We start from the raw sequence: 115343 nt of genomic DNA, 5'->3' as shown, positions 1-115343 counted from the left end.
AAGTTGCTGGATGAAAATCTGGCTGAAATCCAAGAATAATTCCCTTGGAAAAATGAAAAAAATCTGAAAAAAGTGTTGACAAAGATTTTGAAAGTTGATATACTAGTAAAGTAATCGACGCGGGGATGGCGGAATTGGCAGACGCGCAGGACTAAGGATCCTGTGACCGCTTTAGGTCGTGAGGGTTCAAGTCCCTCTCTCCGCATAGGATAAGAGTTAGCTTTGGCTAGCTCTTTTTGTTTTTACAAAGAAGACTAGAGGCTACGTTTCGTATCTCGAAAAATATTGGCATCAAGAACAGTCATTGTATCAGAACATTTAAACTGAGTTTTCCATTTCATTCTATCAAGAATTTTCTCAGACACAAGTCAGAAAATGAAGAACTTAGGAAATGGAAAATGCTAAGCTGAAAGACGGTTCCAGCATTTATAAAATGGAGTATATTTTTGATTGGTAAAACGCATTCTATATGAGAAAAGTTAGCGTTCGCTAGCTTTTTTGTTTTTTTCAAAAATTTTTTTGATTTCATAAACATTTCATATTTGGATTTTATAATAGTCTTACAAATATGGAGGTGACAAATGAATCCAATCCAAAGAGCTTGGGCTTATGTCAGCAGAAAACGACTGAGAAGTTTTATTTTATTTCTGATTTTATTTGTCCTTTTGGCAGGAATTTCAGCCTGTTTGACTCTGATGAAGTCCAACAAAACAGTAGAAAGCAATCTTTACAAATCACTCAATACATCTTTTTCTATCAAAAAGATAGAAAATGGACAGACCTTCAAGTTGTCTGACCTAGCATCCGTGAGCAAGATTAAGGGACTGGAAAATGTCTCTCCTGAACTCGAAACGGTCGCAAAACTGAAAGACAAGGAAGCGGTGAGTGGTGAGCAGAGCGTAGAACGTGATGATTTGTCAGCCGCGGACAAGAACTTGGTTAGCTTAACGGCTCTTGAAGATTCATCCAAGGATGTCACCTTTACCAGTTCGGCTTTCAATTTAAAAGAAGGGCGACACCTTCAAAAAGGAGACTCCAAGAAAATCCTCATCCACGAAGAGTTGGCTAAGAAGAACGGTCTTTCGCTTCATGACAAGATTGGCTTGGATGCTGGTCAGTCCGAAGCTGGAAAAGGGCAAACAGTTGAATTTGAAATTGTCGGCATCTTTTCTGGTAAAAAACAAGAAAAGTTCACAGGTTTGTCTTCCGACTTCAGTGAAAACCAGGTCTTTACAGACTATGAAAGTAGCCAAACGCTTCTGGGAAATAGTGAACCGCAAGTCAGTGCAGCGCGCTTCTATGTAGAAAATCCTAAGGAAATGGACGGACTCATGAAGCAGGTGGAAAACTTGGCTTTAGAAAGTCAAGGTTACCAAGTTGAGAAGGAAAACAAGGCCTTTGAACAAATCAAAGACTCAGTTGCAACCTTCCAAACCTTCCTCACCATCTTCCTTTATGGGATGTTGATAGCAGGAGCAGGATCTTTGATTTTGGTCTTGTCTCTCTGGTTGAGAGAAAGAGTCTACGAAGTGGGAATTTTACTCGCACTTGGAAAAAGCAAGATCTCAATCTTCCTACAATTCTGTTTAGAGGTAGTTTTGGTATCAATCGGAGCTTTGCTTCCAGCATTTGTTGCAGGAAATGCCATCACATCCTATCTGCTCCAAACTGTACTAGCCAGTGGAGATCAGGCAAGCTTACAAGACACGCTGGCCAAAGCAAGCGGTCTATCAACCAGTCTCCTATCCTTTGCAGAATCCTATGTCTTTCTGCTCCTGATTGGTTGCTTGTCTGTAGCCCTTTGTTTCGTATTTCTATTCAGAAAATCGCCGAAAGAAATTTTATCATCTATTAGTTAATACTCTTCGAAAATCTCTTTAAACCGTGTCAGTCTTATCTGCAACCTCAAAGCTGTGCTTTGAGCAACCTGCGGTTAGCTTCCTAGTTTAATCTTTGATTTTCATTGAGTATAAGAAGGAGAAATCATGACTTTATTACAATTGCAAGATGTTACCTACCGTTATAAGAACACTGCTGAAGCAGTTTTATATCAGATCAAGTATAATTTTGAACCCGGGAAATTTTATAGTATCATTGGTGAGTCAGGAGCAGGGAAATCCACTCTCTTGTCCCTACTGGCTGGTCTAGATAGTCCTGTTGAAGGTTCTATCCTTTTCCAAGGAGAGGACATTCGAAATAAGGGGTATTCTTACCATCGTATGCATCATATTTCCCTGGTCTTTCAAAATTATAACTTGATAGATTATCTTTCTCCGCTGGAAAATATCCGCTTGGTCAACAAAAAGGCAAGCAAGGATACGCTTCTTGAGCTTGGTTTGGATGAAAGTCAGATCAAGCGGAATGTTCTCCAGTTATCAGGTGGTCAACAGCAACGTGTAGCCATCGCTCGCAGTTTAGTCTCAGAAGCTCCGGTTATTCTAGCTGATGAGCCAACAGGAAATCTGGACCCTAAAACTGCCGGAGATATTATCGAACTGCTCAAATCACTTGCCCAGAAAACAGGTAAATGTGTGATCGTCGTCACCCACAGTAAAGAAGTGGCACAAGCGTCAGATATTACACTTGAATTGAAGAATAAGAAACTAACTGAAACTCGCAATACTACAAAATAAGATGAGCTTGTTTTGATAGAATTATTAAATCAAATCTAGAAAGGGAACCTATGTTACACAACGCATTTGCCTATGTTACAAGGAAGTTTTTCAAATCGATTGTTATCTTCCTGATTATTCTCCTCATGACGAGCTTGAGTTTGGTCGGCTTGTCGATCAAGGGAGCTACAGCCAAGGCTTCTCAGGAGACCTTTAAAAATATCACCAATAGCTTCTCCATGCAAATCAATCGTCGCGTCAATCAAGGAACGCCACGTGGTTCTGGGAATATCAAGGGTGAGGATATCAAAAAAATCACCGAAAACAAGGCCATCGAGTCTTATGTTAAACGCATCAATGCTATCGGAGATTTGACTGGATATGACCTGATTGAAACGCCAGAAACCAAGAAAAATCTCACTGCAGACCGTGCCAAACGGTTTGGAAGCAGTTTGATGATTACAGGTGTTAATGACTCCTCAAAAGAAGATAAGTTTGTCTCTGGCTCGTATAAGCTGGTTGAAGGTGAGCACCTAACCAACGACGACAAAGACAAGATCCTCATGCACAAGGACTTGGCTGCTAAACACGGCTGGAAAGTCGGAGATAAGGTCAAACTAGACTCCAATATCTACGATGCAGACAATGAAAAAGGAGCCAAGGAAACAGTTGAAGTGACAATCAAGGGACTCTTTGATGGTCACAATAAGTCAGCAGTAACCTACTCACAAGAACTCTATGAAAATACAGCTATCACAGACATTCACACTGCTGCAAAACTTTATGGATACACAGAAGACACAGCTATTTATGGGGATGCAACCTTCTTTGTAACAGCAGACAAGAACTTGGATGACGTCATGAAAGAGTTGAATGGTATCAGTGGTATCAACTGGAAGAGCTACACACTTGTAAAGAGTTCCTCTAACTACCCAGCTCTAGAGCAATCCATCTCTGGTATGTACAAGATGGCCAACCTCCTCTTCTGGGGTAGCTTGAGCTTCTCAGTTCTTCTCCTTGCACTCTTGCTCAGCCTTTGGATCAATGCTCGTCGCAAGGAAGTGGGGATCCTCCTCTCTATCGGTCTCAAGCAGGCAAGTATCTTGGGGCAATTCATCACCGAATCGATCTTGATTGCCATCCCTGCTCTCGTTTCTGCTTACTTCCTAGCCAACTACACAGCTCGTGCCATCGGAAATACTGTTCTTGCCAATGTCACTTCAGGTGTTGCCAAGCAAGCCAGCAAGGCTGCTCAAGCCTCTAACCTTGGTGGTGGTGCTGAAGTAGATGGCTTTAGCAAGACCTTGTCGAGCCTAGATATTTCTATTCAGACATCAGACTTTATCATCGTCTTTGTCCTTGCCTTGGTTCTAGTGGTTCTCGTCATGGCGCTTGCCTCAAGCAATCTCCTCAGAAAACAACCAAAAGAGCTCTTGCTCGATAGCGAATAAAAAACTTGCTACCTATTCTCCCCTAAATGGGGTATAATATAGGTAGCATTTTTATCTATTTCATCTTGATAATACTCTTCGAAAATCAAATTCAAACCACGTCAGCTTCACCTTGCCGTACTCAAGTACAGCCTGCGGCTAGCTTCCTAGTTTGCTCTTTGATTTTCATTGAGTATAAGGCCTCTTCCTTTCAGGGTGAAACCGAGATGATTTACAAGAAATTTAAAGGAATGTGAAAAATTTTTTCTATGAAAATTTTAATTGTAGAAGATGAAGAGATGATCCGTGAGGGGATCAGTGACTATTTGACGGATTGTGGTTATGAAACCATTGAAGCAGCAGATGGTCAGGAAGCTCTGGAAAAGTTTTCCAGCTATGAAGTTGCTCTAGTACTACTGGATATCCAGATGCCCAAGCTTAATGGCCTAGAAGTCCTAGCGGAGATTCGTAAAACCAGTCAGGTACCTGTCCTGATGTTAACCGCCTTTCAGGATGAGGAATACAAGATGAGTGCTTTTGCTTCTCTGGCAGACGGCTATCTGGAAAAACCCTTCTCCCTGTCTCTCTTAAAAGTGAGGGTGGATGCAATTTTCAAGCGCTACTACGATACAGGAAGAACCTTCTCCTATAAAGATACCAAGGTGGACTTTGAGAGTTACAGTGCAAGCCTAGCAGGTCAAGAAGTGGCTATCAATGCCAAGGAGTTGGAAATTCTGGACTATCTGGTGAAAAATGAAGGCCGGGCCTTGACTCGTTCTCAGATTATCGATGCTGTCTGGAAGGCGACAGATGAGGTTCCCTTTGATCGTGTCATTGATGTCTATATCAAGGAATTACGGAAAAAGCTAGACTTGGATTGTATCCTCACTGTGCGCAATGTTGGTTATAAATTGGAGCGAAAATGAAACGAACAGGTTTATTTACAAAGATTTTTATCTATACCTTCTCGATTTTTAGTGTTCTGGTTATTTGTCTTCATTTAGCCATTTATTTTCTCTTTCCCTCTACTTATCTGAGCCACCGTCAGGAAACTATTGGCCAGAAAGCGACAGCCATTGCCCAATCCCTAGACGGAAAAGATAGGCAAAGTATCGAGCAAGTGTTGGACTTGTATTCCCAGAGCAGTGATATCAAAGGAGCTGTTAAGGGAGAAATGACCGAAGACAAGTTAGAAGTCAAGGACAATCTTCCTCTGGACACGGATCGCCAGACAACTTCACTCTTCATTGAGGAACGAGAGGTAAAAACGCAAGATGGTGGAACTATGACTCTCCAGTTTCTAGCTTCCATGGATTTGCAAAAAGAAGCAGAGCAGATCAGTCTCCAGTTTCTTCCCTATACCTTGCTGGCATCCTTTCTGATTTCCCTCTTGGTGGCCTACATCTATGCTCGGACCATTGTTGCACCGATTTTGGAAATCAAGCGAGTGACCCGTCGGATGATGGATTTGGATGCCCAAGTGCGATTGCGTGTAGATTCTAAGGATGAGATTGGTGATCTCAAGGAACAAATCAATAGCCTTTACCAGCATCTTTTGACTGTTATTGCGGACTTGCATGACAAGAATGAAGCTATTCTCCAGCTGGAGAAGATGAAGGTTGAGTTTCTACGAGGGGCTTCTCATGAATTGAAAACACCTCTGGCCAGTTTGAAAATCCTGATTGAGAATATGAAAGAAAATATCGGTCGCTATAGAGATAGAGACCACTATCTGGGAGTTGCCTTGGGGATTGTGGATGACCTCAGTCATCACGTTCTCCAGATATTGTCTCTTTCTTCTGTTCAGGAATTGCGAGAGGAGAAAGAAAAGGTTGACCTCCTTCAGATGACGCAAAGTCTAGTCAAGAATTATGCTTTACTAGCCAAGGAGAGAGAACTTCAGGTAGACATTAACCTAACCCATCAGCAGGCATACATAAACCCATCTGTCATGAAACTAATCCTATCGAATCTCATCAGTAATGCTATCAAGCACTCCACTCCAGGTGGCCTGGTCTACATTGGCGAGAGAGAAGGAGAACTCTTTATCGAGAATAGCTGTAGTCCTGAAGAACAAGAACAATTGGCCCAGTCTTTTTCTGGAAATGCTAGTCGCAAGGCCAAGGGTTCGGGGATGGGGATCTTTGTGGTCAAAAGTTTATTAGAACATGAGAAATTGCCTTATCGTTTTGAAAGGCAGGATGATCGCTTGACTTTCTTTATACGCTTTCCTAGAGTTAGCCAAGATTAAAAAAGAAAGGGTTTACATTGATTGGATTAGAAGAAATTCAATCTAAAGCATGGGAAAAACTAGCTTTTTTTATCAAAAAGTGATAAAATGAACAATGTAAATGGGATGTCCCAAAAAATATATAGGAGGCCTGACAAATGGCAATCGTTTCAGCAGAAAAATTTGTCCAAGCAGCTCGTGACAACGGTTATGCAGTTGGTGGATTTAACACAAACAACCTTGAGTGGACTCAAGCTATCTTGCGTGCAGCAGAAGCTAAAAAAGCTCCAGTTTTGATCCAAACTTCTATGGGTGCTGCGAAATACATGGGTGGTTACAAAGTATGTAAACTTCTCATCGAAAACCTTGTAGAATCAATGGGAATTACTGTACCAGTTGCTATTCACCTTGACCATGGTCATTATGAAGATGCACTTGAATGTATCCGAGTTGGTTATACTTCAGTTATGTTTGACGGTTCACACCTTCCAGTTGAAGAAAACCTTGAAAAAGCTCGTAAAGTTGTAGAATTTGCTCATGCAAACGGCGTATCAGTAGAAGCTGAAGTTGGTACTATCGGTGGTGAAGAAGACGGAATCATTGGTGATGGCGAATTGGCTCCAATTGAAGATGCTAAAGCAATGGTTGCAACTGGTATTGACTTCTTGGCAGCTGGTATTGGTAACATCCACGGTCCTTACCCAGCAAACTGGAAAGGTCTTCACCTTGATCACTTGCAAAAATTGACAGAAGCAGTTCCAGGCTTCCCAATCGTATTGCATGGTGGTTCAGGTATTCCTGATGACCAAATCCAAGCAGCTATCAAACTTGGTGTTGCGAAAGTTAACGTTAACACTGAATGCCAAATCGCATTTGCTAACGCAACTCGTAAATTTGTTGCTGAATACGAAGCAAACGAAGCAGAATACGATAAGAAGAAACTCTTTGACCCACGTAAATTCTTGAAACCAGGTTTCGAAGCAATTACAGAAGCTGTTGAAGAACGTATCGACGTATTCGGTTCAGAAGGTAAAGCATAATCTAGCTGAACAATACAGAAAGAACCTGCCCATTAGGGTGGGTTTTTTGGTGTCCTAGGGAAATTATCAAACCATGATTTTTGATTAAAACTATTATTTTAAGAGTAAAATCTCTGATTTCATAATCTTCAGGCGAACGCTTGCATTCCATTTTTTATTGGACTATAATAGGTTGGTATAAAGCCTTCTGTAAGAATAAAATGTAAAGGGTTTAGAAAGTAAGGATTTAGAATATTTGTAGTCAAAAATACAATGTTGCTATTCCTTGCGATAGGGAGATAGATATGTCAATGATAGAAGTGGAACATCTTCAGAAAAATTTTGTGAAGACAGTAAAGGAGCCGGGGTTAAAGGGGGCTTTGCGCTCCTTTATTCATCCTGAAAAGCAGACCTTTGAAGCGGTTAAAGATTTGACCTTTGAAGTTCCAAAAGGCCAAATTTTAGGCTTTATCGGGGCCAATGGTGCTGGGAAGTCGACAACCATCAAAATGCTGACAGGGATTTTAAAACCGACATCTGGTTTTTGTCGGATTAACGGCAAGATTCCGCAAGACAATCGCCAAGATTATGTTAAGGATATTGGGGTGGTTTTTGGACAACGCACCCAGCTATGGTGGGATTTGGCACTGCAAGAGACCTACACGGTTTTGAAAGAGATATACGATGTGCCGGATTCGCTCTTCCACAAGCGCATGGACTTTTTGAATGAAGTTTTGGATTTGAAGGACTTTATCAAGGATCCCGTGCGGACTCTTTCACTAGGTCAACGGATGCGGGCAGATATTGCGGCTTCCTTGCTCCACAATCCTAAAGTCCTCTTTTTAGATGAGCCGACCATTGGTTTAGACGTTTCGGTCAAGGATAACATTCGTCGGGCCATTACTCAGATCAATCAAGAGGAAGCAACAACCATTCTCTTGACCACTCATGACCTGAGCGATATTGAGCAGCTTTGTGATCGAATTTTTATGATTGACAAGGGGCAGGAGATTTTTGATGGAACGGTCAGCCAGCTCAAGGAAACCTTTGGCAAGATGAAGACTCTTTCCTTTGAACTCGTGCCAGGTCAAAGTCATCTCGTCTCTTACTATGAAGGCTTGCCCGACATGACCATTGATAGACAAGGAAATAGCCTTAATATTGAATTCGATAGTTCCCGCTACCAGTCAGCTGATATTATCAAGCAAACCCTGTCTGATTTTGAAATCCGTGATTTGAAAATGGTGGATACGGATATTGAGGATATTATCCGTCGCTTCTACCGAAAGGAGCTCTAAGATGGTCAAATTGTGGAGACGTTATAAACCCTTTATCAATGCAGGGATTCAGGAGTTGATTACCTATAGAGTGAATTTTCTTCTTTATCGGATTGGCGATGTGATGGGAGCTTTTGTGGCTTTCTATCTCTGGAAGGCAGTCTTTGATTCCTCGCAAGAGTCCTTGATTCAGGGATTCAGTATGGCAGATATCACCCTCTACATCATCATGAGTTTTGTGACCAATCTTTTGACCAAGTCGGATAGCTCTTTTATGATTGGGGAGGAGGTCAAGGACGGATCCATTATCATGCGCTTGCTGCGACCAGTGCATTTTGCGGCCTCTTATCTCTTCACCGAACTTGGTTCCAAGTGGTTGATTTTTATCTCTGTTGGACTGCCATTTTTAAGTGTCATTGTATTGATGAAAATCTTATCTGGACAAGGGATTGTAGAAGTGCTGGGCTTAACTATCCTTTATCTCTTTAGCTTGATGCTGGCCTACCTGATTAACTTTTTCTTTAATATCTGCTTTGGATTTTCAGCCTTTGTATTTAAAAATCTATGGGGTTCCAATCTACTCAAGACTTCCATAGTGGCCTTTATGTCTGGAAGCTTGATTCCCTTGGCTTTCTTTCCTAAGGTGGTTTCAGATATTTTGTCTTTCTTGCCTTTCTCATCCTTGATCTATACTCCGGTCATGATTATCGTTGGGAAATACGATGCTAGTCGGATTCTTCATGCGCTTTTGCTTCAGTTTTTCTGGCTCTTAGTGATGGTGGGTCTGTCTCAGTTGATTTGGAAACGAGTCCAGTCCTTCATCACTATTCAGGGAGGTTAGTATGAAAAAATATCAACGCATGCATCTGATTTTTATCAGACAATACATCAAGCAAATCATGGAATACAAGGTGGATTTTGTGGTTGGTGTGCTAGGAGTTTTTTTGACCCAAGGTTTGAACCTCTTGTTTCTCAATGTCATCTTTCAACATATTCCATCCCTAGAAGGCTGGACCTTTCAAGAGATTGCCTTTATCTATGGATTTTCTTTGATTCCCAAGGGATTGGACCATCTCTTTTTTGACAATCTCTGGGCACTAGGTCAACGACTAGTCCGAAAAGGGGAGTTTGACAAGTATCTAACACGTCCCATCAATCCGCTCTTCCATATCCTCGTTGAGACCTTTCAGATTGATGCCCTGGGCGAACTATTGGTCGGTGGAATTTTACTAGCGACAACAGTATCAAGCATTGCTTGGACTCTTCCAAAATTCCTGCTTTTCCTAGTCTGTATTCCCTTTGCGACCTTGATTTATACTTCCTTGAAAATCGCGACTGCCAGTATCGCTTTTTGGACTAAGCAGTCAGGCGCCATGATTTACATTTTTTATATGTTTAATGACTTTGCCAAGTATCCGATTTCCATTTACAATTCGCTTCTTCGTTGGTTGATTAGCTTTATCATCCCCTTTGCCTTTACAGCTTACTATCCTGCCAGCTATTTCTTGCAGGACAAAGACGGGCTCTTTAACATTGGTGGGTTAATTCTGATTTCTCTTGTCTTCTTTCTGATTTCTTTGAAACTATGGGGCAGAGGCTTGGATGCCTACGAAAGTGCGGGTTCGTAAGATATAAAATAGGATGAGAGTTGAAAATTAAATATGTTACAAACAACCGTTGAAAATTATAGCGGTTGTTTTTGCATGTTTATTAAGGCATAAATTCTATCCATACCCCTTTTTGAGATTTTGGTAATTATTCCAGTTGATTGATACTATTTTTGATGGTGTGAATGTGCTGATAATGTATCCCAGTTAACTACGAAAGTTTTGGGTTTATATTTTTTAATGTACATTAAAAAAAAAATTAATGCGTGTTAATTTTTCTTGACTTAAAATTTTTTAATTGATATACTATTTTTCAGAGAGCTAACAATTATATATAAATGTACTACTCTATCCCACTAGATAATACGTCATAAAACTTTTTATAACAAAGGCTAGCAAGGTTAAAGTTTTCTATCTATTGGGTTTAAAATAAAAAATGAAGGAATTATAATGAAAAAAAGTACGGTATTGTCATTAACTACTGCTGCAGTTATTCTAGCAGCATATGCCCCAAATGAGGTAATTTTAGCAGATGCACCTAGTTCTGAAGATACTTTAAGAATTTCTGATAAAGAAAAAGTAGTAGCAGATAAAGAAAAAGTAGTAGCAGATAAAGAAAAAGTAGTAGCAGATAAAGAAACAGAAAACAATGAACAATCTGAAGAACTTCATAATGTTATAGAAACTTCAAAGGATACTGAGGAGAAGAAGACAACAGTTATTGAGGAAAAAGAAGTTGTTAGTAGAAAGTCTGAGATAGACAAAAAAACTAGTAACGAAGTAGAAAGTATCAAAGAAGACTCCAATCAATCCAAAGGAGATGATGCGAACTCATTTGTAAATAAAGATACAGAAAATCCGAAAAAAGAAGATAAAGTTGTCTATATTGCTGAATTTAAAGATAAAGAATCTGGAGAAAAAGTAATTAAGGAACTATCAAATCTTAAGGATACAAAAGTTTTATATACCTATAATACGATTTTTAATGGCACTGCCATTGAAACAACTCCAGATAATTTGGACAAAATTAAACAAATAGAAGGTATTTCATCAATTGAACGATCACAAAAGGTCCAACCAATGATGAATCATGCCAGAAAGGAAATTGGAGTTGAGGAAGCTATTGATTACCTAAAGTCTATTAATGCTCCATTTGGGAAAAATTTTGATGGTAGAGGTATGGTCATTTCAAATATCGATACTGGAACAGATTATAGGCATAAGGCTATGAGAATCGATGATGATGCCAAAGACTCAATGAAATTTAAAAAAGATGACTTAAAAGGCACTGATAAAAATTATTGGTTGAGTGATAAAATCCCTCATGCGTTCAATTATTATAATGGTGGTAAAATCACTGTAGAAAAATATGATGATGGAAGGGATTATTTTGATCCACATGGGATGCATATTGCAGGGATTCTTGCTGGAAATGATACTGAAAAAGACATCAAGAACTTTAATGGAATAGATGGAATTGCACCTAATGCACAAATTTTCTCTTATAAAATGTACTCTGACGCAGGATCTGGGTTTGCGGGTGATGAAACAATGTTTCATGCTATTGAAGATTCGATCAAACACAATGTCGATGTTGTTTCGGTATCATCTGGCTTTACGGGAACAGGTCTTGTAGGCGAGAAATATTGGCAAGCTATTAGAGCATTAAGAAAAGCAGGAATCCCAATGGTTGTTGCTACAGGTAACTTTGCGACTTCTGCTTCAAGTTCTTCTTGGGATTTAGTAGCCAATAATAATCTGAAAATGACAGATACTGGAAATGTAACACGAACTGCCGCACATGAAGATGCGATAGCGGTCGCTTCTGCTAAAAATCAAACCATTGAGTTTGATAAGGTTAACATTGGAGGACAAAGTTTTAAATACAGAAATATAGGGGCTTTTTTCGATAAAAATAAAATCCTGACAAATGAGGATGGTTCAAAAACTCCAAATAAATTAAAATTTGTATATATAGGCAAAGGTCAAGATCAGGATCTGATAGGATTGGATCTTAAGGGCAAAATTGCAGTAATGGATAGAATTTATACCAAGGATTTAAAAGATGCTTTTAAAAGAGCTATGGATAAAGGCGCACGTGCCATTATGGTTGTAAATACTGTAAATTACTACAATAGAGATAATTGGACAGACCTTCCAGCTATGGGATATGAAGCAGATGAAGGGACTAAAAGTCAAGTATTTTCAATTTCAGGAGATGATGGTGTAAAATTATGGAACATGATTAACCCTGATAAAAAAACTGAAGTCAAAAGAAATAATAAGGAAGATTTTAAAGATAACTTAGAACAATACTATCCAATTAATATGGAAAGCTATAATTCTAATAAACCAAATGTAGGTGACGAAAAAGAAATTGACTTTAAATTTGCACCTGACACAGACAAAGAACTGTATAAAGAAGATATTATAGTTCCAGCAGGGTCCACATCTTGGGGACCGAGAACAGATTTACTTTTAAAACCGGATGTTTCAGCACCTGGTAAAAACATTAAATCCACTCTCAATGTCATTAATGGGAAATCAACTTATGGCTATATGTCAGGAACTAGCATGGCAACTCCAATTGTAGCAGCTTCTACTGTTTTGATTCGACCAAAATTAAAGGAATTGCTTGAAAGACCTGTCTTGAAAAATCTTAAGGGAGATGACAAAATAGACCTTACAAGTCTTACAAAAATAGCCCTACAAAATACTGCGAGACCTATGATGGATGCGACTTCTTGGAAAGAAAAAAGTCAATACTTTGCATCACCTAGACAACAGGGGGCAGGGCTAATTAATGTTGCCAATGCATTGAGAAATGAAGTTGTAGCAACTTTCAAAAATACAGATTCTAAAGGTTTGGTAAATTCATATGGTTCCATTTCTCTTAAAGAAATAAAAGGTGATAAAAAATACTTTACAATCAAGCTTCACAATACCTCAAATAGACCTTTAACCTTTAAAGTTTCTGCATCAACTGTAACTACAGATGCTCTAACTGATAGGCTAAAACTCGATGAAACATATAAAGATGAAAAATCTCCGGACGGGAAGCAAATTGTTCCAGAAATTCACCCAGAAAAAGTCAAAGGAGCAAATATCACATTTGAGCATGACACTTTCACTATAGGTCCAAATTCCAGCTTTGATTTAAATGCGGTTATAAATGTTGGAGAGGCTAAAAACAAAAATAAATTCGTAGAATCATTTATTCATTTTGAGTCAGTGGAAGAAATGGAAGCTCTAAACTCCAACGGTAAGAAAAGAAACTTCCAACCTTCTTTATCGATGCCTCTAATGGGATTTGCTGGGAATTGGAACCACGAACCAATCCTTGATAAATGGGCCTGGGAAGAAGGATCAAAATCAAAAGCAATGGAAGGTTATGATGATGATGGTAAACCAAAAATTCCAGGTACCTTAAATAAGGGGATTGGTGGAGAACATGGTATAGATAAATTTAATCCAGCAGGAGTTATACAAAATAGAAAAGATAAAAATACAACATCCCTAGATCAAAATCCAGAATTATTTGCTTTCAATAACGAAGGAATCAACGCACCATCAACGAGTGGTTCTAATATTGCTAAAATTTATCCTTTAGATTCAAATGGAAATCCTCAAGATGCTCAACTTGAGAGAGGATTAACGCCTTCTCCACTTGTATTAAGAAGTGCAGAAGAAGGATTGATTTCAATAGTAAATACAAATAAAGAGGGAGGAAATCAAAAAGACTTAAAAGTCATTTCGAGAGAACACTTTATTAAAGGAATTTTAAACTCTAAAAGAAATGATGCAAAGGGCATTAAATCTTCTAAGCTAAAAGTTTGGGGTGACTTGAAATGGGATGGACTCATTTATAACCCTAGAGGTAGAGAAGAAAATGCCCCAGAAAGTAATGACAAAAAAGATCCTGCTACTAAGATACGAGGACAATTTGAACCGATTGCGGAAGGCCAATATTTCTATAAATTTAAATATAGATTAACCAAGGATTACCCATGGCAGGTTTCTTATATCCCTGTAAAAATTGATAACACACCTCCAAAGATTGTTTCAATTGATTTTTCAAACCCTGAAAAAATTAAGTTAATTACAAAGGATACTTATCACAAGGTCAAAGAGCAATACAAGAATGAAACGCTATTTGCGAGAGATCAAAAAGAACATCCTGAAAAATTTGACGAAATTGCCAACGAAGTTTGGTATGCTGGCGCCGCTCTTGTTAATGAAGATGGAGAGGTTGAGAAAAATCTTGAAGTAACTTATGCAGGTGAGGGTCAAGGAAGAAATAGAAAACTTGACAAAGACGGAAATACCATTTATGAAATTAAAGGTGCAGGAGATTTAAGAGGCAAAATCATTGAAGTGATTGCATTAGACGGTTCTAGCAATTTCACAAAGATTCATAGAATTAAATTTGCTGATCATGCTGATGAAAAGGGGATGATTTCCTATTATCTAGTAGATCCTGATCAAGATTCATCTAAATACCAAAAGCTTGGCGAGATTTCCGAATCTAAATTTAAAAATTTAGAAAATAGAAAAGAGGGTAGTCTAAAAAAAGATACAACGGAGGTAGAACATCATCTTCAAGAAAATGAAGAGTCTATCGAAGAAAAATCTAGCTTGACTATTCATAAAACTATTTCAACAATTAGAGATTTTGAAAGTAAAGACTTAAAGAAACTCATTAAAAAGAAATATAGAGAAGTTGATGACTTTACAAGTGAAACTGGTAAGAGAATAGAGGAGTACGATTATAAATACGATGATAAGGGAAATATTATTGCATATGACGATGGTAGTGCCTTACAATATGAAACTGAAAAACTTGATGAAATCAAATCAAAAATTTATGGCATTCTAAACCCATCTAAAGATGGACACTTTGAAATTCTTGGAATGATCAGTAATGTTTCTAGAAATGCCAAGGTATACTATGGAAATAACTATAAATCGATAGAAATCAAAACGACCAAGTATGATTCGCATTCAAAAACGATGACATTTGATTTATACGCTAATATTAATGATATTGTGGATGGATTAGCTTTTGCAGGAGATATGAGATTCTTTGTGAAAGATGATGATCAGATAAAAGCTGAAACTAAAATTAGAATGCCTGAAAAAAATAAGGAAACTAAAGCAGAATATCCGTATGCATCAAGTTATGGGAATGTAATAGAATTAGGAGAAGGAGATCTTTCAAAAAATAAACCAAACAATTTAACGGACATGGAATCTGGTAAAATCTATTCTGATTCAGAAAAACAACAATATCTATTAAAGGATAACATCATTCTAAGAAAAGGCTATGCACTAAAAGTGACTACCTATAATCCTGGAAAAACGGATATGTTAGAAGGAAATGGAGTCTATAGCAAGGAAGATATAGCAAAAATACAAAAGGCCAATCCTAATCTAAGAGTCTTATCAGAAACAACAATTTATGCTGATAGTAGAAATGTTGAAGATGGAAGAAGTACTCAATCAGTATTAATGTCGGCTTTGGACGGCTTTAACATTGTAAGGTATCAAGTGTTTACATTTAAAATGAACGATAAAGGGGAAGCAATCGATAACGATGGCAATCTTGTAACAGATCCTTCTAAACTTGTATTATTTGGTAAGGATGGTAAAGAGTACACTGGAGAGGATAAGTCCAATGTAGAAGCTATAAAAGAAGATGGCTCCACGTTATTTATTGATACCAAACCAGTAAATCTTTCAATGGACAAGAACTACTTTAATCCATCTAAATCTAATAAAATTTATGTACGAAATCCAGAATTTTATTTAAGAGGTAAGATTTCTGATAAGGGTGGTTTTAACTGGGAGTTGAGAGTTAATGAATCGGTTGTAGATAATTATTTAATCTACGGAGATTTACATATTGATAACACTAGAGATTTTAACATTAAGCTTAATGTTAAAGACGGCGACATCATGGACTGGGGAATGAAAGACTATAAAGCAAACGGATTTCCAGACAAGGTAACAGATATGGATGGAAATGTTTATCTTCAAACTGGCTATAGCGATTTGAATGCGAAAGCGGTCGGAGTACACTATCAATTTTTATATGATAATGTAAAACCAGAAGTAAGCATTGATCCTAAGGGAAATACTAGTATCGAATATGCTAATGGAAAATCTGTAGTCTTTAACATCAATGATAAAAGAAATAATGGATTCGATGGTGAGATTCAAGAACAACATATTTATGTAAATGGAAAAGAATATAAATCATTTGATGATATTAAACAAATAACAGATAAGACACTAAACATTAAGATTGTTGTAAAAGATTTTGCAAGAAATACGACCGTAAAAGAATTCATTTTAAACAAAGATACGGGAGAGGTAAGTGAATTAAAACCTCATAGGGTAACTGTGACCATTCAAAATGGAAAAGAAATGAGTTCAACGATAGTGTCGGAAGAAGATTTTATTTTACCTGTCTATAAGGGTGAATTAGAAAAAGGCTATCAATTTGATGGTTGGGAAATTTCTGGTTTCGAAAGTAAAAAAGACGCTGGCTATGTTCTTAATCTATCAAAAGATACCTTTATAAAACCTGTATTCAAGAAAATAGAGGAGAAAAAGGAGGAGGAAAATAAACCTACTTTTGATGTATCGAAAAAGAAAGAAAAAATACAATCTAATTCAACTAATGATGTCAACAGTATTGTTTCTGATGAAAATGATAAAAATTTTGAAATTAACAAGAACGTTTATCTAAATGAAGAAGGGAACTTAACTAATAAAAATACCAACATCAATAGTAAATCAACTAGTAACAATCCTAATGAGTTGCCAAAAACCGGAACAGCAAGCGGAGCCCAGACACTATTAGCTGCCGGAATAATGTTTATAGTAGGAGCTTTTCTTGGATTGAAGAGAAAAAATAAAGATTAAGACAAAAGCTATAGAAAAAATGGTTTATGTACTGAGATTAGATAGTGAGGTGATGACATAGTTTTGTGAAAGTATTGATTTATAAATATATTATTTAGATTTCTATGAAAATGGGAGATTTAAAAGAGATATATGTAAAAGCCTTGTCTCAGGACAGGCTTTTTCTAATGGAGATGAAAATTTCTTGACATCTATTCTCAGAGTGCTATACTAAAAGGGTAATCGCCGATTTAGCTCAGTTGGTAGAGCAACGCACTCGTAACGCGTAGGTCACAGGTTCAAGCCCTGCAATCGGCAGAATCAAGAAGCCCTAATGGGCCTCTTTTTTTGTAAATATAGGAAAGGTGGAACATATGAGATGGGTTCTGTTTAACGTCTGTGTCTCCTGCTTATAAATAAAAACTAAAATTTATATTTTGTGGTATAATATATATTAACAAGCACTTGTTTTCGTTCCGTTTTAGAGGACTATAGGCTGTTAATCATTTTAGAATTTTTTGCATAGATTTTCTAAAAATTATAAAAATCCATGGATAATAACGGATGAAGTCTCGCAAGCTTGGCTGAATATAAATCAAAAAGGAGAAAATTATGAATAAGAAAGAATGGGTAAAACAATTTGAGGAGGCGAATGGTCGCAAGCCGACGGAATCAGAATTAGCAGAGGCGCAGTCAACTAAAAAGTTTGCGAGAGGAGCTAGAAATATCAAGATCTATATTGGGATAGTCCTCGCTGTTTTAGTTACTCTAATCCTAGTAAGTGTTTTCTCGCATTCTCTGATTGGAAAGAAAGAGTCAAATCAAGCATCGTCTGCCGTTTCAACTACAGAGTCAACAAGTCAATCGTCTACAAGCCAAGGGAAAACAGATGAGACTGATAAGGATAAACAAGAGGAAATCCAAAAACTCAAGGATCAACTGACTGCTTTAGATACCAAAATTACGGAAGCAGAAGCACTTGTTAGCAAGCTAAAGAATGAAGCTGCCGTTCCAAAACTAGATATTGAAGCAATCAAGAACAATGATTTGTCTAGTTTAGAAGGCACTTGGCGTAGTCAATCTGGTAATGAATACATTATTAATGATTCTGGAGAAGTAGATGCGACTTGGTTTACAAATGATCAAAAGTACGAATCTGTAGTTGGATTAAAGGTATCAAAAGGTCAAGATAGTCGTAATCCTGAGACAGCTTCTATCAGTGCGTGGGTAAAAGATTCTGTTGCTGGAGGATTTGTAGTAGTGGCTGTGCCAAGTGGAGTTGTTATGCAACCTGCTGATGATGGAAAGATTACGGATAAAAGCAATCATGCTGAAGAAAGACTACTTTCTGGGCAAGAGTATGGATCGATGTTAATGAAACCAGAAGATGTTTACTATCGTGTGAAACCAGATACCAGTAAACTTGAGGAAGCAGAAAAGAACTTAGCCCAACTACAAGCGGATCGAGAAGCAATCAAATCTTCTCTAGAGTCAAAGGAAAAGAAAAACTAGATGGTATTTGTTCAAAAATACTGTTACAATCGGCAGAATCAAGAAGCACATTAGGGCTTCTTTTTCTTTTATCACTACTATTCAACCACTTAGACAGAGATATTGACCAGATAGGCAAAAGGGCTTGTTCTTGAAAAAATCCTCTGCTATAATGATTCATGTAAGGGACGTAAGGGGTCAGTATCAGACAACTCAAGTCAATAAAAAAAGAAAATGGAGACAAAAAATGAAAAAATTATTGGGACTTGTATTTTTAGTAGCAGCAGCGCTAGTATTGTATTTTGGTTCTGTTGGTTGGCCAAGTTTGGATGTTAATCTCTGGTCACTCATTCCGGTAGGATTGTTCCTCTATTTCACGCTAGAAAACTTTTTGAAAAAAGACTACAAGTCTAGTCTGATGTGCTTGATTATTTCTTTTATCATTGCAAATGCTATTTTTGATCTCTTTCCAATTTCAAGTGGTTTGGTAATTGCTGCCGGTGTGCTAGCATGTGTAGGGCTTGGTTACCTCTTTCCTGATAAAGATAAAAAAGAAGGCAAATAAAAAGTCTCGAGATTTCTCGAGACTTTTTTTACTGACCAGCGTAATATTTTTGGATCCCTTTCACAATACCTGCGACCAGTTTATCTTGGTAGTGGCTATCTCTGATTTGTTGGTTTTCGGAGAAATTATCCATATAACCAAGCTCTAGGAGAACGGCTGGTTTGGCTGTTTCGCGTAGTACGGCAAAGCTACTTTCCAATAAACCAGCATCCTTAGCCCCTGTTTCGGCTAGGAGAGAGGAGTGGATAGCAGCAGCAAGGCGTTTGCTTTCACTCATACGATCAGGGTGATTGTGCCAGTATTGATTAATCTTACTTGGATAATCAGGTTCATCTCTATAGGAGTAGGTTTGAATACCGCTCGCTTTTGAGTATGTGCTACCAGTAGCGTTGAAGTGAATACTGATAAAAATGTCAGAGTTGGTCTTATTAACCATACGAGAACGTTCAGTAACAAAGTCAACGTCAATATCACTATCACGAGAGGTGAGGACCTTGTAGCCCAGTTCTTCTAACTTAGCGCGAAGTTTGCGGTAAATCTGCATGTTGAGATCTTTTTCAGCGACATTGTAGTAGAAGGCACCTGAATCCCGACCACCATGTCCAGGATCTAGGAAGATGGTATTGCTATACTGGCCTTTTGTAAATCCACCTTCAGTTGAAACTTCAGAAATCCATTGGCCGTATTTTTGGAACAAGTGTTCCTTGCCGTCTATCTTGTAAGTTCCTGATACATAATGTCCACTATCGTCCAGATAGTAACGAGCCTTGTAATAGTCGTCGTAAATCCACTCATTCTTGGCCATATAACCGCCAGACTTGAGGTAGTATGCCCCAATCCACTCTTGATTTGCATAACGGCCATCCGCTTTTAGATAGAACCAGCTATTGTAGGATTTATCAAAAATCCACTCTTTTTCCGCCATGGCCCCGCTGGCCTTGAGGTAGTAGCTTTCTTTCCATTTATTGGAAAGCATGACTCCATTTTGTTCAAAAGCATACCAAGAACCATTGATTTTCTCCCATTTGTCTTGGCTATATTTCCCATATTCATTAGCGTAATACCAATTTTCATTGATTTTCACCCAAGAGTTTTCTGCCATGGCCCCGCTACTGTCAAGCAGGTAGGCACCAATGGTTGTCTGGCTGAGCATCACGCCGTTTTTATCAAAGTAGTACCAAGAACCGTTGATTTTCTCCCACTTGTCTTGCGAGATTCTGCTAGATGGTGTGACATAGTACCAATTTTGGTCAACCTTCACCCAGCCATTGTTAGCCATAGCCCCACTTTTAGTAAGGAGATAACCATCAACGATTGTCTGACTGAGCATGACTCCATCTTTGTCGAAGTAGTACCAAACTCCTCCGATTTTTTCCCATTTTTGCTGGATGATTTTTCCAGACTCACTGGTGTAGTACCATTTCCCTTCAAGAACCACCCAACTATTTTCTACCATGACCCCGTCTTTATTGAGAACATAGCCGTCAAAGATAGTATCGCTGAGTCGATTTCCCTCTTGGTCAAAATAGAACCACTTATCTTGAATTTTTTTCCATCTTAGGACAGGCTGATTATTTTCATAGAAACGCCACTGCTTGTTTTCTTCCTGCCATCCTTCTTTTTTAGGGGCTTCTTCTTTTGTCTTGTCTTTTGGAAGTGATGCAACCTCCTCTTCAGTTTTAGTTGAAAGATCTTTCTTATCTTCCTTAGAGTTGCTTTGTTCGGTGGTAGCAGGAGGATTAGCGTTGCTTTCCTCTGCGTAGATAGGTGATTGGGTCAATCCTGCCATTGAAAGGACAACAGCACTTGCCAATATAAACTTTTTCAACGATATTCTCCAATCATTATTTTCTAAGAAATATTATAAAATATGTCTGATGGTTTATCAACTATCAAACTGAACTTCTTCTACTAAGTATTCGATAAAGCGTTCACCCATCTTAGACAGGCTGGTTTTTTCATGCTGGATATAGACTAGTTCAATCGGGTCGTCAATGTCCAGTGGAATGGAAACGATATTGTCTCCGTTGAGGTTGCTGTTCAAAATCCCTGTTGCAATGGTGTAACCATCCAAACCAATCAAAAGGTTAAAGAGGGTGGCACGGTCACTGACTACGATGGATTTCTTGTGGTGCTCTTGTGAAAGAATCTCCTCTGAAAAGTAGAAGGAGTTGTGCGTCCCCTGGTCATAACTCAGATAAGGGAAGTCTTCCAAATCAACCAGTTTGACCTTGTCTTTTTTAGCTAGAGGGTTGGTCTTGCTAAAAAAGATATGGGGTTGAGCGGTAAAGAGGTGGTGCGCTAGCAGGTGATTGTCATCTAGCATTTTCGTTAAAATATCACGGTTGTAGCTGTTTAAAAAGAGGACACCGACCTCACTACGGAAGTTCTTGACGTCGTCGATAATCTCCCAGGTCCGAGTTTCACGTAGGAAGAGCTCGTATTTTTCCATATCACTTTTCTTGAGCAGAGAGACAAAGGCATTAACTACAAAGGCATAGTGCTGAGAGGAAACGCTGAAAAGTTCGCGGTGGGCGACAGGATTTTTATAACGTTCCTCCAGAAGTTGGGTTTGTTCAACGACCTGACGAGCATAGGAGAGAAACTCCATCCCGTCACGGGTTAAGGTAATGCCCTTGGGATTGCGGATAAAGATTTCAATGCCCATTTCATTTTCCAAGTCTCGAACGGCATTTGAAAGACTGGGTTGGGTGATAAAGAGTTGCTTGGCTGCTTCATTCATAGAGCCAGTTTCGACAATTTTGATAATATAGTGTAGTTGTTGAATTCTCATGTTTTTATTGTACCACACTTGCGGAAGAATGGGCAATGAAGACGAAGAAAATAGGGGGGAAAGAGCCGGTCCAGTATTGAAAAAAAGTCTAGAATCTGCTAAAATGGAAGCTATGAAAACATTCTATGATGTGCAGCAATTTCTCAAACAGTTTGGCATTATTGTTTACATGGGGAAGCGCTTGTATGATATTGAACTGATGAAGCTCGAACTCTCTCGGATCTATGATGCAGGTCTCATGGACAAGCTAGATTACTTAGAAGCGGAAGCTGTTCTCCGCAGGGAGCACAAGATAGAATTAGACTATATTGAGAAAAATGGAGAAATGAACTAATGGTTACTTGGATTTTGTGGGCACTTATACTGGCAATGGTGGCATGGATGGGCTATAACTACCTTCGTATTCGTCGTGCGGCTAAGATTGTGGACAATGCAGAATTTGAAGCCTTGATTCGGAAAGGGCAATTGATTGATGTCCGTGAACCAGCAGAATTTCACAGAAAACATATCCTCGGAGCTCGCAATATTCCTTCAAATCAGTTGAAGTCAAGCCTTGCAGCCCTTCGCAAGGATAAACCTGTCCTTCTCTACGAAAACCAACGTGGACAACGAGTGACCAATGCAGCACTTTATCTGAAAAAACAAGGTTTTTCTGAGATTTATATCCTTTCTTATGGATTGGATTCTTGGAAAGGGAAAGTGAAGACGAGCTAACATTCTATTAAAAACTGTCGAATGATAGATAAAGCTAGCATTTTAAGGTATCATCATTTATATTAAATTTAAGGAGATTTTATAATATGAATTCACAACAAAAGAAAAAACCTTCACTTATTTTAGGTATCTTATCTATCGTCCTTGGCTTGCTATCTCCGATAGTGGGTCTGATTTTGGGGATCATAGGATTGGTCTTGGCTTTTTCATACCAAAAAGAATCTGGACTAGACTATAAAACAGAAAAGATTCTCAATATCGTAGGACTTGTAGTTTCTGTCCTTAACTGGATTGCAGCCATCGCATTAGTTTTTAGATAAGCAAAAACAAAAAAAGCTTTAAATTTAAAGCTTTTTTCTTTTATCCACTTTTCTCTAAGTAGTTTTTAATGATTTCCAATTCCTCTGGATTCAAGGGACGGAATTGCCCTTCTACTAGTTCTGGGTCTAATGTAAAATCACCGAATTGGACGCGTTTTAGGGCAGTCACCTTGACACCAACTGATAGAAACATCTTCTTGACTTGATGAAATTTGCCCTCAGAGATGGTGATGGAGGCACGGCTCTCTGTTGGGCTTGTGGACAGAATGTCTAGTTTTGCAGGTTTACAAGTGGTCCCATCTAAAAAGACGATTCCATCCTTGAATTTTTGGATATGATCTGACGTGAGCGGTCCGTTTACTACCACTTGATAGGATTTATCGACATGGTACTGGGGATGAAGGAGTTGAAAACCAAGAGGTCCATTGTCTGTCAAAAGCAGTAGTCCCGTCGTATCGCGGTCTAGTCTGCCGACAGTATAAAGTTGGTCAGACTGGATGTCCGGAGGAAGGAGGTCCATGATGGTTGGTAGGTCCTTATCCTTGCTAGCTGTAACGACTCCGTTTGGCTTATGAAGCATGAGGTAGGTGTGCTCGTATCCTTGAATCTGCCGTCCTTGAAAAACTAGTTTCTGCAATCCAGTGTCGACATTTTGAGCCAGGGAACTGGCTGGACAATCGTCCACTAGGATTTCTTTTTTCAAAAGTGCCTGTTTCATAGCCTTGCGGCTGACCTTTTCTTGGGCTAATAATCTATCTAAACGCATACCAGCTTATCTTATCATAAGTCTCTGACTTTGAAAAGAGTTGCCTTGACTAGAAAAGCGGAGTGAAAACATTTACACTTACTTGAATTATGTTATTTACTTGAAAATATGGTATAATTGCTCAGTTAGAAAATAAATTTTAAATATTATAGAGGAAATCATGACAAAATTAAGAGAAGATATCCGTAACATTGCGATTATCGCCCACGTTGACCACGGTAAAACAACCCTCGTTGACGAATTATTGAAACAATCTGAAACTCTTGATGCACGTACAGAGTTAGCAGAGCGCGCTATGGACTCAAACGATATCGAAAAAGAGCGTGGAATTACCATCCTTGCTAAAAATACAGCTGTTGCTTACAACGGAACTCGTATCAATATCATGGACACACCAGGACACGCGGACTTCGGTGGAGAAGTTGAGCGTATTATGAAAATGGTTGACGGTGTTGTCTTGGTCGTAGATGCCTACGAAGGAACCATGCCACAGACTCGTTTCGTATTGAAAAAAGCCTTGGAACAAGACCTTGTCCCAATCGTGGTTGTCAACAAAATCGACAAACCATCAGCTCGTCCAGCAGAAGTAGTGGATGAAGTCTTGGAACTCTTCATCGAGCTTGGTGCAGATGATGACCAGCTTGATTTCCCGGTTGTTTATGCTTCAGCGATTAACGGAACATCTTCCTTGTCAGATGATCCGGCTGACCAAGAAAAAACAATGGCGCCAATCTTTGACACCATCATCGACCATATCCCAGCTCCAGTAGACAACTCAGATGAGCCTTTGCAGTTCCAAGTATCACTTTTGGACTACAATGACTTCGTAGGTCGTATCGGTATCGGTCGTGTTTTCCGTGGTAGTGTGAAAGTTGGAGACCAAGTTACTCTTTCTAAACTAGATGGCACAACGAAGAACTTCCGTGTAACAAAACTCTTCGGTTTCTTTGGTTTGGAACGTCGTGAAATCCAAGAAGCCAAAGCAGGTGACTTGATTGCCGTATCCGGTATGGAAGATATCTTTGTTGGTGAAACTATTACTCCGACAGACGCCATTGAACCTCTTCCAATCCTACACATCGATGAGCCAACCCTTCAAATGACCTTCTTGGTCAACAACTCACCATTTGCAGGTCGTGAAGGAAAATGGGTGACTTCTCGTAAGGTGGAAGAACGCTTGCAGGCAGAATTGCAAACAGACGTTTCCCTTCGTGTTGACCCAACGGATTCACCAGATAAATGGACTGTTTCAGGTCGTGGAGAATTGCACTTGTCAATCCTAATCGAAACCATGCGTCGTGAGGGCTATGAACTTCAAGTATCTCGTCCAGAAGTTATCGTAAAAGAGATTGATGGTGTTAAATGTGAACCATTTGAACGTGTTCAAATCGATACTCCAGAAGAATACCAAGGATCTGTTATCCAAAGCCTTTCTGAACGTAAGGGTGAAATGTTGGATATGATCTCAACTGGTAATGGTCAAACTCGTTTGGTCTTCCTTGTTCCAGCGCGTGGTTTGATCGGATACTCAACTGAGTTCTTGTCAATGACTCGTGGTTACGGTATCATGAACCATACCTTTGACCAATACTTGCCATTGATTCCGGGTGAAATTGGTGGACGCCACCGTGGTGCCCTTGTTTCTATCGATGCTGGTAAGGCTACAACATACTCAATCATGTCTATCGAAGAACGTGGTACGATCTTTGTCAACCCAGGTACTGAGGTTTATGAAGGAATGATCATCGGTGAAAATTCTCGTGAAAATGACTTGACAGTTAATATCACTAAGGCCAAACAAATGACCAACGTTCGTTCTGCTACTAAGGACCAAACAGCGGTTATCAAGACACCTCGTATCTTGACCCTTGAAGAGTCTCTTGAGTTCTTGAATGACGATGAGTACATGGAAGTAACGCCTGAGTCTATCCGTTTGCGTAAGCAAATCCTCAATAAGGCAGAGCGCGAGAAAGCCAACAAAAAGAAAAAATCAGCTGAATAAGAGCTAGAAAGAGATAAAGATGGTCTATTTAATCATAGGGATACTCTTATTACTACTCTATGTATTTGCGACACCCCAAAGTATCAAAGGAACAGTCAACATCGTTATCTTGGTTTTTGTAGTTGTTGCACTCTTGATTTTGCTGATGTTGTCCATCTTGCAAATCTTCCAATTACCGACAGAATTCTTTGTCACAATCGCCATGCTGGTCCTAGCCTACTTTAGCTTGAGAGACATTACGCTCATGTCTGAAAAAAAGAGCAGAAGAAGATAAAGAGAAAGAGAGCTATGGCTCTCTTTTTCGATTTAAAATAAGATTTTTAAGACTTTCCTTAGGTGATTACGGACGGTAGCGACTTTCTTCGAAATTCCATACCTAAACTTTGAGCCTATAGTCTCAAAGTTTCCGAATGCCTGAAATCTATTGTTTTCAGGCATTTTTATCACAACGGAAAGTCTAAGATTCCGTTTCTTGCAAAAAGGAATAAACCTAAAAATATTTTGTTCAAGTGAGTTTTTTTCCACATTTTAAGAGCTCTATATTGTTATAGAAGTTTAAAAAGTTAGTCCAAAAAAATATAATTATATTTTGCTAAAATCTATTGACAATTTATCATAATGGTGATATATTTGCGATAAATAGAAACCGATTTCATACTCTGAAATCTTACCTCCTGAAATCAATTTTCACCACAAGGAGTCTACTATGAAGAAACTATTCATATTATTATCAACTTTTTTTCTCAGCTTCTTCCTTGCTTGGATTATTGTCTTACGTGCGCCACAATATTTATATGCAAGCTATGATTCCGTCTCCTTACTTCGTGTCAAAAAAGATACTCAAGAGCCGACGCGTGAGGTATTTGAACAGGAATTGGAGAATTTTGCAAACTCAGAACAGAGTTTAATAGCTAGAAGAATTGTAGAGCCGAGTAAGGATGGGACGACTCACTTTACTTATGCAACTTATGGTAAAGGAACTTTACCAAAAGAATTCCAAGAAGCTAGCCAAGAAAGTCGTGAACGTAGTGATCCGCTAAGTAGTTATCTCCTTTTGTCAGGCTCCTTGACGAAAGAAAAGCTAGCCGATAAATTAGGAGATTTGGGTTATAAAGCAATTCCTGACCGAAAGACACCGCCCTATTCTCTTGCTTTTAAAATGTTACTAATTCCCCTTATTTTAATTAGTTTAGCAATATTTGGCTTATCTTTCTTTGCTCTAGTGATTATCACTCGGATTAAGGAAATGAGAGCTGCAGGTATAAAACTCTTTTCTGGTCAGACTCTCTTATCCATCATGGGGCATTCTTTATCGACTGATATCAAGTGGCTCCTTCTATCAGCCCTCCTTTCCTTCCTAGGTGGGGGAGTCGTTCTTTTTAGTCAAGGTTTGTTTTATCCTATCTTGTTAGCCACCTATGGTTTTGGGATTAGTTTCTATCTGTTGTTTTTATTGGGTATTTCAATTTTTCTAATGCTCCTTTATTTAATGAGTTTGAGTTACAAAGCATTAGTTCCTGTTATTAAAGGGAGATTACCCCTTAAACGCTTGATGACTTTAACCCTATTGTGTCAGTTAGTAGCTGTTTTTACAGTAGGCTACGCTGTTAAGACAGGCTTAACGTCTTACCAACGATTGAAAGAACTTGAAATTTCAAAACAAGCATGGCAGGACAGAGCAGACTATTATCAAATTTCTTTTGGCTTAGGTGATAGAGTAAAAGATACAGAAAATCAGAATAAGTGGTATGCCTTTGCCAAGGAAGCAATCGAAGAAGAACAAGCCCTTTATGTAAAGGATAATCTGATCCATTTTGCCAATCCACAAGGAAAAAATGAAAAAGGGGAAACACTGGATACCTATAGTCCAGATGCTAATACGCTCTATGTTAGTCCCAGTTATTTGGACAAGGAAAATGTGACTGTAAATGATGAGACCAAACAGAAGTTAGCTCATCTTCAAAAAGGTGAATTTGGACTCTTATTACCAGAATCTCTTCGTTCACAGGAAGCAGAACTTAAGAAAGTTTTTGAAGAAAGATTGAGTTATTATGGAAAATCTGGTGAGGAGGCAAGTGCTCCTTTAGAGTATGAAATGAGAGCGATTGTTAGTTATCTTCCAACTGGAGAAAAGCGATTTGTTTATAATAACGGTGAGAATCCCGTATCCACTCAGTATTTGACTGATCCGATTTTAGTTGTATTTACTCCAACATCTATAGGTGATAGTATCATTTCTAAATCTATGTGGTCTATCAATGCTGGTAAGAATATCTTTGTCAAAGGATATGAAGATGGGATTAAACTCTTGAAGAAAGCTGGAATTTATGAGCAAATATCCTATCTTAAAGAAGGAAGAAGTGTTTATCTAACTCGTTATAATGAAGTTCAAACTGAAACAGCAACTTTAATCTTAGGAGCTATTGTTGGGATAGCTAGTTCCTTGTTACTCTTTTATTCTGTCAATCTTCTATATTTCGAGCAATTCCGTCGAGATATCTTGATTAAACGAATTTCAGGTTTACGATTTTTTGAAACGCACGCTCAGTATATGATTAGTCAATTTGCTAGTTTTGTATTCGGTGCGAGTCTCTTTATTTGGCTTAGTCGGGATGTGGTGATTGGATTGGTAACTTTATCGATCTTCCTCGTTAGTGCTATACTGACTCTCTACCGTCAAGCACAGAAAGAATCTCGTGTTTCTATGACCATTATGAAAGGAAAATAGGATGATTGAACTAAAGAATATATCTAAAAAATTTGGAAGCCGTCAGCTATTTTCAGATACTAATCTTCATTTTGAAGGTGGGAAAATTTATGCCTTAATCGGTACAAGTGGCTGTGGTAAGACAACACTCTTGAATATGATTGGACGATTAGAGCCATATGACAAAGGACAAATCATCTATGATGGTACTTCTCTTAAGGACATCAAGCCTTCTGTTTTCTTTAGAGATTACTTAGGATACTTATTTCAAGATTTTGGCTTAATTGAAAGTCAAACCGTCAAAGAGAATCTCAATCTGGGTTTAGTTGGTAAAAAGTTGAAAGAAAAAGAGAAAATCTCTTTGATGAAACAAGCTCTAAACCGTGTTAACCTCTCTTATTTGGATTTGAAGCAACCTATCTTTGAATTATCAGGAGGAGAAGCACAACGTGTTGCTCTAGCGAAAATAATTTTAAAAGATCCACCTTTGATCCTCGCAGATGAACCAACTGCTTCACTAGACCCCAAAAACTCTGAGGAATTACTTTCTATATTAGAATCTCTAAAAAATCCGAATCGGACCATTATTATTGCGACCCATAATCCTCTTATCTGGGAGCAAGTGGATCAAGTAATTCGAGTTACCGATTTATCTCATCGATGATAAGAGAACATTAAGTTAGAAGAAAGAGTCACAAATACACTTTGTGGCTTTTTTATTTCCATAAAAATGGTAAAATAGTAGGAGTAGAAATGGAGTTTGAGACATGAAAGTAATCGATCAATTTAAAAATAAGAAAGTCCTTGTTTTAGGTTTAGCTAAGTCTGGTGAGTCTGCAGCCCGTTTGCTAGACAAGCTGGGTGCTATTGTGACAGTAAATGACGGCAAGCCTTTTGAGGAAAATCCTGCTGCGCAAAGCTTGCTAGAAGAGGGAATCAAGGTTGTCACTGGTGGGCATCCTTTGGAGCTCTTGGATGAAGAATTTGCCCTAATGGTGAAAAATCCAGGTATCCCGTATAGCAATCCCATGATTGAAAAGGCATTGGCAAAGGGGATTCCAGTCTTGACTGAGGTGGAATTGGCTTATTTAATCTCAGAAGCGCCAATTATCGGTATCACGGGTTCAAATGGGAAAACAACCACAACGACGATGATTGGGGAAGTTTTAACTGCTGCTGGTCAACGCGGTCTTTTGTCAGGGAACATCGGCTATCCTGCTAGTCAAGTGGCTCAAACTGCGACAGCCAAGGACACGCTCGTCATGGAACTTTCTTCTTTCCAGCTGATGGGGGTTCAAGAATTCCATCCTGAGATTGCGGTTATTACCAACCTCATGCCCACTCATATCGACTATCATGGTTCTTTTGAGGAGTATGTGGCAGCTAAGTGGAATATCCAGAACAAGATGACAGCGGATGATTTCCTTGTATTGAACTTTAACCAAGATTTGGCAAAAGAATTGGCTACCAAAACACAAGCTACTGTTGTACCATTTTCAACACAGGAAAAGGTTGATGGAGCTTATCTTGAAGATAGTCAACTCTACTTCCGTGGGGAAGTGGTCATGGCAGCTGATGAAATCGGAGTTCCAGGTAGCCACAATGTGGAAAATGCCCTTGCGACCATTGCAGTAGCCAAGCTCCGTGGTGTAGACAACCAAACCATCAAGGAAACTCTTTCATCCTTTGGTGGTGTCAAACACCGTCTCCAATTTGTGGATGAAATCAAGGGGGTCAAATTCTATAATGATAGCAAGTCAACCAATATCTTAGCCACTCAAAAAGCCTTGTCAGGATTTGACAATAGTAAGGTCATTTTGATTGCAGGTGGTTTGGACCGTGGCAATGAGTTTGACGAATTGGTACCAGATATCACAGGGCTCAAGAAGATGGTCATCCTTGGTCAATCTGCTGAGCGTGTCAAACGGGCAGCGGATAAGGCTAGTGTGGCTTATGTGGATGCCACTGATATTGCAGATGCGACCCGCAAGGCCTATGAGCTTGCGACTCAAGGAGATGTAGTCCTTCTCAGTCCTGCAAATGCTAGCTGGGATATGTATGCTAACTTTGAAGTACGTGGCGACCTCTTTATCGACACAGTAGCGGAGTTAAAGGAATAATATGAAAAAAATTGTCTTTACAGGTGGGGGGACGGTTGGACATGTCACCCTCAATCTTTTGTTAATGCCTAAGTTCATCGAAGACGGCTGGGAAGTTCACTATATTGGTGATAAACACGGAATCGAACACCAAGAAATCCTCAAGTCAGGCTTGAATGTGACCTTCCACTCCATTGCGACTGGGAAGTTGCGTCGCTATTTTTCTTGGCAAAATATGCTGGATGTCTTCAAAGTTGGTTGGGGAATTGTCCAATCCCTCTTTATCATGTTACGACTGCGTCCACAGGCTCTTTTTTCTAAGGGAGGATTTGTGTCTGTACCACCGGTTATCGCAGCGCGTGTGTCAGGAGTACCTGTCTTTATTCACGAATCGGACCTGTCTATGGGCTTGGCCAATAAAATTGCCTATAAATTTGCGACCAAGATGTATTCAACATTTGAGCAACCTGCTAGTCTTGCAAAAGTCGAGCATGTGGGGGCAGTAACCAAGGTTTCAGACCAAAAAACTCCTGAAACAGATGAATTGGTGGATATCCAAACACACTTTGCTCCTAAATTGCCAACGGTATTGTTTGTCGGTGGTTCTGCAGGAGCTCGTGTCTTTAACCAATTGGTGACAGATCATAAGCAAGAACTGACCGAACGCTACAATATTATCAATCTCACTGGAGATTCAAGCCTCAATGAGTTGAGTCAAAATCTCTTTCGTGTTGATTATGTGATAGATCTCTATCAACCTTTAATGGAGATGGCAGATGTGGTGGTGACGCGTGGCGGTGCCAATACGATTTTTGAGCTCTTGGCCATGGCGAAACTCCATCTCATCGTACCATTGGGTCGTGAAGCAAGTCGAGGAGACCAGATTGAAAATGCAGCCTACTTTGTTAAGAAAGGCTATGCAGAAGAACTTCAAGAAAGCGACTTGACCTTGGAAAGCTTGGAGGCGAAACTCAGTCACTTGCTTAGTCACAAGGACCAATACCAAGCTAGCATGAAAGCTTCGACTGAATTGAAATCTCTTGCGGATTTTTACGATCTACTAAGAAAAGACCTATCATAAGGAATATCAATGTCAAAGGATAAGAAAAAAGAATCAAACCAGAAGCAAGAATTGTCTGAATGGCAGAAACGAAACCAGGAATACCTAAAGAAGAAGGCTGAGGAAGAAGCTGCCCTAGCTGAGGAGAAGGAAAAGGAAAAACAGGCTCGAATGGGGAAAAACTCTAAGTCGTTAGAGGAAAGTAAGAAGTCATCAAGTGATTCCGACCAGAACGAAACTGTTCCAGACGAAGAATCATCCGAAAAAGAAGAAAAATCTCAAAAGGATGATTCTAAAGTCAAAGAAGAAAAAGAGAAGAAAAAAGAAAAAACAGAGAAACCAGCCAAACCTAAAATTGCGCCTGTTCATATTTGGCGAGCTGTGAGTATCTTGGTACCGAGTGTCCTAGTCCTCCTTTTTTCAGTCTATCTGTTGACTCCACTTTCGACCATCAAAAATATCGAGGTTAAGGGAAATAGTAACACGCAGGCGGATGACATCAAACAGGCTTCTGGAATTCAAGATAGTGACTATACTTTAGCTCTATTGTTGGATAAAGAAACATACGCTGAGCGAATCAAGTCTAACCATTGGATAGAATCAGCGAAGATTGACTATCAATTTCCGACTAACTTTACGATTGAGGTTAAGGAGTTTGATATTGTCGGTTATTATGTGTCTGGTGAAGAGTATTATCCAATTCTTTCTAGTGGTGCGGTTGAGTCAACTCCTGTAAATCGCTTAAACTTGCCTGAGACTTATCTGACAGTTACCTTTAATGACGAGCAGCAGGTGAAGGATCTGATTTCAGGTCTTTCTAGCATCAGTGAGGATATCAAGAGTAAAATCCAGAAGATCGAACTAGCTCCAAGTAAGGCAACTGCCGATCTTCTAAAAATCACCATGCTGGATACAGATGAAATATTGGTTCCCTTGTCAGAGTTGAGTAAAAAATTGCCTTATTACAGCAAAATCAAGCCCCAATTGTCAGAACCGAGTGTAGTCGATATGGAAGCTGGAGTATACAGCTATACGATAGCGGATAAACTGATAGAAGAGGCTGAGGAAAAAGCCAAACAAGAGGCACAGGAAGCTGAGAAGAAAAAACAGGAAGAAGAAAAGAAAAAACAAGAAGAACAGAGAAATCAAAGCCAAACGAGCCAGCAATCACAGAGTCGTTAGACTAACTTTTCCTCTTGATTTTGAATGGTATAGAAGTCCAGTTTCGAGTTTTTGCTTGACAAGTCCTACTATAAATAATAGAATAGAAAAAAACCTTTAAAGCAGTCCAGAGAGGCAGCTAAGGTTAGACGGTGAAAGGGTGAACTCTACCCATTTTTCGTGGAACCTTGCTGTTGGCAGGTTCCTTTTTTCGTGGTTTATTTTTGACCATACTCTCTTGCTCTTAAAGGTAAAAGGAGAAAGGTATGCGTGAATATCGTCCAGTTATTGCTCTTGATTTTCCTAGTTTTGAGGCAGTCAAGGAATTTTTATCTCTTTTCCCAGTAGAAGAAAGTCTTTATCTAAAAGTAGGGATGGAGCTTTATTATGCGGAAGGTCCAGAAGTTGTCCGTTATTTGAAGTCACTGGGGCATAGTGTCTTTTTGGACCTTAAGCTACATGACATTCCAAATACAGTCAAATCTGCTATGAAGGTCTTATCTCAGCTTGGTGTAGACATGACCAATGTTCATGCTGCTGGGGGTGTAGAGATGATGAAGGCTGCGCGTGAAGGTCTTGGAAAAGAAGCAAAATTGATTGCTGTCACTCAATTGACTTCAACTTCTGAAGAACAAATGAGAGACTTTCAAAATATCCAAACCAGTCTTCAAGAATCGGTCATTCACTATGCCAAGAAGACAGCTGAAGCGGGCTTGGACGGTGTCGTTTGCTCAGCTCAGGAAGTCAAGCTTATCAAAGAAGCAACAAGCAAAGATTTTATCTGTTTGACACCGGGAATTCGTCCAGCGGGAGCTGCGGTAGGAGACCAAAAACGTGTCATGACGCCAGCGGACGCCTATCAAATCGGTAGTGACTATATCGTAGTGGGACGTCCTATTACCCAAGCTGAGGATCCTGTTGTAGCTTATCATGCTATCAAGAATGAATGGAACCAAGACTGAAATTAAAGAAATAGATTATAAAAACAAAGGAGAATACTATGACACTTGCTAAAGATATCGCTAGCCACCTCTTGAAAATCCAAGCCGTTTACCTTAAACCAGAGGAGCCTTTCACTTGGGCATCTGGTATCAAATCGCCGATTTATACTGACAACCGTGTGACACTAGCCTATCCAGAAACTCGTACTCTAATTGAAAATGGTTTTGTAGATGCTATCAAAGAAGCCTTTCCAGAGGTGGAAGTGATTGCAGGAACTGCGACAGCAGGGATTCCACACGGAGCTATCATCGCTGACAAGATGAACTTGCCTTTTGCCTACATCCGCAGCAAACCAAAAGACCACGGAGCTGGTAACCAAATCGAAGGCCGTGTAGCTCAAGGTCAAAAAATGGTAGTGGTTGAAGACCTGATTTCAACAGGTGGTTCTGTTCTTGAGGCCGTAGCAGCAGCTAAACGCGAAGGTGCAGATGTACTTGGTGTTGTAGCGATTTTCAGTTACCAATTGCCAAAAGCAGATAAGAACTTCTCAGATGCAGGTGTCAAACTTGTGACGCTTTCTAACTACAGTGAACTCATTCACCTAGCCCAAGAAGAAGGCTATATCACACCAGAAGGACTCGACCTTCTAAAACGCTTTAAAGAAGACCAAGAAAATTGGCAAAATTCTTAAAACATAGAAAATCAGGTAGTCGCTAGGATTACCTGATTTTGTTTTTAATACTAAAGTTGAGCGATAACTTCCTCAGTTGTCAAAACTTGGTTGGCAATGTAGCCGTAGTTTGTTAGTGCAGCTTGGTAGGCTTCTTCACCTGGAGCACCGACAGCATCGTTAACAACAATGACATTGTAGCCTAATTCTATGAGTTCACGCATGTGTGAATCCACGCAGAGATTAGCATTCATACCAGCCAAGATGACGGTGTCGATACCATTTTTGCGGAGTTGAAGGTTAAGGTCGTTGCTTTCTGGGCCAAAGATTTTATGTCCGTTGACAACAATAGTATCTTCATCCAAAAATGGTTTAATCTCTTCAATCATATCTGCTCCAGAGCCTTCTGGAATTGCTGAATACTGGCTATCACGCCAAAACATTTCGTTTTCAATCATCATCGTTTCACCAGCAGCTTTAAATTGCCACTTGTGATCGTGTGGATAGAAGTAGTGCGGTGAGATAAAACGCTTGTAGCCACGCTCTTGAGCAAGAGCGAAAAGCTTTGTCAGATTTTCAATAGTATTAACTTTTTCAAGAACGTCTTTAGTTGCTCCGAATCCTTTACCAGTATGTTTTAGGAATTCAACTTGTGGGTCTGTGATAACAAATGCGACATTTTTCTGATTGAACATGAGGTTCCTCCTAATATGATTTGATTAACAGCCAATAGGAATTTAGACTGTTAGTTTGATGATTTTCCAAATGGTAGTTTTAGTTATATACTGACCATTCGGTACAATTATAATAACATCTAAAATTGAATTTGTAAATTAATTTGCTCAGAACAAAAATTTTAATGATAAAACAGTGGCAAAAGGAGGTGGTTTCAATTGTTTGGTTTCAGGCTCTGAATCTGCTATAATAGGAAAAAGAGAGGTGAGCAGATGAGTGTTAAAGAGCGTATTTTACAAAGTGCTGAGAAATTGATTTATCAGAAGGGTTATGTGGCCACCTCCATCAGTGACATCATGGAGGCAGCTGATGTTGGCAAGGGGCAGCTTTATTATTATTTCAAATCTAAGAAGGAAATTGGTTTGACGGTCATTCAAGATATTTTAGCAAATTGGCGAAAAGAGCTTTTTGAAGATATTTTTGAAGCAGACAAGTCTGACAGTGACAAGTTTTCGGATATGATTGACTGGGTTTGTCAATTTCATGAAAGTCAGACGGTCTTTTATGGTTGCCCAATTGGTAATCTGATTGTGGAATTGTCCACAGAAGATGAGAACTTCCGCTTTCCTCTCAATGATTTTATGACCCAGTGGACAGAGAAGTTAGCCAGCCTCTTGCAAGACCTGCATGCTGACTGGTCAGAAGAGCGGGCGCAGTTGCAGGCCCGTCAAGTCATCTCCAGTATTCAAGGAAGCATTGTCATTCTCAAAGTCAGCCAAGACATCCAAGTTTTGGAAAATAATATGACGGATTTGAAAAAGAATTATTGTTAATTTTTAGCCGAAGAATTAAAAGTATGTTAATTTATGGATTGTGGTTAAGAGGTAAGAATGACAACAGATATTAAAACTGAAATTGGTCATAGAGTAAGACAGGAACATGAACGTCACAAATTGACGAGAGAAGAGGTCTGTGGACAGAAGCTGACTTAATAATCAAACAGCTGATGCGTACTGAGCTTGGGCAATCCTTGCCAACAATTACTAAGTTACAATATTTATCTAAGCGATTAGAAGTTCCGATAGATACTTTTCTTGAAAATAAAGAACTAGCTCTTCCTGAGGAAGAGTTGCTGAGTCTAGACTTGATTGAAAGAATATTAGACTTGATAAGGACAGGGACAGGTAGTTTCGCTGAAGATATTTTTGATGATTATTTTAAGCAAGTAACACTAAAGCAAGTTTACACATTCAATGATTTACTATTAATTGATTATTTTGCTATGCAATGTCAAGACTTGATTTATAGAAGAGAGCATTAGATGATTTTCGGATTAAGTTGTTGAAACAGCAATTAGTTAGTGATGAAATGTATAATGTAGAGCTACTATCAGTTCTTTGTGCCATAGCGGGTGTTTATGTTGTTCATAGTGACTATAAGCATATGATATCTCTAGTAAAAAAGATGAATGAAATTTTATCAGTAACAATGTTGCAAGTCTATAAATCTGGAATTTCAGTATTTGAAGCTAAGTGCTATCTTTATTTTGAAAATGATAAAAATAAAGCAAAGGAACTTTATCACTCAGCAACTATACTAGCTGAACAATTTGATGATAAAGTATTAGAAAATGAAAAGATTATTTGAATTTCCATAACTTAAGAAAGTTCATCATTTTTAATTATCTCTGTAAAATGATTGAAAGCATGAAATTTCCAAACAAAATATTTGAAAAATTTTGAAAAAAGAGTTAGAATATTTTTTGTAATATACAAAGTAAACGCTTACTTATCAAGGAGGACATTTTATGTCATACAAAACAAGCAATGCAGAAGGTCATGTAGATTTCATCAATACCTATGATTTGGAGCCAATGGCGCAACAAGTTATTCCTAAAGCAGCATTTGGCTATATCGCTAGTGGGGCGGAGGATACTTTCACTTTGCGTGAGAATATTCGTGCCTTTAACCACAAACTCATCGTTCCTCATACACTTTGCAATGTAGAAAATCCAAGTACAGAGATTGAATTTGCAGGCGAAAAATTGTCTTCACCAATCATTATGGCGCCTGTTGCGGCTCATAAATTGGCAAATGAACAGGGTGAAGTGGCGACTGCGCGTGGTGTGCATGAGTTTGGTTCTCTCTATACAACCAGCTCTTACTCTACTGTCGACCTTCCAGAAATTACGGAAGCCCTTCAAGGGACACCTCATTGGTTCCAGTTTTACTTTAGTAAAGATGATGGTATCAATCGCCACATCATGGACCGTGTGAAGGCTGAAGGTTATAAAGCGATTGTCTTGACGGCTGATGCTACGGTAGGGGGCAATCGTGAGGTCGATAAGCGTAATGGTTTTGTCTTCCCAGTTGGCATGCCGATTGTTGAAGAATACCTGCCAGAAGGTGCTGGTAAATCAATGGACTTTGTTTACAAATCAGCTAAACAGCGCCTATCTCCACGCGATGTCGAATTTATCGCTACATACTCAGGACTTCCTGTTTATGTCAAGGGGCCACAATGCCGTGAGGACGTTGAACGTTCGCTTGCTGCTGGAGCTTCTGGTATCTGGGTAACCAACCATGGTGGCCGTCAAATCGACGGTGGGCCAGCTGCCTTTGACTCACTTCAAGAAGTAGCAGAAGCAGTTGACAAACGCGTACCAATTGTCTTTGACTCTGGTATTCGTCGTGGCCAACACGTCTTTAAAGCCTTGGCTTCAGGAGCAGACTTGGTAGCTATTGGCCGCCCGGTTATCTATGGCTTGGCTCTCGGCGGTAGTGTTGGTGTGCGTCAAGTCTTTGAACACTTGAATGCAGAATTGAAGACAGTTATGCAGTTATCTGGAACTCAGACTATTGAAGATGTCAAACACTTCAAACTCCGTCACAACCCATACAATCCAACCTTCCCAGTTGACCCTCGTGACTTAAAATTGTATTGATAAAATAGCTTGCCTCCACTTGATGTGGAGGTTTTTCTTCGTCTATAGGAAGAATAAATCACCATTGAAATCTATATAAATATATTTTTCAGTCAAATATCTTGCTAGGGCTTTCATTTTTTGCTATACTGGTGCAGTAATTAAATAATAAAGACATTTGGGGTGCTTTAGGCTGAGATGATACCCATTGAACCTGATACAGTTAAGACTGGCGAAGGGAAATGTGAAACGTTTTTTCGTATGGCGAAATGAACGATCTAATCTTGTAAGCTAAACTCTAATTCTTGATTGTAATTGGAGTTTTTTTGTTTATATAAACTGGATGAAGGTGATACAAAGCATTTAGGTAGCTTTTCTTGAACGCCCTTGATTTTCTTTAAAAAGGTCAAGTAAAACTAGGATTTTCTTGATGTTTTGTTGATTACGAACGAGTAAAGAGAGGAAAAGTAAATATGGAAAGACAAGACTATGCATTTCAGCCAGGTTTGACTGTTGGAGAATTATTAAAAAGCAGTCAGAAGGATTGGCAGGCTGCAATCAATCATCGTTTTGTTAAGGAACTTTTTGCGGGGACAATTGAGAATAAGGTCTTAAAAGACTACCTAATTCAAGATTATCACTTCTTTGATGCCTTCTTATCCATGCTGGGTGCTTGCGTAGCCCACGCAGACCAGCTTGAATCCAAGCTTCGTTTTGCCAAGCAACTAGGCTTTCTTGAAGCAGATGAAGACGGTTATTTCCAAAAAGCTTTCAAAGATTTAAAAGTATCTGAGAATGACTATCTGGAAGTGACCTTGCATCCTGTAACAAAAGCCTTTCAGGAGCTTATGTATTCTGCTGTATCATCATCAGACTATGCCCATCTTTTAGTCATGCTGGTCATTGCAGAAGGTCTCTATTTAGACTGGGGTTCTAAAGATTTGGCTCTACCTGAAGCCTATATTCATTCGGAATGGATTAATCTCCACAGAGGTCCTTTCTTTGCAGAGTGGGTTCAATTTCTGGTTGACGAACTCAATCGTGTCGGAAAAGGTCGAGAAGATTTGACAGAACTTAAGCAACGCTGGAACCAAGCAGTCGCTTTAGAATTAGCCTTTTTTGATATTGGTTATGATGCTTAGGGAAAGTTCAGGATACTGACAAATTTGATGAGGTAAATCATTCAATGTAACTGAAAAATTTCTTAACGAAAGATAGAGATAAATCGAAATCAGTAGATCGTATAAAGTGAAAAGGAAGGATTTCAATATGACAAGTTTAAAATTATTAAAAGAAAAAGCACCATTAGTAATCTGTATCACCAATGATGTTGTAAAAAACTTTACAGCAAATGGATTAGTAGCACTGGGTGCCTCACCAGCTATGAGCGAGTACCCAGCAGACTTAGAAGATCTATTAAAATATGCTGGAGGATTATTGATTAACATTGGGACTTTAACGGATAATAATTGGAAGCTGTACCAAGAGGCACTAAAAATTGCTGAAAAATATAATGTTCCTGCAGTTTTAGATCCTGTAGCCTGTGGAGCAGGAGAATATAGAAAAAAAGTAGCAGATGATCTAATCAATAATTACAAACTGGCAGCGATTAGGGGAAATGCTGGCGAGATTGCCTCTTTAGTAGGAATAAATGTGGCATCTAAAGGAGTAGATAGTGCAGGCGTAGATAATATTGATGAAATTGCTCTAGCAGCAAATAAAAAGTTCAATATTCCAATAGTAGTAACAGGTGAAGTGGATGCCATTGCGGTTAATGGAGAAGTTGTAACGATTCATAATGGTAGTGCCATGATGCCAAAAGTTATTGGGACAGGATGCTTATTAGGTGCTGTAGTAGCAAGCTTTATCGGACTTGAAAAAGGTCAAGAATTGAAATCATTAGAAACAGCAATGTTGGTTTACAATATCGCTGGAGAAATGGCAGAAAAACGTCCAAATGGGCATCTTCCTGGAACATTTAAAGTTGAATTTATAAATGCCTTATACGAGATTACAGACGAAGATGTAAAGGAATTCAAAAGAGTGAAGTAAGATGTTTCATAAAGAATTACTAAAACTATATTTTATTTGTGGAACGACTACTTGCCAAGGAAAAGATATATATAGAGTCGTTGAGGAAGCCTTAAAAGGTGGTATAACCTTATTTCAATTCCGTGAAAAAGGTGAGGGAGCCTTAGAAGGTAAAGAAAAAGTCGAATTAGCAATTAAACTACAGGATCTTTGTAAAAAATACAATGTTCCGTTTATTGTTAATGATGATATTGATTTGGCAATGGAAATTGATGCTGATGGTGTACATGTAGGACAGGATGATCTTGGTGTTGATGAAATTAGAAAATTGATGCCAGATAAAATAATTGGTCTTTCTATAAAAAACGAGGAAGAATTTCAACAATCAAAAGTTGAATATGTAGATTATGTTGGTGTTGGTCCTGTATTTGATACCCAGTCAAAAGATGATGCTGGTGGTGCTATAGGTTATGAAGGTCTTAAATTGATGAGAAAACTATTGCCACAAATTCCCTTAGTTGCAATTGGTGGGATACAGACGCAACATATTAAAGATATTATGAAGACCAATGTTGACGGCGTTTCAATCATTTCAGCAATATCGTATGCAAAAAATATAGAAAAAACTGTTCGGGAAATGAGTGAACAATAGGCATCAATTTTTCCTTGGATTCTGAGGGAGTAGGATTTTCTTTTTTCTAAAAAGATATGTCCAGATTCAGTTCAAATAGCTAATCCATCAAATAAGTCATTTATTTTTTGCAAAAGAAAGATCTGCTGTCTTTTTGAGTACAAGGCTGTATTTCCAGTTCAATTCCTTGAACTAGAATAAATCGTCTGTTAAAATAATTATATAATTAAATAATAAAGACATTTGGGGTGCTTTAGGCTGAGATGATACCCATTGAACCTGATACAGTTAGTACTGTCGAAGGGAAATGTGAAAAGGTTTTTTTCGTATGTCGAAAAGAACTGTCTAATCTTGTAAGGTAAACTCTAATTCTCGTTTGTAATTGGAGTTTTTTTGTTTATCAAAAGAGGATAGGCTGGACGTTAAGCCTTTCGGTAGCTCACCTTGAATACCCCACTTTTCTTTAAAAAAGGAGTTTTTTATGTTGAAAAAATGGCAGTTAAAAGAGGTTATTTTACTTGCTTTCTTGTCTATCTTTTTTGGTGGCGTTTTTGTGGGTTCAGGCTATCTGTTTGATATCCTCACCCTGATTTTAGCACCTCTTGGTTTACAGGCCTTTGCCAATGAAATCCTCTTTGGTCTCTGGTGTATGGCTGCACCCATTGCTGCCATCTTTGTTCCAAGAGTGGGAAGCGCAACGATTGGAGAAGGGCTAGCTGCGCTTGCTGAAGTTCTTTATGGTAGCCAATTTGGTCTAGGTGCCCTTTTGTCTGGCTTGGTTCAAGGTTTGGGAAGTGAACTTGGTTTTATCGTAACCAAGAATCGCTATGAAAGTTGGCTCTCTCTAACTGCCAATAGTATTGGGATTACGCTTGTTAGCTTTGTCTATGAATACATTAAGTTAGGTTACTATGCCTTCTCCCTTCCTTTTGTCCTTTCCTTGCTAGTGGTACGTTTTATTTCCGTCTTTTTCTTCTGTACTATCTTGGTTCGTGCCATTGTCAAACTCTATCATCAGTTTGCAACTGGAGGAAAAGCATAGATGGGGCTGGAATTACGGGAGATTCAGTCCCCAATTTTTTCAGAACCGATTGATTTTACCTTTCATGGGCAAGCCTTTACCTTGTTAGTTGGGAGCAGTGGTTCTGGAAAATCAAGCCTCTTTCAATTGATTGCCCAAGTCAGTTCTCTTCCCTATAGCGGTCAAGTCCTGATAAATGGGAGCGAGGTCAGTCAGCTTTCTATCATCGAACGTGTCCAGACGGTTGGTATTCTCTTTCAAAATCCTAATCATCAATTTACAATGGAGAACTTGTTTGAGGAGCTGATTTTTACCTTGGAAAATATTGGGCATCCCGTTCAGGAAATTGATTCTAAAATAGCAGAGGTTGTCCAGCAATGTCGGTGCAAGGCAATCTTGCACCGTCCAATTCATCACTTATCAGGTGGAGAAAAGCAAAAGGCTGCACTGGCAGTTCTCTTTGCTATGAATCCTAGGGTCTATCTCTTGGATGAGCCCTTCGCTTCCATTGATCGTAAGAGTAGGATAGAGATATTGGAGATTCTAAAAGAGTTGGTCTCTGATGGGAAGACAGTTATCCTGTGTGACCATGATTTAACGGACTATGAAGTCTATATCGACCATATGGTGGAGCTAAGAGATGGCCAACTAAGGGAAGTGTTTCAAATCCCTACCTCTGAGATGACAAAGGTTGCTTCAAAGGAAGTTGCTTCTAGTCCAGAACTATTCCATATGGATAGAACGACTTGTGAGCTGGATAAGCGCTCCCTCTTTTCAATTGCGGATTTTACATTCTACCAAGGAATTTCCTGTATCTTGGGTGACAATGGTGTCGGGAAATCAACCCTCTTTCGCTCTATTCTTCAATTTCAAAAGTATAAAGGGTGCATTACTTGGAAGGGGAAAGTCCTGAAAAAGAAAAAAAGTCTGTATCGTGATCTGACAGGTGTTGTTCAGGAAGCTGAGAAGCAGTTTATCCGAGTTAGTCTGAGAGAGGAACTGCAATTAGATAGTCCAGACTCTGAAAGAAATCAACGGATTCTCCAAGCTTTACGATATTTTAATCTGGAGCAGGCGCTTGATAGGAGTCCCTATCAATTAAGTGGTGGCCAGCAAAAGATTCTTCAGCTGCTGACCATCTTTACCAGCAAGGCGTCTGTGATTTTGCTAGATGAACCATTTGCTGGTTTGGATGATAGAGCTTGCCATTATTTTTGTCAGTGGATGTTGGAGGACAGAAATCAAGGAAGAAGTTTTTTGATCATTAGCCATCGTTTAGATCCCTTTATTTCTGTGGTCGATTATTGGATTGAGATGACTAGTGAGGGGCTCAGTCATCTCCAAGACGTGACCATCAGCAAACCTCTCTCATCTCTGAACATTGATACTCTAGGGGAGGTGAGGTAGTATGATCAAAGTAGCAACCAAGACACCAGTTATCAGCCTCTTCTTTCTAATTTTATCCTTGGAAACATCTTTCATTCCTTCGATTGCTCTTAATCTTTTAGTAGCTGCATTTTGTATACTCTTTTTGCTCTATTACCGTCGATTTAAAATGTTGGCTTGGATGCTTGTGCTCGCCCTTTTACCATCTTTGGCCAACTACTGGGCAGTTCAGTTACATGGGGATGCTTCGCAGGCAGTGATACTTGGAACGAGAGCTTTTGTGACGGTTTGTATTGGTCTTGTCTTTGTTTCTAGTATTTCCCTAAAAGAGCTTCTCTTGTACTTGGCTCAAAAGGGGTTATCGCGTTCTTGGGCCTATGCCTTGATTGTGGTATTCAATTCCTTTCCCCTCATTCAGCAGGAGATCAAGTCCCTCAAGGAAGCTTGCTTACTGCGTGGCCAAAAACTGCATGTTTGGTCGCCCTTGATTTACAGTAAGGTTCTGATGACAGTTTTTAGATGGCGCCATCTCTATTTGAGAGCCCTGTCTGCACATGGATATGACGAACATGTTCATTTGGAGAATGGCTATCGGACCTTTTATATTCCTAAAAAAACAAAATTAATCTACCTGCTTTTCTTTTTATTGCTTCAAACCAGTCTATTTCTATAAAGGAGTTATTATGAAATTTACAGATATTGCGATGGAATTATCCAGGGAAGCTTGGCAGGCTTCCTTTCAGCATCCCTTTGTTTTACAGTTACAAGAGGGAACGTTAGAACCTTCTATTTTCCGCTATTACCTGATTCAGGATGCCTACTATCTGAAGTCTTTTTCAGAAGCCTATCACCTCTTGGCTGATAAGACTTCAAACGAAAAGATGAAAAGACTCTTGAAACAAAATGCCCAGAGTCTAGTGGATGGTGAGTTGTTTATCCGCCAACAATTTTTCAAGGAATTAGGAATCAGTGACCAGGAAATGGAGCAACATCCAATCGCTCCAACCTGTTATCATTACATTTCTCATATTTATCGACAGTTTGCAGAACCAAACTTGGGCATTGCTTTTGCGAGCTTGCTGCCTTGTCCTTGGTTATACCATGATTTGGGCAAGGCACTTAATCGCAAACCATCCCCGAATCCTCTTTATCAGCAGTGGATTGAAACCTATATCACCGATGAATTAGAACAGCAGATTAAAGAGGAAGAAGCGCTAGTCAATCAACTCTATCGAGAAAGCAACGAGACAGACAAACAAAAAATGCTAGAGGCCTTCCACCGAAGTGTCCACATGGAAGCCAAGTTTTGGGAGATGGCTTACCAACACCAAACCTGGACGAGTGATTTGCAGTCCTTAGAAAAAGAGAAGAAATAGAAAATGAGAAACCACCAACTTCAAGTTCACAAATTAACCATTTTATCCATGATGATTGCTCTTGACGTAGTTCTTACACCCATCTTTCGAATTGAAGGGATGGCACCGATGTCCAGTGTAGTCAACATTCTTGCAGGAATCTTGATGGGGCCTGTTTATGCCTTAGTCATGGCTACTGTCACAGCCTTTATCCGTATGTCTACTCAAGGCATTCCGCCTTTGGCCCTAACAGGAGCTACTTTTGGAGCCCTCCTTGCAGGTCTCTTTTATAAGTACGGTCGAAAATTTCACTATTCTGCCCTTGGAGAGATTCTGGGAACAGGGATTATCGGATCCATTGTTTCCTATCCTGTCATGGTTCTCTTTACGGGATCTGCGGCAAAGCTCAGCTGGTTTATCTATACTCCGCGATTTTTTGGAGCGACCTTGATTGGTACAGCCATAGCTTTCCTCGCCTTTCGATTTTTAATCAAGCAGGAATTCTTTAAAAAAGTACAAGGATATTTCTTTGGAGAAAGGATAGACTGATGCAGAAATTGACAAATCCTTTCCCTCTGGCAACCAGTTCCTTGATTCACTGCATTACCAATGAGATTTCTTGTGAGATGCTGGCTAATGGCATTTTGGCTCTGGGATGCAAACCAGTCATGGCAGATGACCCTTGTGAGGTTCTTGATTTTACTAAGCAAAGCCAGGCTCTTTTCATAAATTTGGGGCATTTGTCAGCCGAGAAGGAGAAAGCAATTCGTATGGCAGCTTCTTATGCAAACCAAGCTTGTCTCCCAATGGTGGTAGATGCGGTTGGCGTAGCGGCATCTCCCATTCGTAAGGGACTAGTCAGAGATCTTTTAGAATACAAGCCCACGGTCCTTAAAGGAAATATGTCGGAAATACGGAGTCTTGTTGGTTTAAAGCACCACGGAGTTGGGGTTGATGCTAGTGCTAAAGATCAAGAAACTGAGGATCTGCTTCAAGCCTTGAAGGACTGGTGTCAGCTTTATCCTGGTATGTCATTCTTAGTCACGGGTCCCAAGGACCTCATCGTTTCAGAAAATCAAGTTGCTGTATTGAGGAATGGCTGTGCAGAATTGGACTGGATAACAGGGACAGGAGACTTGGTTGGTGCCTTGACAGCCGTTTTTCTCAGCCAAGGAAGGACTGCCTTTGAAGCTTCTTGCCTAGCGGTCTCTTATCTCAATATCTCTGCTGAGAAAATATTTGTTCAAGGAATGGGATTGGAAGATTTTCGTTACCAAGTTCTCAATCAACTCTCTCTCCTAAGAAGAGACGAAAATTGGCTAGAAGCCATCAAAGGAGACTTTTATGAATAGAAAAGTACTTAAACTGTATCTAGTAACCAATCGCTACCAAGATTCCTTGGAAAGCTTTCTTGAAAAAGTTGAGACAGCCTGCCGTTCAGGTGTTACCATCATCCAACTACGAGAAAAAAATCTCACCACCAATCAATACTATCAACTGGCAAAACAAGTCAAGGAAATTACAGATGCCTATCAGGTCCCCTTGATTATCGATGATCGTTTGGATGTTTGTCTAGCAGTCGATGCTGCAGGTTTGCATATTGGCGACGATGAACTACCAGTTTCGGTTGCCCGCAAAGTCTTGGGTCCTGAAAAGATCCTCGGTGTCACTGCTAAAACAGTTAAAAGAGCTCTCGAAGCAGAAACATCGGGTGCGGATTACTTGGGAACAGGAGCCATTTTCCCGACTACGACCAAAGAAAATCCTCCTATCACTCTGATTTCAACCTTGAAAACAATTTGCCAAACGGTCGCCATTCCAGTAGTTGCTATCGGAGGCTTGACGTCAGAGAATATTGACCAACTTATCGGCACGGGTATAGCTGGAGTAGCTGTCGTACGTGATTTGATGCAGGCAGAAGATATTGAGGCAAAAACACAAGCCTTTTTAACAAAGCTAGATGACATTGTTTCCTAATCAAAAACTCTCTAATTCCCTTAAAGTAGGAGCTAGAGAGTTTTTTTCTTAATCTTTAAAAGTTGTATGATTGACTGGCCCAGAACCATGTCCGAGTTGAGGAGCGTCTTGGATGGCTTTTGTGATAAAGGCCTTGGCCTTATCCACTGCCTGATAAAGACTTCTGCCCTTGGCTAGTTCAGCCGTAATCACAGCAGCAAAGGTACATCCGGTACCATGGGTGTGACAGGTTTGAATTCTTGGACTTTCCCAGACAAATTGCTCCTCCTTGGTAAAAAGGAAATCCTTGGCACCACCTTCCAGATGACCACCTTTGATAACAACGGACTGAGGACCAAATTCTTTTAAAATCAGGCGACCAGCACGCTGCATGTCTTCTGGGTCATGAATCGAAAAACCAACAATCTCTTCTGCTTCAGGAAGATTGGGAGTGATAATGGTTGCAAGGGGAAGCAGATTTGTTTTTAGGTAGTCTCTGGCACTGGAATCAATCAGGGTGTCCCCACTCGTAGCGACCATAACAGGGTCAAGCACATAGGGACAGTCTAGCTTTTTAAGGTAGGGTTGGATGATCTCCATGATCTCAGTAGTTGCCAACATCCCAGTTTTTACAGCCTGAGGCTTGATATCTGAAAAGACACTATCCAATTGAGCTTCCAGCATTTGGTTGGAGACGTGCTCTATTAGCTGAACGCCTCTGGTATTTTGAGCGACAAGACTGGTCACAACGGCCATTCCATAGACATCTCTAGCTTGGAATGACTTTAAATCAGCCATAATGCCAGCACCGCCACTAGGGTCAGTCCCTGCAATAGTTAGAGCAACGGGTAAATAAGTCATCTAAAACCTCCCAACCAACTGAAGTTTGTATTCTTAAGAACAAGCTAGTCTGTTTCAGGAAAGCAATAGAAGACCAGCTAGTCCTCATTATCATTTCCACTTCCATCAGCTAGCATTACCTAGATTGAGTCAAAGGGATCTAACAGTCGTTAATCTCAGCTTTACGCACCCCTAGCGGTTGTTTTCTTTTTTCTTCAGTATAGCATATTTTTATAGTTTATATAGTAAAATTTGACTGCAAATCTCTCGTTACATGATTAGAATTCTATTTTTCGAAAAAATAATAAAAATTATAGTTGACAAATGTAGATTTTGGAGGTATACTGATAATTGTAATTGACAAATGTAGATTTTGGAGGTGTGCTGATGCAGATTTCAGATGCAGAATGGCAGGTCATGAAGATTATTTGGATGCAGGGGGAGCAGACCAGTAGGGATTTGATCAGGGTTTTGGCGGAGCGGTTTGACTGGTCCAAGTCCACGGTTCAGACTCTTTTGGCTCGCTTAGTAGAGAAAGAGTGCCTGACTAGGAAAAAAGAGGGCAAGTCCTTTGTCTATTCAGCCCTTTTAACTTTAGACCAAAGCCGAGACCTGCTTGTCCGAGATATCAAGGACAAGGTTTGTTCTCGTAGGATGAAGCAGTTGGTGGCTGACTTGATTGCGGAATGTGATTTCACTCAGGCTGATTTGGCAGACTTGGAAGCTGTGATTTCTGAGAAAAAAGCTAGTGCAGTTGCTGAAGTAAAATGTAATTGTATGTAAAGGAGACGTCATGTTAAATAGTATTGTAACCATTGTTTGTATTGCCCTTATCGCGTTTATCTTGTTTTGGTTTTTTAAAAAGCCTGAAAAATCTGGACAAAAGGCCCAGCAAAAAAAGGGCTATCAAGAGATTCGAGTGGAAGTCATGGGAGGCTATACTCCTGAGTTGATTATCCTCAAGAAATCAGTGCCAGCACGTATTGTCTTTGACCGCAAGGATCCTTCACCCTGTCTGGACCAAATTGTTTTTCCAGACTTCGGTGTGCATGCTGACCTGCCAATGGGGGAAGAGTATGTAGTGGAAATCACGCCTGAGCAAGCTGGAGAGTTTGGCTTTGCTTGTGGTATGAACATGATGCACGGCAAGATGATTGTAGAGTAGGAGAACATTATGACAGAAATTGTGAAAGCAAGCCTGGAAAATGGCATTCAAAAAATCCATATCACAGCTGAAAAAGGATATCATCCAGCCCATATCCAGCTTCAGAAAGGGATTCCGGCGGAAATTACCTTTCACCGTGCCACCCCTTCAAACTGTTACAAGGAAATTCTTTTTGAAGAAGAAGGAATCTTGGAACCAATCGGAGTAGACGAGGAAAAGGTCATTCGTTTTACACCTCAAGAGTTGGGTGAGCATGAATTCTCATGTGGAATGAAAATGCAAAAGGGCAGTTATACAGTTGTTGAGAAGACTCGAAAATCTTTATCACTTTTACAGCGTTTTTGGATTACTAGTATCTTTACTGTGCCTCTTGTGATTCTCATGATTGGGATGTTGACAGGTAGTATCAGTCACCAAGTCATGCATTGGGGAACCTTTCTAGCCACAACGCCTATTATGTTAGTAGCAGGTGGTCCTTATATTCAGAGTGCTTGGGCCAGCTTTAAAAAACACAATGCCAACATGGATACCTTGGTTGCTTTGGGAACTCTAGTGGCCTATTTCTATAGTTTAGTTGCCCTCTTCGCTGGGCTCCCTGTCTACTTTGAAAGTGCTGGATTTATCCTCTTCTTCGTTCTTTTGGGGGCAGTTTTTGAAGAGAAAATGAGGAAAAATACTTCCCAAGCTGTGGAGAAACTACTGGATTTGCAGGCTAAAACAGCGGAAGTCTTGCGTGAGGATAGCTATGTTCAAGTCCCCTTGGACCAAGTCAAGGTAGGTGACCTGATTCGAGTGCGGCCCGGTGAAAAGATTGCAGTTGATGGGGTCGTAGTAGAAGGTGTCTCTAGTATTGACGAATCCATGGTGACAGGTGAGAGCTTGCCGGTAGACAAAACAGTTGGAGATACCGTCATTGGCTCCACCATCAATAATAGCGGAACGCTTGTTTTTAGGGCAGAAAAAGTTGGTTCAGAGACTGTTTTGGCACAGATTGTGGATTTTGTGAAGAAAGCCCAAACCAGTCGCGCACCGATTCAGGACTTGACGGATAAGATTTCAGGGATTTTTGTCCCAGCAGTTGTCATTTTAGGAATCGTGACCTTTTGGGTTTGGTTCGTCTTGCTCAGGGATAGTGTAGTCGTGCTTGGAGCTAGCTTTGTGTCTTCTCTTCTCTATGGAGTTGCGGTTTTGATTATTGCCTGCCCTTGTGCCTTGGGTCTTGCAACACCGACAGCTCTTATGGTAGGGACAGGACGCAGTGCCAAAATGGGGGTTCTTCTCAAAAATGGAACAGTCTTACAGGAAATTCAGAAAGTCCAAACTATTGTGTTTGATAAGACAGGGACTTTGACGGAAGGAAAACCAGTGGTCATAGATATCATTGGCGATGAGAATGAAGTACTTGGCTTGGCAGCTTCCTTAGAAGAATCCTCTCAACACCCATTGGCTCAAGCCATTGTCAAACGGGCGAGTGAAGCAGGACTTGAGCTTCAAACTGTTGAAAATTTCCAAGCCTTGCATGGAAAAGGTGTTTCAGGGCAAATAGCTGGAAAACAAGTTCTGCTTGGAAATGCTAAAATGCTGGATAGTATGGATATTTCTAGCGCTTATCAAGAAAAACTAGAAGAACTAGAAAAAGAAGCTAAGACAGTTGTTTTCTTGGCTGTGGACAATGAAATCAAAGGTTTGCTTGCTTTGCAAGACATTCCCAAGGGAAATGCCAAGCTGGCCATCAGTCAGTTGAAAAAACGTGGTCTTAAAACAGTCATGCTGACAGGAGATAATGCAGGTGTAGCGCGTGCTATTGCCGATCAGATTGGTATTGAAGAGGTCATTGCAGGTGTTTTGCCAGAAGAAAAAGCCCATGAAATCCATAAACTACAAGAGTCTGGCAAAGTAGCCTTTGTTGGGGATGGTATTAATGATGCGCCAGCCCTCAGTGTAGCAGATGTGGGAATTGCCATGGGTGCTGGAACCGATATCGCCATCGAGTCAGCAGATTTGGTGTTAACAACCAATAACCTCCTAGGAGTGGTTCGTGCCTTTGACATGAGTAAGAAAACCTTTAACCGTATTCTGCTCAATCTTTTCTGGGCCTTTATCTACAATGTCGTCGGAATTCCGATAGCAGCAGGAGTTTTTTCAGGTGTTGGACTGGCCCTCAATCCAGAACTGGCAGGTCTTGCCATGGCCTTTAGTTCTGTATCTGTTTTGACCAGTTCACTCATGCTAAACTTTAGTAAAATAGACTAAAAGCGAGCTTGCTCGCTTTTTATACTCTTCGAAAATCAAATTCAAACCACGTCAGCGTCGCCTTACCGTACTCAAGTACAGCCTGCGGCTAGCTTCCTAGTTTGCTCTTTGATTTTCATTGAGTATTATTATAAAACAGAAACTAAAAACGTTTTCAAACTGTACTGTAATAGAGAATAAAAATTTCTGAGCACATTCTTAGGAGACCCAAAACAAATGTGGTAAAGTAGTAGAGTAAAAATTTGCTGAAACGTTTCCAATTAGTATATGAAAACGGATGAATCAAATTTTAAAAATATTTGAAGGAGAGTTATCATTATGACTCAAGGGAAAATTACTGCATCTGCAGCAATGCTCAACGTATTGAAAACATGGGGCGTAGACACAATCTACGGTATCCCATCAGGAACACTCAGCTCATTGATGGACGCTTTGGCTGAAGACAAAGATATCCGCTTCTTGCAAGTTCGCCATGAAGAAACAGGTGCTCTTGCAGCGGTCATGCAAGCTAAATTCGGTGGCTCAATCGGGGTTGCAGTTGGTTCAGGTGGTCCAGGTGCGACTCACTTGATTAACGGTGTTTACGATGCAGCTATGGATAACACTCCATTCCTTGCTATCCTTGGATCACGTCCAGTTAACGAACTCAACATGGATGCCTTCCAAGAATTGAACCAAAACCCAATGTACAACGGTATCGCTGTCTACAACAAACGTGTAGCTTACGCTGAGCAATTGCCAAAAGTAATCGACGAAGCTTGCCGTGCTGCAGTTTCTAAAAAAGGTCCAGCTGTTGTTGAAATCCCAGTAAACTTCGGTTTCCAAGAAATCGACGAAAACTCATACTATGGTTCAGGTTCATACGAACGTTCATTCATCGCTCCTGCCTTGAACGAAGTTGAAATCGACAAAGCTGTTGAAATCTTGAACAATGCTGAACGCCCAGTTATCTACGCTGGTTACGGTGGTGTTAAAGCTGGTGAAGTGATTACTGAATTGTCACGTAAAATCAAAGCACCAATCATCACAACTGGTAAAAACTTTGAAGCTTTTGAATGGAACTACGAAGGTTTGACAGGTTCTGCTTACCGTGTTGGTTGGAAACCAGCCAACGAAGTGGTCTTTGAAGCAGACACAGTTCTTTTCCTTGGTTCAAACTTCCCATTTGCTGAAGTTTACGAAGCCTTCAAGAACACTGAAAAATTCATCCAAGTCGATATCGATCCATACAAACTTGGTAAACGTCATGCCCTTGACGCTTCTATCCTTGGTGATGCAGGTCAAGCAGCGAAAGCAATCCTTGATAAAGTAAACCCAGTAGAATCTACTCCATGGTGGCGTGCAAACGTGAAGAACAACCAAAACTGGCGTGATTACATGAACAAACTCGAAGGTAAAACTGAGGGTGAATTGCAATTGTACCAAGTTTACAATGCAATCAACAAACATGCTGATCAAGACGCTATCTACTCAATCGACGTAGGTGACACTACTCAAACATCTACTCGTCACCTTCACATGACACCTAAGAACATGTGGCGTACATCTCCACTCTTTGCGACAATGGGTATTGCCCTTCCTGGTGGTATCGCTGCTAAGAAAGACAATCCAGATCGCCAAGTATGGAACATCATGGGTGACGGTGCATTCAACATGTGCTACCCAGACGTTATCACAAACGTTCAATACGACCTTCCAGTTATCAACGTTGTCTTCTCAAATGGTAAATATGCCTTCATCAAGGACAAATACGAAGACACAAACAAACACTTGTTTGGTTGTGACTTCCCTAATGCTGACTATGCGAAAATCGCTGAAGCGCAAGGTGCTGTAGGATTTACAGTTGACCGTATCGAAGATATCGATGCAGTTGTTGCAGAAGCTGTTAAATTGAACAAAGAAGGTAAAACTGTTGTGATCGATGCTCGCATCTCTCAACATCGTCCACTTCCAGTAGAAGTACTTGAACTCGATCCAAAACAACACTCAGAAGAAGCAATCAAAGCCTTCAAGGAAAAATACGAAGCAGAAGAACTCGTACCATTCCGCCTCTTCTTGGAAGAAGAAGGATTGCAATCACGCGCAATCAAATAATTTCTCTCATCGAAAATCAAAAGTAAACATTGAAGATTTTATTCTTTGATTTTCAAGAGTCGAACTTGAAAAGATCGGAGTAATCCGGTCTTTTTCTGGAGGATAGTAAATGAATTTAAATCAATTAGATATTATCGTTTCAGATGTTCCTCAAGTCTGTGCTGACTTGGAGCGTATTTTGAATAAAAAAGCCGATTATGTTGATGACAGTTTTGCTCAGTTCACGATTGGCAGTCATTGTCTTATGTTGTCAGAGAAACATTTGATTTCTTTGGAAAACTTTCAGTCAGGAATCATTCTTCATATCGAGGTTGAGGATGTAGACCAGAACTATCGACGATTGAAAGAGCTTGGTGTCGAGATTTTACACGGTCCGGCTGTAACTGATTGGGGAACGGAATCCTTGCTTGTAAAAGGTCCAGCTGGTTTGGTGATTGATTTTTATCGTATGAAGTAGGTAATTCTATTATCAAATTTTTTATCTAAAAATTTAAACATTCTTAGAGCGGAACTTAAAAAGATCGGAGCAATCCGGTCTTTTTATGAAGGAATTTCATATTGAGGAAATTTTTCAGTTGTTATTTATATTTCAAGATTTTCTAAAGAATAGAACAAATTTTCATGACCAAACAAAGATTTAAAATAACAATTATAAAGAAAGAACTACGTGTTACTGATATTTAAACAGTCTTAAATATTATTTTTATCTAACTAATAATAATATTTTCAAGTCCCCATAAATTTAAACTATTTGTATGATATAATGTAAATGAGATTTATTCTAAATATAAAAAATTTTGAAGGAGATTGGGAGTATGTCCCGTAACAATGAAGAACATTCTAAAATTGTTAATAATAGAAAGTTAAATAAGTATTTAGTGTCTAAAGAGAAACTGTTTATAATTACAGCCCTCCTTTTTTTGATTATGATTATTCTTACCGTTGTTATTTTATCAAAAATAAAAGATAATCATGTATCAAATGGTAATGTTGTCTCTTCTAATACTATTGTGGAAAGTTCTACATCAAGTGCCACAAGCAATTACGCCATAATTGATGCTACAAATAAAGAATTGGAGAATCTAGATTATTATCTTCTTAAAGATAGAACTAAAATAGGGCAAAAATACCGGTTTTCTTTAAAACTTCCTAAAAGATCTGAATGGCGAACTTCTCCGTATATTGATGGTTTTACTGAAATTGAAATAAAAGAATTTTCTTTTATAAGAGTACAAGTATCAAATAGTCTTGCTGAACAACTTGAGGGGGAAAAAACAACTAAATTTGTTGTTGAGGTTGTAGAGAAGAATAGTGAGAGATACTTAATGGCTCTTGAAGCTAAGCTTGAAGAAAAAGATTCTTTAAGCTCAAATCAATCAGTTCCACCAGAATCATCATCTGATTTGTCAACAAAATCTGAGCAATCTGTAACTAAAAAGATAGACTTAGAAAAATACTATGATGCTATAAAGGATTCAGTTGACACTGTAAATACAGAGGCAGGCTATAGTTTACTTGAGATGGAAAAAACTTCAGTAACTCCGGGTATAAGAATTATTCTGACTGAAAACAATGACTCTTACTCAGAAAAAGAACTTAGAACGGTTATTAGGGCGTTAAATAAATCTTTGTATAAGATTGCTATAACTCATGGAGTGAATAGCCCAAGATTTTATTATATTTTAAGTGGCGAAGAAGTTGCTGTTAATCGTTATATCATGGCACCTGATGAAGTGAAATTTTCTGGGAAATTAAAATAAATATAGGTCCACTCTAATAAATTATGAGAGTGCAATCTTTAACTAGGTGTAAAGTAGAACTTGGGGATATAAATGAACAGAACGTAGCTCAACCTTGTCAGCTATTAAAAAGATTGTTCTTTTGATTGAAAAAAATTGACCAAAATGGACTTTTTCTTCAATCTGAAGAGGACTTTATCATAAGATTGTGATAGTTTACATCTTCATAACAAAAGTTTCAAAGTCTTGATTGTTTTGAAGAAAGATTATAAAATATGATTCATAAAAATGAAAGAAGTTTTGAAAATGTCTGAAAAACAAATGAAAATTTTGGGCTGGGTAGCGACCTTCATGTCCGTTATGATGTATGTGTCTTACTTCCCACAAATCATGAACAACCTGGCTGGTCAAAAAGGAAACTTCATCCAACCCTTGGTCGCAGCCATTAACTGTAGTCTTTGGGTTTACTACGGTCTTTTCAAGAAAGAAAGAGATATTCCACTTGCGGCTGCTAATGCACCGGGTATCGTTTTTGGCCTAGTAACGGCTATCACAGCTTTGATTTAAAAGGAACAAAAGAGACTGGTTTTTAGTCTTTTTTTAGCGAAATATAGTCTTAAGTGAAAAATTTTAAGGCGAGTTGAGGAAAACAGCCGTTGACAGCGAGCTTTCTGCCTGCTGCTTTAGGGTTTCCTCCATCAAGTAAAAGATTGTTTCGTTACTATTTTTACAAAATCTTCTCCCTACTTTATAAGATCTGAAAAAGAGTTCAATTCGAACTCTTTTTTTGCTATAATGAGGGGAGAAAAATCAGACAGGAGATCGACATGTCAGAACCATTATTTTTACAATCAGTTATGCAAGAAAAAATCTGGGGTGGAACCAAGCTACGTGATGAGTTTGGTTACGATATTCCAAGTGAAAAAATCGGGGAATACTGGGCTATCTCAGCTCACCCAAATGGGGTTTCAAAGGTCGCTAATGGTCGCTTTGAAGGAACAGACCTAGCTACATTGTATGCGGAACACCGTGAATTGTTTGGCAATCGTCCAGAACCTGTATTTCCACTCTTGACCAAGATACTCGATGCCAACGATTGGCTCAGTGTCCAAGTTCATCCAGACGATGCCTATGGACTAGAGCACGAAGGCGAACTTGGAAAAACAGAGTGCTGGTACATCATCGCTGCGGATGAAGGTTCAGAGATTATCTATGGTCATAATGCCAAGTCTAAAGAAGAACTCCGCCAGCAAATCGAAGCTAAAGACTGGGATGGTTTATTAACAAAAGTCCCTGTCAAGGCTGGTGATTTCTTCTATGTACCAAGCGGAACCATGCACGCTATTGGAGCAGGTATCTTGATTCTTGAAACGCAACAGTCTAGCGATACCACCTATCGTGTCTATGACTTTGACCGTAAGGACGACAAGGGCAACTTGCGTGAACTTCACCTTGAAAAATCTATCGATGTTTTAAACATTGGAGAACCTGCCAATAGCCGTCCTGTAACTATCAAAGCAGATGATCTACGTTCCACTCTCCTTGTATCCAATGATTTCTTCGCAGTTTACAAGTGGGAAATCACTGGCAAAGTTGACTTTGAAAAGACAGCTGACTACAGCTTGTTGAGTGTCTTGGCTGGTCAGGGTCAACTGTCTGTTGATGGGATAAACTATCCAATCCAAAAAGGTAGCCACTTTATTCTACCAAGTGATGTCGAAGCTTGGACTTTAGAAGGCCAAGGCTTGGAATTGATTGTTAGCCATCCATAAAAAAGAAAGGGCCTGAGCTTATTACTCAAGTCCTTTTTGATTACATAAATTGGGCGATAAAAACCACAACGATGATAATAGGAATGATGAAACGAAGGAGGAAGAGCCAGACTTGGAAAAGTCCTTGTTTCCATGCTCTTTCATCAAGATGGAGTTCCTCCTTAGCAAGAGCCTTCTTAAAGATGTAGCCTGTAAAAAGTGACAGGCAGAGAGCTCCAAATGGCATGAGGAGATTGGAAACCAAGAAGTCCATAGCGTCAAAGAAGGTCTTCCCAAAGATGTGAACATCCGCCATAACACCGTAAGATAGGGCTGAAGGAATGCCAAAGACAAAGGTTAAAATCCCTAAAATAGCACTCCATTTGCCACGCTTGCTGTTGTCCTGATTGGTGATATTGCCCACATTGATTTCCAGCATCACGACAGAAGAAGTGACCGTCGCAAAGAGGAAGAGCAAGAGGAAAAGAATGTAGAAAATAGTTCCAAAAGGCATCTTGTCAAAGAGTTGAGGCAAGACGATAAACAGCAGGCTTGGTCCCCCTTCAGACTGGATATTGAAGGCTGACATGGCTGGGAAAATAGCTAGTCCCGCCATGATGGATACCGAGATGTTCATGGCTACGATGGAAATCCCTGACTGGACCAGATTGGTTTTCTTGTCCAAGTAGGATGCATAGGTCAGCATGGCTGTCACCCCTAGTGAGAGGGCAAAGAAAGATTGTCCCAGAGCATAAAGGAGACCAGCGCTAGTTAGTTTTGAAAAGTCTGGTTTGAGGAAGTAGAGAACCCCTTCCATGGCGTTTGGCAAGCTGAGAGAGCGCCCAATGATCACGACAAAGATGATAAAGAGCAGCGGCATCATGACTTTCGAAGCTCTTTCAATCCCTTTTTGAACCCCACGTGATACAATAAAGATATTCAATAAGATAAAGGTTGCTTGAGCTCCTAGGGCAATGGCTGGATTTGAAATGATTGAAGTAAATAACTGAGCATAATCACCCGTTCCACCAAGTTGGAACAATTTCCCAAACTCAATACCCAGATAAACCAGAATCCAACCTCCGATGACACTGTAAAAGGAGAGAAGGATAAAGAGGGCAAAGGCACCAATCCAACCGATAAAGTTGTACTTGCTATTGTTCCCCAGTTTTCCAAAGGTTTTGATAGCGGAAACGCCAGCACTACGACCAAGGGCAAACTCAGCCAGCAGGAGCGGGAAACCGATTAAAATAGTGGAAATGAGAAAGACCAGTAAAAAGCCTCCACCGCCATTTGCAGCAGTCATATAGGGAAATTTCCAAACGGCACCAAGTCCGATGGCTGAACCGGCAGATGCTAGGATAAAGCCCAGTTTCGAGCCCCATTGCGATTTTTCTGACATAGTTGAAACTCCAGTCTCTTTTTTAAAATAAGAAAAGGCTACTTGAGTTGTCAAATAGCCTTCTCTCAATGGCTCTTTATGAGCTTTCTGTTTGATTGATAGACTTGACTATCCTATCATGTTTTCTAAGGTCTGTCAAGAAAACCATTTTCAAGTTTTCACACCTTTCTCAAAAAGTTAAAAATTTTTCGCAAAAACGCTTGACTCTGACCTAAGGGGAGGGGTTATACTATCTTTGTAAGGAGGAAATCATGTACCATATAAAAGAAGCTGCGCAGCTTTCAGGTGTCTCTGTCAAGACCCTGCACCACTACGATAAGATAGGGCTCTTGGTTCCCTTAAAGTCGGAAAACGGCTATCGAACCTATAGTCAGGAGGATTTGGAACGACTTCAGGTCATTCTGTATTATAAATATCTAGGCTTTTCTTTAGAAAAAATAGCAGAGCTGTTAAAGGAAGAAAGGACAGATTTATTGCCCCATTTGACCAGACAGTTGGACTATCTAACTCGGGAAAGGCAACACCTGGATACCTTGATTTCCACCTTGCAAAAAACCATTCAAGAACAAAAAGGAGAAAGAAAAATGACGATTGAGGAAAAATTCACTGGATTTAACTACCAAGACCATCAAAAATACCACCAAGAGGCGGTAGAGAAGTATGGACAAGAAGTCATGGACCAGGCTCTCGAACGCCAAAGTGGTAGAGAAGATGAGGCTACGGCTGCCTTTAACCAAGTTTTTCAAGCTTTGGCTCAAAACCTTAAAAATGGACTAGCTGCAACAGCGGCCGAAAACCAAGAGCAAGCAGCTAAGCTCTTGCAAGCCCTTCGTACTTATGGGTTTGACTGCTCTATAGAGGTATTTGGCCATATCGGTAAAGGCTACGTCTATAACCAAGAGTTTAAGGAAAACATTGACAAATTTGGAGCTGGAACAGCCCAGTACACATCAGATGTTATTGCAACTTACGTTCAGACAAATGCAGAATAAATAGGCTAGGAATTTCCTAGCCTATTTTTTACTTCAAATCATAAAGCCAGTCGTCACCGTCTTTGTAGTAAAAGAATTCACTGAGATCTTCTTCTAGAAATACACGAAGCATATCAGACATATCATCGGTTGCAAGTTTTAGATGAGACAGATTGTCAAAATCTTCCCACCAAACTTTCCCTTCGTCTGAAGACTGGAGTTCACCAGTAAAGTGTTCTGTCTTGTAAAAAAGGACGACATAACGATAATCCTTGTCATCGTACCAGTTTTTGATACCACAGAGTTGGAGTTTGGAAATGGTCAGACCAGTTTCTTCTTTCACTTCACGAACGACAGCATCGACAAAGGATTCGCCACGTTCAACATGACCACCAGGAAAAGTAATACCAGGCCAGTCAGGGCTCACTCTGTCTTGGACCAGAACCTTATCTCCGTTTTGAATCATGCACATGTTGACAAATTCAACTGATTCTCTTCTATTCATTCTTCATAACCTTTGATTTTTTAATCATAATGGAGACTTCCTGCTACCCATCCGGTGCAGAGGGCAGAAGTGATGTTAAAGCCACCCGTGTGAGCATTGATATCCAGTACCTCGCCAGCAAAGTGGAGCCCAGGAACGAGTTTGCTTTCCAGAGTTTTGGGATTGATTTCCTTGAGACTGACGCCTCCTTTGGTGACAAAGGACTTAGCCAATGACATTTTACCAGTGACAGGAATTTTGAGATCCTTGATAGATTGGACAAGTTGCTCGCGTTCCTTTTCAGTCAGTTGTTTGACTTTTTCAGGATAGCCTTGCACCAAAAATTCAGCCAAGCGTTCTGGAAGCAAAGTTTTTAAAGCATTTTTCAAGGATTTTTCCCGATTTTCTTCTAGAAATGCAACCAAGTCCTTCTCAGAAAGCTGAGGTAAAACATCGAGTGAAAGAACCTCTCCGCCCTTGACAAAGCTAGACATGCGTAGGGCAGCGGGACCGGATAGACCAAAGTGGGTAAAGAGCAAATCGTGGGTGATGACATGCTTGCCATAGCTTAAGGTCACATCGTCTAGTGAAATCCCCTGAAGCGCTTTGTGTGGAAAATCAGTCAACAATGGGCTCTCAGCAGCTTCAAGCTCGGTAATGGTATGTTTAAAATGACGGGCAATCTCATGACCGAAACCAGTCGAGCCAGTAGAAGGATAGGATTTTCCACCAGTTGTGACAATGAGTTTATCGCAAGTGAAGGTTTGGTCTGCGGATTTAAGGACAAACTGGTCGTCTATCTTTTTAACCGAAACAATTTCTGTTTGAGTAGCAACTTGACCACCAAGTTCAGTGATTTTCTTTTCTAGCGTCTCGATAATGGTCCGAGACTTGTCACTAGCAGGAAAGACGCGTCCGTGGTCCTCGACCTTAAGTTTAACACCATTTTCCGTAAAAAAGTTGATAATATCGTGGTTATCAAACTGGGAAAATACACTGTATAGAAAGCGCCCGTTACCAGGAATTCCAGCCATTAGGTCATCTAAAGTTCCATTGTTGGTCACATTACAACGACCACCGCCCGTTCCAGCTAATTTTTTGCCAAGTTTTCGATTTTTTTCGATGAGAAGAGTTTTTTGACCATAAAAGCTACTGGAAATTGTAGCCATCATGCCAGCAGGTCCACCACCGATGACAATAGTATCAAAATGTTTCATAGCTCTATTGTACCACAAAAAACAAGAGATGCTTGGCATCTCTTGTTGCTCATAATCTTAGTTAATTTCATATCCCATCAACAAACCGCCATCTTCCGCATAGAAACTGCAGAGACCAGACGTCGGGATGATTTTGATATCCGCTTGCGGGAAGGTTTCTAGCAAGCGTTCTGACAATTGCTGACAGAATTTTTCATTACTGCGATGAGCCATGACAATTCGACCACCAGCATAGCCAGCTTTGATGAGTTCTTCATAGGCTGCTTGAAGAGATTTTTTTGGTCCACGCGCTTTCTGGAGTAGTTCTAGGGTTCCAGTTTCACTTGCTTCCCCAACCATACGGATGTTGAGAAGGCCAACAACTGCACCGATAAGCTTACTCAAACGGCCATTTTTGACTAAGTTATCAACTTTAGCAAGAACAAAGAGTAACTTCGTTTTTTTTTGGTAGGCTGTAATAGCTTCAACAATTTCTTCAAAAGAAAGTCCTTGATCAATCAAGTCATTGATTTTTTCTACAATTAGGTCAACTTCCCCACCAGCAGATAAACTATCAATCACATGAATCTGAGTGTCAGGGTGTTCTTCAAGGTAGATGTTCTTAGCGAGCTGAGCACTATTATGGCTACCTGAAAGAGTACCAGTAATGGTAACGACAAAGATATGCTTTGCACCTTCAAATGCACGCAAGTAATCATCAGGGCTAGGACAAGCTGATTTTGAAGCCTCAGAAGTCGCATTCATGGTTTCCATCATGTGGTCAATGTCGAGATTGGCATCATCGATAAAGACCTGATCAGCTACTTGAATGGTTAAAGGAACACTAACAAATTCAGTATCAATAGCAGGAGTTGCCAGTTGACGATAATCACAACCAGAGTCAGCCACAATCTTCCAAGTCATAGAAATTCTCCATCTTTGTCACTTATACATTGACAAAGGTTCTGTCTTTTTTTACAATTGTATCATGAATGTCCTTGAAACAAAAGTATCACCTCTCTGTTGTTACAAGTAGAAAGAAATTGTTATGTCTGAACGTAGAATATCTGAAAAATCTCTTGAAAATCTCAGAAAATCAAATCAAGAATCCAATTTTTTAACCAGAGAAGCAATCGAGACGGCTCTTTTGCAACTTCTAGAGAAAAAGGACTTGGCAAAGATCAGTATTTCAGAATTAGTCAAGCGGGCGGGCGTCTCTCGTGCTGCCTTCTATCGTAACTATGACTCCAAAGAAGAGATTTTGGAAAGTGTTTTTAAACGCAGTGTCCATAACATTATGGAACAGTTGAGCCACTACGATGTCAAAACCGACCTTTATCTAGTCTGGGTTCACTTTTTCAGAGCAGCCAAGAAAGAAGCCAAGGTTATCCAACTTGCTCTGGACTACCATTTGGAAAAGATTTTCGTCCAAGCCATGCAGGAATTTCTAGAAAAATACCACGGAAAGTCAAAAGGTGTCAGCAGCTATCTTCATTCCTTTTGGAGTTCTGCCATCGTATCGGTTCTGCTCAAATGGATCAAGGATGGCATGAAGGTTCCGGCTGAAAAGATTGCAGATTTACGCTTGCCATTTTTCAAAAAATAGGGAATAAGGAGAAGAATTATGACAGAAAAAAGACTGGCTTGGGATGAGTACTTTGCAGCTCAGGCTTTACTGATTGCCAATCGTTCGACCTGTAAACGTGCCAAGGTGGGAGCTGTCCTCGTTAAGGACAATAAAGTCATTTCAACAGGCTACAATGGTTCCGTATCAGGAACGGAACACTGTATTGACCACGAATGTCTGGTCATTGAAGGTCACTGTGTTCGAACCCTTCACGCCGAGGTTAATGCTATTCTCCAAGGGGCTGAGCGAGGGGTTCCCAGAGGATTTACAGCCTATGTGACCCATTTCCCTTGTCTGAACTGCACCAAACAACTGCTACAAGTTGGTTGCAAGCGCGTGGTTTATATCAACCAGTACCGAATGGATGACTATGCCCAGTACCTTTATCATGAAAAAGGCACCGAGTTAACCCATTTACCATTAGAGACTGTTCAGACAGCTCTTCAAGAGGCAGATTTGATTTAAAAATTAATAAAAATAAATGGTTTAGAAAGCTTTTTAAACCGTTTTTTGATATAATAAGAAGAATAAATTGAAAGAAGGAACTCAGAAAATGGGAAAAATTGAAGTCATTAATCATCCACTCATTCAACACAAATTGTCAATCTTGCGTCGTACAGACACTTCTACAAAAGCTTTTCGTGAGCTAGTAGATGAGATTGCAATGTTGATGGGATATGAAGTACTTCGTGATCTTCCACTTGAAGACGTTGAAATTGAAACACCTATCACAAAGACCGTTCAAAAACAATTGGCTGGTAAAAAATTGGCGATTGTCCCAATTTTGCGTGCAGGTATCGGGATGGTAGATGGTCTCTTGAATCTGGTTCCAGCAGCAAAAGTTGGACACATCGGTATGTACCGTGATGAAGAAACCCTTCAACCAGTTGAATACTTGGTGAAATTGCCTGAGGATATTGACCAACGTCAAATCTTTGTCGTTGATCCAATGTTGGCAACAGGTGGCTCAGCAATCTTGGCTGTAGATTCACTTAAAAAACGTGGCGCATCCAATATCAAGTTTGTCTGCCTGGTATCTGCTCCAGAAGGTGTAAAAGCCCTTCAAGAAGCACACCCAGATGTAGAAATCTTTACTGCGGCTTTGGATGAACGCTTGAACGAACACGGTTATATCGTTCCAGGTCTTGGAGATGCTGGAGACCGCTTGTTCGGTACTAAATAAAATCCCAAAGTAAATATTGAAACTAGAAGTTTGTTTTTGACTTGAAAGGAGGTTGAGTTTTTGTTTCTGTTTAGAGAATAGAGCAAAAAATTGACCTTTTTTGACCAAAAAGATATAATAGTTCTGTATTGAAGTCGTATGACTAAGAAAATTCAACATTAAAAGGAGAAATGAATGATTCCTGTAGTTATTGAACAAACAAGCCGTGGAGAACGTTCATATGATATTTACTCACGTCTACTAAAAGATCGTATCATCATGTTGACTGGACCAGTTGAAGACAACATGGCCAATTCCGTTATTGCCCAATTGCTCTTCTTGGATGCCCAAGACAGTACAAAAGATATTTACCTTTATGTCAACACACCTGGAGGCTCTGTTTCAGCTGGTTTGGCAATCGTTGATACTATGAACTTTATCAAGGCAGATGTCCAAACCATCGTGATGGGGATGGCAGCCTCAATGGGGACTATCATTGCATCAAGTGGAGCAAAAGGCAAACGTTTCATGCTTCCAAATGCAGAGTATATGATTCACCAACCAATGGGTGGTACAGGTGGTGGTACCCAACAAACAGATATGGCAATCGCTGCAGAGCACTTGCTTAAAACTCGTAAGACTTTGGAGCAAATCCTTGCAGATAACTCTGGTAAATCAGTCGAGCAAATTCATGTAGACGCAGAACGTGATTACTGGATGAGTGCCCAAGAAACACTTGAGTATGGTTTTATTGATGAAATCATGGTCAACAATTCTTTGAGCTAACCAACCTAAAAAGCAAACTCGACGGGGTTTGCTTTTTTTGATATAATTAGGAGAAGATTTCTTAGAAAGAGGATTTATCATGTTTGAAAAGGTCAATCGATCAGGATTAATCATCTATCTTTACTATAATCGGGATGCAAAGAAACTTCAGGAATACGGTGACATCTGTTACCATTCTAAGAAGCATCGCTACTTGCAACTCTATGTTCCAACTGAGGAGTTAGATGACTTAGTAGAGAGATTAGGTAAGGAAAGATTTATCAAGAAAATTAGGCGGTGTCACATTCAAGAGTTAGAAACTCCCTTTGTTGGGAATCTCTATCGAAATGAAGAAAACGTTATCATTTAAAAAAGTGAATAAAAAGGTTGACAATTTTCTGATAATTCGGTATATTCTTAACATACTATTTTTGAAACAACTATAAGGAGATTAAAAATGAAGAAAAAATTTGCCCTATCTTTTGTGGCTCTTGCTAGCGTAGCTCTTCTCGCTGCTTGTGGAGAGGTCAAGTCAGGAGCGTCAAATACAACTGGTAACCCAGTAGACGAAAAGACTATCAAAATCGGTTTTAACTTTGAAGAAACAGGTGCTGTAGCTGCCTATGGTACTTCTGAACAAAAAGGTGCTCAACTTGCTGTTGATGAAATCAATGCTGCAGGTGGTATCGATGGAAAACAAATCGAAGTTGTGGATAAAGATAACAAATCTGAAACTGCTGAGGCTGCCTCTGTTACAACGAACCTAGTGACCCAATCAAAAGTTACAGCTATTGTAGGACCTGCGACATCTGGTGCAACTGCTGCAGCTGTAGCCAACGCTACTCAAGCAGGGGTTCCATTGATTTCACCAAGTGCGACTCAAGATGGATTGACCAAAGGTCAAGATTACCTATTTATCGGAACATTCCAAGATAGCTTCCAAGGGAAGATTATTTCAAACTATGTGACAAACAAATTGAATGCTAAGAAGGTTGTTCTTTATACTGACAATGCTAGTGACTATGCTAAAGGTATTGCTAAATCTTTCCGCGAAACCTACAAGGGTGAGATTGTAGCAGATGAAACGTTTGTAGCAGGTGATACAGACTTCCAAGCAGCCCTTACTAAAATGAAAGGGAAAGAGTTTGACGCTATCGTTGTTCCAGGCTACTACACAGAAGCAGGTAAAATCGTAAACCAAGCCCGTGGTATGGGAATTGATAAACCAATCGTTGGTGGTGATGGATTTAACGGTGAAGAATTTGTTCAACAAGCAACAGCTGAAAAAGCATCAAACATTTACTTCATCTCAGGATTCTCAACTACAGTTGATGTTTCTGAAAAAGCTAAAGCTTTCCTTGAAGCATACCGTGCTAAATACAATGAAGAGCCTTCAACCTTCTCAGCCTTGGCTTATGACTCAGTTTATCTAGTAGCCAATGCTGCAAAAGGTGCTAAAAACTCAGGTGAAATCAAGGACAACCTTGCTAAAACAAAAGATTTTGATGGTGTAACTGGTCAAACGAGCTTTGATGCTGACCACAATACAGTGAAAACTGCTTACATGATGACCATGAACAATGGTAAAGTAGAAGCAGCAGAAGTTGTAAAACCATAACATTAGAATAGTAGTTGAAATAGGGAATGAGCCTTTGACTCACTCCCTGTTTCGGTGTTTATGAACTTGTGAAAATTGAGAAATTTTCTAAAAAATAACGATAGAAAAGAGTGAATGCTATGCTCCAACAACTTGTGAATGGTTTAATTCTGGGTAGTGTTTATGCACTTTTGGCCTTGGGTTATACCATGGTTTATGGAATTATCAAACTCATCAACTTCGCCCACGGTGATATTTATATGATAGGTGCCTTTATTGGTTACTTTTTGATTAATTCCTTCCAAATGGATTTCTTTTTAGCTTTGATTATTTCAATGGCAGGAACCGCACTACTTGGTGTTGTGATTGAATTTCTTGCCTACCGTCCTTTGCGACACTCTACACGTATTGCCGTATTGATTACTGCCATCGGAGTGTCTTTCCTACTGGAATACGGAATGGTTTATCTAGTAGGTGCCAATACTCGTGCCTTCCCTCAAGCAATTGAAACAGTCCGCTTTGACTTGGGACCAATTAGCTTGACAAATGTTCAATTGATGATTTTAGCAGTTTCTGTACTCTTGATGGTTTTATTGCAATTAATCGTCCAAAAAACAAAAATGGGGAAAGCTATGCGTGCGGTATCAGTTGATAGTGACGCAGCTCAATTGATGGGAATTAATGTAAATCGTACAATCAGTTTTACCTTTGCTTTGGGTTCAGCTCTTGCTGGTGCGGCAGGTGTCCTCATTGCCCTTTACTACAACTCTCTTGAACCTTTGATGGGTGTGACTCCAGGTCTAAAATCATTCGTTGCGGCCGTACTTGGTGGTATCGGGATTATTCCTGGTGCAGCTCTAGGGGGATTTGTAATTGGTTTGTTGGAAACATTTGCTACTGCCTTCGGTATGTCTGATTTCCGTGATGCTATCGTATATGGAATCTTGCTTTTGATTCTGATTGTTCGACCTGCAGGTATCCTTGGTAAGAATGTGAAAGAGAAGGTGTAAACAATGAAGACAAATCTTAAAGTAAATATTCTCTGGTTATTCCTTCTGTTAGCGGGTTATGGATTGATTAGTGTACTGGTTTCTGCTGGTGTTCTCAATCTATTCCATGTCCAAATTTTAGAACAAATTGGGATTAATATCATCCTTGCAGTAGGTTTGAACTTAATCGTTGGTTTTTCAGGACAATTCTCACTCGGTCATGCTGGTTTTATGGCGATTGGGGCTTATGCAGCAGCGATTATTGGTTCAAAATCACCAACCTATGGTGCCTTCTTTGGAGCAATGGTCTTGGGTGCCTTGATTTCTGGTGCAGTCGCTTTGCTCGTTGGTATTCCAACACTCCGTTTGAAGGGTGACTACCTGGCTGTTGCGACACTAGGTGTCTCAGAAATCATTCGTATCTTTATTATTAATGGTGGAAGTTTGACCAACGGTGCTGCTGGTATCTTGGGTATTCCAAACTTTACCAATTGGCAAATGGTTTATCTTTTTGTGGTGGTCACAACTATTGCAACTCTCAACTTCCTACGTAGTCCAATCGGACGCTCTACTCTATCTGTTCGTGAGGATGAGATTGCTGCAGAATCCGTTGGGGTAAACACTACAAAGATCAAGATTATCGCTTTTGTCTTTGGTGCCATTACAGCAAGTATTGCTGGTTCACTTCAGGCTGGTTTTATCGGATCTGTTGTGCCAAAAGATTACACCTTTATTAATTCCATCAACGTGTTGATTATCGTTGTATTTGGTGGACTTGGATCTATTACTGGTACCATCGTTTCAGCGATTGTTTTAGGAATTTTAAATATGCTCCTTCAGGATGTTGCTAGCGTACGTATGATCATCTACGCCTTGGCTCTTGTATTGGTGATGATTTTCAGACCAGGTGGACTTCTTGGGACATGGGAATTAAGTCTATCACGTTTCTTTAAAAAATCTAAGAAGGAGGGACAAAACTAATGGCACTACTTGAAGTTAAACAGTTAACCAAACATTTTGGCGGTCTAACAGCTGTTGGAGATGTCACTCTTGAATTGAACGAGGGAGAATTGGTTGGTCTGATTGGACCGAACGGGGCTGGTAAAACAACCCTTTTCAATCTCTTGACTGGTGTTTATGAACCAAGCGAAGGTACTGTGACACTAGATGGTCATCTCCTAAATGGGAAAACTCCCTACAAGATTGCTTCACTTGGTCTCAGTCGTACCTTCCAAAATATTCGTTTGTTCAAGGACTTGACAGTTTTGGAAAATGTTTTGATTGCATTTAGCAATCATCATAAACAACATGTCCTTGCGAGCTTTCTACGCCTACCAGCTTTTTATAAGAATGAGGAAGAATTAAAAGGCAAAGCTTTGGACTTGCTGAGGATCTTTGATTTGGATAGTGATGCAGATACTCTTGCCAAGAATCTGGCCTATGGTCAACAACGTCGATTAGAAATCGTTCGTGCTCTGGCAACAGAACCTAAAATCCTCTTTTTGGATGAGCCCGCGGCTGGGATGAATCCACAAGAAACAGCTGAATTGACAGAATTGATCCGTCGTATCAAAGATGAATTTAAAATTACCATCATGCTCATCGAACACGACATGAATTTGGTTATGGAAGTCACTGAGCGTATCTATGTTCTTGAATATGGTCGCTTGATTGCTCAGGGAACTCCTGACGAAATTAAGACGAATAAACGTGTTATCGAAGCTTATCTAGGAGGTGAAGCCTAATGTCTATGTTAAAAGTTGAAAACCTCTCTGTGCATTACGGTATGATCCAAGCAGTTCGTGATGTAAGTTTCGAGGTTAATGAAGGTGAAGTTGTTTCCTTGATAGGTGCCAATGGTGCTGGTAAAACAACCATTCTTCGTACCCTTTCAGGTTTGGTTCGTCCAAGTGCTGGTAAAATTCAGTTTTTAGGAAAAGAAATTCAAAAGTTGCCAGCTCAAAAAATCGTGGCAGGTGGTCTTTCACAAGTTCCTGAGGGACGCCATGTTTTCCCAGGATTGACTGTTATGGAAAACTTAGAAATGGGAGCCTTTTTAAAGAAAAATCGTGAAGAAAATCAAGCCAACTTGAAAAAAGTCTTTTCACGTTTCCCTCGTCTGGAAGAACGCAAAAACCAAGATGCGGCAACTCTTTCAGGCGGTGAACAGCAGATGCTGGCTATGGGACGCGCTCTCATGTCTACACCTAAGCTCCTCCTCTTGGATGAGCCGTCAATGGGACTTGCCCCTATCTTTATACAAGAAATTTTTGATATCATTCAAGATATTCAGAAGCAAGGAACAACAGTTCTTCTAATTGAACAGAACGCTAACAAGGCCCTCGCTATCTCTGACCGTGGTTATGTCCTTGAAACAGGAAAGATTGTCCTATCAGGAACAGGAAGAGAACTCGCCTCATCAGAAGAAGTCAGAAAAGCATATCTAGGTGGCTAAAACAATCCAGTGGATTGTTTTAGTCGGCAGATAAGGATTGCAACCAAGCGAAACCTAATACGACTACTTATCAAAAATATAAAATATTTCAGGGCTCCAGAATAAGGAGCTCTTTTATGTATATGTTTTTCAGGAAAGGGAAGAAGGTCTTAATTTTTACTCATTGTTTCCCTATTTGAATTGACAGTTATTTTTGTTCATATTATATGGGTAAGTGGAAATTGAACAGGAGGACTGAGAAATGGTAACAGAAAAACAATTTAAACTTTTGCGTTTTATGTTGACACATAAAGAAAAGACCTTTACTCAGAGACAGTTAGCTGAAGAGCTAGATTTATCTTTAGGGACAGTTAACACATTGTTGAAAAAACTGAAAGAAGAGAAGAGGGTTGATGAGGAGCTTCACTTAACAGAACTAGGCCAGAAAGTTTTAGAGCCCTATCGAGTAGAAAATGCTATTATAATGGCTGCTGGAATGAGTAGTCGTTTTGCTCCTTTGTCTTATGAGATTCCTAAAGGATTGCTTCAAGTTAAGGGGGAACGCTTGATAGAGAGGGAAATCAGACAACTGCAAGAAGCAGGAATAGAAGATATAACCGTTATCGTAGGCTATCTTCAAGAAAAAATGTTCTATCTTGCTGAGAAATTTGGTGTAAAAATTGTAGTGAATAATGACTACTACAAATACAATAACTGTTCATCTCTCATGTTGGTTAAAAATCAACTTTCCAACACTTATATTTGTTCATCGGATAATTATTTTGTGGAAAATCCGTTTGAGCAATATATTTATAGAGGTTATTACTCGACCATATTTGCAGAAGGTCAAACGGACGAATATTGTGCTATAGAGGATTCGAATCACACGATCATTGATATCCAGATTGGTGGAGAAAATACTTGGGCCATGGTGGGGCACGTTTATTTTGACCGTACATTTAGCGAGAAATTCAAGGAAGTTTTAGAAACCGAGTTTAAGCACGAACCTTATCGGGAACAGCTTTGGGAGGATTACTATAGTCGCCATGTCAAAGAACTCCTTTTAGAAGCTCGCCACTATTCAGCGGATAGTGTTAAAGAATTTGATTCACTAGATGAACTCCGTCAATTTGATGAACGTTATTTGGTAAATGCAGACTCAGCTATTATCGATAATATCTGTAAGACATTAAAGTGTGTGGCTTCAGATATTGTCAATATCAAACCACTAAAAGATGGATTAACCAACACATCATTTTCATTTGACTGTCTAGGGAAAAAATATGTTTACCGTCATCCGGGCAGGGGAACGGAAAATTATATCGACCGAGCTAGTGAAGCAGCTTCTATGGAAATTGCTGCAAAATTAAAGATTGACCGTACCTTCGTAGCTATGAACAAGGATGAGGGCTGGAAAATTTCAGAATTTATTCCCAATGCTAAGCAATTGGATTATGATAATTGGGATGATGTGGCACAAGCAATGGATCTCTTGAGACGGTTACACCAATCTGGAGAAAAAACGGAACATTCCTTTGACCAATTTGAGGGAATTGATGATTTTAGAGAAAAATTGAAGGCTAGAAATCGATTTGAATTTGATGGCCTCGAGGAATTGGATGAAACTGTTTCAATTCTCAAAAACTATTTACAGAATGATCCGAAACAGGTTGTTCTTTGTCACGGAGATTCCTATAGTCCTAATTTCTTGTTGAATGAAGCAGGCGAAATGAGCTTGATTGATTGGGAATATTCTGGAATGGGAGAGCCAGCAGGAGATTTGGGCACCTTTATCGCGTGTTCCAATTATACCGTAGAGGATGCTGAAAAAGTACTGGAATTGTATCTACAAGACGTACCAGATAAGAAAACCAAACGTCACTACTTGGCTTATGTAGCAGTGACCTCATATTACTGGTTCTTGTGGGCTTTGTTCCAGGAGAGTGTTGGAAAACCAGTCGGTGAGTTCCTCTACATTTGGTATCGCTATACCAAACAATATGGACAACTGGCTCTTGACTTGTATTTGGAGGAGAACTGAGATGAAAACGACATCTGAAATTGAAGAATTAGTAGCAGCTGAAACAAAGAGAAGATTGGAAGAAATGGAGTCACCAAACTACGAGTTTGTTCAACCCTTCCTAAAAAGTGATTTCATTTTAATCATCTCCATAGTCCTAATCAACCTTGTTTTGATTATCTTAGCAATGACGGGAGGAATTCAATAACATGTCTAAAATGAATGACTATATCCAACAAGAAACCATAACTGGAATTGTTCCCATGACCAATAAGGATCGTCAGTATTCTTTCTGGGATCTCTTTCTATCGACAAGTGGTTTTGCCATTGCTACTTGGTGTTATACCCAAGGAGCCTATGTAGCTCAATATTTGACCTTTAATCAAATGTTGATAAATATTTTTAGCTTTAACATTATCTGGGTCTTTATTGAATGTCTTCCTATTTTGTTTGCGGTTAAGTATGGAATTGATTTGTGGATTTGGTTGAGAGCTGTTCTAGGAAAAAGAGGTGTAGCCCTGTTATCAACCATTATTAGCTTGGCTAACTTTGGATGGTATGCTGTTGCGGCCAATCTTTTTGCTAGTTCCATGATCCATTTGGCAAATAACTTTGGTCTTGGTTTGGACAAGGGAATATGGGCGCCAATTCTTGGTACCCTCTGTGTTCTCCTTGGGACTCTCATTGCTCTTGGAGGTCCAGAAGTGATTAAATGGACCAATCGCTTCTTGGTTATCGCCTTGTTGATTGTCGGTCTCATTATCGTTGGAATCTGCTTTGTCGCCGTTCCTATAACTGATATTATGAATATCCAACCAGCCACTCAAGGAGATTTGACGCCATTAGAACGCTTCATGCTTTCTGGAGAAGGAAATGTTGCCTTTGCCTTTTCTTGGTCTACACAAGCATTGGTTTTACCGCGTTTAGCAAAATCAGAACGCAGCGGTTATTGGGCTACAGCCTTATCATACGGAGTTGTGGCTCCATTCTTCGTTGCGACAGGTGGAGTCATGGCTCTAGCCATGTTTGTCAAAACAGGTGTTTATGAAAGTGATCCAACAACCATGCTATCAACTCTAAGCACCCCAGCCTTTGCTCTCTTAAGTCTACTATTAGTAGCCTTTGCCAATATTGGAACCCAGGGGACAGGATCGTACGTGAACTGTATGATTGTTAAAAGTGGGATGCCCAAAGTAAGCTATAAACTAATGGTTTGGATTGCCATGGTTTACGTGAGTCTACTCACTATCTGGGGAGGAGTAGAAGAGTATTTCGGATCCTTCATCTCCCTAGCCGCCTATATTCAGGGGCCAATTATTGGTATGATTGTTGTCGACTATTTTATCTTAAGAAAACGAAAACTCGACTTGCGTTCAGCCTATTTCCTTGAAGGGCATAACGCCTACGAATTTACTAAAGGATTTAACTTAGTTGGCTTGTCTTGCGTATTTATCTCCTTATTGGTAGCGGTACTATTTGTCTACAACCCTGTAACTGCACAAATTCAAAGTCCAATCTTTTTAATCACAACGGGTAGCGGATTTACTGCGCTATTCGGTGGACTACTATACTGGCTAGCTAGTCTTAGCCCACTGAAACGTTATATGATAAAAGATCGAGACACTGTTACGATTTAAGAAGAGAGGGGACTTCGGTTCCCTTTTAACTTACACTGGCATTTTATGCAAATTTCTCAGATTGTTCAAAATCTTGAAAAAGAGATGAAAGCGTTTGATAGATTTTCTAAGAAAGTGTATAATAAAAGTAGCAATATAGAAGGAGAAGTCCCATGGCAGTTAAAGATTTCATGACCCGTAAGGTAGTTTATATCAGTCCAGATACAACTGTGGCACACGCAGCAGATTTGATGCGCGAGCAAGGTTTGCACCGTTTACCTGTTATCGAAAATGATCAATTAGTCGGATTGGTAACAGAAGGAACCATCGCGGAAGCCAGCCCATCTAAAGCAACCAGTCTCTCTATCTATGAGATGAATTATCTTCTAAATAAAACCAAAGTAAAAGATGTAATGATTCGAGATGTCGTGACTGTTTCTGGCTATGCTAGTCTAGAGGATGCGACCTACCTGATGCTGAAAAATAAAATAGGGATCTTACCAGTCGTAGACAATCATCAGGTCTACGGCGTCATTACAGACCGCGATGTTTTTCAGGCTTTCTTGGAAATCGCCGGATACGGAGAAGAGGGGATTCGGGTTCGTTTCATTACAGAAAATGAAGTCGGAGTACTGGGGAAAATTGTAGCTTTAATTGTAGAAGAGGATTTAAATATTTCCCATACTGTAAACATTCCACGTAAGGATGGCAAGGTCGTCATCGAAGTTCAAATTGATGGAAAAATCGATTTGACTGCATTAAAGGAAAAGTTTGAAAAAGAAGGAATTCAAGTGGAGGAAATCACTCAGACCTCTGCCAAAGTCCTTTAAACCAGAGGCTTTCGGGCCTCTTTTCTTCTGCCACAAAAGCGATGAAAAGCAAAATATGGAAAGAAATAAGAGATTATGGTATAATAAAACGATATGAAAAGGAGTATCTATGGACATTTCAGAAATTCGTCAAAAAATTGACGCAAATCGTGAAAAATTAGCTTCTTTCAGGGGGTCTCTTTGACCTCGAAGGCTTAGAGGAAGAGATTGCCATCTTGGAGAACAAGATGACAGAACCTGATTTTTGGAACGATAATATCGCGGCCCAAAAAACGTCGCAAGAATTAAATGAATTAAAAAACACCTACAACACCTTCCGTAAAATGGAAGAGTTGCAGGATGAAGTTGAGATTTTATTGGACTTTTTAGCAGAAGACGAGTCAGTCCATGATGAACTGGTCGAGCAGCTAACCGAGTTGGATAAGATGATGACCAACTACGAGATGACCCTTCTCTTGTCAGAACCTTATGACCATAATAATGCCGTCTTGGAAATCCATCCAGGATCTGGTGGTACTGAGGCTCAGGACTGGGGCGATATGTTGCTCCGCATGTACACTCGTTATGGAAATGCCAAAGGCTTTAAAGTAGAAGTCTTGGATTACCAGGCTGGTGATGAAGCGGGTATCAAGTCTGTGACCTTGTCTTTTGAAGGTCCCAATGCATACGGACTACTTAAATCAGAAATGGGTGTTCACCGTTTGGTCCGTATTTCACCATTTGACTCTGCCAAACGTCGCCATACTTCATTTACATCCGTAGAGGTTATGCCTGAGCTGGATGATACTATCGAAGTGGAAATTCGTGAAGATGATATCAAAATGGATACCTTCCGTTCAGGTGGTGCTGGTGGACAAAACGTCAATAAAGTTTCAACAGGTGTGCGTTTGACACACATTCCTACGGGGACTGTCGTCCAGTCAACGGTCGATCGTACCCAGTATGGAAATAGAGATCGTGCCATGAAGATGTTGCAGGCTAAACTCTATCAGATGGAGCAAGAAAAGAAAGCTGCGGAAGTTGATTCTCTCAAAGGTGAGAAAAAAGAAATCACATGGGGAAGTCAGATCCGTTCTTATGTCTTCACACCTTATACTATGGTAAAAGATCACCGTACAAGCTTTGAAGTTGCTCAGGTAGATAAGGTGATGGATGGAGACCTTGATGGTTTTATCGATGCCTACCTCAAGTGGCGAATCAGCTAAGATAGAAAGGAACTCATATGTCAATCATTGAAATGAGAGATGTTGTCAAAAAGTATGATAATGGAACGACTGCCCTGCGTGGTGTCTCTGTCACCATTGAACCAGGAGAGTTTGCCTATATCGTAGGACCTTCTGGGGCAGGTAAGTCAACCTTTATTCGAGCTTTATACCGAGAAGTAAAGATCGAAAAAGGAAGCCTATCAGTTGCAGGCTTTAATTTAGTTAAAATTAAGAAGAAAGATATCCCGCTTCTACGTCGTAGTGTTGGGGTTGTCTTTCAAGATTACAAACTCTTGCCTAAGAAAACGGTTTATGAGAATATTGCCTACGCAATGGAAGTTATCGGAGAGAATCGCCGTAACATCAAAAAACGTGTTATGGAAGTGTTGGACCTAGTAGGTTTGAAACACAAGGTTCGTTCTTTCCCGAATGAACTCTCAGGTGGAGAACAGCAACGGATTGCGATTGCCCGTGCGATTGTCAACAATCCTAAAGTATTGATTGCTGATGAACCAACAGGAAACTTGGACCCAGATAATTCGTGGGAAATTATGAATCTGTTGGAACGCATCAATCTTCAAGGGACAACTGTTTTGATGGCGACCCACAACAGCCAGATCGTAAATACCTTGCGCCACCGTGTCATTGCCATTGAAAACGGCCGTGTCGTTCGTGACGAAGCTAAAGGAGAATATGGATACGATGATTAGTAGATTTTTTCGCCATTTATTTGAATCATTAAAGAGTTTAAAACGAAATGGCTGGATGACAGTAGCAGCAGTAAGTTCGGTTATGATTACCTTGACGCTCGTTGCCTTATTTGCATCCGTAATTTTTAATACAGCAAAACTGGCTACCGATATTGAAAACAACGTTCGTGTTATGGTCTACATTCGTAAGGATGTAGCAGATAACAGTGAAACGATTGAAAAAGAAGGTCAGACAGTTACCAATAATGACTACCACAAGGTCTATGATGCTTTGAAAGCTATGCCTGCTGTAAAAAGTGTTACCTTCTCAAGTAAAGAAGAACAATACGAGAAACTGACGGAAACAATGGGTGACGATTGGAAGGTCTTTGAAGGGGATGCAAACCCTCTCTATGATGCCTATATCGTCGATACAAATTCTCCGAGTGATGTTAAAACAGTAGCTGAAGAAGCAAAGAAAATTGAGGGAGTATCAGAAGTTCAAGATGGTGGAGCCAACACTCAACGACTTTTTGAACTAGCTTCCTTTATCCGTGTTTGGGGATTGGTTATTGCAGGGCTCTTGATTTTTATCGCAGTCTTCCTCATCTCCAATACCATTCGTATCACCATTATTTCACGTAGTCGTGAGATTCAGATCATGCGTCTTGTAGGAGCGAGAAATGGCTATATCCGTGGCCCATTCTTGCTAGAAGGTGCTTTTATTGGCTTGCTTGGCGCAGCGATTCCCTCAGTTCTTGTATTCTTTGTTTACAATATCGTTTATCAATCGGTCAATAAATCCTTGGTAGGCCAAAACTTATCAATGATTACGCCAAATGTGTTTGTCCCTTTGATGACAGTTCTACTATTTGTAATCGGAATTTTCATTGGTTCAATTGGTTCAGGAATTTCGATGCGTCGATTCTTGAAAATCTAATTGGATATAAATGCAAATTGCAGAACAAATCAGAAAAATGATACATTTTTAAAAGAGAAGTTTTCGTAAACTTCTCTTTTTCCTTCTAAAAATTAAAAAAAGTAGACAATTTTTTTATAAAAGCCTTTACAAAAAAAAATAAAGTGGTATAATTGAATTATAAATAAGTGCAAACGTTTTCGTAAAACGTTTGCCTAAAAAATATAAAGGAGATTTGAATGATGAAAGATACATTCAAAAATGTCTTGTCTTTCGAATTTTGGCAAAAATTCGGTAAGGCATTGATGGTGGTTATCGCTGTTATGCCGGCTGCTGGTTTGATGATTTCAATCGGTAAGTCGCTTGCATTGATTGACCCAAATCTTGCCCCACTTGTTATTACAGGTGGAATTCTTGAGCAAATCGGTTGGGGAGTTATCGGTAACCTTCATATTTTGTTTGCTCTTGCTATCGGTGGTAGCTGGGCAAAAGAACGTGCAGGCGGTGCTTTTGCAGCCGGGCTTGCCTTTATCTTAATCAACCGTATCACTGGTACTATCTTTGGAGTTACAAGTGATATGCTGAAAAACCCTGAGGCTATGGTCACTACTCTCTTTGGAGGCTCAATCAAAGTTTCTGATTACTTCATCAGTGTTCTTGAAGCACCAGCATTGAACATGGGTGTTTTTGTAGGGATTATCTCTGGTTTTGTAGGGGCAACTGCCTTTAACAAATACTACAACTACCGTAAACTTCCTGATGCGCTTTCATTCTTCAATGGGAAACGCTTCGTACCATTCGTTGTCATCCTTCGTTCAGCTATTGCAGCAATTGTACTTGCAGCTTTCTGGCCAGTTGTTCAAACAGGTATCAACAACTTTGGTATCTGGATTGCCAATTCACAAGAAACAGCACCTGTTCTTGCACCATTCTTGTATGGTACTTTGGAACGTTTGCTCTTGCCATTTGGTCTTCACCACATGTTGACTATCCCAATGAACTATACAGCTCTTGGTGGTACTTATGACATTTTAACTGGTGCAGCTAAAGGTACTCAAGTATTCGGTCAAGACCCACTATGGCTTGCATGGGTAACAGACCTTGTAAACCTTAAAGGTACTGATGCTAGTCAATACCAACACTTGTTAGATACTGTTCACCCAGCTCGTTTCAAAGTTGGACAAATGATTGGTTCATTCGGTATCTTGATGGGTGTCATCGTTGCTATCTACCGCAATGTTGATGCTGACAAGAAACACCAATACAAGGGTATGATGATTGCGACAGCCCTTGCAACATTCTTGACAGGGGTTACTGAACCTATCGAGTATATGTTTATGTTTATCGCAACACCTCTTTACCTAGTGTATGCTCTTGTTCAAGGTGCTGCCTTTGCTATGGCGGATATTGTTCACCTTCGTGTGCACTCATTCGGTTCAATTGAATTCTTGACTCGTACTCCGCTAGCTATCAACGCTGGTCTTGGTATGGATATCATTAACTTTATCTGGGTAACTGTCCTCTTTGCAGTCATCATGTACTTCATTGCCAACTTCATGATTAAGAAATTCAACTATGCAACTCCAGGACGTAACGGAAACTATGAAACTGCTGAAGGAGCATCAGAAGATGCAGCTCCAGGAGAAACAAAAGTTGCAGCGGCTTCTCAAGCTGTAAATATCATTAACCTTCTTGGTGGTCGTGCAAACATCGTAGATGTAGATGCATGTATGACTCGTCTTCGTGTAACTGTTAAGGATGCAGATCGTGTTGGTACTGAGGAACAATGGAAAGCAGAAGGCGCTATGGGGCTTGTCATGAAAGGACAAGGTGTCCAAGCTATCTACGGACCAAAAGCTGACGTATTGAAATCTGATATCCAAGATATCCTTGACTCAGGTGAAGTAATTCCTGAAACTCTTCCAAGCCAAATGACAGAAGCTCAAAAAAATACTGTACATTTTAAAGGTGTAACTGAGGAAGTTTACTCAGTAGCTGACGGTCAAGTTATTGCCTTGGAACAAGTGAAAGATCCAGTCTTTGCTCAAAAAATGATGGGTGATGGTTTTGCAGTAGAACCAGCAAATGGAAACATTGTATCTCCAGTTACAGGTACTGTATCAAGTATCTTCCCAACAAAACATGCACTTGGACTTGTTACTGAATCAGGTCTTGAAGTACTTGTTCATATTGGTTTGGATACTGTAAGCCTTGAAGGAAAACCATTTACTGTTCACGTTTCTGAAGGACAAAAGGTTGCAGCAGGTGATCTTCTTGTTACAGCTGACTTGGATGCTATCCGTGCAGCAGGTCGTGAAACATCAACAGTGGTTGTCTTTACAAATGGTGATGCTATCAAATCAGTTAAATTAGAACAAACAGGTTCTCTTGCAGCTAAAACAGCAGTTGCTAAAGTAGAATTGTAATATACTCGAGGTTGGAAGCTGTTTTCCAACCTCTTGTTTTAGGAGAAAAGCATGAAATTTTTAACACTCAATACTCATAGTTGGATGGAAAAAGAAGCAGAGGAAAAATTCCAGCTCTTGCTCCAAGATATTCTTGACAAAGATTATGATTTGATTTGTTTTCAAGAAATTAATCAAGAAATGACTTCGCCGGAGGTAGAGGTTAACAATCACTATCAAGCTTTACCATCAGCAGAACCTATTCATCAGGATCACTATGTACGACTTCTGGTTGAAAAATTGGCTGAGAAAGGGAAAAACTACTACTGGACTTGGGCTTATAATCATATTGGCTATGACCGCTACCATGAAGGTGTAGCTATCTTATCCAAAACACCGATTAAGGCGCGTGAGATTTTAGTATCAGATGTAGATGATCCAACAGATTACCACACTCGTCGAGTTGCTTTAGCAGAAACAGTAGTTGAAGGCAAGGAACTTGCTCTTGCAAGTGTCCATCTCTCTTGGTGGGATAAAGGTTTCCAAGAAGAATGGGCACGATTTGAGGTTGTATTAAAAGAGTTGAAGAAACCTCTGATTTTAGCTGGAGATTTCAACAACCCAGCTGGTCAGGAAGGCTATCAAGCGATTTTAGCTAGCCCATTAGGATTACAAGACGCGTTTGAAGTTGCGAAAGAAAGAAGTGGTAGCTATACCGTTCCACCAGAAATTGATGGCTGGAAAGGCAATACCGAACCACTACGAATCGACTATGTCTTTACGACAAAAGACTTAGAAGTGGAAAGTTTGCATGTAGTTTTTGATGGCCAAAATGGTCCACAAGTCAGTGACCACTATGGTTTGAATGCTGTATTGACCTGGAAATAATGAAAGAGGTTGGAATCAGAGGTTCCAACCTTTTAAGCTACTTGAATCTTTAATACAGGACTGAGATTCAAATGAAGCTACTGAAATAGGACAAAATATGGTATAATGGTTAGATAAATAGAATCGAGGATAATATGTCATTTACGAAATTTCAGTTTAAAAACTATATAGAAAAGGCATTGGAGGAGTTGAAGTTTACGACTCCTACCGAAGTTCAGGAAAAGTTGATTCCTATTGTCTTGGCAGGTCGTGACTTGGTGGGCGAGTCAAAAACAGGTTCAGGAAAAACCCACACTTTCTTACTACCCATTTTTCAGCAATTAGATGAAACTAGCGATAGTGTGCAAGCAGTCATTACTGCACCAAGTCGTGAGTTGGCTACTCAAATTTACCAAGCAGCTCGTCAGATTGCAGCTCACTCAGATGTAGAAGTTCGTGTGGTTAATTATGTAGGTGGTACGGATAAGGCGCGTCAGATTGAAAAACTGGCTAGCAACCAACCACATATCGTTATCGGAACGCCAGGTCGCATCTATGACTTGGTCAAATCTGGTGATTTGGCTATTCACAAGGCCAAGACCTTTGTCGTCGATGAAGCCGATATGACCTTGGATATGGGATTCTTGGAGACAGTCGATAAGATTGCAGGGAGCCTTCCAAAAGACTTGCAATTCATGGTCTTTTCAGCGACTATTCCACAAAAATTGCAACCGTTCTTGAAAAAATACTTGTCAAATCCTGTCATGGAAAAAATCAAGACCAAGACAGTCATCTCAGATACGATTGATAACTGGTTGATTTCGACCAAGGGCCGCGACAAGAATGCTCAGATTTATGAATTGACTCAGTTGATGCAGCCTTATTTGGCAATGATCTTTGTTAACACAAAAACGCGTGCTGATGAGTTACATGCCTACTTGACTGCCAAAGGATTGAAGGTAGCAAAGATTCATGGAGATATTGCTCCTCGTGAACGCAAGCGGATCATGAACCAGGTGAAAAATCTGGATTTTGAGTACATTGTCGCAACGGACTTGGCAGCGCGCGGAATTGACATTGAAGGTGTTAGTCATGTCATCAATGACGCCATTCCGCAGGATTTATCTTTCTTTGTTCACCGTGTTGGACGGACGGGACGAAATGGTCTACCTGGCACAGCTATTACCCTTTACCAACCAAGTGATGACTCGGACATCCGTGAGTTGGAGAAATTAGGGATCAAGTTTATTCCTAAGATGATCAAAGACGGAGAGTTCCAAGATACCTATGACCGTGATCGTCGTGCCAACCGTGAAAAGAAGCAGGATAAGCTTGATATTGAAATGATTGGCTTGGTCAAAAAGAAAAAGAAAAAAGTCAAACCGGGCTATAAGAAGAAAATCAAATGGGCGGTTGATGAAAAACGTCGCAAAACCAAGCGTGCTGAAAATCGCGCACGTGGCCGTGCAGAGCAGAAAGCCAAACGCCAAACATTTTAAGAACAAAATTGGAGCTGAATGGCTCCTTTTTGTAACTTTGTTTTATAAATTATCGAAAAGAATGCAAAAATGAGTAAAAAGTGGTATAATGATAAGGTTATATAGTCCCGATAAGATGGTAGGTATTCATTACTAGTAGTTTTCCTATCAGTACTTTGTAACTCTATAACAATATTTTTTAAGGGGGGACATTTTTATGTCAGAACGTAAATTATTCACGTCTGAATCTGTATCTGAGGGGCATCCAGATAAGATTGCAGACCAAATTTCAGATGCGATTTTGGATGCTATTTTAGCAAAGGATCCAGAGGCGCACGTTGCTGCTGAGACAGCTGTATACACTGGTTCTGTCCATGTTTTTGGTGAAATTTCTACAAATGCCTATGTGGATATCAACCGTGTGGTTCGTGATACCATTGCAGAGATTGGTTATACGAATGCAGAATATGGTTTTTCTGCGGAAACAGTTGGAGTTCATCCATCGCTTGTTGAGCAGTCACCGGATATCGCCCAAGGTGTTAACGAAGCCTTGGAAGTCCGTGGAAATGCAGATCAAGATCCGCTTGACTTGATTGGTGCTGGTGACCAAGGTCTCATGTTTGGATTTGCAGTGGATGAGACAGAAGAACTCATGCCATTGCCAATTTCACTCAGCCACAAACTGGTTCGTCGCTTGGCAGAACTTCGTAAGTCTGGTGAAATCAGCTATCTTCGCCCAGACGCAAAATCACAAGTTACAGTTGAGTATGATGAAAATGATCGTCCGGTACGTGTGGACACAGTCGTTATTTCAACTCAGCACGATCCAGAAGCTACTAATGAACAAATCCATCAAGATGTGATTAACAAGGTTATCAAAGAAGTTATTCCAGCTTCTTACTTGGATGAGCAAACAAAATTCTTCATCAATCCGACTGGCCGCTTTGTAATCGGTGGACCTCAAGGAGACTCAGGTTTGACTGGTCGTAAGATCATCGTGGATACCTATGGTGGGTATTCTCGTCATGGTGGCGGTGCCTTCTCTGGTAAGGATGCGACGAAGGTGGACCGTTCAGCCTCTTATGCGGCTCGCTACATTGCCAAGAATATCGTGGCAGCAGGTCTTGCTAAGAAAGTAGAAGTGCAATTGGCCTATGCCATCGGTGTGGCGCAGCCTGTCTCTGTTCGTATCGATACTTTTGGTACAGGAACAGTAGCTGAAAGCAAACTTGAAAAAGCTGCGCGTCAAATCTTTGATCTTCGCCCTGCAGGAATTATCCAAATGCTGGATCTTAAACGTCCAATTTACCGTCAAACAGCGGCATATGGTCACATGGGACGTACAGATATTGACCTTCCATGGGAACGTTTGGATAAGGTAGATGCTTTTAAAGAGGCTGTGAAATCATAACCACCCGTTAGGTGCGAGACGGACTAATAGTCACATAATAAAAAAGATTGGTAGTTGTGTATTACCAATCTTTTTTATAAGTGAAAACCAGCTTTTAAGCTGGTTTTCTTATTTTATAGGGATTGAAATCTCAATCAATTTATCCGAATAGAGGGTTTTGATATTGGCTTCATCGATGCTTCCTTTGTCAATTTTACGTTTCAAGAAGAAGTCTTGGATGGTTTCAATTTCGGGTTCACGAATAGCACGGTGTTTGTTGGAAATGAGGATTTCATAGTGAAGCGGGGCTTGTGTGAAAACCACATCTGTATTTCCGGCCGAATAGACCTCGACAAGAGTTGCATCAGTACTTTCTAATTGGCTTTTAACAAGTTGCGAGTGTGAATTAGTCGTGTTGATAAGCTTCATAACAGTTCCTCCGATTTTCTAACTCTATTATAGCACTTTTTGGATAAAATCGTGTATTTTAGCCAATTCCATGCTGGATTTTCCAAGCTTCTATTCCCCATTTATGGCTACCACGTTTGAGTTTTTCAATTGCTTCATCAATAGGAAACCAAGCAATATGATTAAAATCTTCCAATGGCTTCTGTACTTCTTGGAAAGAAATAGCTTCATAGAGATAAGCTGGGTTATAGTAGTAGGTATCACGGTGTCGAGAGTAGAAATACTCATCAGCTTGCCCATAATAGGTCCCGATCTCAGCTGTAAAGCCAAGTTCTTCGATTAGTTCTCTCTTCAGTGCTTCTTGATGAGCTTCGCCTGCTTCAATCTCTCCACCTGGCAAGAACCAAGCACCATTGGGAGCTTGGACTAAGACAATTTGTTTTTTTTCTTCATCCGGAATAACTGCGTACACACCATAGCGGGGCTGGTAAGTCACATTCTCCTTTTTTTCACCAAAAGTTGGGTTTGCCATTGAATTTTCCTCATTCTTTAGTATCTTTATTATTATCATAATGGACGAGGGACTAGCTGTCAAGGTTTTGCATTTATTTTAGTAAAAAAGGTGCAGAAAATGATAGACTTTCTGCACTTGTTAGGTCGTTTTATTCTTCTTTTTCAGAAGTAACCTCTTCTGTTTTTTCAGTTTTTTTGGCAGATTTGATTTGAATCTTACCATTGCTTGTCATGACTGCCTTGAGGTCTTTTTCGCTTGGATTTTCAAGGTAGTAGTCTGTAATAGCATCCTCGATATGGTCTTGAATGGTACGACGGAGTGGGCGTGCTCCCATTTTGGGATCATAACCTAGGTCAACCAACTTTTCCTTGACCTTGTCTGTCACATCGAGGTGGATGTTGTTGCTAGAGAGGCGTTTGTTGACATCCGCTAGCATGAGTTCGACGATTTGGAGAAGGTTGTCCTTGCTGAGAGGTTTAAATTCGATGATGCCGTCAAAACGGTTCATAAACTCTGGGCTAAAGAAGTTACCGAGTTCACCGAGAACAGAGTTGGTTCGACCTTCACGAGCAGCTCCAAAACCAACGCTGGCTTCGGCCTTACCGGTACCCGCATTTGAGGTCATGATAATGATAGCATCCTTAAAGCTAACTGTCCGTCCTTGCCCATCAGTCAAACGACCATCGTCCAAGACTTGAAGGAACATGTGCATCACATCTGGGTGGGCTTTTTCAACTTCATCGAGAAGGATGAGAGAGTAGGGATTGCGACGAACTTTTTCCGTTAACTGACCTGCTTCATCGTAGCCGACATAGCCTGGAGGGGCTCCGACTAATTTAGCCACACTGTGTTTTTCCATGTATTCGCTCATATCAAAGCGAATCATGCTGTCAGCAGAGCCAAAGAGCTCAATGGCTAGTTGTTTGGAAAGTTCTGTCTTACCGACACCAGTTGGTCCGACAAAGAGGAAGCTTCCGATTGGCCGGTTAGGAGTTCCAAGTCCAACTCGATTACGACGGATGGCCTTGGCAATCTTATCAACAGCTTCATCTTGACCAATGACATGAGCTTTGAGGTCGTCTGCTAGATGGATAAGCTGAGACTGTTCTTTTTCTTTGAGTTCTCCGACAGGAATATTGGTTTTCTGCTCAATGATATGTTCAATGGTTTTCTCGCTAATGATAGGAGTATCTTGGTCAGTCACCTTGTTTTTCTGCATTTCCTTGTACTTGGCAATCTGATCGCGGAAATAGGCAGCTTTTTCAAAGTCTTCCTCTCGTGTAGCCTGAGCCTTGAGATTTTCAGCTTCAATTAAACGCTGATCAATCACTTTAGGATCAACAAAGTTCAGTGTCAGATTCATCTTAGAACCAGCTTCATCCAACAGGTCAATAGCCTTGTCTGGCAAGAAGCGATCTTGGATGTAACGATTGGAAAGAGTAGCAGCTGCTTCGATGGCAGCATCAGTATACTTGACGTGATGGTAGTCTTCGTATTTCTTTTGAACCCCTTTGAGGATGGTAATGGTTTCTTCGACAGTTGGTTCATCTACCTTGACAGGCTGCATACGGCGTTCGAGGGCAGCATCTTTTTCAATGATACGGTATTCATTGAGAGTAGTGGCGCCGACCAGTTGCAATTCACCACGGGCAAGGGCTGGTTTGAGGATATTTCCTGCATCCATATTGCCATCGCCAGCAGATCCAGCGCCAACAATTTCATGGATTTCATCGATAAAGAGGATGATGTCCTCGCGTTTGCGAATTTCTTCCATGAGTTTTTGCATACGTTCCTCAAATTGGCCTCGGATCCCTGTCCCTTGGACTAGACTGACTACATCCAGACGGATGACCTGCTTGCCTTGGAGTTTGTGGGGAACATCACCATCGACAATCTTCTGAGCTAAACCTTCGACAACGGCAGTTTTACCAACACCTGGTTCTCCGATAAGGACAGGATTGTTCTTGGTTCGACGGTTGAGGATTTCGATAACGCGGATAATCTCCTCATCTCGACCTATAACAGGGTCAATATCTCCCCGACGAGCTATTTCAGTCACGTTGATACCATATTCCTCTAGGAGCCCTCTTTCTTGGCTAGGAGGAGGTGTTTGAACAGGTCCGCGGTTTTGAGGTCCGTATCCCCCATTACCTCCGTATCCCCCACCGGATTGAGTTGGAGGGACGTTATTTGAAGAAGCCCTGAAATTGTTCAAATCATTGAAAAAGTCTCCAAAAGGATCAAAGTCACGATTGTTTAAGTCAGTCATTCCTTTAAAGAGGGTATTATTTGGATCTGTTTTGATAATTTTATAGCAATTTTGACAGAGATCAATTTGTTTTTGCTGTCCATTGATATTGGTATACAGATGAATTGTTGAGTCGTTAATTTTACAGTTTTGACAGAGCATACATCTACCTCATTTCATTCGTATTCTTGACCTAAGAAAAAGGTCAAGAATAGTCAAAGTTTTATACTCTCATTATAGCATGATTAAGGTGTAAAGCAAGTAAAAAGATTGGGAAGTGGTCATTTTTAAAAGAAGGATTTATGGAGGATTAAGCGACTTGAAGGTAAGAAAAAAATCCCATTTGTGGTGACAAAAAGGATTCTCATTCATCAAGCAGGGGTCTCTCTGCTGTTTGTATATTAGTAAAGGAGTTCGTAGATCTCCATTGCAATCAAATCAATGCTATCAAAGGTATAGGTTTCACGAGCTTCTACATCGCGAAGAGTGAAGAGTGATCCGTTTTCTTCGTCGTGGCTGTATGCAACTTCTGCGACAACAACACCTTCACGTTCAAAATTACGTTTTAGATTTCCACCATCTTTTGTCATTGCTTCTAGGCGGTTAATGATTCTAACCAAATGTGATTCCATTTTGATTCTCCTCCATTTCTTATCGTTTCTATTTTACCATAAACAAGAGGTAGTTGACTAGAAAAAAACTGTGATTTCTCTCTATTTCTCTATTCTATCAAGTTAATTGTTAAAATTAGAGAAAAATATTGCATTTTAATTCAATTCGTGTTATAATCATACAATCTAATACATAGAAAGTTGATTGAATATGAATTTTTCTTTTTTACCAAAGTATTTACCATATTTTAACTATGGTGCTCTGATTACCGTATTGATTTCTATCCTTGTTGTCTGCTTAGGGACCATTATAGGTGTCTTACTGGCCTTTGCTCAACGTTCACGCTTTAAACCGCTCGTTTGGTTTGCAAATGTGTATGTTTGGATCTTCCGTGGAACTCCGATGATGGTTCAAATAATGATTGCCTTTGCTCTTATGCATATCAATGCTCCGACTATTCAAGTGGGAATTTTAGGAGTTGATCTTTCTCGTTTGATTCCTGGTATTCTGATTATTTCTATGAACAGTGGAGCTTACGTTTCAGAAACTGTTCGTGCTGGGATCAATGCGGTTCCTAAAGGGCAGTTAGAGGCCGCATATTCTCTAGGTATTCGTCCGAAAAATGCCATGCGTTATGTCATTTTGCCACAAGCTATCAAGAATATTCTTCCAGCGCTGGGAAATGAATTTATCACCATTATCAAGGATAGTTCCCTCTTGTCGGCAATTGGGGTGATGGAGTTGTGGAATGGTGCAACGACTGTAGCAACAACAACTTATTTACCGTTGACTCCCCTTTTATTTGCAGCCTTTTACTATTTGATTATGACCTCTGTTTTGACAGTGGCGTTGAAAGCATTTGAAAAACATATTGGACAAGGAGACAAGAAATAATGACAGAAACTTTGATTAAAATTGAAGAACTACATAAGTCTTTTGGGAAAAATGAAGTTTTAAAAGGCATCAATCTTGAGATTAAACGTGGAGAAGTTGTGGTCATTATCGGACCGTCAGGGAGCGGGAAATCAACTCTCCTTCGTTCGATGAATCTCCTTGAAGAAGCAAGTAAAGGTAAGGTTATCTTTGAAGGAGTTGATATCACTGATAAGAAAAATGACCTTTTTGCTATGCGTGAAAAGATGGGTATGGTATTCCAACAATTCAACCTCTTTCCTAATATGACGGTCATGGAAAATATCACTTTGTCCCCAATCAAAACTAAAGGTGAAAGCAAGGAAGTTGCGGAGAAAAGAGCACAGGAACTGTTAGAAAAAGTTGGTTTGCCAGATAAGGCGACGGCCTATCCTCAGAGTTTGTCTGGTGGTCAGCAACAACGGATTGCTATTGCACGTGGACTTGCTATGGAACCAGATGTTTTGCTTTTTGATGAGCCGACTTCAGCCCTTGACCCTGAGATGGTTGGAGAAGTTCTAGCTGTTATGCAAGACCTTGCCAAGTCAGGGATGACTATGGTGATTGTGACGCATGAAATGGGCTTTGCGCGTGAGGTAGCAGACCGTGTTATCTTTATGGCGGATGGAGTTGTTGTCGAAGATGGAACTCCAGAAGAGATTTTCAATCAAACAAAAGAACAACGGACCAAGGAATTTTTGAGTAAGGTTTTGTAATACCTCATTTTTAGAAGAAGCGGAGTAGGCATCATGGCTTCCAGTAAAGAATATTTAGATTTTATTCTCGAACAGCTATCAGAGCTAGAGGAGATGAGTTATCGTCCAATGATGGGAGAGTATATCCTTTATTATCGTGGGAAGATTATTGGGGGAATCTATGATAATCGTCTGTTACTGAAGCCTGTGAAGGTGGTCATGGATCAATTGGAACAGACTAGGCTTGAACGTCCTTATGAAGGAGCTAAGGAGATGATTTTGCTAGAAGATCTTGAAGATAAGTCATTTCTAGCGAAACTAATCAAGGATATGTATGAAGTCTTACCGACTCCAAAAGTAAAAAAGAAAACATGATAGATTCTCCTAATATAAATAGGCATAAAAGCTCGATAAGGGCTTTTTCTTATAGTTTTTGACTATAAGGTCCATTAGTCAAGAAGTGTTAGAATGACAAGGTATTTTTTGTTATAATAGAGGATATCTGATAGAAAAGAGAAGAGATATGGCACAGATTATTGATGGGAAGGCTCTTGCGGCTAAGTTACAGGGGCAGTTGACTGAAAAGACGGCTAAACTAAAAGAAGAAACAGGTTTAGTTCCAGGCTTGGTGGTGATTTTGGTGGGAGATAATCCAGCCAGCCAAGTCTACGTTCGCAACAAGGAACGCTCAGCTCTCGCTGCTGGCTTCCGTAGTGAAGTAGTGCGAGTTCCAGAGACCATTACCCAGGCGGAATTGTTAGACTTGATTGCCAAATACAATCAAGATTCAGCTTGGCATGGGATTTTGGTCCAGTTACCTTTACCAAAACATATTGATGAAGAGGCAGTTTTATTAGCCATTGATCCCGAAAAAGATGTGGATGGTTTCCACCCGCTAAACATGGGTCGCCTCTGGTCTGGTCATCCAGTTATGATTCCTTCGACACCTGCAGGAATTATGGAGATGTTTCATGAATATGGGATTGAGTTGGAAGGTAAAAATGCGGTTGTTATCGGTCGCTCAAATATTGTTGGTAAACCGATGGCCCAGCTACTTTTGGCTAAGAATGCAACAGTAACCTTGACCCACTCACGCACCCATCATCTTGCCAAGGTGGCTGCTAAGGCAGATATTCTTGTCGTAGCTATCGGTCGCGCTAAGTTTGTGACTGCTGACTTTGTCAAACCAGGAGCGGTTGTCATTGACGTTGGGATGAACCGAGATGAAAACGGCAAGCTTTGTGGAGATGTTGATTATGATGCCGTTGCACCACTTGCTAGTCACATCACACCTGTACCGGGTGGAGTTGGTCCTATGACCATTACCATGCTGATGGCGCAAACCTATCAGGCAGCGCTTCGAACACTAAACAAGGACTAGTAAGATGAAATTCGTATTTGATCTGGATGGGACGCTGTCTTTCGACTATATGACCATAGATGAGGAGATTAAGCAGGTTCTTTTAAAGGCTGAAGATTATGGACATGAGCTTGTGTTTGCCTCAGCTCGCTCTTATCGGGATTGCTTGGGTTTATTAGGCCCTGAACTCAGTCAGCGCTTGGTCATAGGGTTGAATGGTGGCGTAGCCTATCATCTAGGTAAGGCTATCTTCGAAAGGAATCTCGATGCTAGAGTTTATCAGGCGCTAGTGGATTACTGCCAGACTTATAATCTCCCTTTCTTTGTAGATGATTGCTTTGACTATAGTGGTCAGATTGTAGAGAAGATTCCATTTATTTCCAGTGTGGATCCTCTAAAGGTAGCTCGTCATCAGAAACTCGAGGACTTAGGTACTCCGATTAAGGTAGTCATCTATATGGGCGACCATGAGGAGTTGCTTGATGATTTGCTTGGTCAGTTAGAAAGACTAGGACAGGCTCATCTCTCCTATCATGCGCATGAAAAGTGCCTTTATGTCAACCCCTTGGATACTCATAAGGCGACAACTGTTGAAAAGTTATGCGGGGAGAACTTCATCGCTTTTGGAAATGACCAAAACGATATTGAATTGTTTAAAACGTCTCTTTATTCAGTCCAGATAGGAGACTTTGCTGGCCTTACTCCATATGCAGATGACACGTTAGAGCTAAAAGGAGAACCTTCTCCAGCAGTGGCAGCTAAAATCTTACAGATCTTTGCGGAATTTAAGGGAAAATAGTGTAGAAGGAGGTCTGAACCTCCTTTTGTAGTATAATGGAGTGAGAGGGAAAAAACGATGAAAGTGATTGATCAAGATTTATTAGAAAAAATCATTATTGAACGTTCTCGTACCAGTCATAAAGGAGACTATGGCCGTCTGCTCTTGCTTGGTGGGACCTATCCTTATGGTGGAGCCATCATCATGGCTGCCTTGGCAGCAGTCAAAAGTGGGGCAGGGTTGGTGACTGTTGGCACGGATAAGGAGAATATTTCGGCTCTGCACAGTCATTTACCTGAGGCCATGGCATTTTCTCTTCAAGACCAGCAATTGTTAAAAGAACAGTTGGAAAAGGCAGAAGTTGTCTTGTTAGGTCCGGGTTTGCGAGAGGATGCATTCGGAGAAGAAATCATAAAACGGGTCTGTGACAGCCTTAGAAAAGACCAGGTTTTGATTGCAGATGGCGGTGCTTTGGGCATCTTAGCAAAAGGCCAGTTACCATTTCCTTCCAGTCAGCTCATCCTAACTCCCCACCAAAAGGAATGGGAAAGACTGTCTGGTATAGTTCTTGACCATCAAAATACAGAGACGACTACTAGGGCTCTTTCTGATTTTCCTCAAGGAACGATTTTAGTTGAGAAAGGTCCGGCAACTCGTATCTGGCAAGTCGGTCAGCCTGAATATTATCAGTTACAGGTTGGAGGCCCCTATCAAGCAACTGGTGGAATGGGAGATACACTTGCTGGAATCATTGCAGGTTTTGCAGGTCAGTTTGACCAAGTCAGCCTCTATGAGAGGGTAGTGGTAGCAACCCACCTTCATTCAGCTATCGCGCAAGAACTTGCTCAAGAAAACTACCTTGTCTTGCCAACAGAAATTAGCAAGGCTCTTCCGAAAACAATGAAAAAAATATCTCAAAAAGGCAGCTAATACCTTAGTTGTCTTTTTATGTTGATGTAGCTTTGTTGATAAGGTTTTCAAATACCTCAGAATCAGGAATCAACTGCTGAACTTGCGTGAAATTCTCACTTTTAAGGTCTGGGTTTTTACTCAAACTCACAAGGAAAGTGAGATTGTTATCAAAGTTGAGGGGTGTCAAATCATGCTTTTTTTGATATAATTTTTAATGATGAATGCGAGAAATGATCGGTATGTGGTCGTTGATTTAGAGGCGACCAGCACCGGAAGCAAGGCAAAAATTATTCAAGTGGGCATTGTGGTGATTGAGAATGGTGACATTATCGATCAGTATGCGACTGATGTCAATCCCCACGAACCCTTGGATTCTCATATCAAAGAATTAACGGGTCTGACCGATCAGCGTTTGGCTGCGGCACCAGAATTTTCTCAGGTGGCTGGAAAAATTTTTGAGTTGGTTAAGGACGGTATTTTTGTTGCGCACAATGTACAGTTTGATGCCAACCTTCTTGCAGAATTCCTCTTTTTTGAAGGATATGAATTGCGCACACCGCGAGTGGATACAGTTGAGCTTGCCCAAGTTCTGTATCCTCAGTTTGAAAAGTATAACTTAGGTATCCTTTGTCAAGAGTTGGGCATTGAGCTGGAACATGCCCATACTGCCCTATCAGATGCTCAGGCAACAGCTGAACTCTTGCTTTACATGCGTCAAAAACTTTTTGAGCTACCTAAAGGGCTTTTAGAAAGCTTGTTAGACCTTGCAGACAACCTTCTCTATGAAAGTTATCTGGTGATTGAGGAGGTCTATCAGCAACAATCTCTCTTATCTTCACCAGACTTGATGGAGCTTCATGGGCTTTTCCTCAAAAAGGAAAGCAAAGGCTTAGTCCCACGAAAGTTATCCAAAGATTTTGCTAAAAATATTTCTTTATTGGGGCTGGAGGAGCGACCGCAACAGTTGGAATTTGCGGAGAAGATTGAGCAATTATTGGAAGAATACCAGACTTCCTTTATCCAAGCTCAAACGGGACTGGGCAAGACTTATGGTTATCTCCTCCCAGCTTTGAACTTGGAGAGTCAAGCAGGGATCCTAGTGAGTGTTCCAACCAAAATTCTTCAAAATCAAATCATGCAAGAAGAAGGTCAGCGTTTAAAAGAGGTCTTCCATCTGGAGATTCATAGTCTCAAGGGTCCTCAAAATTACTTGAAACTGGATGCCTTTCATCAAATTCTCTATCGATCTGAGTCCAATCGCCTCTTCACACGCTTTAAAATGCAACTGCTCATCTGGCTAACAGAGACAGAGACAGGTGACTTGGACGAAATCGGGCAGCTTTATCGCTACCAGAACTTTCTGTCAGAACTAGTCCACGATGGCAAGCTTTCAAAGAAAAGTTTATTTGCTACAGAGGATTTTTGGAAACGAGGGCAGGAAAAGGCCAAGACCAGTCGTGTTCTTCTGACCAATCATGCCTATCTGGTCACTCGTTTGGAAGACAATCCAGAGTTTGTTGATAACCGTTTGGTAATTTTGGATGAAGCTCAAAAAATGCTGCTAGCTCTCGAAAATCTAGCCCAGCAGGCTTATCGCCTTGAGGATCTTGTAACTCAAATTGAAAAGTCCTTAGAGTCAGTGGAGAATTTGGTTCAGAAACGCTTGCTTGAGAGTATTAGCTTTGAATGTCGTTACTTGATGGAGCACTATCAGTCAGGTCTGAAGAATGGAAAGTGGTTGGATTCTCTCGAACACTTGCGCCAGCATTTTTCGGAGTTAGCTCTCCCAGAGTATCGAGAGCTTGCAAACTTTTTCACGTCGGACCGTGAATTTTGGCTTGCTACAGCAGAGAAATCGAGCAAGGATGTCTTGATTTGTTCAAGTAAAAAAGGCCGCTTTATACTAGCAGACTTATTGCCAGAAGATTGTAGGCTCCTAGGAGTATCTGCCACTCTTGAAATTAGCAATCGGGTTTCCTTAGCAGATTTACTGGGATTCCCAGATGCTCCACTTGTTAGGCTTGATGTAGCAAAGCAGGAGCAACAAGAAGTCTTTCTAGTCAATGACTTTCCTCTTGTGACAGAAGTTTCATCTTTTGACTATGCTAGTGAAGTGGCTTCTGTCATTCGAAGCCTACAGGCCTTTCAAGAACCCTTATTGGTTTTGTTTACTTCAAAAGAAATGCTGCTGGCAGTTTCGGACCTGCTCGACCAACCTCATCTAGCTCAGTATAAAAATGGGGAACCAAGCCAACTGAAAAAACGTTTTGAAAAAGGTGAACGCCAGATCTTGCTTGGAACAGGTAGTTTCTGGGAAGGGGTTGATTTTTCAACCCATCCTTGCGTGATTCAAGTGATTCCGAGATTGCCTTTCCAAAATCCCCAAGAGCCTTTAACCAAAAAATTAAACCAAGAACTGCGCCAAGAAGGGAAAAATCCTTTCTATGATTATCAGTTACCGATGGCGATCATTCGGTTAAAGCAAGCCCTTGGTCGTACTGTTAGACGGCCCAACCAAGGTTCGGTTGCTCTAATCTTAGACAGTCGAGTTGTCAGCAAGCGTTACGGCAAACAAATCGCTCAGGCCTTGTCAAAAGAAAGGGCTGTTCAGGTTCTTTCTAGAGAACAGCTAGAGCCTGCTGTAGCTGATTTTCTCCAATCTCGTCGCAATAGAATGAAAGAAAAATCCAAGAAAGAGAATAGGTAAAAAATATGAAACGTTCATTCGACTCTCGAGTCGATTATAGCCTCCTCCTACCAGTGTTTTGTTTACTGGTGATTGGAGTAGTGGCCATTTATATAGCAGTTAGTCATGACTATCCCAATAATGTATTACCAATTCTAGGTCAGCAAATCGCATGGATTGCCTTGGGGCTTGTCATTGGATTTGTGGTCATGTTCTTTAATACCGAGTTTTTATGGAAGGTGACTCCCTATCTTTATGGTCTAGGGTTGGCTTTGATGGTCCTCCCCCTTGTTTTCTACAATCCAAATCTTGTAGCGTCAACAGGTGCCAAGAACTGGGTATCGATTGGTGGAACGACACTTTTCCAGCCATCGGAGTTCATGAAGATTTCCTATATCTTGATGTTGGCTCGAGCCATTGTAAGATTCACTCAGAAACACAAGGAATGGCGACGGACTATTCCCTTGGATTTCCTACTGATTGGTTGGATGATTGCCTTTACCATCCCAGTCTTTATCCTCTTAGCCCTACAAAGTGACTTGGGGACTGCCTTGGTCTTTGTAGCTATTTTTTCCGGTATGGTTCTCCTTTCAGGTGTTTCGTGGAAGATCATCATTCCGGTTTTTGCGACAGGAGTGACTGCTGTTGCAGGCTTCATGGCCATCTTTATAAGCAAGGATGGACGTGCCTTCTTGCATCAGATTGGGATGCCAACTTACCAGATCAACCGCATTTTGGCTTGGCTCAATCCCTTTGACTTCGCGCAAACAACGACTTACCAACAGGCGCAGGGACAAATTGCGATTGGAAGTGGTGGCTTGTTTGGGCAAGGTTTCAATGTGTCCAATCTCCTCATTCCAGTACGTGAGAGTGATATGATTTTCACCGTAATTGCTGAAGACTTTGGCTTCATTGGTTCGGTCTTTGTCGTTGCCCTGTACTTACTTCTCATCTATCGGATGTTGAAGATTACTCTCAGGTCAAATAACCAGTTCTACACCTACATTTCGACTGGTTTTATCATGATGTTGCTCTTCCATATCTTTGAAAATATCGGTGCCGTGACAGGTTTACTTCCTTTGACAGGGATTCCTCTACCTTTCATCTCTCAAGGGGGTTCCGCAATTATTAGTAACCTCATTGGTGTCGGTCTCCTCTTATCTATGAGTTACCAGACCAACCTAGCGGAGGAGAAAAGTGGAAAAGTTCCATTCAAACGAAAGAAAGTCGTCCTAAAACAAATCAAATAAGGAGGCCACTATGGCAACAGTAGCAGTTATCTTAGCCCAGGGTTTTGAAGAAATTGAAGCCTTGACAGTAGTTGATGTCTTGCGTCGAGCAAACATTTCATGTGATATGGTAGGATTTGAAGAGCACGTGACAGGATCACATGGCATTCAGGTAAAAGCCGATCGTATCTTTGATGGTGATTTGTCCGACTATGACTTGGTAGTTCTTCCAGGTGGCATGCCAGGCTCAGCTCACCTACGGGATAATCCAGCCCTCATTTCTGAGATTAAAGTCTTTGACCAAGCTGGAAAGAAAATTGCAGCCATCTGTGCAGCTCCAATCGCCCTCCATCAAGCAGGTATCCTGAAAGACAAGCACTTCACCTGTTATGACGGTGTTCAGGAGAACATCAGTGATGGAATTTATCAAAAGCAAACAGTGGTTGTGGATGGCAATCTAACAACTAGCCGAGGACCGTCAACCGCACTTGCCTTTGCCTATGAGTTGGTAGAGCAATTGGGAGGAGATGCTGAAAGTTTACGAGACGGCATGCTCTATCGAGATGTCTTTGGAAATCAACAGTAAGACGAGAGTTCGGCTCTCGTTTTTGCTTGGAAAAATCTAGGAAATCATCGCTTTTTTCATAAAAAAATGGTATAATGAAGGGTATGAAATATCACGACTATATATGGGATTTAGGTGGTACCCTATTGGATAATTATGAGACTTCTACAGCAGCCTTTGTAGAGACCTTAGCCCAATACGGAATAGAGCAAGAACACGACCGTGTTTACGAAGCCTTGAAGGTTTCGACAGCTTTTGCTATCGAGAAGTTTGCCCCAGACATCGAGAATTTTTTAGAAAACTACAAAGAAAATGAAGCGCGTGAGCTAGAGTATCCAGTTTTGTTTGAAGGGATTCCAGAACTACTCAAAGACATTTCTGACAAGGGTGGCCGTCATTTCTTAGTTTCTCATCGAAATGACCAAGTTCTAGAACTTCTTGCAAAGACTCAGATAGCTGACTATTTCACAGAAGTCGTGACTGCCAGTTCTGGCTTTAAACGGAAACCAGATCCTGAGTCCATGATTTATTTACGTGATAAATATCATATTACATCTGGTTTAGTCATTGGTGACAGAAATATTGATGTAGAAGCAGGTAAAGCTGCTGGCTTAGATGCCTATCTTTTTAATAACGTTGCGACATTGAGACAAGCAATAGACATGTAAGAAAAGGGAAAAAATGACAGAAGAAATCAAAAATCAACAGGCACAAGATTATGATGCCAGTCAAATTCAAGTTTTGGAGGGACTTGAAGCTGTTCGTATGCGTCCAGGTATGTATATTGGATCGACTTCAAAAGAAGGTCTTCACCATCTAGTATGGGAAATCGTTGATAACTCAATTGACGAAGCCCTAGCTGGATTTGCTAGTCACATCCAAGTCTTTATAGAGCCAGATAATTCCATCACCGTTGTGGATGATGGGCGTGGAATTCCTGTTGATATTCAGGAAAAGACAGGTCGTCCCGCTGTTGAGACCGTTTTTACAGTTCTTCACGCTGGAGGAAAATTCGGTGGTGGCGGATACAAGGTTTCAGGTGGATTGCACGGTGTAGGTTCATCAGTAGTAAATGCCCTCTCAACTCAACTAGATGTTCATGTTCATAAAAACGGTAAGATTCATTACCAAGAATACCGTCGTGGTCATGTTGTTGCTGATCTTGAGGTGGTTGGAGATACGGATAAAACGGGAACAACAGTTCACTTCACACCAGATCCAGAGATTTTTACAGAAACAACAACTTTTGATTTTGATAAATTAAACAAACGTATTCAAGAACTAGCCTTTTTGAACCGAGGTCTTCGAATCTCCATCACAGATAAGCGTGAAGGTCTCGAACAGACTAAACATTACCACTATGAGGGTGGGATTGCTAGCTATGTTGAATATATCAACGAGAACAAGGATGTGATCTTTGATACACCAATCTACACAGACGGTGAGATGGATGATATCACAGTTGAAGTAGCCATGCAGTACACAACCGGTTACCACGAAAACGTCATGAGTTTCGCCAATAACATTCACACCCATGAAGGCGGAACGCATGAGCAAGGTTTCCGTACAGCACTGACGCGTGTTATCAATGATTATGCCCGCAAAAATAAGCTGCTAAAAGACAATGAAGACAACCTAACAGGGGAAGATGTTCGTGAAGGCTTGACTGCAGTTATCTCAGTTAAGCATCCAAATCCACAGTTTGAAGGACAAACCAAGACCAAACTGGGCAATAGTGAAGTGGTTAAGATCACCAATCGCCTCTTCAGCGATGCCTTCTCTGATTTTCTCATGGAAAATCCACAGATTGCCAAACGCATCGTGGAAAAAGGAATTTTGGCTGCCAAAGCTCGTGTGGCTGCCAAGCGTGCGCGTGAAGTCACTCGTAAAAAATCTGGTTTGGAAATTTCCAATCTTCCAGGAAAACTGGCAGACTGTTCTTCAAACAACCCAGCTGAAACCGAACTCTTCATCGTCGAAGGAGACTCAGCTGGTGGATCAGCCAAATCTGGTCGTAACCGTGAGTTCCAGGCTATCCTTCCAATTCGTGGTAAGATCTTGAACGTTGAAAAGGCTAGCATGGATAAAATTCTTGCTAATGAAGAAATTCGGAGTCTCTTCACAGCCATGGGAACAGGATTTGGCGCAGAATTCGATGTCACTAAGGCTCGTTACCAAAAACTCGTTTTGATGACCGATGCCGATGTTGATGGAGCCCACATTCGAACTCTCTTGCTAACCTTGATTTACCGCTACATGAAACCAATCCTAGAAGCTGGTTATGTTTATATTGCCCAACCACCGATTTATGGTGTTAAAGTTGGAAGTGAGATCAAAGAATACATCCAGCCAGGTACAGATCAAGAAATTAAACTCCAAGAAGCCTTAGCACGTCATAGTGAAGGGCGCTCAAAGCCAACCATCCAACGTTATAAGGGATTAGGAGAGATGGATGACCACCAATTGTGGGAAACAACCATGGATCCAGAACATCGCTTGATGGCGCGTGTTTCAGTAGATGATGCTGCTGAAGCAGATAGAATCTTTGATATGTTGATGGGCGATCGGGTAGAACCTCGCCGCGAATTTATTGAAGAAAACGCTGTTTACAGTACACTTGACGTCTAAAAAATGTGGGAAATAGTTCCCTTGGTTTAAAAAATATGATATAATCATTACGATTGTTTCTAGTATAAAAGGAGTTTGATATGTCTAATGGACAACTAATTTATCTAATGGTTGCAATTGCAGTCATTTTGATTTTAGCTTATGTAACAGCCATTTTTCTACGTAAGCGTAATGTAAGCAGATTAACGGCCCTTGAAGAAAGAAAAGAAGAACTCTACAACCTTCCTGTAAATGATGAGGTTGAAGCCGTTAAAAATATGCACTTAATTGGTCAAAGTCAGGTAACCTTTCGTGAATGGAATCAAAAATGGGTTGATTTATCTCTGAACTCATTTGCAGACATCGAAAATCACCTCTTTGAAGCTGAAAACTACAACAATTCTTTCCGTTTCTTTAAAGCAGCTCACAAGATTGATCAAATTGAAAGCCAGATTAGTTTGATTGAAGAGGATATTGCAGCTATTCGCAATGCCCTTTCTGAACTCGAAAAGCAAGAATCTAAGAACAGTGGTCGTGTCCTACATGCTTTGGACTTGTTTGAAACCCTTCAACATACCGTTGCAGAAGATTCAGAGAAATATGGAAAAGCTCTTCCTGAGATTGAGAAACAATTGGAAAACATCCAATCTGAATTCTCTCAATTCGTTACCCTTAACTCATCAGGTGACCCAGTTGAAGCTGCAGCAATCTTAGATGATACTGAAAATCATATTCTTGCTCTAACGCATATTGTTGATCGGATTCCAGCTCTTGTTGAAACCTTGACAAAGGAATTACCAGACCAATTAGCAGATTTGGAAGAAGGCTATCGTAAGCTTTTGGATGCCAATTACCACTTTACTGAAACAGATATTGAGTCACGTTTCCAACTTTTGCATGAATCTTTGAAGAATAATCAAGAAAACATTCGTCAGTTGGAGTTGGACAATGCAGAGTATGAAAATAATCGCATTCAAGAAGAAATCAACGCACTTTATGATATTTTCACTCGTGAAATTGAAGCTCAAAAAGTCGTTGAGAATCTTCTCTCAACACTTCCAACCTATCTCAACCACTTGAAAGAAAATAATCAGGTGCTTGTTCAGGATCTTGAACGCCTGAATAAAACTTATCTTCTTCCAGAAAGTGATGGAAATCATGTTCGCCGACTTCAAGAAGAATTAGCTGCACTTGATACCGCTATTTTAGAAGTAACAGAGGATCAAAGAGAATCTGCTCAAGCCTATTCTGTTCTTGAAGAACAGTTGGAAATGCTTCAAAGCAATCTCAAAGATATTGAAGATGAGCAAATTTCTGTGAGCGAACGACTTGCGCAAATTGAAAAAGACGACCTCAATGCTCGCCAAAAAGCAAATGTCTATGTGAATCGTTTGCACACCATCAAACGTTACATGGAAAAGCGAAACTTACCAGGAATCCCTCAAAGTTTCTTGAAACTCTTCTTTACTGCAAGTCATAACACTGAAGATTTGATGGCGGAGCTAGAACAACCGCAGGTTAATATTGAATCTGTTAAGCGAATTCTTGAAATTGCAACGAATGATATGGCAGTACTTGAGACAGAAACATACGATATTGTTCAATATGCAACCTTGACTGAGCAACTTCTCCAATACTCAAATCGCTACCGTTCATTTGATGAACGCATCCAAGAGGCTTTCAACGAAGCACTTGAAATTTTTGAGAAAGAGTTTGACTATCGGGCATCATTTGAGAAGATCTCTCAAGCCTTGGAAGTTGCAGAACCAGGAGTTACAAATCGTTTTGTGACTTCATATGAAAAAACACGTGAAGCAATTCGCTTTTAAAATAGAAGCTTAGAGAACTCTAAGCTTTTTTTTATTTTTTGAAATGGAGCTAGATTACCTGTTTATCATTGAAATAATAGCTTTGATTTGATATGATGGAAATATGAAGAAAAATATGAACCGTGTTTCTCACGATAAAAAGAGAAGGTTATTGCTTTCCTTTGTTGGGATCTTAGGAATCGCTATGATTCTTTTGGGAAGTGCCATTGGCTACAAGGTTCTACAAAAGCAATCTTATGAACAAAAAATTGAAGCGCTAAAAAGCGAAAAGGATCAGCAATTCAACTCAGGTAGTCAGAGGGACCATTTCCGAAAAGGGCAAGCGGAGGTGATTGCCTACTACCCTCTGCAAGGAGAGGAAGTTATTGCGTCTATTAGAGAAAAAATCAACCAAGACATCAAAGAAAATCTAGAAGATAAAGAGGATCTGGTCTTTTATTATACTGAGCAGCTGGATCCTGTCTTAAAGGGAGTTGTTGCTCGTAATATTGGCAAGCAAGTCTACGATTTATCTGCATCAAAGGTTGAAGAAAAAGAAAAGACTTCTTTAGGAAAAATTTTCTTGACTGAAGATGGGAAAGATTTTGACCTTAGTAAACTTTTTAAAGATGCAAGCAAAGCTAAGGAACTTTTACTAAATCAGGTCAAATCAACTCTAGAAGATAAGAAGCTTGACCAGACAAAAATTGATCAAGTTATAAAGAGTTTCACAGGCCAAGACTTATCATCTTGGAGTTTTGATTATAAAGATAGTCAAATTATCCTTTATCCTGCTAATTCTGAAGAGACTGTTGAAGAAATTGCTTTACCAATATCCAGTTTCTTTGATGTCATTGAGTCCTCTTATTTACTAGAAAAAGATGCTGAACTCTATCAAACTTACTTTGCCAAGAAAAATAAAAAGGTTGTAGCCTTGACCTTTGATGATGGTCCAAATCCTACTACAACTCCACAAGCCTTGGATACCCTGGCTAAGTACGGTGTAAAAGCAACCTTCTTTGTACTTGGAAAAAACATAGCAGGAAATGAAGATCTTCTGAAACGAATGAAATCGGAAGGTCATGTTGTGGGAAATCATAGCTGGGATCACCCTATCCTTTCTAAATTATCCCTCGAAGATGCTAAAAAGCAAATCACTGATACAGAAGATTTGTTGACTCAAGTTTTAGGATCAAGCTCTAAACTGATGCGCCCACCTTATGGTGCCATCACTGATGATATTCGAAATAGTCTTGACTTGAGTTTTATCATGTGGGATGTGGATAGTTTAGACTGGAAGAGTAAGAATGAAGCTGCTATTTTGACAGAAATTCAACACCAAGTTCGTAATGGTTCTATCATTCTCATGCATGATATCCATGGTCCTTCTGTTAATTCTCTACCAAGTGTCATTGAGTATTTAAAGGGTGAAGGGTATACATTTGTGACTGTTCCTGAATTGCTCAATTCTCGCTTGAAGGCTCACGAGATCTATTACGATCGTGATCAATAATTGTTAAAATCTAAAGGAGCAAGTGTTCTGATAATCAGGATTTTGTTTCTTTAGATTTTCTTCACATAGAAAGGAAAAACGATGAAATCTTACACCCTTAATAATGGAGTTTCCATTCCTGTACTAGGATTTGGAACATGGAAAGCTGAAAATGGAGAGGTAGCCTATCAAGCCGTTTTAGAAGCCTTAAAGGCTGGTTATCGTCATATCGATACTGCAGCTATCTATAAAAATGAGGAAAGTGTTGGTCGTGCTATTCGAGATAGCGGTATTCCACGACAAGAAATCTTTGTAACGACCAAACTCTGGAATACCAATCACAGCTATGAAGAAACTCGCCAAGCATTTGAAGAATCAATGGAAAAACTGGGATTGGATTATCTAGATTTGTACCTTATCCATTGGCCAAATCCAAAACCTTTAAGAGAAAATGACGAATGGAAAACTCGCAATGCCGATGTCTGGAGAGCGATGGAGGACCTGTACCAAGAAGGTAAAATTCGTGCTATCGGCGTTAGTAATTTCCTTCCCCATCATTTGGATGACTTACTTGAGACAGCAAGAATCATCCCAGCGGTCAATCAGGTACGCTTGGCACCAGGAGTTTATCAGGAGGAAGTGGTTGACTACTGTAAAGAGAAAGGAATCCTCTTAGAGGCATGGGGACCATTTGGGCAAGGAGAGTTGTTTGACAAGACAGAAGTCCAAGAAATTGCTGCTAAGCATGGGAAATCAGTTGCTCAAATTGCCTTGGCTTGGAGCTTGGCAGAAGGATTTTTACCCCTACCTAAGTCAGTGACAGCCTCTCGCATCCAGAGCAATCTTGACTGTTTTGAAATTGAACTCAGCAAAGACGAGCGAGAAGTCTTAAAGACAATTTCAGTGACTTCGGGCGCACCTCGTGTGGATGAGATGGATTTTTAGTTTGTGAAATCTGTTTATACCGAAATAACAAAGACTAGGAATTTTAAATCCTAGTCTTTTTGTGTATAAAAAATCTAAATTATTTGTATAATAAAATAGTTTTATAAATTGAAATAAATGAACAAGTTTAGAAAATGTTGCTTTGATAGAACAAATAACACGAACGATAAAACTAAATAAGAACATTATATACGCAAATATTACATTTTTGTGACAATTCAGATTTTTATGAAAATTTTTGATTATTTGCGTTATAATGGGTATACTTTAAAGAAAAAGGAGATTATTTATGGATAGACGACAACGTTTTTCATTACGGAAATACAAATTTGGTCTTGCTTCAGTTTTATTGGGAACTGCTTTGGTTTTTGGAGCAAGTCAAGTTAATGCCAATGAGCAGAGTACAGGTGAAAATCAAGCCCAAACTCAGGCAATCAAGACAGAGCTAAAAGACGATAAGCACTCAAACTCTTCAACTGACCAAACCAATACTAATGTGATAGCTCCAGTAGTTGGAGAGAAACAAGAAGCTGAAACTTCTAAAGAGGATGCTAGTAAACAAGATGCTAAGGTAGAAACTTCGGTTGATAAAACTGCTGAACCCCAAGAATCAGGAAAAGATAGCGCAGTTTCAAAAGAAGAAAATCAAGGTGTCGTTCAGAAAGAAACAACAGTAGCTACCAGTCCAGCGCCTGCTACTGAGAAGGCTTCTGACTTGGAGAAAAAAGAGGTTCAAGTAACGACAGCTCCTAAAGCTACTGGAGAAACGGCAGCTACTGAAAAAGAACAAGAAAAAGCTGAGTCTGCAAAACCAAATAGTCTTTCAAGCAATGATATCATCACAGTACCAAAAACTTGGAAGGCTGGTTACAAGGGGACAGGGACCGTTGTTGCCATAATTGACTCTGGGCTTGATTTGAATCATGAGGTTCTTCGAATTTCGGATCCGTCAAAAGCAAAATTTAAAAACAAGGAAGCCATCGAAGCAGCTAAAAAGGCTGCTGGAATCGATTACGGTAAATGGTATAGCGATAAGGTTGTCTATGCCTATGACTACTTTGACGGAACAGATAAGATCAAAGAAGCAGAAAGAACTTCTCATGGGATGCACGTAACAGGGATAGCAGCTGGAAACCCTGATAAAGAAGCACCAAATGGTGAAAAGGTCTATGGTGTGGCGCCAGAAGCCCAAGTTATGTTTATGCGTGTCTTTTCAGATCGCCAAAAAACGACCAGTTCTGCCCTTTATGTAAAGGCGATTGATGACGCAGTTGCCTTGGGAGCAGATGCCATTAATATGAGTTTAGGCTCTAGCACTGGTTCTATGGTCGATGCTGGTTCTGATATCGTGGATGCCATCAAACGGGCTCGTGCCAAGGGAGTTTCTGTTCTTATCTCAGCAGGAAATAGCAATACATTCGGAAATGGTTATTCAAAACCACTAGCCGAAAACCCAGACTATGGCTTGGTTGGAAATCCATCCACTGTTGAAGACTCAATTTCAGTTGCTTCTGTCAATAACAAAACATTGACAACAGCCGTTTTTGAAGTTAAAGGTCTAGAGGGAAATGCCGGCCTTCATAACGGAAAATTTGATTATAATCAACCTGAGGCAGATAAGGACTTTGAAAAAGGAAAAGTGTATGAATACGTCGAAGCAGGGTTAGGTCGTGAAGAAGACTTTGCGAAGTTGGATTTAACTGGGAAACTTGCCCTCATTCAGCGTGGAGCTATGAATTTTTCAGAGAAGATCAAAAATGCACGAAAACACGGTGCAGTTGGTGCTTTGATCTACAATAATGTAGAAGGTGCAAACATCAATATGGCTATTGATGATGAAGCAAAGAAAATTCCTTCTGTATTTATTTCTAAACAGTATGGTGAAGCCTTAAAATCAGGAAACTACAAGATTGTTTTTAATGACAAGATGGATAATCGCCCATCCGATGTAGCCAATCAGCTATCTGACTTTTCAAGTTGGGGAGTGACCACCGATGGACAATTGAAACCAGACGTAACAGCTCCTGGCGGCAATATCTATTCATCCTTTAATGACAATACTTATGGTAGTATCAGCGGAACCAGTATGGCGGCTCCTCACGTTACGGGTGTTGCAGTTCTGGTTAAGGAATACCTTCAAAAACACCATCCAGAATTGACTCCTGAGCAAGTATCAGAGACTGTCAAGGCCTTGATCATGTCAACTGCAAAACCACATGTTAATAAGGACACAGGCACTTATACCTCTCCTCGTCAGCAAGGTTCTGGTATTGTGGACACAGCTGCTGCAGTGTCAACAGACCTCTATGTAACGGGTGAAAATGGTTATCCAAGTGTGACTCTGGGAAATGTTGGAGATCAATTTACTTTCAAGGTCACTGTACACAATATTTCAGATACTGACCGTACTCTCAAGATGGTGGTGAATACCAATACAGACGAAGTTCAAGATGGAAAATTCACCCTTCGACCTCGAAAACTAACGGAGACAGTCTGGCCTGAAGTGACGGTCAAAGCCCACAGCAGTCAAACAGTCACTGTTAAAGTAGATGCTCAAAAATTTGCTGCTGAACTCAGCAAACAAATGCCAAATGGCTATTTCCTTGAAGGTTTTGTTCGCTTTGTAGATCCAGTAGATGATGGGGATATTGTGAGTCTTGCATTTATGGGCTTCCGAGGAGAGTTCCAAAATCTCCCCGCTGTCGAAAAACCAATTTACAACCTTATTCGAGAAGGGAAAAATGGATTTTACACGGAAGTAGACAAGGAAAATCCTGCCGTTAACTACTCTAATGATGCCACCTATCTCGCAACCTTACAAAATGACCTTCTAGTTTCTCAAGGTCAACGCCAAGGACGCCGAATTACTGTTCTTGGGATTGAACAAAATGCTGAAGGTAAGCATGTTCTTCAGTTGGACGAAAAAGGGAATGTCCGTATTGCTATTTCTCCAAACGATGATGGAAACAAAGATCTGGTTGAATACAAAACGGTTGCTTTGAGAAATCTTGTAAATCTTCGGGCTACAGTTTATGCGGCTACGGATACCAAGCATGAACATCCTATTTGGGAGGGCGATGCAAAGGATCTCCGTAAGAATTATTTTGATGGAGACAGTAGAAATCTGAAGAGTTATATTCTAGATAATACTGCTTGGAGAGGTCAGGATTTTAATGGTAATACCGTTGCGGATGGTTTATATGACTATGTTATCAGTTATACACCAGACGTTCCAGGAGCAAAAGAACAATACACGACCTTTAAAATTCAAATTGATACTCAAAAACCGGTCATCACAAGTGGTTATATTCGCTTTAAAGATGGAAATCAAGAATTCGTAGCTCGCAAACCAAAAGATGTTGGTCAAGGCGGTATCCTTTCAGAAAAAGTTTTCTATATCACACCATTTGACAAGAAAGGGACCATGGTTCTAACTGGAAAGGACCAGTCTGGAACGCGTGCGCTTGAGAACACCCATCTGATTAAGGCCAATGCTGACGGTAGTTATACACTTCCTAAGAATGTTGACAAGGCTAATATTTACTATCTTGTTGAGGACTATGCAGGAAATGTAGACTATATCTCACTTGCTGAACTTGTCCGCGATCAAAATAGTGGTCGAGTGAAAATTGCCTTGAAGGATGCAAAAACAAACCAAGATATTGATACCCTCTATGTCTATCGAATCAAAAATAGCGAGGGGCAATATGTTGATGTTGACAAGACAAAAGCGATTCATTTCTTACAGTTTGGTCATTATACAGCAGAAATTTTCAGTTATGACCGAACAGAATTGAAATTTATCAGTGCCTTGTCCCAAGAGTTCGACTTGACGGAAGAAAATAGTTTCCAAACCATTACCTTCCTGGCGAATCTCCTAGAATATGCACCTGTGTCTGTTTCCTTCAATCAAGCAGTTCCAAAGACGACTACTGTGGTTCTGAAAGGAGAAGATGGGACAAGTATCACTCTTCCTGCTGAAAAATACGGTCAATACGCCTTTGGTAAGAAAGTTGCTACAGGTCGTTATACTGTACAAGTCACCTTGCCAACTGGATATGAACTCCTTGAAGATCTCGTTTCCTTGCTCGTTCAGCCGGGTCGAAATAATGCTTTGCGTCTATCTATTGTGTCTAAGTTGGCCTTGCTTGCTGCGGTAAATCAACAAAAAGAACTGGTAGAAACGTCTCGTTACTTTAATAGTAGTGCAGATAAGAGAAAAGCTTATGACCAAGCTTTCCAAGTGGCGCAGTCAGCCTTGTCAAGCAAGTTGAAGCAAGAATTGATTGATGGCGTTCTCGCTAGTCTTGAGGCTGCTGGTAAAGCTTTGAATGGAAAAGATTCGAACGTGGCTGCCTTGAAAGAAGCTATGAAAGCTTACTACGCAACGACTAAAACTGGACGATATGCTAATGCCAAGGAAAAAGTACGTCGAGCTTATGATCGTGCCTTCCAAGAAATTGCCTTACTAGCTGTGGACCCTAAAGTCAAACAAGATCAAATTGACCAATCTCTTATTGCCCTAGCTACAGCTAAAAGCAAACTAAATGGCAAGGCCACAGACTTCTCTAGTCTAAAGAAACTGGTCAAGGATGAACGTCTCTTCCAAGAAAAGAATGCGAGATTTATCTATGCAGATAAGAAAGAAAAAGCAGCTTATCTTCTAGTCTTTAAAGAAGCACAGGAACTCCTTAAAGATCCAGGAGCGAGCCAAGAAGATGTCAAAGATGCCATTACAGTCTTGAAACAAGCCAAGAGAAATCTGCATGGCAAAAAACCAAAAGCAAGAAGACATCCTTAAACAGGAGTTTCTGAAGCTTTACTGATAAATGAGTCTGAAACTTTGTTTTCAGACTCATTTTTGGTTTACACTAGCTAGGAAATCTGCTATAATACTAGCTAGGAAAGAAAGTCTTATGGCGTTCTTCAAGCGAGCTTGGGATAGTGGGAGCCAAGTAGGACAAGGTAAGAAACTGGCGCTTTCTGTCGTATTTTAAAAAACAATGAAGTAATAAATTAGGGTGGAACCGCGTTTCTGACGCCCCTAGGTCACAGACTTAGGAGTAAAGACACGGTTCTTTTTGTATCCAAAGTCACAAGAATTTATAAAAAGGAGTAAATAATGTCTAAAAAATTGACTTTCCAGGAAATCATCCTTACTTTGCAGCAATTTTGGAATGACCAAGGTTGTATGCTCATGCAGGCTTATGATAATGAAAAAGGTGCGGGAACCATGAGTCCGTACACTTTCCTTCGTGCTATCGGACCTGAGCCATGGAATGCGGCTTATGTAGAGCCATCACGCCGTCCTGCTGACGGTCGTTACGGGGAAAACCCTAACCGTCTCTACCAACACCACCAATTCCAAGTGGTTATGAAGCCTTCTCCATCAAACATCCAAGAACTTTACCTTGAGTCTTTGGAAAAATTGGGTATCAATCCATTGGAACACGATATCCGCTTCGTTGAAGATAACTGGGAAAATCCATCGACTGGTTCAGCTGGTCTCGGTTGGGAAGTTTGGCTTGATGGGATGGAAATCACTCAGTTCACTTATTTCCAACAAGTTGGTGGATTGGCAACTGGCCCTGTGACTGCGGAAGTTACCTATGGTTTGGAACGCTTGGCTTCTTATATTCAAGAAGTTGATTCTGTCTATGATATTGAGTGGGCTGATGGTGTAAAATATGGAGAAATCTTTATCCAGCCTGAGTACGAGCATTCAAAATATTCATTTGAAATTTCGGACCAAGAAATGTTGCTTGAAAACTTTGATAAGTTTGAAAAGGAAGCTGGTCGTGCCTTGGAAGAGGGCTTGGTTCACCCTGCCTATGACTATGTTCTCAAATGTTCACATACCTTTAACCTGCTGGACGCGCGTGGTGCCGTATCTGTAACCGAGCGTGCGGGCTATATCGCTCGTATCCGTAACTTGGCTCGTGTCGTAGCTAAAACCTTTGTTGCGGAACGCAAACGCCTAGGCTACCCACTTTTGGATGAGGCGACACGAGCTAAACTCTTAGCAGAAGACGCAGAATAAAGAGAGTGATAAATTACGAAAATGGGCGAACAGAGTGAGCCTTGAGCCAGTTGCCGTAGTGATGAAGGTATCCTTAGTGAAGCTAAGGATACTAGGCAAAATTGGAGACTTTAGGCTCCAATTTTAGCAATGAAACAACGAAGTTGGTTGCTTGCGTGCCAATCACATAAGGCAAACTGGAAAATAAAAAGATACTTTTCGGAGAAAAAACATGACAAAAAACTTATTAGTAGAACTCGGTCTTGAAGAGTTACCAGCCTACGTAGTAACTCCAAGCGAAAACCAACTAGGTGAAAAAATGGCAGCCTTCCTCAAGGAAAACCGCCTGTCTTTTGAAGCTATTCAAACCTTCTCAACACCACGTCGTTTGGCTGTTCGTGTGACTGGTCTTGCAGACAAACAGTCTGATTTGACAGAAGATTTCAAGGGTCCAGCAAAGAAAATCGCCTTGGATAGTGATGGAAACTTCACCAAAGCAGCTCAAGGATTTGTCCGTGGAAAAGACTTGACAGTTGAAGATATTGAATTCCGTGAAATCAAAGGTGAAGAATATGTCTATGTTACCAAGGAAGAAGTGGGGCAACCAGTTGAAGCCATTGTTCCAGGTGTAGTAGACGTCTTGAAGTCACTGACTTTCCCTGTCAGCATGCACTGGGCTAACAACACTTTTGAGTATATCCGCCCTGTACACACTTTGACAGTTCTCTTGGACGAGCAAGAGTTTGACTTGGATTTCCTTGATATTAAGGGCGGTCGTGTGAGTCGTGGTCATCGTTTCTTGGGACAAGAAACCAAGATTCAGTCAGCATTAAGCTATGAAGAAGACCTTCGTGAACAGTTTGTAATCGCGGATCCACGTGAACGTGAGCAAATGATTGTTGACCAAATCAAAGAAATCGAGGCAAAACATGGCGTACGTATCGAAATTGATGCAGAATTGCTGAATGAAGTCTTGAACTTGGTTGAATACCCAACTGCCTTTATGGGAAGTTTTGATGCCAAATACCTTGAAGTTCCAGAAGAAGTTTTGGTGACTTCGATGAAGGAACACCAACGTTACTTCGTTGTTCGTGATCAAGAAGGTAAACTCTTGCCAAACTTCATTTCTGTTCGTAACGGAAACGCAGAGCATTTGGAAAATGTCATCAAGGGAAATGAAAAAGTTTTAGTTGCCCGCTTGGAAGACGGAGAATTCTTCTGGCGTGAAGACCAAAAATTGGTCATTTCAGATCTTGTTGAAAAATTGAACCATGTGACCTTCCACGAAAAGATTGGTTCTCTTCGTGAACACATGATTCGTACAGGTCAGATTGCCGTCCTTTTGGCGGAAAAAGCTGGTTTATCAGTGGATGAAACGATTGATCTTGCCCGAGCAGCATCCATTTACAAGTTTGACTTGTTGACAGGGATGGTTGGTGAGTTTGATGAACTCCAAGGAATTATGGGTGAGAAATATGCCCTTCTTGCTGGGGAAACTCCAGCAGTTGCGGCTGCCATTCGTGAACACTACATGCCTACATCAGCGGACGGAGCTCTCCCAGAGAGCAAGATTGGAGCCATTCTAGCCATTGCAGACAAATTGGATACGATTTTGAGTTTCTTCTCAGTAGGCTTGATTCCATCAGGTTCTAACGATCCTTATGCCCTTCGTCGTGCAACGCAAGGTGTAGTTCGTATCTTGGATGCTTTTGGTTGGCACATTGCTATGGATGAGTTGATTGATAGCCTTTATGCTTTGAAATTTGACAGCTTGACTTATGGAAATAAAGCAGAGGTCATGGACTTTATCAAGGCTCGTGTTGATAAGATGATGGGTTCTACTCCAAAAGACATTAAGGAAGCGGTCCTTGCAAGTTCGAACTTTGTCGTGGCGGATATGTTGGAAGCAGCAAGTGCTCTCGTCGAAGCAAGCAAGGAAGAAAACTTCAAACCGTCTGTAGAATCTCTTTCACGTGCTTTCAACTTGGCTGAGAAAGCAGAAGGATCTGAAACAGTTGATCCTGCTCTCTTTGAAAATGAAGAAGAGAAAGCCTTGGCGGAAGCAGTAGAATCACTCGTTTTATCAGGGACTGCAAGTCAGCAATTAGAACAACTCTTTGCGCTTAGTCCAGTTATTGATGCTTTCTTTGAGAATACTATGGTAATGACCGATGATCAAGATATTCGTCAAAATCGATTGGCTGTTTTGTCGCAATTAACCAAGAAAGCAGCTAAACTTGCACGCTTTAACCAAATCAATACCAAGTAGACTCTCTATTAAACGAACTGTATCTTTTTACAAAGGAGATAAACATGGATTCAAAAAAAATCGCTCGTATCAACGAGCTCGCTAAAAAGAAAAAAACAGAAGGCTTAACTTCTGCTGAAAAAGTAGAACAAGCTAAACTTCGTGAGGAATACATCGAAGGCTATCGTCGTGCTGTTCGTCACCATATTGAAGGAATTAAGATTGTTGATGAAGAGGGAAATGACGTCACACCAGAAAAACTACGCCAAGTGCAACGTGAAAAAGGTTTACACGGTCGCAGTTTAGATGATCCTAACTCATAAAATGAAAGGGGGCTGTAGATGATTTACAAGCCCTTTTTCTGTTGTAATAAAAAAAGGAGCCATTTGGCTCCTTTTTAGTTTCTTAGTTACTTGCGCCAGAAGTAGCGTCTGCGCCACCACCGTGGCCTCCAGCGTCACCTGAATCAGAAGCACCAGAAGTAGCATCGGCATCTCCATGACTTCCAGCAGCAGGAGCAAATGGTCCGCTACCACCAACCAAACGTTGACCCGTTTCTTTTAGGTACCAGTCAAGCCATGGTTGGAAGTTAAAGACAATTTCATTTATTCCAGCGTATGATCCATCAGGATAGTACATCGCTTGGTAGTTGTGGGTGTTGATGACACCTGCAGGAGAACCTGGAACGATCGTACGGACGTATTCTTGGTTTCCGTTACGAAGTGTTCCGATAACCCACTCTACATTCTTCATACGTGCTGGTGGAAGAGATCCATGAACAGTCGACATACGGTTACCTGATTGAGGTGGTACACGTTTGGCAAACATGGTGTCTGGATCTTGGTGAGCGTTATTGTAGTAGAGGAATTGGTTGTTATCGTCAGCGTATGTCAATTCAAATGGCATAGCTTTCAAGAACATATCAATTTGGTTAACTGTCAGGATACCATGGTCCAGTTTGACATAGGTATCACCAGAAACAGCTCCAGTGATTGCAGCAACTTTTTCTACCCATTCTGGATCGTCAGGATCAACTTCTGTGATGGTTGTAGCGATTGGTTTTCCACAATCCAAGTCTTCTGGTTCGATTGGTTTTGGTTTTTTCAATTTCGAAACGACTCCTACGTATTTTACAAAGTTATCTAAGCAAGTTTCAAGGAATTTAACAGTGCCTTCGTTGGTGATATTTCCGTCGTTATCAAAAGCTTCCTTAGCTTTACCAAGAAGGAATTCGTTACCTGGAAGCGTGTAGGCATTGACACCTGGAGCATCAAGGATTTTACGGAGGTGAACTTGGGCACGTGATGTTCCTTGGTCGTAGTATGATGCACCTACAATCATAACAGGCTTGTTTTCAAATGGATGAACTTCGTATGAAAGCCATTCAAGTACAGATTTGAGAGAAGCTGAGATAGTGTGGTTGTGCTCAGGAGTGGCGATAATGACACCATCAGCACGTGTAATCTTGTTATACAAGAAGCGCAATTGGAAACTTTCGTCCCATTTTTCGTCTTGGTTAAACATTGGAACTTCGTCGATTTCAAGAACTTCTAATTCAAATTTGAATTTGAAATTGCGACGAATAAATTCCAAGAGTTTGCGGTTATATGATTGATCGTAGTTTGATCCAACAAGTCCAACAAATTTCATTCTTTCGGTCTCCTATCTTACAAATTTTCCCAGTCAAATTCTTCTGCATCTTTGCGAAGCAATTCTTGTGCATTGCGCAATTTTTCAGTAATCTTCACAAAGATACGGAAGTCATCAAAGATGGCATCCAATTTCTTGATGACATCAAGGTCAACTAAGTCGCCACTTGGGTTAAATGCTTGAAGAGAGTGTGAGAGCAAGAATTCATCTGGTAGAACATTTGCCTTAATTTCAGGAGCGTTCAAGATTTGACGAAGCTGCAATTGGGCACGAGATGAACCAAGTGTACCATAGGAAGCACCAGTGATCATGATTGGTTTGTTCAAAAGTGGGTAGATACCGTAAGATAGCCAAGCAAGAGCGCTCATCAAAACCGCAGGGATAGAGTGGTCGTACTCAGGAGTACCGACAATCACACCGTCAGATGCTTCAATTTTAGCAGCAATTTCAAGAATTTCATCTGGAAGTTGCTTATCTGCTGGCTTGTTGAAAACAGGGATATCCTTGATTTCAACGAGTTCAATTTCAGCTTTATCAGCAAAGTGTTTTTGCATGTATTGGAGCAATTGGCGATTTGTAGAACGTTTAGAGTTCGTTCCAACAATGGCAATAAGTTTTAGCATGAGATTTCCTTTCTCTTTTTACATAATACAATTTTGAAGGCCTGAAGAACATGCAAGGCGTCCCTCTTTGTCGATGAGGATGGCTTCAATCCCATCTATACTTTCGACTTGCCAGAGGATAGAAGCGCTACGTTCTCCAAATAGGCGGGTTGTCCAAATCTCACCATCAACGGATTTATCTGAGATAATCGTTAGGCTAGCAAGATCGGTTTCGACAGGGAATCCTGTCTCACTATCAAAGATATGGTGATAGTCTTTTCCATCTACTGTCAGGTGGCGTTCATAGATACCTGAAGTGACAACGGATTTGTTAGACGCAGGAATGGTTAGGAGATGGTTGCCACGAGGATTTTGCGGATCTTGAATCCCAATCTGCCAGGCTTTCCCTTCTTTGGCTTGGTTATTCCCGATGGTGAGGATATTTCCTCCGAGATTGATCAGTGCAGAGGTGACACCGTGTTCTTTCAAATACTGGGCAACCTTATCTGCACTATAGCCCTTGGCTAAACAACCTAAATCAAGCTTCATTCCTTTCTTCTTTAAAAAAACAGTAGAGTTAGTCGGATCCAACTTGATAAAATGCGGGTCAACTAGAGGCAAGACAGCTTCGATTTCGTTTAACTCTGGAAGTCGTGCATCTGCAAATCCGATTCGCCAGGTTTGAATCAAGGGACCAATACTGATATTTAGATGGCTAGAGGGAGCTAGGCTGTGCTCTAGTCCAAGAGCAATCAGTTCAAATAGGTCAGGATGAACCTTAACAGGTGCGATTCCAGCCTTGTAGTTGATTTCCATCAGTTCGGATTCTTGACTATTGGCGTTGAAGCGGTATTCGAGCTCCTTGAGCAAGTCAAAAGCGCCCTGAAGCAGGATTTCTGCCCGCTCATCTACTAATGAAATCGTGATAGTTGTTCCCATTAGCCGTTCAGAACGTGAATGAAGAGACAAGCTACCAGCTCCTTTCTTTTCATAGGAAATCATTCAATATAAGGTAGTTAAAGAAAAATTAAACCCCTTACATTTTCTTTCCATGTAACTAGCATACCATAAAGTCAGCGTTTTCACAAATGGATTTTGACAAAAAGTCAAGAAATATGCTCAAAATTAGCATGAAAACGATAGAAAAATAATGTTTGTTAATATTAAGTGTATTTTTTTCTGAAAAAAAGAGAATTCTGAGCAAATACCTTGTAAACGCTAACAGTAAATGATATACTAGAAAAGTAAATCAAAAATTAAAGGTAGGAATTTTTCTATGAGTAAAATTGTTGTAGTTGGTGCTAACCACGCTGGTACAGCTTGTATTAATACGATGTTGGATAACTTTGGTCATGAGAACGAAATCGTAGTATTTGACCAAAACTCAAATATTTCATTCCTTGGTTGTGGAATGGCGCTTTGGATCGGGAAACAAATTGATGGCCCAGAAGGTCTCTTCTACTCTGATAAAGAAAAATTGGAAGCAAAAGGTGCTAAAATTTACATGAACTCACCAGTTCTTTCAATTGACTACGATAACAAAGTTGTGACTGCAGAAGTTGAAGGAAAAGAGCACAAAGAGTCTTATGACAAATTAATCTTTGCAACTGGTTCAACTCCAATCTTGCCTCCAATCGAAGGTGTAGAAATCGTTAAGGGCAACCGCGAATTCAAAGCGACTCTTGAAAATGTTCAATTTGTTAAGTTGTACCAAAATGCAGAAGAGGTTATCGAAAAACTTGCTGACAAGAGCAAACACCTTGAGCGCATTGCCGTTGTTGGTGGTGGTTACATCGGTGTTGAGCTGGCTGAAGCTTTCGAACGTCTTGGAAAAGAAGTGGTGCTTGTTGATATCGTAGACACTGTTTTGAACGGCTACTATGACAAAGACTTCACCCAAATGATGGCGAAGAACTTGGAAGACCACAACATCCGCTTGGCGCTTGGTCAAACAGTTAAAGCCATCCAAGGTGACGGTAAAGTTGAACGCTTGGTAACAGACAAAGAAACATTTGATGTAGATATGGTAGTTCTTGCTGTTGGTTTCCGTCCAAACACAGCTCTTGCTGACGGTAAGATTGAACTCTTCCGTAACGGTGCCTTCCTTGTAGACAAGAAACAAGAAACATCTATCCCAGGTGTATACGCTGTTGGTGACTGTGCGACTGTTTATGACAATGCTCGTAAAGACACTAGCTACATCGCTCTTGCATCTAACGCTGTACGTACTGGTATCGTTGGTGCTTACAATGCTTGTGGACATGAATTGGAAGGAATCGGTGTGCAAGGATCAAACGGTATTTCAATCTATGGTCTTCACATGGTTTCAACTGGTTTGACTCTTGAAAAAGCCAAAGCAGCAGGTTACAATGCAACTGAAACTGGCTTTAATGATCTTCAAAAACCAGAATTTATGAAGCATGACAACCACGAAGTTGCCATCAAGATTGTCTTTGATAAAGACAGTCGCGAAATCCTTGGTGCACAAATGGTTTCACATGATGCTGCAATTAGTATGGGAATCCACATGTTCTCACTTGCTATCCAAGAGCATGTGACAATTGATAAATTGGCTTTGACAGACCTATTCTTCTTGCCACACTTCAACAAACCATACAACTACATCACAATGGCTGCACTTACAGCTGAAAAATAACAATAGCTGAGCTATCTGGCCTTAGGTTAAGGTCAGATAGTTTTTTAGTTATACTCTTCGAAAATCAAATTCAAACCACGTCAGCTTCGCCTTACCGTACTCAAGTACAGCCTGCGGCTAGCTTCCTAGTTTGCTCTTTGATTTTCATTGAGTATCAAT

104 protein-coding genes, 2 tRNA genes and 3 riboswitches (1 of these 109 running past the window's edge) are annotated in these 115343 nt (G+C 40.3%); of the genes, 90 read left to right on the top strand and 16 right to left on the bottom strand.

Translation table 11 applies throughout. The annotated features are described in order from the left end of the window. From HMPREF1516_RS05135 to HMPREF1516_RS05060, 15 genes are all read left to right on the top strand, one after another. A protein-coding gene (locus HMPREF1516_RS05135) for a cysteine hydrolase family protein (protein WP_001029642.1) crosses the window boundary here: on the top strand, nucleotides 1–39 show its 3' portion. The gene continues 537 nt to the left of window position 1, outside the view; only the last 39 of its 576 coding nucleotides appear in the window; the start codon falls outside the window, past its left edge; its stop codon occupies nucleotides 37–39. Nucleotides 40–119: 80 nt separating this feature from the next. After that, nucleotides 120–205 (top strand) — tRNA-Leu (locus HMPREF1516_RS05130). A gap of 376 nt (nucleotides 206–581) precedes the next feature. After that, nucleotides 582–1859, top strand: coding sequence for an ABC transporter permease (locus HMPREF1516_RS05125; RefSeq protein WP_001068251.1), 1278 nt, complete (start codon nucleotides 582–584; stop codon nucleotides 1857–1859). A 126-nt stretch (nucleotides 1860–1985) separates the two neighbouring features. Further along, nucleotides 1986–2633: an ABC transporter ATP-binding subunit Vex2 gene (vex2, locus tag HMPREF1516_RS05115; RefSeq protein ID WP_000173738.1), complete on the top strand. Its 648-nt coding sequence runs from the start codon at nucleotides 1986–1988 to the stop codon at nucleotides 2631–2633. Nucleotides 2634–2683: 50 nt separating this feature from the next. Further along, nucleotides 2684–4063 carry an ABC transporter permease subunit Vex3 gene (gene vex3 / locus HMPREF1516_RS05110; protein ID WP_000903009.1) on the top strand — a complete coding sequence of 460 codons (1380 nt, stop codon included), beginning with the start codon at nucleotides 2684–2686 and terminating at the stop codon, nucleotides 4061–4063. 248 nt (nucleotides 4064–4311) lie between these two features. After that, nucleotides 4312–4968, top strand: coding sequence for a response regulator transcription factor VncR (vncR, locus tag HMPREF1516_RS05105; RefSeq protein ID WP_033605950.1), 657 nt, complete (start codon nucleotides 4312–4314; stop codon nucleotides 4966–4968). Then, on the top strand, nucleotides 4965–6293 hold the full coding sequence (vncS, locus tag HMPREF1516_RS05100; protein WP_033605949.1) for a sensor histidine kinase VncS: 1329 nt from the start codon (nucleotides 4965–4967) through the stop codon (nucleotides 6291–6293). The genes vncR and vncS overlap by 4 nt, the downstream gene beginning before the upstream one ends. A 137-nt stretch (nucleotides 6294–6430) precedes the next feature. Further along, nucleotides 6431–7312, top strand: coding sequence for a class II fructose-bisphosphate aldolase (locus HMPREF1516_RS05095; protein WP_001019007.1), 882 nt, complete (start codon nucleotides 6431–6433; stop codon nucleotides 7310–7312). A gap of 284 nt (nucleotides 7313–7596) precedes the next feature. Continuing rightward, the gene (locus tag HMPREF1516_RS05090) at nucleotides 7597–8589 is read left to right on the top strand and encodes an ABC transporter ATP-binding protein (RefSeq protein ID WP_033605948.1); all 993 of its coding nucleotides are present in this window, start codon (nucleotides 7597–7599) and stop codon (nucleotides 8587–8589) included. Between the two features lies 1 nt (nucleotide 8590). Next, nucleotides 8591–9409, top strand: a complete 819-nt coding sequence (locus HMPREF1516_RS05085) for an ABC transporter permease (RefSeq protein ID WP_033605947.1) — start codon at nucleotides 8591–8593, stop codon at nucleotides 9407–9409. 1 nt (nucleotide 9410) lies between these two features. After that, nucleotides 9411–10196 (top strand): ABC transporter permease, encoded by a 786-nt coding sequence (locus HMPREF1516_RS05080; protein ID WP_033605946.1) that lies wholly within the window; start codon nucleotides 9411–9413, stop codon nucleotides 10194–10196. Between the two features lie 429 nt (nucleotides 10197–10625). Beyond that, nucleotides 10626–17102, top strand: a complete 6477-nt coding sequence (locus HMPREF1516_RS05075) for a S8 family peptidase (RefSeq protein ID WP_033605945.1) — start codon at nucleotides 10626–10628, stop codon at nucleotides 17100–17102. A gap of 224 nt (nucleotides 17103–17326) precedes the next feature. After that, nucleotides 17327–17399, top strand: a tRNA-Thr gene (locus HMPREF1516_RS05070). A gap of 294 nt (nucleotides 17400–17693) precedes the next feature. Continuing rightward, a complete protein-coding gene (locus tag HMPREF1516_RS05065; protein ID WP_033605944.1) occupies nucleotides 17694–18593 on the top strand; it encodes a DUF6287 domain-containing protein in 900 nt (299 codons plus the stop codon). 226 nt (nucleotides 18594–18819) lie between these two features. Then, complete coding sequence (locus HMPREF1516_RS05060; protein WP_033605943.1) at nucleotides 18820–19137, top strand: hypothetical protein; 318 nt, start codon at nucleotides 18820–18822, stop codon at nucleotides 19135–19137. 28 nt (nucleotides 19138–19165) lie between these two features. Here the strand turns inward: HMPREF1516_RS05060 and HMPREF1516_RS05055 are convergent, their stop codons facing one another. Both HMPREF1516_RS05055 and HMPREF1516_RS05050 read right to left on the bottom strand, forming a co-directional pair. Then, entirely contained in the window at nucleotides 19166–20965 is a 1800-nt protein-coding gene (locus HMPREF1516_RS05055; RefSeq protein WP_033605942.1) for an N-acetylmuramoyl-L-alanine amidase, read from the bottom strand. Nucleotides 20966–21022: 57 nt separating this feature from the next. Further along, nucleotides 21023–21931 (bottom strand): LysR family transcriptional regulator, encoded by a 909-nt coding sequence (locus HMPREF1516_RS05050; protein ID WP_033605941.1) that lies wholly within the window; start codon nucleotides 21929–21931, stop codon nucleotides 21023–21025. A 103-nt stretch (nucleotides 21932–22034) separates the two neighbouring features. Here HMPREF1516_RS05050 and HMPREF1516_RS05045 point away from each other — a divergent pair, with 103 nt between their 5' ends. The 3 genes from HMPREF1516_RS05045 (at nucleotide 22035) to HMPREF1516_RS05035 (ending at nucleotide 22965) form a co-directional block, all read left to right on the top strand. Continuing rightward, nucleotides 22035–22265 (top strand): YqgQ family protein, encoded by a 231-nt coding sequence (locus HMPREF1516_RS05045; protein ID WP_050540635.1) that lies wholly within the window; start codon nucleotides 22035–22037, stop codon nucleotides 22263–22265. Beyond that, entirely contained in the window at nucleotides 22265–22645 is a 381-nt protein-coding gene (locus HMPREF1516_RS05040) for a rhodanese-like domain-containing protein (protein ID WP_007520409.1), read from the top strand. The genes HMPREF1516_RS05045 and HMPREF1516_RS05040 overlap by 1 nt, the downstream gene beginning before the upstream one ends. Before the next feature lie 86 nt (nucleotides 22646–22731). Next, nucleotides 22732–22965: a hypothetical protein gene (locus HMPREF1516_RS05035; RefSeq protein ID WP_007520408.1), complete on the top strand. Its 234-nt coding sequence runs from the start codon at nucleotides 22732–22734 to the stop codon at nucleotides 22963–22965. 40 nt (nucleotides 22966–23005) lie between these two features. Here HMPREF1516_RS05035 and HMPREF1516_RS05030 read toward each other — a convergent pair whose 3' ends face one another. Continuing rightward, nucleotides 23006–23731 (bottom strand): 16S rRNA pseudouridine(516) synthase, encoded by a 726-nt coding sequence (locus tag HMPREF1516_RS05030; RefSeq protein WP_033605939.1) that lies wholly within the window; start codon nucleotides 23729–23731, stop codon nucleotides 23006–23008. Nucleotides 23732–23891: 160 nt separating this feature from the next. Here HMPREF1516_RS05030 and typA point away from each other — a divergent pair, with 160 nt between their 5' ends. From typA to pyrE, 9 genes are all read left to right on the top strand, one after another. After that, nucleotides 23892–25733, top strand: a complete 1842-nt coding sequence (gene typA / locus HMPREF1516_RS05025) for a translational GTPase TypA (RefSeq protein ID WP_000164116.1) — start codon at nucleotides 23892–23894, stop codon at nucleotides 25731–25733. 19 nt (nucleotides 25734–25752) lie between these two features. After that, nucleotides 25753–26007 carry a DUF3165 family protein gene (locus tag HMPREF1516_RS05020; protein ID WP_033605937.1) on the top strand — a complete coding sequence of 85 codons (255 nt, stop codon included), beginning with the start codon at nucleotides 25753–25755 and terminating at the stop codon, nucleotides 26005–26007. A gap of 432 nt (nucleotides 26008–26439) precedes the next feature. Beyond that, the gene (locus HMPREF1516_RS05015) at nucleotides 26440–28461 is read left to right on the top strand and encodes a bacteriocin-associated integral membrane family protein (protein WP_033605936.1); all 2022 of its coding nucleotides are present in this window, start codon (nucleotides 26440–26442) and stop codon (nucleotides 28459–28461) included. Between the two features lies 1 nt (nucleotide 28462). Beyond that, entirely contained in the window at nucleotides 28463–29104 is a 642-nt protein-coding gene (locus tag HMPREF1516_RS05010; RefSeq protein ID WP_000571283.1) for an ABC transporter ATP-binding protein, read from the top strand. A 103-nt stretch (nucleotides 29105–29207) separates the two neighbouring features. Further along, nucleotides 29208–30560: a UDP-N-acetylmuramoyl-L-alanine--D-glutamate ligase gene (gene murD / locus HMPREF1516_RS05005; RefSeq protein ID WP_033605935.1), complete on the top strand. Its 1353-nt coding sequence runs from the start codon at nucleotides 29208–29210 to the stop codon at nucleotides 30558–30560. 1 nt (nucleotide 30561) lies between these two features. Further along, nucleotides 30562–31620, top strand: coding sequence for a UDP-N-acetylglucosamine--N-acetylmuramyl-(pentapeptide) pyrophosphoryl-undecaprenol N-acetylglucosamine transferase (locus HMPREF1516_RS05000; protein WP_033605934.1), 1059 nt, complete (start codon nucleotides 30562–30564; stop codon nucleotides 31618–31620). A gap of 9 nt (nucleotides 31621–31629) precedes the next feature. Next, nucleotides 31630–32781: a cell division protein FtsQ/DivIB gene (locus tag HMPREF1516_RS04995; RefSeq protein ID WP_033605933.1), complete on the top strand. Its 1152-nt coding sequence runs from the start codon at nucleotides 31630–31632 to the stop codon at nucleotides 32779–32781. A 245-nt stretch (nucleotides 32782–33026) separates the two neighbouring features. Beyond that, nucleotides 33027–33722: an orotidine-5'-phosphate decarboxylase gene (pyrF, locus tag HMPREF1516_RS04990; RefSeq protein WP_001209639.1), complete on the top strand. Its 696-nt coding sequence runs from the start codon at nucleotides 33027–33029 to the stop codon at nucleotides 33720–33722. A gap of 38 nt (nucleotides 33723–33760) precedes the next feature. Continuing rightward, nucleotides 33761–34393: an orotate phosphoribosyltransferase gene (gene pyrE, locus HMPREF1516_RS04985; protein ID WP_033605932.1), complete on the top strand. Its 633-nt coding sequence runs from the start codon at nucleotides 33761–33763 to the stop codon at nucleotides 34391–34393. A 50-nt stretch (nucleotides 34394–34443) separates the two neighbouring features. Here pyrE and HMPREF1516_RS04980 read toward each other — a convergent pair whose 3' ends face one another. Beyond that, on the bottom strand, nucleotides 34444–35067 hold the full coding sequence (locus HMPREF1516_RS04980; RefSeq protein WP_033605931.1) for a cysteine hydrolase: 624 nt from the start codon (nucleotides 35065–35067) through the stop codon (nucleotides 34444–34446). A gap of 252 nt (nucleotides 35068–35319) precedes the next feature. Between HMPREF1516_RS04980 and HMPREF1516_RS04975 the strand changes: the two genes are divergently transcribed. The 14 genes from HMPREF1516_RS04975 to thiE (HMPREF1516_RS04910) all read left to right on the top strand — a co-directional run bounded on the left by HMPREF1516_RS04975 (nucleotide 35320) and on the right by thiE (HMPREF1516_RS04910) (nucleotide 46371). After that, nucleotides 35320–35880: a TetR/AcrR family transcriptional regulator gene (locus HMPREF1516_RS04975; protein ID WP_033605930.1), complete on the top strand. Its 561-nt coding sequence runs from the start codon at nucleotides 35320–35322 to the stop codon at nucleotides 35878–35880. 173 nt (nucleotides 35881–36053) lie between these two features. Continuing rightward, entirely contained in the window at nucleotides 36054–36368 is a 315-nt protein-coding gene (locus HMPREF1516_RS10180) for a hypothetical protein (RefSeq protein WP_002880183.1), read from the top strand. A 20-nt stretch (nucleotides 36369–36388) separates the two neighbouring features. After that, entirely contained in the window at nucleotides 36389–36694 is a 306-nt protein-coding gene (locus tag HMPREF1516_RS10175) for a hypothetical protein (RefSeq protein ID WP_162838149.1), read from the top strand. A gap of 160 nt (nucleotides 36695–36854) precedes the next feature. Beyond that, the gene (lctO, locus tag HMPREF1516_RS04960) at nucleotides 36855–37991 is read left to right on the top strand and encodes an L-lactate oxidase (RefSeq protein ID WP_033605929.1); all 1137 of its coding nucleotides are present in this window, start codon (nucleotides 36855–36857) and stop codon (nucleotides 37989–37991) included. Nucleotides 37992–38139: 148 nt separating this feature from the next. Further along, nucleotides 38140–38228, top strand: a riboswitch (TPP riboswitch). Between the two features lie 215 nt (nucleotides 38229–38443). Continuing rightward, the gene (locus HMPREF1516_RS04955; protein ID WP_033605928.1) at nucleotides 38444–39112 is read left to right on the top strand and encodes a TenA family protein; all 669 of its coding nucleotides are present in this window, start codon (nucleotides 38444–38446) and stop codon (nucleotides 39110–39112) included. A 127-nt stretch (nucleotides 39113–39239) separates the two neighbouring features. Beyond that, complete coding sequence (gene thiM, locus HMPREF1516_RS04950) at nucleotides 39240–40022, top strand: hydroxyethylthiazole kinase (RefSeq protein ID WP_033605927.1); 783 nt, start codon at nucleotides 39240–39242, stop codon at nucleotides 40020–40022. A gap of 1 nt (nucleotide 40023) precedes the next feature. Continuing rightward, the gene (gene thiE, locus HMPREF1516_RS04945; protein ID WP_033605926.1) at nucleotides 40024–40653 is read left to right on the top strand and encodes a thiamine phosphate synthase; all 630 of its coding nucleotides are present in this window, start codon (nucleotides 40024–40026) and stop codon (nucleotides 40651–40653) included. Nucleotides 40654–40866: 213 nt separating this feature from the next. Next, a riboswitch (TPP riboswitch) is annotated at nucleotides 40867–40955 on the top strand. Nucleotides 40956–41113: 158 nt separating this feature from the next. After that, entirely contained in the window at nucleotides 41114–41674 is a 561-nt protein-coding gene (locus tag HMPREF1516_RS04940; RefSeq protein ID WP_033605925.1) for an ECF transporter S component, read from the top strand. Then, complete coding sequence (locus tag HMPREF1516_RS04935; RefSeq protein WP_033605924.1) at nucleotides 41675–43060, top strand: ATP-binding cassette domain-containing protein; 1386 nt, start codon at nucleotides 41675–41677, stop codon at nucleotides 43058–43060. Nucleotide 43061: 1 nt separating this feature from the next. Next, nucleotides 43062–43712, top strand: coding sequence for an energy-coupling factor transporter transmembrane component T (locus HMPREF1516_RS04930; protein ID WP_033605923.1), 651 nt, complete (start codon nucleotides 43062–43064; stop codon nucleotides 43710–43712). A 10-nt stretch (nucleotides 43713–43722) separates the two neighbouring features. Beyond that, complete coding sequence (gene tenA / locus HMPREF1516_RS04925; protein WP_000673065.1) at nucleotides 43723–44415, top strand: thiaminase II; 693 nt, start codon at nucleotides 43723–43725, stop codon at nucleotides 44413–44415. A gap of 3 nt (nucleotides 44416–44418) precedes the next feature. After that, nucleotides 44419–44943, top strand: a complete 525-nt coding sequence (gene thiW, locus HMPREF1516_RS04920) for an energy coupling factor transporter S component ThiW (RefSeq protein ID WP_001244055.1) — start codon at nucleotides 44419–44421, stop codon at nucleotides 44941–44943. Further along, entirely contained in the window at nucleotides 44943–45746 is an 804-nt protein-coding gene (locus HMPREF1516_RS04915) for a hydroxyethylthiazole kinase (protein WP_001170978.1), read from the top strand. Before thiW ends, HMPREF1516_RS04915 begins: the two co-directional genes overlap by 1 nt. Then, nucleotides 45739–46371, top strand: a complete 633-nt coding sequence (thiE, locus tag HMPREF1516_RS04910; RefSeq protein ID WP_033605922.1) for a thiamine phosphate synthase — start codon at nucleotides 45739–45741, stop codon at nucleotides 46369–46371. Before HMPREF1516_RS04915 ends, thiE (HMPREF1516_RS04910) begins: the two co-directional genes overlap by 8 nt. A gap of 48 nt (nucleotides 46372–46419) precedes the next feature. On the opposite strand, the gene thiD is transcribed toward thiE (HMPREF1516_RS04910), so the two are convergent. Further along, nucleotides 46420–47211 carry a bifunctional hydroxymethylpyrimidine kinase/phosphomethylpyrimidine kinase gene (gene thiD / locus HMPREF1516_RS04905; protein WP_000221720.1) on the bottom strand — a complete coding sequence of 264 codons (792 nt, stop codon included), beginning with the start codon at nucleotides 47209–47211 and terminating at the stop codon, nucleotides 46420–46422. A gap of 84 nt (nucleotides 47212–47295) precedes the next feature. Next, a riboswitch (TPP riboswitch) is annotated at nucleotides 47296–47394 on the bottom strand. Nucleotides 47395–47577: 183 nt separating this feature from the next. Here thiD and HMPREF1516_RS04900 point away from each other — a divergent pair. From HMPREF1516_RS04900 to manA, 8 genes are all read left to right on the top strand, one after another. Further along, on the top strand, nucleotides 47578–47973 hold the full coding sequence (locus HMPREF1516_RS04900) for a CopY/TcrY family copper transport repressor (RefSeq protein ID WP_001167184.1): 396 nt from the start codon (nucleotides 47578–47580) through the stop codon (nucleotides 47971–47973). 10 nt (nucleotides 47974–47983) lie between these two features. Then, entirely contained in the window at nucleotides 47984–48355 is a 372-nt protein-coding gene (locus tag HMPREF1516_RS04895) for a cupredoxin domain-containing protein (RefSeq protein WP_000935075.1), read from the top strand. A gap of 9 nt (nucleotides 48356–48364) precedes the next feature. Then, nucleotides 48365–50608, top strand: a complete 2244-nt coding sequence (locus HMPREF1516_RS04890) for a heavy metal translocating P-type ATPase (RefSeq protein ID WP_033605921.1) — start codon at nucleotides 48365–48367, stop codon at nucleotides 50606–50608. Between the two features lie 318 nt (nucleotides 50609–50926). Next, nucleotides 50927–52702 (top strand): pyruvate oxidase, encoded by a 1776-nt coding sequence (gene spxB, locus HMPREF1516_RS04885; RefSeq protein ID WP_007520383.1) that lies wholly within the window; start codon nucleotides 50927–50929, stop codon nucleotides 52700–52702. Between the two features lie 109 nt (nucleotides 52703–52811). Continuing rightward, nucleotides 52812–53159 carry a VOC family protein gene (locus tag HMPREF1516_RS04880; RefSeq protein WP_033605919.1) on the top strand — a complete coding sequence of 116 codons (348 nt, stop codon included), beginning with the start codon at nucleotides 52812–52814 and terminating at the stop codon, nucleotides 53157–53159. 358 nt (nucleotides 53160–53517) lie between these two features. Beyond that, the gene (locus tag HMPREF1516_RS10125) at nucleotides 53518–54462 is read left to right on the top strand and encodes a hypothetical protein (protein WP_223326364.1); all 945 of its coding nucleotides are present in this window, start codon (nucleotides 53518–53520) and stop codon (nucleotides 54460–54462) included. 285 nt (nucleotides 54463–54747) lie between these two features. After that, entirely contained in the window at nucleotides 54748–55008 is a 261-nt protein-coding gene (locus HMPREF1516_RS04870) for a SemiSWEET family transporter (protein ID WP_001291473.1), read from the top strand. Between the two features lie 260 nt (nucleotides 55009–55268). After that, the gene (gene manA, locus HMPREF1516_RS04865; protein WP_001294293.1) at nucleotides 55269–56213 is read left to right on the top strand and encodes a mannose-6-phosphate isomerase, class I; all 945 of its coding nucleotides are present in this window, start codon (nucleotides 55269–55271) and stop codon (nucleotides 56211–56213) included. A 40-nt stretch (nucleotides 56214–56253) separates the two neighbouring features. Here the strand turns inward: manA and HMPREF1516_RS04860 are convergent, their stop codons facing one another. Further along, on the bottom strand, nucleotides 56254–57594 hold the full coding sequence (locus tag HMPREF1516_RS04860) for a sodium-dependent transporter (protein ID WP_033606049.1): 1341 nt from the start codon (nucleotides 57592–57594) through the stop codon (nucleotides 56254–56256). A gap of 251 nt (nucleotides 57595–57845) precedes the next feature. Between HMPREF1516_RS04860 and HMPREF1516_RS04855 the strand changes: the two genes are divergently transcribed. Continuing rightward, entirely contained in the window at nucleotides 57846–58586 is a 741-nt protein-coding gene (locus HMPREF1516_RS04855) for a MerR family transcriptional regulator (RefSeq protein ID WP_000274788.1), read from the top strand. A gap of 28 nt (nucleotides 58587–58614) precedes the next feature. On the opposite strand, the gene HMPREF1516_RS04850 is transcribed toward HMPREF1516_RS04855, so the two are convergent. From HMPREF1516_RS04850 to HMPREF1516_RS04840, 3 genes are read right to left on the bottom strand one after another with little or no spacing between them, the layout of a single operon-like run. Further along, nucleotides 58615–59070, bottom strand: a complete 456-nt coding sequence (locus HMPREF1516_RS04850) for an 8-oxo-dGTP diphosphatase (protein ID WP_033605918.1) — start codon at nucleotides 59068–59070, stop codon at nucleotides 58615–58617. 20 nt (nucleotides 59071–59090) lie between these two features. Continuing rightward, entirely contained in the window at nucleotides 59091–60266 is a 1176-nt protein-coding gene (locus HMPREF1516_RS04845; RefSeq protein WP_000680071.1) for an NAD(P)/FAD-dependent oxidoreductase, read from the bottom strand. Between the two features lie 57 nt (nucleotides 60267–60323). Next, nucleotides 60324–61169, bottom strand: coding sequence for a DegV family protein (locus HMPREF1516_RS04840; protein ID WP_033605917.1), 846 nt, complete (start codon nucleotides 61167–61169; stop codon nucleotides 60324–60326). Nucleotides 61170–61293: 124 nt separating this feature from the next. Between HMPREF1516_RS04840 and HMPREF1516_RS04835 the strand changes: the two genes are divergently transcribed. The 21 genes from HMPREF1516_RS04835 to metK all read left to right on the top strand — a co-directional run bounded on the left by HMPREF1516_RS04835 (nucleotide 61294) and on the right by metK (nucleotide 82259). Then, nucleotides 61294–61851, top strand: coding sequence for a TetR/AcrR family transcriptional regulator (locus tag HMPREF1516_RS04835; RefSeq protein WP_033605916.1), 558 nt, complete (start codon nucleotides 61294–61296; stop codon nucleotides 61849–61851). Between the two features lie 18 nt (nucleotides 61852–61869). Then, entirely contained in the window at nucleotides 61870–62337 is a 468-nt protein-coding gene (locus tag HMPREF1516_RS04830; RefSeq protein ID WP_000136990.1) for a deoxycytidylate deaminase, read from the top strand. Between the two features lie 88 nt (nucleotides 62338–62425). Next, on the top strand, nucleotides 62426–63055 hold the full coding sequence (upp, locus tag HMPREF1516_RS04825; protein ID WP_000515972.1) for a uracil phosphoribosyltransferase: 630 nt from the start codon (nucleotides 62426–62428) through the stop codon (nucleotides 63053–63055). A 174-nt stretch (nucleotides 63056–63229) separates the two neighbouring features. Then, nucleotides 63230–63820 carry an ATP-dependent Clp protease proteolytic subunit gene (locus HMPREF1516_RS04820; protein ID WP_000613460.1) on the top strand — a complete coding sequence of 197 codons (591 nt, stop codon included), beginning with the start codon at nucleotides 63230–63232 and terminating at the stop codon, nucleotides 63818–63820. Between the two features lie 79 nt (nucleotides 63821–63899). Beyond that, nucleotides 63900–64169, top strand: coding sequence for a YlbG family protein (locus tag HMPREF1516_RS04815; protein WP_000462130.1), 270 nt, complete (start codon nucleotides 63900–63902; stop codon nucleotides 64167–64169). A gap of 87 nt (nucleotides 64170–64256) precedes the next feature. Further along, entirely contained in the window at nucleotides 64257–65417 is a 1161-nt protein-coding gene (locus tag HMPREF1516_RS04810; protein WP_033605915.1) for an ABC transporter substrate-binding protein, read from the top strand. Between the two features lie 119 nt (nucleotides 65418–65536). After that, nucleotides 65537–66406 (top strand): branched-chain amino acid ABC transporter permease, encoded by an 870-nt coding sequence (locus HMPREF1516_RS04805; protein WP_000941409.1) that lies wholly within the window; start codon nucleotides 65537–65539, stop codon nucleotides 66404–66406. Nucleotides 66407–66409: 3 nt separating this feature from the next. After that, complete coding sequence (locus HMPREF1516_RS04800; protein ID WP_009729953.1) at nucleotides 66410–67366, top strand: branched-chain amino acid ABC transporter permease; 957 nt, start codon at nucleotides 66410–66412, stop codon at nucleotides 67364–67366. Then, entirely contained in the window at nucleotides 67366–68130 is a 765-nt protein-coding gene (locus HMPREF1516_RS04795; RefSeq protein ID WP_033605914.1) for an ABC transporter ATP-binding protein, read from the top strand. Before HMPREF1516_RS04800 ends, HMPREF1516_RS04795 begins: the two co-directional genes overlap by 1 nt. Beyond that, entirely contained in the window at nucleotides 68130–68840 is a 711-nt protein-coding gene (locus HMPREF1516_RS04790) for an ABC transporter ATP-binding protein (protein ID WP_033605913.1), read from the top strand. Before HMPREF1516_RS04795 ends, HMPREF1516_RS04790 begins: the two co-directional genes overlap by 1 nt. 241 nt (nucleotides 68841–69081) lie before the next feature. Then, nucleotides 69082–70860, top strand: a complete 1779-nt coding sequence (locus HMPREF1516_RS04785; RefSeq protein ID WP_033605912.1) for a phosphotransferase — start codon at nucleotides 69082–69084, stop codon at nucleotides 70858–70860. 1 nt (nucleotide 70861) lies between these two features. Further along, nucleotides 70862–71047 carry a hypothetical protein gene (locus HMPREF1516_RS04780; protein ID WP_000859101.1) on the top strand — a complete coding sequence of 62 codons (186 nt, stop codon included), beginning with the start codon at nucleotides 70862–70864 and terminating at the stop codon, nucleotides 71045–71047. 1 nt (nucleotide 71048) lies between these two features. Beyond that, nucleotides 71049–72476: a cytosine permease gene (locus HMPREF1516_RS04775; RefSeq protein ID WP_033605911.1), complete on the top strand. Its 1428-nt coding sequence runs from the start codon at nucleotides 71049–71051 to the stop codon at nucleotides 72474–72476. 152 nt (nucleotides 72477–72628) lie between these two features. Further along, the gene (locus tag HMPREF1516_RS04770; RefSeq protein ID WP_033605910.1) at nucleotides 72629–73285 is read left to right on the top strand and encodes a CBS domain-containing protein; all 657 of its coding nucleotides are present in this window, start codon (nucleotides 72629–72631) and stop codon (nucleotides 73283–73285) included. A gap of 109 nt (nucleotides 73286–73394) precedes the next feature. Continuing rightward, nucleotides 73395–74490, top strand: a protein-coding gene (prfB, locus tag HMPREF1516_RS04765; protein WP_156916951.1) for a peptide chain release factor 2 whose coding sequence is annotated in 2 segments (ribosomal slippage) — nucleotides 73395–73466 and nucleotides 73468–74490 — 1095 coding nt in all. Because the reading frame shifts where the segments join, the coding sequence is not laid out codon by codon here. A 17-nt stretch (nucleotides 74491–74507) separates the two neighbouring features. Further along, complete coding sequence (gene ftsE / locus HMPREF1516_RS04760) at nucleotides 74508–75200, top strand: cell division ATP-binding protein FtsE (RefSeq protein WP_000022271.1); 693 nt, start codon at nucleotides 74508–74510, stop codon at nucleotides 75198–75200. Continuing rightward, nucleotides 75193–76119, top strand: a complete 927-nt coding sequence (ftsX, locus tag HMPREF1516_RS04755) for a permease-like cell division protein FtsX (RefSeq protein ID WP_033605908.1) — start codon at nucleotides 75193–75195, stop codon at nucleotides 76117–76119. Before ftsE ends, ftsX begins: the two co-directional genes overlap by 8 nt. A 218-nt stretch (nucleotides 76120–76337) precedes the next feature. Then, the gene (locus HMPREF1516_RS04750) at nucleotides 76338–78524 is read left to right on the top strand and encodes a PTS transporter subunit IIBC (protein WP_084647644.1); all 2187 of its coding nucleotides are present in this window, start codon (nucleotides 76338–76340) and stop codon (nucleotides 78522–78524) included. Nucleotides 78525–78575: 51 nt separating this feature from the next. Further along, nucleotides 78576–79391, top strand: a complete 816-nt coding sequence (locus HMPREF1516_RS04745) for an endonuclease/exonuclease/phosphatase family protein (RefSeq protein WP_033605907.1) — start codon at nucleotides 78576–78578, stop codon at nucleotides 79389–79391. A 134-nt stretch (nucleotides 79392–79525) separates the two neighbouring features. Next, entirely contained in the window at nucleotides 79526–80869 is a 1344-nt protein-coding gene (locus HMPREF1516_RS04740) for a DEAD/DEAH box helicase (protein ID WP_033605905.1), read from the top strand. 196 nt (nucleotides 80870–81065) lie between these two features. Then, nucleotides 81066–82259 carry a methionine adenosyltransferase gene (gene metK / locus HMPREF1516_RS04735; RefSeq protein WP_000003924.1) on the top strand — a complete coding sequence of 398 codons (1194 nt, stop codon included), beginning with the start codon at nucleotides 81066–81068 and terminating at the stop codon, nucleotides 82257–82259. Nucleotides 82260–82367: 108 nt separating this feature from the next. On the opposite strand, the gene HMPREF1516_RS04730 is transcribed toward metK, so the two are convergent. The 4 genes from HMPREF1516_RS04730 to HMPREF1516_RS04715 form a co-directional block, all read right to left on the bottom strand. Next, entirely contained in the window at nucleotides 82368–82667 is a 300-nt protein-coding gene (locus HMPREF1516_RS04730; protein WP_000767205.1) for a DUF1827 family protein, read from the bottom strand. Nucleotides 82668–82725: 58 nt separating this feature from the next. Then, nucleotides 82726–83178, bottom strand: coding sequence for an NUDIX hydrolase (locus HMPREF1516_RS04725; RefSeq protein ID WP_007520352.1), 453 nt, complete (start codon nucleotides 83176–83178; stop codon nucleotides 82726–82728). 130 nt (nucleotides 83179–83308) lie between these two features. Further along, nucleotides 83309–85570: an ATP-dependent Clp protease ATP-binding subunit gene (locus tag HMPREF1516_RS04720; RefSeq protein WP_000882490.1), complete on the bottom strand. Its 2262-nt coding sequence runs from the start codon at nucleotides 85568–85570 to the stop codon at nucleotides 83309–83311. A gap of 239 nt (nucleotides 85571–85809) precedes the next feature. Continuing rightward, nucleotides 85810–86040, bottom strand: a complete 231-nt coding sequence (locus HMPREF1516_RS04715; RefSeq protein ID WP_000443577.1) for a DUF1797 family protein — start codon at nucleotides 86038–86040, stop codon at nucleotides 85810–85812. A 190-nt stretch (nucleotides 86041–86230) separates the two neighbouring features. Here HMPREF1516_RS04715 and HMPREF1516_RS04710 point away from each other — a divergent pair, with 190 nt between their 5' ends. The 18 genes from HMPREF1516_RS04710 (at nucleotide 86231) to HMPREF1516_RS04625 (ending at nucleotide 110599) form a co-directional block, all read left to right on the top strand. After that, a complete protein-coding gene (locus tag HMPREF1516_RS04710) occupies nucleotides 86231–86914 on the top strand; it encodes an amino acid ABC transporter permease (protein ID WP_001011622.1) in 684 nt (227 codons plus the stop codon). Next, on the top strand, nucleotides 86914–87648 hold the full coding sequence (locus HMPREF1516_RS04705; protein WP_000140926.1) for an amino acid ABC transporter ATP-binding protein: 735 nt from the start codon (nucleotides 86914–86916) through the stop codon (nucleotides 87646–87648). The genes HMPREF1516_RS04710 and HMPREF1516_RS04705 overlap by 1 nt, the downstream gene beginning before the upstream one ends. Nucleotides 87649–87681: 33 nt before the next feature. Then, nucleotides 87682–88002 (top strand): TfoX/Sxy family protein, encoded by a 321-nt coding sequence (locus tag HMPREF1516_RS04700; RefSeq protein ID WP_033605904.1) that lies wholly within the window; start codon nucleotides 87682–87684, stop codon nucleotides 88000–88002. 148 nt (nucleotides 88003–88150) lie between these two features. After that, complete coding sequence (locus HMPREF1516_RS04695) at nucleotides 88151–89008, top strand: bifunctional methylenetetrahydrofolate dehydrogenase/methenyltetrahydrofolate cyclohydrolase (RefSeq protein ID WP_000057235.1); 858 nt, start codon at nucleotides 88151–88153, stop codon at nucleotides 89006–89008. A 4-nt stretch (nucleotides 89009–89012) separates the two neighbouring features. After that, nucleotides 89013–89786, top strand: a complete 774-nt coding sequence (locus HMPREF1516_RS04690; RefSeq protein ID WP_033605902.1) for an HAD hydrolase family protein — start codon at nucleotides 89013–89015, stop codon at nucleotides 89784–89786. Between the two features lie 57 nt (nucleotides 89787–89843). Continuing rightward, the gene (locus HMPREF1516_RS04685; protein ID WP_000863015.1) at nucleotides 89844–90695 is read left to right on the top strand and encodes an NAD(P)H-hydrate dehydratase; all 852 of its coding nucleotides are present in this window, start codon (nucleotides 89844–89846) and stop codon (nucleotides 90693–90695) included. A 199-nt stretch (nucleotides 90696–90894) separates the two neighbouring features. Further along, nucleotides 90895–93384 (top strand): bifunctional DnaQ family exonuclease/ATP-dependent helicase, encoded by a 2490-nt coding sequence (locus HMPREF1516_RS04680; protein ID WP_033606047.1) that lies wholly within the window; start codon nucleotides 90895–90897, stop codon nucleotides 93382–93384. 5 nt (nucleotides 93385–93389) lie between these two features. Next, entirely contained in the window at nucleotides 93390–94613 is a 1224-nt protein-coding gene (locus tag HMPREF1516_RS04675) for an FtsW/RodA/SpoVE family cell cycle protein (protein ID WP_000830411.1), read from the top strand. 10 nt (nucleotides 94614–94623) lie between these two features. Continuing rightward, complete coding sequence (locus tag HMPREF1516_RS04670) at nucleotides 94624–95178, top strand: DJ-1 family glyoxalase III (RefSeq protein ID WP_033605901.1); 555 nt, start codon at nucleotides 94624–94626, stop codon at nucleotides 95176–95178. An 83-nt stretch (nucleotides 95179–95261) separates the two neighbouring features. Then, a complete protein-coding gene (locus HMPREF1516_RS04665) occupies nucleotides 95262–95825 on the top strand; it encodes an HAD-IA family hydrolase (RefSeq protein WP_025169559.1) in 564 nt (187 codons plus the stop codon). A gap of 13 nt (nucleotides 95826–95838) precedes the next feature. After that, complete coding sequence (gene gyrB / locus HMPREF1516_RS04660) at nucleotides 95839–97785, top strand: DNA topoisomerase (ATP-hydrolyzing) subunit B (RefSeq protein ID WP_033605900.1); 1947 nt, start codon at nucleotides 95839–95841, stop codon at nucleotides 97783–97785. Between the two features lie 80 nt (nucleotides 97786–97865). Next, nucleotides 97866–99593, top strand: a complete 1728-nt coding sequence (ezrA, locus tag HMPREF1516_RS04655) for a septation ring formation regulator EzrA (protein WP_000064800.1) — start codon at nucleotides 97866–97868, stop codon at nucleotides 99591–99593. Nucleotides 99594–99696: 103 nt separating this feature from the next. Further along, complete coding sequence (pgdA, locus tag HMPREF1516_RS04650) at nucleotides 99697–101085, top strand: peptidoglycan-N-acetylglucosamine deacetylase PgdA (RefSeq protein ID WP_050595434.1); 1389 nt, start codon at nucleotides 99697–99699, stop codon at nucleotides 101083–101085. 81 nt (nucleotides 101086–101166) lie between these two features. Then, nucleotides 101167–102009, top strand: a complete 843-nt coding sequence (locus tag HMPREF1516_RS04645; protein ID WP_033584989.1) for an aldo/keto reductase — start codon at nucleotides 101167–101169, stop codon at nucleotides 102007–102009. Between the two features lie 289 nt (nucleotides 102010–102298). Next, the gene (locus tag HMPREF1516_RS04640; RefSeq protein WP_033605899.1) at nucleotides 102299–106810 is read left to right on the top strand and encodes a S8 family serine peptidase; all 4512 of its coding nucleotides are present in this window, start codon (nucleotides 102299–102301) and stop codon (nucleotides 106808–106810) included. Nucleotides 106811–107131: 321 nt separating this feature from the next. Then, nucleotides 107132–108049 (top strand): glycine--tRNA ligase subunit alpha, encoded by a 918-nt coding sequence (glyQ, locus tag HMPREF1516_RS04635; protein WP_000038733.1) that lies wholly within the window; start codon nucleotides 107132–107134, stop codon nucleotides 108047–108049. A gap of 211 nt (nucleotides 108050–108260) precedes the next feature. Next, nucleotides 108261–110297 (top strand): glycine--tRNA ligase subunit beta, encoded by a 2037-nt coding sequence (gene glyS / locus HMPREF1516_RS04630; protein ID WP_000164802.1) that lies wholly within the window; start codon nucleotides 108261–108263, stop codon nucleotides 110295–110297. Nucleotides 110298–110341: 44 nt separating this feature from the next. Further along, nucleotides 110342–110599: a DUF896 family protein gene (locus tag HMPREF1516_RS04625; protein WP_000377481.1), complete on the top strand. Its 258-nt coding sequence runs from the start codon at nucleotides 110342–110344 to the stop codon at nucleotides 110597–110599. An 82-nt stretch (nucleotides 110600–110681) separates the two neighbouring features. Here the strand turns inward: HMPREF1516_RS04625 and HMPREF1516_RS04620 are convergent, their stop codons facing one another. Genes HMPREF1516_RS04620 through HMPREF1516_RS04610 form a run of 3 tightly spaced genes read right to left on the bottom strand, consistent with a single transcriptional unit; the run spans nucleotide 110682 to nucleotide 113497 of the window. Further along, on the bottom strand, nucleotides 110682–111926 hold the full coding sequence (locus HMPREF1516_RS04620) for an NAD(P)H-dependent oxidoreductase (protein WP_000673666.1): 1245 nt from the start codon (nucleotides 111924–111926) through the stop codon (nucleotides 110682–110684). A gap of 17 nt (nucleotides 111927–111943) precedes the next feature. Beyond that, entirely contained in the window at nucleotides 111944–112549 is a 606-nt protein-coding gene (locus tag HMPREF1516_RS04615; protein ID WP_000915936.1) for an NADPH-dependent FMN reductase, read from the bottom strand. Between the two features lie 18 nt (nucleotides 112550–112567). Beyond that, entirely contained in the window at nucleotides 112568–113497 is a 930-nt protein-coding gene (locus tag HMPREF1516_RS04610; RefSeq protein WP_033606045.1) for an FAD:protein FMN transferase, read from the bottom strand. Nucleotides 113498–113804: 307 nt separating this feature from the next. Here HMPREF1516_RS04610 and nox point away from each other — a divergent pair, with 307 nt between their 5' ends. Then, nucleotides 113805–115184, top strand: coding sequence for a H2O-forming NADH oxidase (nox, locus tag HMPREF1516_RS04605; RefSeq protein ID WP_000036768.1), 1380 nt, complete (start codon nucleotides 113805–113807; stop codon nucleotides 115182–115184). The last annotated feature ends 159 nt before the right edge of the window (nucleotides 115185–115343 follow it).

Source organism: Streptococcus sp. CM6, from assembly GCF_000526095.1.
Classification (GTDB): domain Bacteria; phylum Bacillota; class Bacilli; order Lactobacillales; family Streptococcaceae; genus Streptococcus; species Streptococcus oralis_BW.
This window is presented reverse-complemented; position numbering and strand designations above follow the sequence as displayed.

Excerpts from the sequence above, each read along its gene's own strand:
- HMPREF1516_RS05125 (WP_001068251.1), top strand. The coding sequence starts at position 582 with ATGAATCCAATCCAAAGAGCTTGGGCTTATGTCAGCAGAAAACGACTG.
- vex2 (WP_000173738.1), top strand. The coding sequence starts at position 1,986 with ATGACTTTATTACAATTGCAAGATGTTACCTACCGTTATAAGAACACT.
- vex3 (WP_000903009.1), top strand. The coding sequence starts at position 2,684 with ATGTTACACAACGCATTTGCCTATGTTACAAGGAAGTTTTTCAAATCG.
- vncR (WP_033605950.1), top strand. The coding sequence starts at position 4,312 with ATGAAAATTTTAATTGTAGAAGATGAAGAGATGATCCGTGAGGGGATC.
- vncS (WP_033605949.1), top strand. The coding sequence starts at position 4,965 with ATGAAACGAACAGGTTTATTTACAAAGATTTTTATCTATACCTTCTCG.
- HMPREF1516_RS05095 (WP_001019007.1), top strand. The coding sequence starts at position 6,431 with ATGGCAATCGTTTCAGCAGAAAAATTTGTCCAAGCAGCTCGTGACAAC.
- HMPREF1516_RS05090 (WP_033605948.1), top strand. The coding sequence starts at position 7,597 with ATGTCAATGATAGAAGTGGAACATCTTCAGAAAAATTTTGTGAAGACA.
- HMPREF1516_RS05085 (WP_033605947.1), top strand. The coding sequence starts at position 8,591 with ATGGTCAAATTGTGGAGACGTTATAAACCCTTTATCAATGCAGGGATT.
- HMPREF1516_RS05080 (WP_033605946.1), top strand. The coding sequence starts at position 9,411 with ATGAAAAAATATCAACGCATGCATCTGATTTTTATCAGACAATACATC.
- HMPREF1516_RS05075 (WP_033605945.1), top strand. The coding sequence starts at position 10,626 with ATGAAAAAAAGTACGGTATTGTCATTAACTACTGCTGCAGTTATTCTA.
- HMPREF1516_RS05065 (WP_033605944.1), top strand. The coding sequence starts at position 17,694 with ATGAATAAGAAAGAATGGGTAAAACAATTTGAGGAGGCGAATGGTCGC.
- HMPREF1516_RS05060 (WP_033605943.1), top strand. The coding sequence starts at position 18,820 with ATGAAAAAATTATTGGGACTTGTATTTTTAGTAGCAGCAGCGCTAGTA.
- HMPREF1516_RS05050 (WP_033605941.1), bottom strand. The coding sequence starts at position 21,931 with ATGAGAATTCAACAACTACACTATATTATCAAAATTGTCGAAACTGGC.
- HMPREF1516_RS05045 (WP_050540635.1), top strand. The coding sequence starts at position 22,035 with ATGGAAGCTATGAAAACATTCTATGATGTGCAGCAATTTCTCAAACAG.
- HMPREF1516_RS05040 (WP_007520409.1), top strand. The coding sequence starts at position 22,265 with ATGGTTACTTGGATTTTGTGGGCACTTATACTGGCAATGGTGGCATGG.
- HMPREF1516_RS05035 (WP_007520408.1), top strand. The coding sequence starts at position 22,732 with ATGAATTCACAACAAAAGAAAAAACCTTCACTTATTTTAGGTATCTTA.
- HMPREF1516_RS05030 (WP_033605939.1), bottom strand. The coding sequence starts at position 23,731 with ATGCGTTTAGATAGATTATTAGCCCAAGAAAAGGTCAGCCGCAAGGCT.
- typA (WP_000164116.1), top strand. The coding sequence starts at position 23,892 with ATGACAAAATTAAGAGAAGATATCCGTAACATTGCGATTATCGCCCAC.
- HMPREF1516_RS05020 (WP_033605937.1), top strand. The coding sequence starts at position 25,753 with ATGGTCTATTTAATCATAGGGATACTCTTATTACTACTCTATGTATTT.
- HMPREF1516_RS05015 (WP_033605936.1), top strand. The coding sequence starts at position 26,440 with ATGAAGAAACTATTCATATTATTATCAACTTTTTTTCTCAGCTTCTTC.
- HMPREF1516_RS05010 (WP_000571283.1), top strand. The coding sequence starts at position 28,463 with ATGATTGAACTAAAGAATATATCTAAAAAATTTGGAAGCCGTCAGCTA.
- murD (WP_033605935.1), top strand. The coding sequence starts at position 29,208 with ATGAAAGTAATCGATCAATTTAAAAATAAGAAAGTCCTTGTTTTAGGT.
- HMPREF1516_RS05000 (WP_033605934.1), top strand. The coding sequence starts at position 30,562 with ATGAAAAAAATTGTCTTTACAGGTGGGGGGACGGTTGGACATGTCACC.
- HMPREF1516_RS04995 (WP_033605933.1), top strand. The coding sequence starts at position 31,630 with ATGTCAAAGGATAAGAAAAAAGAATCAAACCAGAAGCAAGAATTGTCT.
- pyrF (WP_001209639.1), top strand. The coding sequence starts at position 33,027 with ATGCGTGAATATCGTCCAGTTATTGCTCTTGATTTTCCTAGTTTTGAG.
- pyrE (WP_033605932.1), top strand. The coding sequence starts at position 33,761 with ATGACACTTGCTAAAGATATCGCTAGCCACCTCTTGAAAATCCAAGCC.
- HMPREF1516_RS04980 (WP_033605931.1), bottom strand. The coding sequence starts at position 35,067 with ATGTTCAATCAGAAAAATGTCGCATTTGTTATCACAGACCCACAAGTT.
- HMPREF1516_RS04975 (WP_033605930.1), top strand. The coding sequence starts at position 35,320 with ATGAGTGTTAAAGAGCGTATTTTACAAAGTGCTGAGAAATTGATTTAT.
- HMPREF1516_RS10180 (WP_002880183.1), top strand. The coding sequence starts at position 36,054 with ATGCGTACTGAGCTTGGGCAATCCTTGCCAACAATTACTAAGTTACAA.
- lctO (WP_033605929.1), top strand. The coding sequence starts at position 36,855 with ATGTCATACAAAACAAGCAATGCAGAAGGTCATGTAGATTTCATCAAT.
- HMPREF1516_RS04955 (WP_033605928.1), top strand. The coding sequence starts at position 38,444 with ATGGAAAGACAAGACTATGCATTTCAGCCAGGTTTGACTGTTGGAGAA.
- thiM (WP_033605927.1), top strand. The coding sequence starts at position 39,240 with ATGACAAGTTTAAAATTATTAAAAGAAAAAGCACCATTAGTAATCTGT.
- thiE (WP_033605926.1), top strand. The coding sequence starts at position 40,024 with ATGTTTCATAAAGAATTACTAAAACTATATTTTATTTGTGGAACGACT.
- HMPREF1516_RS04940 (WP_033605925.1), top strand. The coding sequence starts at position 41,114 with ATGTTGAAAAAATGGCAGTTAAAAGAGGTTATTTTACTTGCTTTCTTG.
- HMPREF1516_RS04935 (WP_033605924.1), top strand. The coding sequence starts at position 41,675 with ATGGGGCTGGAATTACGGGAGATTCAGTCCCCAATTTTTTCAGAACCG.
- HMPREF1516_RS04930 (WP_033605923.1), top strand. The coding sequence starts at position 43,062 with ATGATCAAAGTAGCAACCAAGACACCAGTTATCAGCCTCTTCTTTCTA.
- tenA (WP_000673065.1), top strand. The coding sequence starts at position 43,723 with ATGAAATTTACAGATATTGCGATGGAATTATCCAGGGAAGCTTGGCAG.
- thiW (WP_001244055.1), top strand. The coding sequence starts at position 44,419 with ATGAGAAACCACCAACTTCAAGTTCACAAATTAACCATTTTATCCATG.
- HMPREF1516_RS04915 (WP_001170978.1), top strand. The coding sequence starts at position 44,943 with ATGCAGAAATTGACAAATCCTTTCCCTCTGGCAACCAGTTCCTTGATT.
- thiE (WP_033605922.1), top strand. The coding sequence starts at position 45,739 with ATGAATAGAAAAGTACTTAAACTGTATCTAGTAACCAATCGCTACCAA.
- thiD (WP_000221720.1), bottom strand. The coding sequence starts at position 47,211 with ATGACTTATTTACCCGTTGCTCTAACTATTGCAGGGACTGACCCTAGT.
- HMPREF1516_RS04900 (WP_001167184.1), top strand. The coding sequence starts at position 47,578 with ATGCAGATTTCAGATGCAGAATGGCAGGTCATGAAGATTATTTGGATG.
- HMPREF1516_RS04895 (WP_000935075.1), top strand. The coding sequence starts at position 47,984 with ATGTTAAATAGTATTGTAACCATTGTTTGTATTGCCCTTATCGCGTTT.
- HMPREF1516_RS04890 (WP_033605921.1), top strand. The coding sequence starts at position 48,365 with ATGACAGAAATTGTGAAAGCAAGCCTGGAAAATGGCATTCAAAAAATC.
- spxB (WP_007520383.1), top strand. The coding sequence starts at position 50,927 with ATGACTCAAGGGAAAATTACTGCATCTGCAGCAATGCTCAACGTATTG.
- HMPREF1516_RS04880 (WP_033605919.1), top strand. The coding sequence starts at position 52,812 with ATGAATTTAAATCAATTAGATATTATCGTTTCAGATGTTCCTCAAGTC.
- HMPREF1516_RS10125 (WP_223326364.1), top strand. The coding sequence starts at position 53,518 with ATGTCCCGTAACAATGAAGAACATTCTAAAATTGTTAATAATAGAAAG.
- HMPREF1516_RS04870 (WP_001291473.1), top strand. The coding sequence starts at position 54,748 with ATGTCTGAAAAACAAATGAAAATTTTGGGCTGGGTAGCGACCTTCATG.
- manA (WP_001294293.1), top strand. The coding sequence starts at position 55,269 with ATGTCAGAACCATTATTTTTACAATCAGTTATGCAAGAAAAAATCTGG.
- HMPREF1516_RS04860 (WP_033606049.1), bottom strand. The coding sequence starts at position 57,594 with ATGTCAGAAAAATCGCAATGGGGCTCGAAACTGGGCTTTATCCTAGCA.
- HMPREF1516_RS04855 (WP_000274788.1), top strand. The coding sequence starts at position 57,846 with ATGTACCATATAAAAGAAGCTGCGCAGCTTTCAGGTGTCTCTGTCAAG.
- HMPREF1516_RS04850 (WP_033605918.1), bottom strand. The coding sequence starts at position 59,070 with ATGAATAGAAGAGAATCAGTTGAATTTGTCAACATGTGCATGATTCAA.
- HMPREF1516_RS04845 (WP_000680071.1), bottom strand. The coding sequence starts at position 60,266 with ATGAAACATTTTGATACTATTGTCATCGGTGGTGGACCTGCTGGCATG.
- HMPREF1516_RS04840 (WP_033605917.1), bottom strand. The coding sequence starts at position 61,169 with ATGACTTGGAAGATTGTGGCTGACTCTGGTTGTGATTATCGTCAACTG.
- HMPREF1516_RS04835 (WP_033605916.1), top strand. The coding sequence starts at position 61,294 with ATGTCTGAACGTAGAATATCTGAAAAATCTCTTGAAAATCTCAGAAAA.
- HMPREF1516_RS04830 (WP_000136990.1), top strand. The coding sequence starts at position 61,870 with ATGACAGAAAAAAGACTGGCTTGGGATGAGTACTTTGCAGCTCAGGCT.
- upp (WP_000515972.1), top strand. The coding sequence starts at position 62,426 with ATGGGAAAAATTGAAGTCATTAATCATCCACTCATTCAACACAAATTG.
- HMPREF1516_RS04820 (WP_000613460.1), top strand. The coding sequence starts at position 63,230 with ATGATTCCTGTAGTTATTGAACAAACAAGCCGTGGAGAACGTTCATAT.
- HMPREF1516_RS04815 (WP_000462130.1), top strand. The coding sequence starts at position 63,900 with ATGTTTGAAAAGGTCAATCGATCAGGATTAATCATCTATCTTTACTAT.
- HMPREF1516_RS04810 (WP_033605915.1), top strand. The coding sequence starts at position 64,257 with ATGAAGAAAAAATTTGCCCTATCTTTTGTGGCTCTTGCTAGCGTAGCT.
- HMPREF1516_RS04805 (WP_000941409.1), top strand. The coding sequence starts at position 65,537 with ATGCTCCAACAACTTGTGAATGGTTTAATTCTGGGTAGTGTTTATGCA.
- HMPREF1516_RS04800 (WP_009729953.1), top strand. The coding sequence starts at position 66,410 with ATGAAGACAAATCTTAAAGTAAATATTCTCTGGTTATTCCTTCTGTTA.
- HMPREF1516_RS04795 (WP_033605914.1), top strand. The coding sequence starts at position 67,366 with ATGGCACTACTTGAAGTTAAACAGTTAACCAAACATTTTGGCGGTCTA.
- HMPREF1516_RS04790 (WP_033605913.1), top strand. The coding sequence starts at position 68,130 with ATGTCTATGTTAAAAGTTGAAAACCTCTCTGTGCATTACGGTATGATC.
- HMPREF1516_RS04785 (WP_033605912.1), top strand. The coding sequence starts at position 69,082 with ATGGTAACAGAAAAACAATTTAAACTTTTGCGTTTTATGTTGACACAT.
- HMPREF1516_RS04780 (WP_000859101.1), top strand. The coding sequence starts at position 70,862 with ATGAAAACGACATCTGAAATTGAAGAATTAGTAGCAGCTGAAACAAAG.
- HMPREF1516_RS04775 (WP_033605911.1), top strand. The coding sequence starts at position 71,049 with ATGTCTAAAATGAATGACTATATCCAACAAGAAACCATAACTGGAATT.
- HMPREF1516_RS04770 (WP_033605910.1), top strand. The coding sequence starts at position 72,629 with ATGGCAGTTAAAGATTTCATGACCCGTAAGGTAGTTTATATCAGTCCA.
- ftsE (WP_000022271.1), top strand. The coding sequence starts at position 74,508 with ATGTCAATCATTGAAATGAGAGATGTTGTCAAAAAGTATGATAATGGA.
- ftsX (WP_033605908.1), top strand. The coding sequence starts at position 75,193 with ATGATTAGTAGATTTTTTCGCCATTTATTTGAATCATTAAAGAGTTTA.
- HMPREF1516_RS04750 (WP_084647644.1), top strand. The coding sequence starts at position 76,338 with ATGATGAAAGATACATTCAAAAATGTCTTGTCTTTCGAATTTTGGCAA.
- HMPREF1516_RS04745 (WP_033605907.1), top strand. The coding sequence starts at position 78,576 with ATGAAATTTTTAACACTCAATACTCATAGTTGGATGGAAAAAGAAGCA.
- HMPREF1516_RS04740 (WP_033605905.1), top strand. The coding sequence starts at position 79,526 with ATGTCATTTACGAAATTTCAGTTTAAAAACTATATAGAAAAGGCATTG.
- metK (WP_000003924.1), top strand. The coding sequence starts at position 81,066 with ATGTCAGAACGTAAATTATTCACGTCTGAATCTGTATCTGAGGGGCAT.
- HMPREF1516_RS04730 (WP_000767205.1), bottom strand. The coding sequence starts at position 82,667 with ATGAAGCTTATCAACACGACTAATTCACACTCGCAACTTGTTAAAAGC.
- HMPREF1516_RS04725 (WP_007520352.1), bottom strand. The coding sequence starts at position 83,178 with ATGGCAAACCCAACTTTTGGTGAAAAAAAGGAGAATGTGACTTACCAG.
- HMPREF1516_RS04720 (WP_000882490.1), bottom strand. The coding sequence starts at position 85,570 with ATGCTCTGTCAAAACTGTAAAATTAACGACTCAACAATTCATCTGTAT.
- HMPREF1516_RS04715 (WP_000443577.1), bottom strand. The coding sequence starts at position 86,040 with ATGGAATCACATTTGGTTAGAATCATTAACCGCCTAGAAGCAATGACA.
- HMPREF1516_RS04710 (WP_001011622.1), top strand. The coding sequence starts at position 86,231 with ATGAATTTTTCTTTTTTACCAAAGTATTTACCATATTTTAACTATGGT.
- HMPREF1516_RS04705 (WP_000140926.1), top strand. The coding sequence starts at position 86,914 with ATGACAGAAACTTTGATTAAAATTGAAGAACTACATAAGTCTTTTGGG.
- HMPREF1516_RS04700 (WP_033605904.1), top strand. The coding sequence starts at position 87,682 with ATGGCTTCCAGTAAAGAATATTTAGATTTTATTCTCGAACAGCTATCA.
- HMPREF1516_RS04695 (WP_000057235.1), top strand. The coding sequence starts at position 88,151 with ATGGCACAGATTATTGATGGGAAGGCTCTTGCGGCTAAGTTACAGGGG.
- HMPREF1516_RS04690 (WP_033605902.1), top strand. The coding sequence starts at position 89,013 with ATGAAATTCGTATTTGATCTGGATGGGACGCTGTCTTTCGACTATATG.
- HMPREF1516_RS04685 (WP_000863015.1), top strand. The coding sequence starts at position 89,844 with ATGAAAGTGATTGATCAAGATTTATTAGAAAAAATCATTATTGAACGT.
- HMPREF1516_RS04680 (WP_033606047.1), top strand. The coding sequence starts at position 90,895 with ATGAATGCGAGAAATGATCGGTATGTGGTCGTTGATTTAGAGGCGACC.
- HMPREF1516_RS04675 (WP_000830411.1), top strand. The coding sequence starts at position 93,390 with ATGAAACGTTCATTCGACTCTCGAGTCGATTATAGCCTCCTCCTACCA.
- HMPREF1516_RS04670 (WP_033605901.1), top strand. The coding sequence starts at position 94,624 with ATGGCAACAGTAGCAGTTATCTTAGCCCAGGGTTTTGAAGAAATTGAA.
- HMPREF1516_RS04665 (WP_025169559.1), top strand. The coding sequence starts at position 95,262 with ATGAAATATCACGACTATATATGGGATTTAGGTGGTACCCTATTGGAT.
- gyrB (WP_033605900.1), top strand. The coding sequence starts at position 95,839 with ATGACAGAAGAAATCAAAAATCAACAGGCACAAGATTATGATGCCAGT.
- ezrA (WP_000064800.1), top strand. The coding sequence starts at position 97,866 with ATGTCTAATGGACAACTAATTTATCTAATGGTTGCAATTGCAGTCATT.
- pgdA (WP_050595434.1), top strand. The coding sequence starts at position 99,697 with ATGAAGAAAAATATGAACCGTGTTTCTCACGATAAAAAGAGAAGGTTA.
- HMPREF1516_RS04645 (WP_033584989.1), top strand. The coding sequence starts at position 101,167 with ATGAAATCTTACACCCTTAATAATGGAGTTTCCATTCCTGTACTAGGA.
- HMPREF1516_RS04640 (WP_033605899.1), top strand. The coding sequence starts at position 102,299 with ATGGATAGACGACAACGTTTTTCATTACGGAAATACAAATTTGGTCTT.
- glyQ (WP_000038733.1), top strand. The coding sequence starts at position 107,132 with ATGTCTAAAAAATTGACTTTCCAGGAAATCATCCTTACTTTGCAGCAA.
- glyS (WP_000164802.1), top strand. The coding sequence starts at position 108,261 with ATGACAAAAAACTTATTAGTAGAACTCGGTCTTGAAGAGTTACCAGCC.
- HMPREF1516_RS04625 (WP_000377481.1), top strand. The coding sequence starts at position 110,342 with ATGGATTCAAAAAAAATCGCTCGTATCAACGAGCTCGCTAAAAAGAAA.
- HMPREF1516_RS04620 (WP_000673666.1), bottom strand. The coding sequence starts at position 111,926 with ATGAAATTTGTTGGACTTGTTGGATCAAACTACGATCAATCATATAAC.
- HMPREF1516_RS04615 (WP_000915936.1), bottom strand. The coding sequence starts at position 112,549 with ATGCTAAAACTTATTGCCATTGTTGGAACGAACTCTAAACGTTCTACA.
- nox (WP_000036768.1), top strand. The coding sequence starts at position 113,805 with ATGAGTAAAATTGTTGTAGTTGGTGCTAACCACGCTGGTACAGCTTGT.